General features: G+C 72.6%; 101 protein-coding genes (1 of these 101 only partly in view). 66 read left to right on the forward strand and 35 right to left on the reverse strand.

Annotated features, from left to right (window positions below; translation table 11 throughout):
* Window positions 1-14 precede the first annotated feature (14 nt).
* The 3 genes from QEZ54_RS16175 to QEZ54_RS16185 all read left to right on the forward strand — a co-directional run bounded on the left by QEZ54_RS16175 (window position 15) and on the right by QEZ54_RS16185 (window position 2079).
* Complete coding sequence (locus QEZ54_RS16175; RefSeq protein ID WP_281305674.1) at window positions 15-917, forward strand: carbohydrate ABC transporter permease; 903 nt, start codon at window positions 15-17, stop codon at window positions 915-917.
* A gap of 74 nt (window positions 918-991) precedes the next feature.
* A complete protein-coding gene (locus QEZ54_RS16180) occupies window positions 992-1705 on the forward strand; it encodes a hypothetical protein (protein WP_281305433.1) in 714 nt (237 codons plus the stop codon).
* Window positions 1702-2079, forward strand: a complete 378-nt coding sequence (locus QEZ54_RS16185) for a GntR family transcriptional regulator (protein ID WP_281305434.1) — start codon at window positions 1702-1704, stop codon at window positions 2077-2079. The genes QEZ54_RS16180 and QEZ54_RS16185 overlap by 4 nt, the downstream gene beginning before the upstream one ends.
* Window positions 2080-2240: 161 nt before the next feature.
* Here the strand turns inward: QEZ54_RS16185 and QEZ54_RS16190 are convergent, their stop codons facing one another.
* The gene (locus QEZ54_RS16190) at window positions 2241-2915 is read right to left on the reverse strand and encodes a hypothetical protein (protein WP_281305435.1); all 675 of its coding nucleotides are present in this window, start codon (window positions 2913-2915) and stop codon (window positions 2241-2243) included.
* A 507-nt stretch (window positions 2916-3422) separates the two neighbouring features.
* Here QEZ54_RS16190 and QEZ54_RS16195 point away from each other — a divergent pair.
* From QEZ54_RS16195 to QEZ54_RS16205, 3 genes are all read left to right on the forward strand, one after another.
* Entirely contained in the window at window positions 3423-3839 is a 417-nt protein-coding gene (locus QEZ54_RS16195) for a potassium channel family protein (protein WP_281305436.1), read from the forward strand.
* Between the two features lie 431 nt (window positions 3840-4270).
* A complete protein-coding gene (locus QEZ54_RS16200; protein WP_281305437.1) occupies window positions 4271-4627 on the forward strand; it encodes a VOC family protein in 357 nt (118 codons plus the stop codon).
* A gap of 167 nt (window positions 4628-4794) precedes the next feature.
* Window positions 4795-7185 carry an excinuclease ABC subunit UvrA gene (locus QEZ54_RS16205; protein ID WP_281305438.1) on the forward strand — a complete coding sequence of 797 codons (2391 nt, stop codon included), beginning with the start codon at window positions 4795-4797 and terminating at the stop codon, window positions 7183-7185.
* A 51-nt stretch (window positions 7186-7236) separates the two neighbouring features.
* On the opposite strand, the gene QEZ54_RS16210 is transcribed toward QEZ54_RS16205, so the two are convergent.
* Complete coding sequence (locus QEZ54_RS16210; RefSeq protein ID WP_281305675.1) at window positions 7237-7935, reverse strand: SDR family oxidoreductase; 699 nt, start codon at window positions 7933-7935, stop codon at window positions 7237-7239.
* A 599-nt stretch (window positions 7936-8534) separates the two neighbouring features.
* On the opposite strand from QEZ54_RS16210, the gene QEZ54_RS16215 reads away from it, so the two are divergent.
* The 4 genes from QEZ54_RS16215 (at window position 8535) to QEZ54_RS16230 (ending at window position 17199) form a co-directional block, all read left to right on the forward strand.
* Complete coding sequence (locus tag QEZ54_RS16215; protein ID WP_281305439.1) at window positions 8535-9113, forward strand: DUF305 domain-containing protein; 579 nt, start codon at window positions 8535-8537, stop codon at window positions 9111-9113.
* Between the two features lie 138 nt (window positions 9114-9251).
* Entirely contained in the window at window positions 9252-10643 is a 1392-nt protein-coding gene (locus tag QEZ54_RS16220) for a DUF1996 domain-containing protein (protein WP_281305440.1), read from the forward strand.
* 252 nt (window positions 10644-10895) lie between these two features.
* Entirely contained in the window at window positions 10896-13931 is a 3036-nt protein-coding gene (locus tag QEZ54_RS16225; protein ID WP_281305676.1) for a discoidin domain-containing protein, read from the forward strand.
* 112 nt (window positions 13932-14043) lie between these two features.
* Window positions 14044-17199 (forward strand): BTAD domain-containing putative transcriptional regulator, encoded by a 3156-nt coding sequence (locus tag QEZ54_RS16230; protein WP_281305441.1) that lies wholly within the window; start codon window positions 14044-14046, stop codon window positions 17197-17199.
* Between the two features lie 129 nt (window positions 17200-17328).
* Here QEZ54_RS16230 and QEZ54_RS16235 read toward each other — a convergent pair whose 3' ends face one another.
* Both QEZ54_RS16235 and QEZ54_RS16240 read right to left on the reverse strand, forming a co-directional pair.
* Window positions 17329-18156, reverse strand: a complete 828-nt coding sequence (locus tag QEZ54_RS16235; protein WP_281305442.1) for an ABC transporter permease — start codon at window positions 18154-18156, stop codon at window positions 17329-17331.
* Complete coding sequence (locus tag QEZ54_RS16240) at window positions 18153-19112, reverse strand: ATP-binding cassette domain-containing protein (RefSeq protein ID WP_281305443.1); 960 nt, start codon at window positions 19110-19112, stop codon at window positions 18153-18155. The genes QEZ54_RS16235 and QEZ54_RS16240 overlap by 4 nt, the downstream gene beginning before the upstream one ends.
* A gap of 193 nt (window positions 19113-19305) precedes the next feature.
* Between QEZ54_RS16240 and QEZ54_RS16245 the strand changes: the two genes are divergently transcribed.
* Together QEZ54_RS16245 and QEZ54_RS16250 are read left to right on the forward strand one after the other, a co-directional pair.
* Window positions 19306-19503, forward strand: coding sequence for a hypothetical protein (locus QEZ54_RS16245; protein WP_281305444.1), 198 nt, complete (start codon window positions 19306-19308; stop codon window positions 19501-19503).
* A 63-nt stretch (window positions 19504-19566) separates the two neighbouring features.
* Window positions 19567-20142: a hypothetical protein gene (locus QEZ54_RS16250; RefSeq protein ID WP_281305445.1), complete on the forward strand. Its 576-nt coding sequence runs from the start codon at window positions 19567-19569 to the stop codon at window positions 20140-20142.
* A gap of 7 nt (window positions 20143-20149) precedes the next feature.
* Here the strand turns inward: QEZ54_RS16250 and QEZ54_RS16255 are convergent, their stop codons facing one another.
* Window positions 20150-20575: an SgcJ/EcaC family oxidoreductase gene (locus tag QEZ54_RS16255; RefSeq protein ID WP_281305446.1), complete on the reverse strand. Its 426-nt coding sequence runs from the start codon at window positions 20573-20575 to the stop codon at window positions 20150-20152.
* 178 nt (window positions 20576-20753) lie between these two features.
* Between QEZ54_RS16255 and QEZ54_RS16260 the strand changes: the two genes are divergently transcribed.
* A complete protein-coding gene (locus tag QEZ54_RS16260) occupies window positions 20754-21500 on the forward strand; it encodes an alpha/beta hydrolase (RefSeq protein ID WP_281305447.1) in 747 nt (248 codons plus the stop codon).
* An 11-nt stretch (window positions 21501-21511) separates the two neighbouring features.
* On the opposite strand, the gene QEZ54_RS16265 is transcribed toward QEZ54_RS16260, so the two are convergent.
* Window positions 21512-22471 carry an aldo/keto reductase gene (locus tag QEZ54_RS16265; RefSeq protein WP_281305448.1) on the reverse strand — a complete coding sequence of 320 codons (960 nt, stop codon included), beginning with the start codon at window positions 22469-22471 and terminating at the stop codon, window positions 21512-21514.
* Between the two features lie 396 nt (window positions 22472-22867).
* Here QEZ54_RS16265 and QEZ54_RS16270 point away from each other — a divergent pair, with 396 nt between their 5' ends.
* The 3 genes from QEZ54_RS16270 to QEZ54_RS16280 all read left to right on the forward strand — a co-directional run bounded on the left by QEZ54_RS16270 (window position 22868) and on the right by QEZ54_RS16280 (window position 28111).
* Complete coding sequence (locus tag QEZ54_RS16270) at window positions 22868-27154, forward strand: discoidin domain-containing protein (RefSeq protein ID WP_281305449.1); 4287 nt, start codon at window positions 22868-22870, stop codon at window positions 27152-27154.
* Window positions 27155-27373: 219 nt separating this feature from the next.
* A complete protein-coding gene (locus tag QEZ54_RS16275; protein WP_281305450.1) occupies window positions 27374-27694 on the forward strand; it encodes a hypothetical protein in 321 nt (106 codons plus the stop codon).
* Window positions 27695-27817: 123 nt separating this feature from the next.
* On the forward strand, window positions 27818-28111 hold the full coding sequence (locus QEZ54_RS16280; protein ID WP_281305451.1) for a hypothetical protein: 294 nt from the start codon (window positions 27818-27820) through the stop codon (window positions 28109-28111).
* Between the two features lie 853 nt (window positions 28112-28964).
* Here QEZ54_RS16280 and QEZ54_RS16285 read toward each other — a convergent pair.
* Both QEZ54_RS16285 and dhaM read right to left on the reverse strand, forming a co-directional pair.
* Window positions 28965-29225 (reverse strand): HPr family phosphocarrier protein, encoded by a 261-nt coding sequence (locus QEZ54_RS16285; RefSeq protein ID WP_281305452.1) that lies wholly within the window; start codon window positions 29223-29225, stop codon window positions 28965-28967.
* Window positions 29209-29601, reverse strand: a complete 393-nt coding sequence (dhaM, locus tag QEZ54_RS16290) for a dihydroxyacetone kinase phosphoryl donor subunit DhaM (RefSeq protein WP_281305453.1) — start codon at window positions 29599-29601, stop codon at window positions 29209-29211. Before dhaM ends, QEZ54_RS16285 begins: the two co-directional genes overlap by 17 nt.
* A 97-nt stretch (window positions 29602-29698) precedes the next feature.
* On the opposite strand from dhaM, the gene dhaK reads away from it, so the two are divergent.
* The 8 genes from dhaK to tgmC all read left to right on the forward strand — a co-directional run bounded on the left by dhaK (window position 29699) and on the right by tgmC (window position 39091).
* Window positions 29699-30697 carry a dihydroxyacetone kinase subunit DhaK gene (gene dhaK, locus QEZ54_RS16295; RefSeq protein WP_281305454.1) on the forward strand — a complete coding sequence of 333 codons (999 nt, stop codon included), beginning with the start codon at window positions 29699-29701 and terminating at the stop codon, window positions 30695-30697.
* Window positions 30697-31347, forward strand: a complete 651-nt coding sequence (gene dhaL / locus QEZ54_RS16300; protein WP_281305455.1) for a dihydroxyacetone kinase subunit DhaL — start codon at window positions 30697-30699, stop codon at window positions 31345-31347. Before dhaK ends, dhaL begins: the two co-directional genes overlap by 1 nt.
* Window positions 31344-33002 carry a putative PEP-binding protein gene (locus tag QEZ54_RS16305; protein ID WP_281305456.1) on the forward strand — a complete coding sequence of 553 codons (1659 nt, stop codon included), beginning with the start codon at window positions 31344-31346 and terminating at the stop codon, window positions 33000-33002. Before dhaL ends, QEZ54_RS16305 begins: the two co-directional genes overlap by 4 nt.
* Before the next feature lie 225 nt (window positions 33003-33227).
* Entirely contained in the window at window positions 33228-34094 is an 867-nt protein-coding gene (locus QEZ54_RS16310; protein ID WP_281305457.1) for an MIP/aquaporin family protein, read from the forward strand.
* A 38-nt stretch (window positions 34095-34132) separates the two neighbouring features.
* Window positions 34133-35650: a glycerol kinase GlpK gene (glpK, locus tag QEZ54_RS16315; RefSeq protein ID WP_281305458.1), complete on the forward strand. Its 1518-nt coding sequence runs from the start codon at window positions 34133-34135 to the stop codon at window positions 35648-35650.
* Between the two features lie 56 nt (window positions 35651-35706).
* Entirely contained in the window at window positions 35707-37407 is a 1701-nt protein-coding gene (locus QEZ54_RS16320; protein ID WP_281305459.1) for a glycerol-3-phosphate dehydrogenase/oxidase, read from the forward strand.
* A gap of 105 nt (window positions 37408-37512) precedes the next feature.
* On the forward strand, window positions 37513-37935 hold the full coding sequence (locus QEZ54_RS16325) for a hypothetical protein (RefSeq protein WP_281305460.1): 423 nt from the start codon (window positions 37513-37515) through the stop codon (window positions 37933-37935).
* Window positions 37936-37948: 13 nt separating this feature from the next.
* Window positions 37949-39091, forward strand: a complete 1143-nt coding sequence (gene tgmC / locus QEZ54_RS16330; RefSeq protein ID WP_281305461.1) for an ATP-grasp peptide maturase system methyltransferase — start codon at window positions 37949-37951, stop codon at window positions 39089-39091.
* A gap of 290 nt (window positions 39092-39381) precedes the next feature.
* Here tgmC and QEZ54_RS16335 read toward each other — a convergent pair whose 3' ends face one another.
* From QEZ54_RS16335 to QEZ54_RS16345, 3 genes are all read right to left on the reverse strand, one after another.
* The gene (locus QEZ54_RS16335; RefSeq protein ID WP_281305462.1) at window positions 39382-40044 is read right to left on the reverse strand and encodes a hypothetical protein; all 663 of its coding nucleotides are present in this window, start codon (window positions 40042-40044) and stop codon (window positions 39382-39384) included.
* 125 nt (window positions 40045-40169) lie between these two features.
* Window positions 40170-40811, reverse strand: coding sequence for a GNAT family protein (locus QEZ54_RS16340; protein WP_281305463.1), 642 nt, complete (start codon window positions 40809-40811; stop codon window positions 40170-40172).
* Between the two features lie 69 nt (window positions 40812-40880).
* On the reverse strand, window positions 40881-41237 hold the full coding sequence (locus QEZ54_RS16345; RefSeq protein WP_281305464.1) for a hypothetical protein: 357 nt from the start codon (window positions 41235-41237) through the stop codon (window positions 40881-40883).
* A 69-nt stretch (window positions 41238-41306) separates the two neighbouring features.
* Between QEZ54_RS16345 and QEZ54_RS16350 the strand changes: the two genes are divergently transcribed.
* Window positions 41307-42791: a protein kinase gene (locus QEZ54_RS16350; protein ID WP_281305465.1), complete on the forward strand. Its 1485-nt coding sequence runs from the start codon at window positions 41307-41309 to the stop codon at window positions 42789-42791.
* Window positions 42792-42814: 23 nt separating this feature from the next.
* Here the strand turns inward: QEZ54_RS16350 and QEZ54_RS16355 are convergent, their stop codons facing one another.
* Both QEZ54_RS16355 and QEZ54_RS16360 read right to left on the reverse strand, forming a co-directional pair.
* Entirely contained in the window at window positions 42815-43546 is a 732-nt protein-coding gene (locus QEZ54_RS16355) for a hypothetical protein (protein WP_281305466.1), read from the reverse strand.
* A 37-nt stretch (window positions 43547-43583) separates the two neighbouring features.
* The gene (locus tag QEZ54_RS16360) at window positions 43584-44753 is read right to left on the reverse strand and encodes an argininosuccinate synthase domain-containing protein (RefSeq protein WP_281305467.1); all 1170 of its coding nucleotides are present in this window, start codon (window positions 44751-44753) and stop codon (window positions 43584-43586) included.
* A gap of 264 nt (window positions 44754-45017) precedes the next feature.
* On the opposite strand from QEZ54_RS16360, the gene QEZ54_RS16365 reads away from it, so the two are divergent.
* The 3 genes from QEZ54_RS16365 (at window position 45018) to QEZ54_RS16375 (ending at window position 51694) form a co-directional block, all read left to right on the forward strand.
* The gene (locus QEZ54_RS16365; RefSeq protein ID WP_281305468.1) at window positions 45018-48065 is read left to right on the forward strand and encodes a non-ribosomal peptide synthetase; all 3048 of its coding nucleotides are present in this window, start codon (window positions 45018-45020) and stop codon (window positions 48063-48065) included.
* A 61-nt stretch (window positions 48066-48126) separates the two neighbouring features.
* On the forward strand, window positions 48127-48750 hold the full coding sequence (locus QEZ54_RS16370) for a LysE family translocator (protein ID WP_281305469.1): 624 nt from the start codon (window positions 48127-48129) through the stop codon (window positions 48748-48750).
* Window positions 48751-49030: 280 nt separating this feature from the next.
* Window positions 49031-51694 (forward strand): ricin-type beta-trefoil lectin domain protein, encoded by a 2664-nt coding sequence (locus QEZ54_RS16375; RefSeq protein WP_281305470.1) that lies wholly within the window; start codon window positions 49031-49033, stop codon window positions 51692-51694.
* Between the two features lie 89 nt (window positions 51695-51783).
* On the opposite strand, the gene QEZ54_RS16380 is transcribed toward QEZ54_RS16375, so the two are convergent.
* Window positions 51784-52050 carry a hypothetical protein gene (locus QEZ54_RS16380; protein WP_281305471.1) on the reverse strand — a complete coding sequence of 89 codons (267 nt, stop codon included), beginning with the start codon at window positions 52048-52050 and terminating at the stop codon, window positions 51784-51786.
* A 91-nt stretch (window positions 52051-52141) separates the two neighbouring features.
* A complete protein-coding gene (locus QEZ54_RS16385) occupies window positions 52142-52555 on the reverse strand; it encodes a cupin domain-containing protein (RefSeq protein ID WP_281305472.1) in 414 nt (137 codons plus the stop codon).
* Between the two features lie 118 nt (window positions 52556-52673).
* Here QEZ54_RS16385 and QEZ54_RS16390 point away from each other — a divergent pair, with 118 nt between their 5' ends.
* Window positions 52674-53582: a GNAT family N-acetyltransferase gene (locus QEZ54_RS16390; protein WP_281305473.1), complete on the forward strand. Its 909-nt coding sequence runs from the start codon at window positions 52674-52676 to the stop codon at window positions 53580-53582.
* 31 nt (window positions 53583-53613) lie between these two features.
* Here QEZ54_RS16390 and QEZ54_RS16395 read toward each other — a convergent pair whose 3' ends face one another.
* Complete coding sequence (locus QEZ54_RS16395) at window positions 53614-54582, reverse strand: GNAT family N-acetyltransferase (RefSeq protein ID WP_281305474.1); 969 nt, start codon at window positions 54580-54582, stop codon at window positions 53614-53616.
* A 231-nt stretch (window positions 54583-54813) separates the two neighbouring features.
* On the opposite strand from QEZ54_RS16395, the gene QEZ54_RS16400 reads away from it, so the two are divergent.
* The 3 genes from QEZ54_RS16400 to QEZ54_RS16410 all read left to right on the forward strand — a co-directional run bounded on the left by QEZ54_RS16400 (window position 54814) and on the right by QEZ54_RS16410 (window position 57238).
* A complete protein-coding gene (locus QEZ54_RS16400) occupies window positions 54814-55269 on the forward strand; it encodes a DUF1801 domain-containing protein (RefSeq protein ID WP_281305475.1) in 456 nt (151 codons plus the stop codon).
* 35 nt (window positions 55270-55304) lie between these two features.
* Window positions 55305-55748: a pyridoxamine 5'-phosphate oxidase family protein gene (locus tag QEZ54_RS16405; protein WP_281305476.1), complete on the forward strand. Its 444-nt coding sequence runs from the start codon at window positions 55305-55307 to the stop codon at window positions 55746-55748.
* Between the two features lie 140 nt (window positions 55749-55888).
* Entirely contained in the window at window positions 55889-57238 is a 1350-nt protein-coding gene (locus tag QEZ54_RS16410) for a condensation domain-containing protein (RefSeq protein ID WP_281305477.1), read from the forward strand.
* Window positions 57239-57247: 9 nt separating this feature from the next.
* On the opposite strand, the gene QEZ54_RS16415 is transcribed toward QEZ54_RS16410, so the two are convergent.
* Together QEZ54_RS16415 and QEZ54_RS16420 are read right to left on the reverse strand one after the other, a co-directional pair.
* Window positions 57248-58102 (reverse strand): alpha/beta hydrolase, encoded by an 855-nt coding sequence (locus QEZ54_RS16415; RefSeq protein WP_281305478.1) that lies wholly within the window; start codon window positions 58100-58102, stop codon window positions 57248-57250.
* A 92-nt stretch (window positions 58103-58194) separates the two neighbouring features.
* Entirely contained in the window at window positions 58195-58959 is a 765-nt protein-coding gene (locus QEZ54_RS16420; RefSeq protein WP_281305479.1) for an SDR family oxidoreductase, read from the reverse strand.
* A gap of 102 nt (window positions 58960-59061) precedes the next feature.
* On the opposite strand from QEZ54_RS16420, the gene QEZ54_RS16425 reads away from it, so the two are divergent.
* Both QEZ54_RS16425 and QEZ54_RS16430 read left to right on the forward strand, forming a co-directional pair.
* The gene (locus QEZ54_RS16425) at window positions 59062-59955 is read left to right on the forward strand and encodes a helix-turn-helix transcriptional regulator (protein WP_281305480.1); all 894 of its coding nucleotides are present in this window, start codon (window positions 59062-59064) and stop codon (window positions 59953-59955) included.
* Complete coding sequence (locus QEZ54_RS16430) at window positions 59921-60901, forward strand: DUF2804 domain-containing protein (protein WP_281305481.1); 981 nt, start codon at window positions 59921-59923, stop codon at window positions 60899-60901. The genes QEZ54_RS16425 and QEZ54_RS16430 overlap by 35 nt, the downstream gene beginning before the upstream one ends.
* 73 nt (window positions 60902-60974) lie before the next feature.
* Here the strand turns inward: QEZ54_RS16430 and QEZ54_RS16435 are convergent, their stop codons facing one another.
* Entirely contained in the window at window positions 60975-61715 is a 741-nt protein-coding gene (locus tag QEZ54_RS16435; protein ID WP_281305482.1) for a hypothetical protein, read from the reverse strand.
* 87 nt (window positions 61716-61802) lie between these two features.
* A complete protein-coding gene (locus tag QEZ54_RS16440; RefSeq protein WP_281305483.1) occupies window positions 61803-62198 on the reverse strand; it encodes a hypothetical protein in 396 nt (131 codons plus the stop codon).
* Window positions 62199-62365: 167 nt separating this feature from the next.
* Between QEZ54_RS16440 and QEZ54_RS16445 the strand changes: the two genes are divergently transcribed.
* From QEZ54_RS16445 to QEZ54_RS16460, 4 genes are all read left to right on the forward strand, one after another.
* Entirely contained in the window at window positions 62366-62950 is a 585-nt protein-coding gene (locus QEZ54_RS16445) for a hypothetical protein (RefSeq protein ID WP_281305484.1), read from the forward strand.
* 176 nt (window positions 62951-63126) lie between these two features.
* Window positions 63127-63882, forward strand: coding sequence for an SDR family oxidoreductase (locus tag QEZ54_RS16450; RefSeq protein ID WP_281305485.1), 756 nt, complete (start codon window positions 63127-63129; stop codon window positions 63880-63882).
* A gap of 174 nt (window positions 63883-64056) precedes the next feature.
* A complete protein-coding gene (locus QEZ54_RS16455; RefSeq protein WP_281305486.1) occupies window positions 64057-64479 on the forward strand; it encodes a cupin domain-containing protein in 423 nt (140 codons plus the stop codon).
* A gap of 310 nt (window positions 64480-64789) precedes the next feature.
* Complete coding sequence (locus tag QEZ54_RS16460) at window positions 64790-65812, forward strand: hypothetical protein (RefSeq protein WP_281305487.1); 1023 nt, start codon at window positions 64790-64792, stop codon at window positions 65810-65812.
* A gap of 54 nt (window positions 65813-65866) precedes the next feature.
* Here the strand turns inward: QEZ54_RS16460 and QEZ54_RS16465 are convergent, their stop codons facing one another.
* Window positions 65867-66253: a hypothetical protein gene (locus QEZ54_RS16465; protein ID WP_281305488.1), complete on the reverse strand. Its 387-nt coding sequence runs from the start codon at window positions 66251-66253 to the stop codon at window positions 65867-65869.
* A 61-nt stretch (window positions 66254-66314) separates the two neighbouring features.
* Window positions 66315-66941 carry an aspartate/glutamate racemase family protein gene (locus tag QEZ54_RS16470; RefSeq protein WP_281305489.1) on the reverse strand — a complete coding sequence of 209 codons (627 nt, stop codon included), beginning with the start codon at window positions 66939-66941 and terminating at the stop codon, window positions 66315-66317.
* A gap of 195 nt (window positions 66942-67136) precedes the next feature.
* Between QEZ54_RS16470 and QEZ54_RS16475 the strand changes: the two genes are divergently transcribed.
* Genes QEZ54_RS16475 through QEZ54_RS16485 form a run of 3 tightly spaced genes read left to right on the forward strand, consistent with a single transcriptional unit; the run spans window position 67137 to window position 70452 of the window.
* Window positions 67137-67937, forward strand: coding sequence for a hypothetical protein (locus QEZ54_RS16475; protein ID WP_281305490.1), 801 nt, complete (start codon window positions 67137-67139; stop codon window positions 67935-67937).
* 52 nt (window positions 67938-67989) lie between these two features.
* A complete protein-coding gene (locus tag QEZ54_RS16480) occupies window positions 67990-68643 on the forward strand; it encodes a DUF402 domain-containing protein (protein WP_281305491.1) in 654 nt (217 codons plus the stop codon).
* Window positions 68644-68664: 21 nt separating this feature from the next.
* Window positions 68665-70452, forward strand: a complete 1788-nt coding sequence (locus tag QEZ54_RS16485; protein WP_281305492.1) for a DUF6541 family protein — start codon at window positions 68665-68667, stop codon at window positions 70450-70452.
* 126 nt (window positions 70453-70578) lie between these two features.
* On the opposite strand, the gene QEZ54_RS16490 is transcribed toward QEZ54_RS16485, so the two are convergent.
* The 3 genes from QEZ54_RS16490 to QEZ54_RS16500 all read right to left on the reverse strand — a co-directional run bounded on the left by QEZ54_RS16490 (window position 70579) and on the right by QEZ54_RS16500 (window position 72423).
* On the reverse strand, window positions 70579-71163 hold the full coding sequence (locus tag QEZ54_RS16490) for a hypothetical protein (protein WP_281305493.1): 585 nt from the start codon (window positions 71161-71163) through the stop codon (window positions 70579-70581).
* Window positions 71160-71660: a SigE family RNA polymerase sigma factor gene (locus QEZ54_RS16495; RefSeq protein WP_281305494.1), complete on the reverse strand. Its 501-nt coding sequence runs from the start codon at window positions 71658-71660 to the stop codon at window positions 71160-71162. Before QEZ54_RS16495 ends, QEZ54_RS16490 begins: the two co-directional genes overlap by 4 nt.
* Before the next feature lie 112 nt (window positions 71661-71772).
* Window positions 71773-72423 (reverse strand): TetR/AcrR family transcriptional regulator, encoded by a 651-nt coding sequence (locus tag QEZ54_RS16500; RefSeq protein ID WP_281305495.1) that lies wholly within the window; start codon window positions 72421-72423, stop codon window positions 71773-71775.
* A gap of 23 nt (window positions 72424-72446) precedes the next feature.
* Here QEZ54_RS16500 and QEZ54_RS16505 point away from each other — a divergent pair, with 23 nt between their 5' ends.
* Window positions 72447-72881, forward strand: a complete 435-nt coding sequence (locus QEZ54_RS16505; protein ID WP_281305496.1) for an SRPBCC family protein — start codon at window positions 72447-72449, stop codon at window positions 72879-72881.
* 91 nt (window positions 72882-72972) lie between these two features.
* On the forward strand, window positions 72973-73713 hold the full coding sequence (locus tag QEZ54_RS16510) for a TetR/AcrR family transcriptional regulator (RefSeq protein WP_281305497.1): 741 nt from the start codon (window positions 72973-72975) through the stop codon (window positions 73711-73713).
* A gap of 66 nt (window positions 73714-73779) precedes the next feature.
* On the opposite strand, the gene QEZ54_RS16515 is transcribed toward QEZ54_RS16510, so the two are convergent.
* Window positions 73780-74970: a hypothetical protein gene (locus QEZ54_RS16515; RefSeq protein ID WP_281305498.1), complete on the reverse strand. Its 1191-nt coding sequence runs from the start codon at window positions 74968-74970 to the stop codon at window positions 73780-73782.
* Window positions 74957-75466: a SigE family RNA polymerase sigma factor gene (locus QEZ54_RS16520; protein ID WP_281305499.1), complete on the reverse strand. Its 510-nt coding sequence runs from the start codon at window positions 75464-75466 to the stop codon at window positions 74957-74959. Before QEZ54_RS16520 ends, QEZ54_RS16515 begins: the two co-directional genes overlap by 14 nt.
* Window positions 75467-75556: 90 nt before the next feature.
* Between QEZ54_RS16520 and QEZ54_RS16525 the strand changes: the two genes are divergently transcribed.
* The 3 genes from QEZ54_RS16525 to katG all read left to right on the forward strand — a co-directional run bounded on the left by QEZ54_RS16525 (window position 75557) and on the right by katG (window position 79077).
* Window positions 75557-76150 carry a hypothetical protein gene (locus QEZ54_RS16525; RefSeq protein ID WP_281305500.1) on the forward strand — a complete coding sequence of 198 codons (594 nt, stop codon included), beginning with the start codon at window positions 75557-75559 and terminating at the stop codon, window positions 76148-76150.
* Window positions 76151-76407: 257 nt separating this feature from the next.
* The gene (locus tag QEZ54_RS16530; protein WP_281305677.1) at window positions 76408-76812 is read left to right on the forward strand and encodes a Fur family transcriptional regulator; all 405 of its coding nucleotides are present in this window, start codon (window positions 76408-76410) and stop codon (window positions 76810-76812) included.
* A 33-nt stretch (window positions 76813-76845) separates the two neighbouring features.
* The gene (gene katG / locus QEZ54_RS16535; protein ID WP_281305501.1) at window positions 76846-79077 is read left to right on the forward strand and encodes a catalase/peroxidase HPI; all 2232 of its coding nucleotides are present in this window, start codon (window positions 76846-76848) and stop codon (window positions 79075-79077) included.
* Window positions 79078-79141: 64 nt separating this feature from the next.
* On the opposite strand, the gene ligA is transcribed toward katG, so the two are convergent.
* Both ligA and QEZ54_RS16545 read right to left on the reverse strand, forming a co-directional pair.
* On the reverse strand, window positions 79142-81244 hold the full coding sequence (gene ligA / locus QEZ54_RS16540) for an NAD-dependent DNA ligase LigA (protein ID WP_281305502.1): 2103 nt from the start codon (window positions 81242-81244) through the stop codon (window positions 79142-79144).
* Between the two features lie 105 nt (window positions 81245-81349).
* Complete coding sequence (locus tag QEZ54_RS16545; protein WP_281305503.1) at window positions 81350-81802, reverse strand: MarR family winged helix-turn-helix transcriptional regulator; 453 nt, start codon at window positions 81800-81802, stop codon at window positions 81350-81352.
* A gap of 60 nt (window positions 81803-81862) precedes the next feature.
* On the opposite strand from QEZ54_RS16545, the gene QEZ54_RS16550 reads away from it, so the two are divergent.
* The 7 genes from QEZ54_RS16550 to QEZ54_RS16580 all read left to right on the forward strand — a co-directional run bounded on the left by QEZ54_RS16550 (window position 81863) and on the right by QEZ54_RS16580 (window position 91386).
* On the forward strand, window positions 81863-82252 hold the full coding sequence (locus tag QEZ54_RS16550) for a VOC family protein (RefSeq protein WP_281305504.1): 390 nt from the start codon (window positions 81863-81865) through the stop codon (window positions 82250-82252).
* A 266-nt stretch (window positions 82253-82518) separates the two neighbouring features.
* Window positions 82519-83022: a hypothetical protein gene (locus QEZ54_RS16555; protein ID WP_281305505.1), complete on the forward strand. Its 504-nt coding sequence runs from the start codon at window positions 82519-82521 to the stop codon at window positions 83020-83022.
* A complete protein-coding gene (locus tag QEZ54_RS16560) occupies window positions 83022-84401 on the forward strand; it encodes a hypothetical protein (protein WP_281305506.1) in 1380 nt (459 codons plus the stop codon). The genes QEZ54_RS16555 and QEZ54_RS16560 overlap by 1 nt, the downstream gene beginning before the upstream one ends.
* Window positions 84398-85720 (forward strand): VWA domain-containing protein, encoded by a 1323-nt coding sequence (locus QEZ54_RS16565; protein ID WP_281305507.1) that lies wholly within the window; start codon window positions 84398-84400, stop codon window positions 85718-85720. Before QEZ54_RS16560 ends, QEZ54_RS16565 begins: the two co-directional genes overlap by 4 nt.
* A gap of 11 nt (window positions 85721-85731) precedes the next feature.
* The gene (locus QEZ54_RS16570; protein WP_281305508.1) at window positions 85732-86844 is read left to right on the forward strand and encodes an AAA family ATPase; all 1113 of its coding nucleotides are present in this window, start codon (window positions 85732-85734) and stop codon (window positions 86842-86844) included.
* 47 nt (window positions 86845-86891) lie between these two features.
* The gene (locus QEZ54_RS16575; protein ID WP_281305678.1) at window positions 86892-89645 is read left to right on the forward strand and encodes a DUF5682 family protein; all 2754 of its coding nucleotides are present in this window, start codon (window positions 86892-86894) and stop codon (window positions 89643-89645) included.
* Window positions 89646-90045: 400 nt separating this feature from the next.
* Window positions 90046-91386 carry a carbohydrate-binding protein gene (locus tag QEZ54_RS16580; protein WP_281305509.1) on the forward strand — a complete coding sequence of 447 codons (1341 nt, stop codon included), beginning with the start codon at window positions 90046-90048 and terminating at the stop codon, window positions 91384-91386.
* A gap of 88 nt (window positions 91387-91474) precedes the next feature.
* Here QEZ54_RS16580 and QEZ54_RS16585 read toward each other — a convergent pair whose 3' ends face one another.
* Together QEZ54_RS16585 and QEZ54_RS16590 are read right to left on the reverse strand one after the other, a co-directional pair.
* Window positions 91475-93124 carry a heparinase II/III family protein gene (locus tag QEZ54_RS16585; RefSeq protein ID WP_281305510.1) on the reverse strand — a complete coding sequence of 550 codons (1650 nt, stop codon included), beginning with the start codon at window positions 93122-93124 and terminating at the stop codon, window positions 91475-91477.
* A 43-nt stretch (window positions 93125-93167) separates the two neighbouring features.
* On the reverse strand, window positions 93168-94307 hold the full coding sequence (locus QEZ54_RS16590) for a substrate-binding domain-containing protein (RefSeq protein ID WP_281305511.1): 1140 nt from the start codon (window positions 94305-94307) through the stop codon (window positions 93168-93170).
* A 252-nt stretch (window positions 94308-94559) separates the two neighbouring features.
* On the opposite strand from QEZ54_RS16590, the gene QEZ54_RS16595 reads away from it, so the two are divergent.
* The 6 genes from QEZ54_RS16595 to QEZ54_RS16620 all read left to right on the forward strand — a co-directional run bounded on the left by QEZ54_RS16595 (window position 94560) and on the right by QEZ54_RS16620 (window position 101321).
* Window positions 94560-95570 (forward strand): hydroxyacid dehydrogenase, encoded by a 1011-nt coding sequence (locus QEZ54_RS16595; protein WP_281305512.1) that lies wholly within the window; start codon window positions 94560-94562, stop codon window positions 95568-95570.
* Window positions 95567-97570, forward strand: coding sequence for a DUF2264 domain-containing protein (locus QEZ54_RS16600; RefSeq protein ID WP_281305513.1), 2004 nt, complete (start codon window positions 95567-95569; stop codon window positions 97568-97570). The genes QEZ54_RS16595 and QEZ54_RS16600 overlap by 4 nt, the downstream gene beginning before the upstream one ends.
* A 28-nt stretch (window positions 97571-97598) precedes the next feature.
* Entirely contained in the window at window positions 97599-98858 is a 1260-nt protein-coding gene (locus tag QEZ54_RS16605) for a sugar ABC transporter substrate-binding protein (RefSeq protein ID WP_281305514.1), read from the forward strand.
* Between the two features lie 61 nt (window positions 98859-98919).
* Entirely contained in the window at window positions 98920-99816 is an 897-nt protein-coding gene (locus tag QEZ54_RS16610; protein ID WP_281305515.1) for a sugar ABC transporter permease, read from the forward strand.
* Window positions 99816-100670 carry a carbohydrate ABC transporter permease gene (locus QEZ54_RS16615; RefSeq protein WP_281305516.1) on the forward strand — a complete coding sequence of 285 codons (855 nt, stop codon included), beginning with the start codon at window positions 99816-99818 and terminating at the stop codon, window positions 100668-100670. Before QEZ54_RS16610 ends, QEZ54_RS16615 begins: the two co-directional genes overlap by 1 nt.
* A gap of 6 nt (window positions 100671-100676) precedes the next feature.
* Complete coding sequence (locus tag QEZ54_RS16620) at window positions 100677-101321, forward strand: DUF624 domain-containing protein (RefSeq protein WP_281305517.1); 645 nt, start codon at window positions 100677-100679, stop codon at window positions 101319-101321.
* A 260-nt stretch (window positions 101322-101581) separates the two neighbouring features.
* Here QEZ54_RS16620 and QEZ54_RS16625 read toward each other — a convergent pair whose 3' ends face one another.
* Together QEZ54_RS16625 and QEZ54_RS16630 are read right to left on the reverse strand one after the other, a co-directional pair.
* Window positions 101582-102259: a YoaK family protein gene (locus QEZ54_RS16625; RefSeq protein WP_281305518.1), complete on the reverse strand. Its 678-nt coding sequence runs from the start codon at window positions 102257-102259 to the stop codon at window positions 101582-101584.
* Window positions 102260-102387: 128 nt separating this feature from the next.
* A complete protein-coding gene (locus tag QEZ54_RS16630; protein WP_281305519.1) occupies window positions 102388-103269 on the reverse strand; it encodes a hypothetical protein in 882 nt (293 codons plus the stop codon).
* A gap of 117 nt (window positions 103270-103386) precedes the next feature.
* Here QEZ54_RS16630 and QEZ54_RS16635 point away from each other — a divergent pair, with 117 nt between their 5' ends.
* The 3 genes from QEZ54_RS16635 to QEZ54_RS16645 all read left to right on the forward strand — a co-directional run bounded on the left by QEZ54_RS16635 (window position 103387) and on the right by QEZ54_RS16645 (window position 107246).
* Window positions 103387-103866 (forward strand): GNAT family N-acetyltransferase, encoded by a 480-nt coding sequence (locus QEZ54_RS16635; RefSeq protein WP_281305520.1) that lies wholly within the window; start codon window positions 103387-103389, stop codon window positions 103864-103866.
* A gap of 112 nt (window positions 103867-103978) precedes the next feature.
* Window positions 103979-106264 carry a UvrD-helicase domain-containing protein gene (locus QEZ54_RS16640; RefSeq protein ID WP_281305521.1) on the forward strand — a complete coding sequence of 762 codons (2286 nt, stop codon included), beginning with the start codon at window positions 103979-103981 and terminating at the stop codon, window positions 106262-106264.
* Between the two features lie 103 nt (window positions 106265-106367).
* Entirely contained in the window at window positions 106368-107246 is an 879-nt protein-coding gene (locus QEZ54_RS16645; RefSeq protein WP_281305522.1) for an SDR family oxidoreductase, read from the forward strand.
* A 53-nt stretch (window positions 107247-107299) separates the two neighbouring features.
* On the opposite strand, the gene QEZ54_RS16650 is transcribed toward QEZ54_RS16645, so the two are convergent.
* The gene (locus QEZ54_RS16650) at window positions 107300-108268 is read right to left on the reverse strand and encodes a PHB depolymerase family esterase (protein ID WP_281305523.1); all 969 of its coding nucleotides are present in this window, start codon (window positions 108266-108268) and stop codon (window positions 107300-107302) included.
* Between the two features lie 79 nt (window positions 108269-108347).
* Here QEZ54_RS16650 and QEZ54_RS16655 point away from each other — a divergent pair, with 79 nt between their 5' ends.
* The 3 genes from QEZ54_RS16655 (at window position 108348) to QEZ54_RS16665 (ending at window position 110856) form a co-directional block, all read left to right on the forward strand.
* Window positions 108348-109034 (forward strand): TetR/AcrR family transcriptional regulator, encoded by a 687-nt coding sequence (locus tag QEZ54_RS16655; protein ID WP_281305524.1) that lies wholly within the window; start codon window positions 108348-108350, stop codon window positions 109032-109034.
* A gap of 2 nt (window positions 109035-109036) precedes the next feature.
* On the forward strand, window positions 109037-109900 hold the full coding sequence (locus QEZ54_RS16660) for an alpha/beta hydrolase (RefSeq protein WP_281305525.1): 864 nt from the start codon (window positions 109037-109039) through the stop codon (window positions 109898-109900).
* A 143-nt stretch (window positions 109901-110043) separates the two neighbouring features.
* Complete coding sequence (locus QEZ54_RS16665; protein WP_281305526.1) at window positions 110044-110856, forward strand: alpha/beta hydrolase; 813 nt, start codon at window positions 110044-110046, stop codon at window positions 110854-110856.
* A gap of 12 nt (window positions 110857-110868) precedes the next feature.
* Here QEZ54_RS16665 and QEZ54_RS16670 read toward each other — a convergent pair whose 3' ends face one another.
* A complete protein-coding gene (locus tag QEZ54_RS16670) occupies window positions 110869-112257 on the reverse strand; it encodes a serine/threonine-protein kinase (RefSeq protein ID WP_281305527.1) in 1389 nt (462 codons plus the stop codon).
* 428 nt (window positions 112258-112685) lie between these two features.
* On the opposite strand from QEZ54_RS16670, the gene QEZ54_RS16675 reads away from it, so the two are divergent.
* On the forward strand, window positions 112686-112893 hold the 5' portion of the coding sequence (locus QEZ54_RS16675) for a hypothetical protein (RefSeq protein WP_281305528.1). 83 nt of this gene lie beyond the right edge of the window; the window shows 208 of its 291 coding nt (coding positions 1-208); the start codon lies at window positions 112686-112688; the stop codon falls past the right edge of the window.

The following is a 112893-nucleotide window of genomic DNA, read 5'->3' on the forward strand; positions in this document are numbered from 1 at the left end:
CTGCGGAGCTCGCGATGACCACCACCCTGAGCCGTCACTCGACGGAGCCGACCGCGCCGCCCGCCCGCCCCGCCCCGCGCCGCCGCCGGGTGTTCACCGCCGAGCGCCGCCCCGGCAAGCTCACCTACCTGTCGCTGCTGGCCCTCGCGTTCTTCGCGGCGCTCCCGCTGTACTGGATGCTGGTCGTCGGCTCGCACGACAACGGCGTCCTCGGGCAGGTCCCGCCGCCGCTGGGCCTCGGCGGCAACCTGATGGCCAACCTCGAACGGGCCTTCGGCACGGTGCCGTTCTTCAAGGCGCTGACCAACTCGTTCCTGGTCTCCAGTGCCATCACGCTGAGCGTGGTGCTGTTCTCGACCCTGGCCGGGTTCGCGTTCGCCAAGCTGACCTTCAAGGGCCGCAACGCGATGCTGCTGATCATCATCGCCACCATGATGATCCCGAACCAGCTGGGCGTCATCCCGCTGTACATGCTCATGGCGAAGATCGAGTGGACCGGCCAGATCTACGCGGTCATCGTGCCCGCGATGGTCAACGCGTTCGGCGTCTTCTTCATGACGCAGTACCTGTCGGAGGCGGTGCCGACCGAGCTGCTGGAGGCGGCGCGCGCGGACGGCTGCACCACGTTGCGCATCTTCTGGCATGTGGTGCTTCCGGCGGCCAAACCCGCGGCGTCGGTGCTGGGCATGCTCACCTTCATGACGGCCTGGAACGACTTCTTCTGGCCGCTGGTGGTGCTCACCCCGGAGGATCCGACCGTGCAGACCGCACTGTCGACCCTGGCCAGCGGCTATGTCGCGGACTTCTCGCTGACGCTGACGGGTGCCTTCGTCGCGACGGTGCCGCTGCTGCTGGTGTTCATCGGGCTGGGCCGCCAGATCATCGGCGGCATCATGCAGGGCGCCGTCAAGGGCTGACGCACGACTTGTATCGAGGGGTTGACACAAGCACTACGCTTTGTATCAACCCCTCGATACAAGGAGGCTCCGTCATGGCGTACCGGCTCCTGGGCATCGCCCTGGGCGCGGTCGTGGCCTGGCAGGTCGCCGACCGGCTGCCGCTCGGCCGCGGCTACGCCCTGGCCGGCCCCGCCTTCGCGCTGACGCTGCTGCTCACCGCGCTGGCCGCCGAACGCCTGGCGCCCCGACCCGGGGCCACCGGGCCGCGCTCGGCGTCGCTGGCGGTCCGCCGCATCCGCGACTACCTGCCGGTCTACCCCAGCTGGGTGGCGGGCCTCGGCACCGTCGCCCTGGTCGCGCTGCTCTCGGTGACCACGGCCGTGGCCGTCGCCGACGACCAGGGCCGCGCCGGCCGCGCCATCAGCCGGAACTGCGACGACGGGGTCATGACCAGTAGCCCCTGGCCGGGCGGCTACTACGCGCTGCCGATCCTCGCCGCCACCGGCGCCTGCCTGCTGCTCGCTCTGGTCGCGCTCCGGGCGGTCGCCCGGCGACCGCGCCTGGCCGGCGACGACGGCACGCGCCGCCGGGCCGCCGAAGTGATCATCAGCGGGTACGGCATCGCCGTGCTGACGCCGCTGGCCGGATGCGCCAGCGCGGCCGTCGCCGGCGCCTTCGCCGTCCAGTGCGGAGCGCACCGGACGGGCGTCGTCTACACGACCGCGGCCGTCGCCGCGGTCACCCTCGTCGTGTTCTGGGCGTACCTGGTCTCGGTGCTGCTGTTCGGCCGTAGGGTGCGGGCATGAGCGAGCTGCCCGAGATCGCGGTCGACCCCGGGCTGCACGTGCCGCCGTACGAGCAGATCCGGCAGCAGCTCGCCGACCTGATCACCGGCGGAGTGCTGGCCACCGGGCACCGGCTGCCGCCCATCCGGCAACTCGCCGCCGACCTCGGCCTCGCCGTGGGGACGGTCGCGCGGGCGTACCAGGAACTGGAGTCGGCCGGGCTGGTCCACACCCGCCGTGCCGCCGGGACCGCGGTCGCCCCGCTGAGTGCCCAGCCGGCCGAGGGGCGCGCGGAGACGCTGGCCCGCCAGTACGCCCAGGCGGCGAGGCGACTCGGCCTGACCGCCGACGAAGCCCTCGCCGCCGTGGCCCGCCACTGGCCCCCCACCCCCTGACACCGCCCCTCGCCCCCGCCCCGCCCCGCCGCGCCCCGCCGCGCCCCGCCGCGCCGCGCCCGTGGGCTCGGGTGGTGCAGTTTCGGGGAAAGTGCAGGGATCTTGGCCGGAATTCGAGCACTTTCCCCGAAACTGCACGCCGCCCGCCCGAGGGCGGGGCGTCACTGGGGCAGGGGCGGGGTCTTCCACATCGCGGCGAATCCGGCGGCCTCGCCGAACAGCCAGCGGGAGATCTCGCCGACCCGGCGCGGCTCCACCCGATGGCTCACCCCGCGCCGCACGTCCACCAGCACCGGCTCGCCGTGCGGAAGGATCTGCCCCATGTTGGCGCGCATCAGGTGCAGCGTGGCCGTGACCAGCTCCGTAGTCGGCGGCTCCTCGTCGAAGTGCAGCCGCACCGCCTCCACCCGGCCGTCGTCGTAGCGCAGTCCGAAGTGGGCGCTCACCCGCACCGGCAGGTCCGCGATGATCGCGAGGGCGTCGTTGACCGGGGTCAGGTGGGCGGTGTGCGGCTCGCCCAGTGAGCGCAGGTAGCGCGTCGCGCCGGCCGTCAGCGCGTCGTAGAGCCTGCTCCAGCGGGGGTTGACCGCCTTGCGGACCGCCGCCAGATGCGTGCCGTCCATGCCGAACTCGATGTCGTTCTTCAGGGCCTTGACCATCTGGCTGTGCGGGTTGAACCCGCCGCCGGTCTCGCGCTGGCGGCGCAGTTTGCCGACGAACGCGGCCTTGGCGGGTCCGGTCCGGTCGACGTAGCGGGTGAACGCGAGCAGGGTCGCGTAGGGCAGCGCGGCGCGGGTGTCGGTCGATGTGTCGGGGGTGGCGACACGGATGGTCATGGCGGCTCCATTCGCAGGTCAGCGGCCTTGATTCGAACACACATTCTAATACATCCGAGCCCCGTTTCCCATCCCTCACAGCCCCCCCGCCGCCATCTCCCGACCCCGCCCCACGATCGACGCTGGCCTATCTAGGGCACCGATTTTCACGATCTGTCCCCTAGATAGGCCAGCGTCATTGAAGGGCGCCGCCACTATCGCCCGCCCAGCCCAGCCCAGCCCAGCTCAGCGAGCCGAGCCAGCGCCGAGCTAGCCAGCCCGGCGAGCCAACCCGGCACAGCGAGCCGAGCCAGCCGGCTGAGCCAGCCCAGCCCAGCCCAGCTCGGCCGGGCCAGCCCGTCCGGCGCCGTCGTGCCTTGTGTCGCCTCGCCACGGCTCGTGTCGGTTGGCGTGCGGGGGTTGCCGCGCGTTGGCGGGGTGGTGGTTGGCGGGTCGGCCGGTGGTGTGGCGGGTTCTGGCCGGACGGGCGGGTATGCGGCAGCGGCACCGTTGGCCAGAATCGGCGGCGTGTATCTGCTGCGTCGTCTGACCAATTCGCCCCGGGCACTGCTGTTCAGCTACCTGCTCCTGATAGCGGTCTCCGCTGGCCTGTACAAACTGTTCGAACACGACAAGTCTCTCGGCGACGCCCTGTGGTGGGCGGTGGTCACCGCCTCCACCGTCGGGTACGGCGACACCTACCCGACGACCACCGCGGGCCGGATCCTGGCCGGTTTACTGATCTCGGTGATGGTCCTGTTCGTGATCCCGCTGATCACGGCGCATTTCGCCAGCAAGCTGATCGTGAACAACGACGCGTTCGTGCACGAGGAGCAGGAAGAGATCAAGAACCAGCTCCGCGAGATCCGCGCCATCCTGGAGTCCCGCCGCGACCCTGCCACCCCGGCCGCCTCCGAGCACCGCCACGCCGCTACTCCGCACTGACCGCCGGCGATCGTGGCCGTGTCGGCCGCCGCTGGTGGCGCTCAAGTCGAAGTGATCGCCACCAGCGGTTGTTTCGTCCACTCAGCCTGGCAAGATCGCGATTTGCGGTCGCCTCGACCTAGCCCAGTCCGCACATGATCGCCGTCTGCGGTCGTCCGGGCATCGCACAGCCTGTCTGGTGACCGCAAGCAGTGATCAAGGCACGGGCCGCGTCCATGATCAGTGTTTCGGGGCCGTGTGGGCCGACCCGGCGGCTTCGCCCGGCCGGCGGCTTCGTCCGGCCGGCGGCTTCGTCCGGCCGGCGGCTCGCGCCCAGGGCGGTGGGCCTGGCCGGAAGTTGGCGCCAAAGCGGTCAGGATTCGAGAAGTCCTGGTCAGGGGCTCGCGGCTAGGGTGATCGAGAAGGACATCACCACTAGTTCAGGAGTGACCGTGACCGGCTCTACGACCCAGGGCATCAAGACCGTGCTGCACCCCGTGACCGACCTCGCTGCCGCCAAGGCCGTCTACACCGCGCTGCTCGGCGTCGAGCCGCAGCACGACGCGCCGTACTACGTCGGGTATGAGGTCGAGGGCCAGCACATCGGGCTGGTGCCGGGTGGCGCCGCGCAGGGCATGACCGGGCCGGTGGCGTACTGGCACGTGCCGGACATCGAGGCGAAGCTGGCTGAGCTGACCGCCGCCGGGGCGAGCGTCAAGGACGGGGTGAAGGAGGTCGGCCCGGGCCGCCGGGTGGCCACCGTCACCGACGCCGACGGCAACGTGCTCGGGCTGCTCCAGGACCAGTGAGCGTCGTCCGCCCCGCCGCCGGGGTGAAGAAGGGCCCCTTCTTCTACGCAATGCGATAAGAAGGGGCCCTTCCTTACATCCCCGCGCGGGTGGGGAGGGAGGCGCGTCGTTAGCTGAGAGCGGGGGAGCGGGCTACCGTAGCCCGGTTCACGACAGATGGGGAGACGATGAGCAAGGCCACGAGGGCGGGTGCGCAGGCGCCCGTGCCGCACGATGCCGACAGCCACGACATGATCCGCGTGCACGGGGCGCGCGAGAACAACCTCAAGGACGTCGACGTCGAGATCCCGAAGCGCCGCCTGACGGTGTTCACCGGCGTCTCGGGCTCGGGTAAGAGCTCGCTGGTGTTCGACACCATCGCCGCGGAGTCGCAGCGGCTGATCAATGAGACGTACAGCGCGTTCGTGCAGGGGTTCATGCCGACGCTGGCGCGGCCGGAGGTCGACGTCCTCGACGGCCTGACCACCGCGATCATCGTGGACCAGGAGCGGATGGGCGCGAACCCGCGCTCCACGGTCGGCACCGCCACCGACGCCAACGCGATGCTGCGGATCCTGTTCAGCCGGCTCGGGCAGCCGCACATCGGCTCGCCGCAGGCGTTCTCGTTCAACGTCGCCTCGATCAGCGGCGCGGGTGCGGTGACCATCGAGAAGGGCGGCCAGACCACCAAGGAGCGGCGCAGCTTCAGCATCACCGGCGGCATGTGCCCGCGCTGCGAGGGCATGGGCCGGGTCAACGACTTCGACCTGACCGCGCTGTACGACGCGAGCAAGTCCCTCAACGAGGGCGCCCTCACCATCCCGGGCTACACCATGGACGGCTGGTACGGCCGGATCTACCGGGGCTGCGGCTTCTTCGACCCGGACAAGCCGATCGCGAAGTACACGAAGAAGGAACTGCACGACCTGCTCTACAAGGAGCCGACGAAGATCAAGGTCGAGGGGATCAACCTCACCTACGAGGGCGTGATCACCAAGATCCAGAAGTCGATGCTGGCCAAGGACGTCGACGCGATGCAGCCGCACGTCCGGGCGTTCGTCGAGCGGGCGATCACGTTCACCGTCTGCGCCGACTGTGGCGGCACCCGGCTGAGCGAGGCGGCCCGGTCCTCCAAGATCAAGGGCATCAACATCGCCGACGCCTGCGCGATGCAGATCAGCGACCTGGCCGAGTGGGTACGCGGCCTCGACGAGTCCTCGGTCGGGCCGCTGCTCACGGCGCTGGGCGACACCCTGGACTCGTTCGTCGAGATCGGGCTGGGCTACCTCAGCCTCGACCGGCCCTCCGGCACCCTGTCCGGCGGCGAGGCGCAGCGTACGAAGATGATCCGCCACCTCGGCTCCTCGCTGACCGACGTGACGTACGTCTTCGACGAGCCCACCATCGGCCTGCACCCGCACGACATCCAGCGCATGAACGACCTGCTGCTGCAGCTGCGCGACAAGGGCAACACGGTGCTGGTGGTCGAGCACAAGCCGGAGGCGATCGTCATCGCCGACCACGTGGTCGACCTCGGTCCGGGCGCCGGCACCGCCGGGGGCCAGGTCGTCTTCGAGGGTACGGTCGACGGCCTGCGCGCCAGCGGCACCCTGACCGGCCGCCACCTCGACGACCGCTCGGTGCTGAAGGACAAGGTCCGCAAGCCCAAGGGCAAGCTGGAGGTGCGCGGCGCCGCCACGCACAACCTGCGCGGCGTCGACGTCGACATCCCCCTGGGCGTGCTGGTCGTGGTCACCGGCGTGGCCGGCTCGGGCAAGAGCTCGCTGATCCACGGCTCGGTGTCGCCCCGCGACGGGGTCGTCACCGTGGACCAGGGTGCGATCAAGGGCTCGCGGCGCAGCAACCCGGCGACGTACACCGGGCTGCTGGAGCCGATCCGCAAGGCGTTCGCGAAGGCCAACGGGGTCAAGCCCGCGCTGTTCAGCGCCAACTCCGAGGGCGCCTGCCCGACCTGCAACGGCGCCGGGGTCATCTACACCGACCTGGCGATCATGGCGGGCGTGGCCACCACCTGCGAGCAGTGCGAGGGCAAGCGGTTCGACGCCTCGGTGCTGGAGTACCACCTCGGCGGCAAGGACATCAGCGAGGTGCTCGCGATGCCGGTGACCGAGGCGGTGGAGTTCTTCGCCAAGGGCGAGGCCAAGACCCCGGCCGCGCACAAGATCCTGGAGCGCCTCTCCGACGTGGGCCTGGGCTACCTGACCCTGGGCCAGCCGCTGACCACCCTGTCCGGCGGCGAGCGCCAGCGGATCAAGCTGGCCACCAACATGGCCGACAGCGGCGGCGTGTACGTCCTGGACGAGCCGACCACGGGCCTGCACCTGGCCGACGTCGAGCACCTGCTCGGCCTGCTGGACCGCCTGGTCGACTCCGGCAAGTCGGTGCTCGTGATCGAGCACCACCAGGCGGTCATGGCGCACGCGGACTGGATCATCGACCTCGGCCCCGGCGCCGGCCACGACGGCGGCACGATCGTGTTCGAGGGCACCCCCGCCGACCTGGTCAAGTCCCGCGCCACCCTCACCGGCCAGCACCTCGCCGAGTACGTGGGCAGGTAGCGGCAGCGTCGATGGGCATCCGTACCTTGTGCGGATGCCCATCTCCCGCTCCTAGCGCCGGAGTTGTTCGAAGCGGAACTCGCGGATGAAGCAGTCGCGGGGCTGCGCCACGGCGAACAGCACGCAGTCGACCACCGACTGGGCGGTCAGGTCGCTGTCGGCCGTACGCGGGCCGTCCTGCACGAAGTCCGGCGGGAACAGCGAGATGACCCGGATGCCCTCGGGGCGCAGCCGGTGCGACAGGATCTCGGCGAGCCCGGCCTGGGCATGCTTGGCGGCGTAGAAGGCCGGGTGGGCCTCGGAGCGGTGGTTGCCGACCTCGCCGCAGCCGGAGACGAGCGTGACCACATCGGCCCGGTCCGAGGCGCGCAGCAGCGGCAGCAGGTGCTTGGTGAGCAGCAGCGTGCCGGTGCCCGCCCCGGCGAGGGTGTTCTCGATGGCGTCGTCGGCGGCGTCGAGCAGGTCGGGCCCGCTCAGGTAGGCCGCGCCGTTGTGGATCAGCACGTCGAGCCGGTCGGTGCGCTCGGCGATCGCGGCGGCGTAGGCGCGTACGGTGTCGGGCCGGGCCAGGTCGCAGGCGAACGCCTCGACGCGACCGTGCTGCGCCAGGTCGGCGGTCGAGGTGACGGCGGCCGGGTCGCGGGCCGCCGCGTACACGTGGGCGCCGCGTTCGGCGAAGGCCAGGGCCAGGCGGCGGCCGGTGTCACGCCCGGCGCCGGTGACGGCGACGCGCAGCCCCTCGAAGGTCATCACAGGACAGATCGAACCATGGGCGGGCGGGTCTTGGTCCACGGTGACTCCAGACCGGGTGGGTGCCGGTGCCCGGGCGGGCGCCGTGGGGTGCGGCGATCGTAGGCGGGGGCGCGCCGGAGCCGGGCGGAACCGGCGCGACCTGACCGCGGCTCGGCCTGAGCCGGCCTGGGAGCGGGATGCACCGGCACCGCCGCCCCGGAGGAGTGGGCGGTGCCGGTGGTGGAGAGCGCTCTCCACGCCGAGGAGTGTTACGCGGTTGTTGCCAGCCGTCAATACCCGAGGAGAATGGTGTCCATATTGCTCGCCAAGATGACGGTTCACGAGGCGTTCCATTGACACCGGCCGGGGCCGCCCGCAGACTCGGCGAGCGGATAACGCTCTCCCACGATCATGACGTGCTGCGCCCGCCCAGGAGGTCGGCCATGGACCCAGCCCTCGCCCCCACCCTCTCGCGACCAGACTCCAGCCCTGGTCAGCCCGTCCACCACGGCCGAACCGAGCCGCCGCCGACGGCGACCCGCCCGGGCGCCACGTTGGGAAGGGGCCCTTCTACTACGGATAGCGATAAGAAGGGGCCCTTCCTTGCGCTGAGGCTGGTGGGGGTGGTGGTGGCGGTGCTGCTGGCCGGGGCGGGCTGCGGCGGGGCCGCCGCGCCGGGTGCCCCGGCCGCGCCGCCCCGCCCGGTCGCCTCGCCGCTGCTGCTGCAGGGGGCCGACGTGGCCTGGCTACAGCTCATGATCTCGATGGACGGGCAGCTGATCGCCCTGCTGGAGCGGGCCGAGCAGCGTGCCGGCGACGCGGCCGTGCGCGAGCTCGCCGGGCGGCTGCACCGGGAGCACACGCCGGAGCTGGACCGGCTGGTCGAGCTGCGGACCCGGGCGGGCCTGCCGACCGACGACATCCACAAAGGCCATGACATGCCGGGCATGGTGACCGACGCCGACCTGGCCGAAGTGGACGCGACGGCCGCGACCGGGTTCGACGCGCTGTTCCTGACCCGGGTGCGCGAGCACCTGGACCAGTGCGTCTCGCTGGCCAAGTCGGAGCAGGAAGCGGGGACGGATCCGGCGATCCGCGCGGCGGCCACTGCCGTGGAACGGGAACGGGCAGCTCAGCGTGCCGAATGGGACCGGGTCGCGAAGGGACGTATTGACGTACCGGCAACCGGGGCGTAAAACTCTTGGAGAGCGCTCTCCATCGTACTGCGGTGTGAAGCGGCCATGCCCGCCAGCAGCTCGCGGTACGGCCCGTCCCAGTTCGGCCGCTCCCGCCTGCCCAGGGCGTGGGCGTGCCCCCACCTCCCGGGAGATCGCATGACAACCTCCGGCCAGTCCCGGCCGAGCCGCGCCCTCATCCGGCGCGGAATTCTCGCCGCGGCCGCGCTGACGGCCTCGCTGCTGGTGGCTCCGGCCCCCGCCGCGCAGGCCGCCACGCAGCTGCTGTCGCAGGGCAAGCCCGCGACGGCCTCCTCCGTCGAGAACGGCGGCACCGTCGCGACCGCCGCCGTCGACGGCAACCCCACGACCCGCTGGTCCAGCGCGTGGGCCGACCCGCAGTGGCTGCGCGTCGACCTCGGCTCCTCCGCCACCATCAGCCAGGTGGTGCTGCAGTGGGAGTCGGCGTACGCGAAGGCCTTCCAGATCCAGGTGTCGGCTGACGGCAGCAACTGGACCTCGGTCTACTCGACCACGACCGGCCCCGGCGGCACCCAGACGCTCAACGTCTCGGGCACCGGCCGCTACGTGCGCATGTACGGCACGCAGCGCGCCAACGGCTACGGCTACTCGCTGTTCGAGTTCCAGGTGTACGGCGACAACGGCAGCACGCCCCCGACCTCCGGGTACGTGCTGGCCAACCCGCAGGTCACGGGCGTGACCCCGTCGACCTACAACCCGCCGCACGCCTACTTCCACGAGTTCCAGGCCAACTGCGCGTTCAGCCACGACAAGCCCGACGACCCGATCGTGTTCGCGGGCCTGCCCGGCGCCTCGCACATGCACACGTTCATGGGCAACCGCACCACCAACGCCAACAGCACCACCGCCTCGCTGCAGGCCGGCACCTCGACCTGCACCGCGCCGGACGACAAGTCGGGCTACTGGATGCCGACGATGTACAACGGCAACACGGTGATCACCCCGGTCGGGCCGCAGGTCATCTACTACAAGACCGGCGTCAACGACTACACCTCGGTCCGGCCGTTCCCGCTGGGCCTGCGGTTCGTCGTGGGCAGCCCGTCGGCCACGCCCGACCAGTTCATGTACGGCTCGGTCGAGGGCTGGGAGTGCGGCGAGAGCTACCACAACGCCGACTTCCCGTCGTACTGCCCGACGTACTCCCAGGTCAACGTCCGCTACCAGGCCCCGAGCTGCTGGAACGGCCTGTACCTGGACACGCCGGACCACAAGAGCCACATGGCGTACCCGGTGAACCTGGTCTGCCCGGCCAGCCACCCGATCGCCCTGCCGATGCTCGAGTTCAAGATGGCGTTCCCGGTCAACGGGGACATGTCGCAGGTGCGGCTGTCCAGTGGGCGGGGCTACTCGTTCCACTACGACTTCTTCAACGCCTGGGACCCGGCTACGCAGGCCGCGCTGATCACCCACTGCATCAACGGCGGCCTGCAGTGCAACGCCCGCGGGTACGACGAGACGCAGCCCGGTCGGGGTGCGGCGCTCGGCACGAACTACCGCCTGCCGGCGTAGTACGCACCACGGCGGTCGGCCCCGGCATGGCGGGGCCGACCGCCTCTTCGTGTCCGGGACGGCACGCGGCAGGGCTTGACTTATCTCCGTACGTCGATGAAGCTTCGTCATTGGAGAGCGCTCTCTGACATGATCCTCCACCGCCGTGGCACGTCCCGCTCCCCACGAGACGCTGCCCGGCCTGTCCTGTCAGGAGCAGCCATGTTCCGCAGAACCGCCACCGCCAGGCTGCGCCGCAGCCGAGCGGTGCTGATGACGGCAGCCGCCGCCGTCGCCGTCCTCCTCGCCCAGTCACTGGTCTCCTCCGGCCCCGCCCAGGCCGCCGGGCCGCTGATCTCGCAGGGCAAGCCCGTGCTGGCCTCGTCGGCCGAGAACGCCGCCTTCCCGGCGACGGCCGTGGTCGACGGCGACCTCGGCACCCGCTGGTCGTCGGCGTTCAGCGATCCGCAGTGGATCCGCGTCGACCTCGGCGCCACCGCCGCGATCGACCAGGTGATCCTGCGCTGGGAGGCGGCCTACGCCACCGCGTACCAGATCCAGACCTCGCCCGACGGCAACACCTGGACCACGATCTACAGCACCACCACCAGCACCGGCGGCACGCAGACCCTGCCCGTCACCGGCAGCGGCCGCTACGTCCGCCTCAACGGCACCGCCCGCGCCACCGGCTACGGCTACTCCCTGTGGGAGTTCCAGGTCTTCGGCACCATCGGCGGGGGCGGCGGAGGTGGCGGCGGGTCGACCATCTCCGAGTTCAAGAAGGTCGACGCGTCGTCGTACGAGGGCGGCAACGCCCCCGGCGCCGCCGTCGACGGCCGCACCACCACCCGCTGGTCCTCGGCGTTCAGCGACCCGCAGTGGCTGAGCATCGACCTCGGCGGCACCGCCACCATCACCAAGGTGGTACTGAACTGGGAGGCGGCCTTCGCGCGCGGCTACCGGATCGAGACGTCCAACGACAGGACCACCTGGACGACCATCCACTCGACCAACACCGGCGCCGGCGGCACCGAGACGCTCAACATCAGCGGCACCGGCCGCTACATACGCCTCTACGGCACCGCCCGCGCCACCGGCTACGGCTACTCCCTCTGGGAGTTCCAGGTGTTCGGCAGCGTCGACACCGCCTCCTCGACCGCGCCGCTGCTGTCCGGCCCGACGAAGCCCCCGGCCACCACCGGCCAGTTCGCGCTGACCGCACCCGCCGACGCGGCCATGGTCACCACCACCCGCCGGCCCGCCCTCAGCTGGAACGCCGTCTCCGGCGCCGTCCGCTACCAGGTATGGCTCAACGTCAGCCGCACCGACTACGACTTCACCCAGTCCGGCAACCTCATCGACCTGTACACCAAGGTCGCCGAGCCCACCGGCACCACCTACACGCCCACCTGGGACCTGCCCGACCGCTGGACCTACAAGTGGTACATCACCTCGGTCAACGGCTCCGGCGCCACCACCACCTCCAACATCCGGAAGTTCAGCGTCTACGTCCCCGTCCTGGAGACCGTCGCCGACGGCGTCAACATCGTCAACGGCAGCCGCGACCTGAACAAGAACGGCGCCATCGAGCCGTACGAGGACTGGCGCCAGCCCGTCGACACCCGCGTCAACGACCTCCTGAGCCGCATGACGACCCAGGAGAAGGCGTACCAGATGTTCTACAACGCCCAGACGTTCAACCAGTCGGGCTGGCACTTCGGCCCCGCCGAAGGGCCCGACCTGCACAACTACCTGCTGTCGTCGGCGGCGACCCGCCTCGGCATCCCGTTCGTCTCCGCGGGCGACACCATCCACGGGTACAAGACCACCTACCCCGTCCAGAGCGCCCTCGCGGCGGCGCGGAACTACCCGCTCGACTACAAGCTCGGCGACATGCAGCGCCGCGAGCAGCTCGAAGTCGGCACCCGCGGCGTGCTCGGCCCGCTCGCCGAGGTCGGCACCAAGGTCCTCTACCCGCGCATCCAGGAGGGCAACGGCGAGAACGCCGACGTCGCCGCCGCGCAGGTCCGAGCCCTGGTGGCGGGCCTGCAGGGCGGTCCCGAGCTGAACCCGCAGTCGGTCCTGGCCACGGTCAAGCACTGGCCGGGCGAAGGCGCGGGCGGCGAGGCGCTCATCGTGTACGACGCCGTCACGATCAAGTACCACATGATCCCGTTCCGGGCCGCGATGGAGGCCGGCGCGGTCAACATCATGCCCGGGTACGCGGGCAGCTCGCTGCTCGACCCGGGCGGCCCCGGCGCCGGCGACAGCGCGAAGATCCTCGCCTACCTCCGCACGAACCTGGGCTTCACCGGCCTCATCACCACCGACTGGCTGCCGTCCGGCTCCTGGGTCGGCGCCGCCAACGCGGGCTCCGACGTCATGGGCGGAGCCGACCCCGGCGCTCCCGGCTACTCCATCAACACCTTCACCGCCGGAGTCCCGGTCTCGCGCATCGACGACGCGGTCCGCCGCATCCTCAGACTCAAGTTCCAGCTCGGCATCTTCGAAGCACCCTACGGCGACCCGGTCAACGGCCCGTACCGGTTCCACCAGCCCGCCTACACGGCCCTGGCCAACCAGGCCTCCCGCGAGGCGATGACGCTGCTCAAGAACAACGGCATCCTGCCGCTGCGCCTGAACCCCGGCGACAACATCGTCGTCGCCGGTCCCCGCGCCGCGGACTCGCTGGCCTGCTGCATCTGGACCAGCTACTTCCACAACGAGTACGGCTCGAAGAACATCATCGACGCCGTGCGCGCCCGCGCCGCGACCGCCGGGGTCAACGTCTACCAGGACTCCGGCCCGAACCCGAAGCTGGCCGTCGTCGCGGTCGGCGAAGGCTCGTACACCCATGCCACCAACTGGGTGAAGGAGCAGCCCTACCTGCCCGCCGACCAGCTGGCCGTCATCCAGAACTTCCGCAACCAGAACATCCCGGTCGTGGTCGTCCTGGTCCTGCCCCGGCCCTACGTCATCACCGAGTGGGACGCGCTGCCCGCCGCCACCGTGGTCACCTACCGCGGCGGCGAGGAGATGGGCCCGGCGCTGGCGAGCCTGCTGTTCGGCGACTACACCCCCAGCGGCCGCCTGCCCTGGCAGCTGCCCCGCAACCTGACCGACGTCCTGCGCGCCGGTGGCACCGACGTCCCCGCCGACGCCACCGAATCCTGGGACCTCCCCTACGACCTGGGCGCCACCGCCGCCCAGCGCACCGACATCCGCGCCAAGATCGACGCCAGCGCCCCCGTCCCCACCACCTACGGCAACCCCCTCTACCAGTACGGCGCCGGCCGCATCGGCTGGTGAGTCAAGGAAGGGGCCCTTCTTATCGCTTCCCGTAGTGGAAGGGCCCCTTCCTAACCTCGCGCTCGGTGAACGGGTGGTGGGCCTGTGGCTGCGGCCTGGGAGACTGGGCGGCATGCGGGTGGGGATCCTCGGGCCGCTGGAGGTGGACTCCGGCGGGCGGCACATCGAGATCACGGGGGCGCGGCTGCGCGCGCTGCTGATCCGGCTGGCGCTGGACGCGGGCCGGACCGTCAGCGTGCCCGCGCTCGCCGACGCGCTCTGGGGCGACGCCGCGCCCGCCGACCCCGCCAACGCGGTGCAGTCCCTGGTCTCGCGGCTGCGCCGGTTGCTGCCCGACGGCACGGTCAGCTTCGGCCCCGGCGGCTACCGGCTGGACCTGCCCGCCGAGGACGTCGACGCGCTGCGGTTCGAGCAGCTGGCCCGGCAGGGGCAACGGGAGCTGCGCGCCGGTGACCCGGCCGGGGCCGTACGGTCGCTGGCGGCCGCGCTCGGACTGTGGCGCGGCGAGCCGCTGGCCGAGGTGGCCGACGCGCCGTACGCGGCCGCCCCGGCCGCCCGCTGGGCCGAGCTGCGCCTGTCCGCGGTCGAGGACCGGATCGAGGCGGAGCTGGCCGGTGACGGCGGCGAGCACCTGGTCGCCGAGCTGGAGGAGCTGACCCGGGTCCACCCGCTGCGGGAGCGCCCGCACGCGCTGCTGGTGCAGGCGCTCTACCAGGCGGGACGGCAGGCCGAGGCGCTGTCGGCGTACGACGCGCTGCGTGACCGCCTCGCCGACCAGCTCGGTCTCGACCCGTCCCCGCAACTGCGGGAGCTGCGCACCGCCGTGCTGCGCGCCGACCCGGCCCTGGCCGGGCGCAAGCCCGTCCGGCGCGGCAACCTGCGTGCCGCGCTGACCAGTTTCGTCGGCCGTGAACCCGAGCGAGCCCGCATCGAGCAGCAGCTGGCCACCGGACGTCTGGTCACCCTGGTCGGGCCGGGCGGGGCGGGCAAGACCCGCCTGGCCACGACCGTCGCCGCCGAGCACGCCGGGCGCGGCGACGGCGCGGTATGGCTGGTCGAGCTCGCCGGCGTCGTCGACCCGATCGACCTGACCCAGACCGTGCTGGCCGCCCTGGAACTGCGGGAGCTGCCGCATCTGGAGAGCACGGGCACGCCGCCCGCCCCGCGCGACGCCGTCAGCCGCCTGGTCGAGGCGCTGTCGTCCCCCGGCACGCTGGTGCTGCTGGACAACTGCGAGCACATCGTCGCCGCCGTCGCGCAGCTGGCCGACGACCTGCTCAGCCGCTGCCCCCGGCTGCGGATCGTGGCGACCAGCCGCGAACCGCTCGGCATCCTCGGCGAGGCCCTGTGCCCGGTCACCCCGCTGAGCCTGCCCGAACCCGACGCCGACGTGGCCCGGGCGCTGACCTTCCCGGTGGTGGAGCTGCTGCGCGACCGGGCGGTGGCCGTGCGGCCCGACTTCGCCGTCGACGAGGGCAACGTCGCGGCGGTGGTCGAGATCTGCCGCCGCCTGGACGGGCTGCCGCTGGCGATCGAGCTGGCCGCCGCCCGGCTGCGTACGCTGTCGCCGCAGCATGTGGCCGCGCGGTTGGACGACCGGTTCCGGCTGCTCACCGGCGGCAGCCGTACCGCGCTGGCCCGGCACCGGACCCTGCGCGCCGTCGTCGACTGGAGCTGGGACCTGCTCGGCGAGCAGGAGCGGCTGCTGGCCGCCCGGCTGGCCGTGTTCCCGGCCGGGATCGCCCACGACAGCGCCGCGGGCGTCTGCGCGGGCCCCGACCTGCCCGCCGACGAGGTGCCCGACCTGCTCGACGCGCTGGTCGACCGGTCGCTGCTGCAGCTCGTGCCCGCCGCCGAGCCCCGCTACCGCATGCTGGACACCATCCGGGAGTACGGTCTGGAGCAGCTCGCCGCCGCGGGCACCCTGGCCGCCGCGCGCGGCGCGCACCTGGCCTGGTTCCTGGAGCTGGCCGAGACCGCCGAGCCGAAGCTGCGCGGTCCGGAGCAGATCGAGTGGATCGGCCGGCTCGTCACCGAGCGGGACAACGTGCTCGCCGCACTGCACCACGCCTGCGACACCGGCGACGCCGACGCGGCGGTGCGGATGGGGGCGTCGCTGGGCCTGTTCTGGACGGTGCTCGGCGACAACGCCGAGGCGGCGACGTGGCTGGGGCAGGCGCTGGCGGTGCCGGGGCCGTCACCGGCGCAGACCCGTACCCTGGCCAGGATCTTCCACCTGATCAACAAGGCCGCGGTCGAGCCGTCGCAGGAGGGCGTCGCCAGTGTCATGGAGACGTTCGTGAAGCTGGCGGCCGAGGTGGACCCGGAGTGGGACCACCCGCTGTTCGCGCTGGTCGAACCCGCGATGGCGATGGTGGGCGACGACACCGAGGCCGGGTTGGCCGCGATCGAGCGGCGGCTGGGCCGCGCCGACCCGTGGGCGCAGGCGATGCTGCTGGCGGCGCGGGCGTTCATCCGCGACAACGACGGCGACGCCGACGGCATGTACGCCGACCTGACCGACGCGGTCGCCCGGCTGCGCGCCATCGGGGACCGGGCCGGCCTGTCGGTCGCGCTGACCGCGCTGGCAGAGGCGGAGCTGGTACGCGGGCGCGGTGCGGCCGCCGTGGGCCTGCTGCACGAGTCGATCTCGCTGGTACGGCAGCTCAGCTCCGACGACGACAGCGGCTACGCCCGGATGCGGCTGGCCGCCATGCGCGTGCACCTCGGCGAGTACGACGCCGCCCGCGCCGACCTGCGCGAGCTGGCGCGGGGCGGCAACGGCCGCGACGTGTGCGGTGCCCTGCTGACCCTGGGCGACCTCGCCCGCTACCAGGACCGGCTGGACGAGGCGGGGGAGTACTACGCGGCCGCCAAGCAGCAGGTCGCGGAGACGTTCATGGTGTCGCCGCAGTTCCTGGCGCTGATCGGCACGTCGGTGGCGCACCTGACGGTGGCCCGGCGCGACCTGGACACCGCGCGCGCGGAGCTGGCGTCCGCGCTGGTGGCAGGCGTGCAGGTCAGGGACATGCCGGTGGTGGCGAAGGTCGGCGTCGCGGTGGCGGACTACTGGCTGGCGGTCGGGGAGCCGGAGCGGGCCGGCTACGTGCTCGGGGCGGCGGAGCGCATCCGCGGCGTGGCCGACCGCGGCAGCCCGGACGCGGTACGGGTGTCCGCACTGGTCGAGGCCGACCCGGCGGGCCGCTCCGGCTACGCCCGAGGCCGCGACCTGGACCGCCCCCAGGCCCTCACCGCCCTCGACCTCTGACCGCGCCCGCGCCCGCGCGCCGCGCCGCGCCGCGCCGCGCCCGTGCAGTTTCGGGGAAAGTGCGCGAATCATGGGGCTGATTCCTGCACTTTCCCCGAAACTGCACTCCGCCCGCGTGGCGTGCGGGGGTCAGGTGCGGCGGCGGTAGGCGCGGACGGCGAGCGGGGCGAAGACCGCCAGCATGCCCAGTGACCAGGCCAGGGTGTGCAGGACCGGTGCGGCGGTCGGGCCGCCGAGCATCAGCGCCCGCGAGGCCGCCATCACGTCGGTGACCGGGTTGAGCTTCACCCATGCCTGCAGCCAGCCGGGCAGCGTACTGGTCTGCACCATCATGTTGGTGCCGAAGGTCAGCGGGAACATCAGCACGAACGAGATGCCCTGCACCGCGCCGGGCTCGCGGACCAGCATGCCGATCAGCACCGAGGCCCAGCTCAGGCAGAAGCTGAACACGAGCACCAGCAGGCAGGCCGACAGGCCGAGCAGCGGTGAGGTGCCGAACCGGAATCCGAGGGCGAAGCCGAGCCCGAGCAGCACCACCATCGACACCACGAACCGGATCACGTCGCCGACGACCGCGCCGATCAGCGGGGCCGAGCGGGCGATGGGCAGGCTGCGGAAGCGGTCGAAGACGCCCTTCTTGATGTCGGTGTTGAGGTTGACGCCGATCGCGGTGGAGGCGAACATCGCCGTCTGCACCATGATCGCCGGGAGCAGGAACTGCAGGTACTCGTGCTGGCTGCCCGCGATGGCACCGCCGAGCAGGTACACGAAGATGACCACGAAGATCACCGGCTGGAGCGTGACGTCGAGCAGCTGCTCGGGCGTACGCATGGTCTTGGTCAGGCTGCGCCCGGCCAGCGCGAGGCTGTGCCGCAGCAGCGCGAACGGCCGCCGGGCCGGGGTGGCGGTGCCGGTCCCGCCGGGGCGCTGGGCGGGGGCGAGGGCGGTGGTCGTCATGCGCGCGCCTCCTCGGACGACTTGCCGGTGCCGTGACCGGTGAGGGTGAAGAAGACCTCGTCGAGGCTGGGCAGCCGCAGCGAGAGTTCGACGACGGCGACGCCCGCGGCGTCGAGGCGGCGTACGACCTCGGTGAAGGCCTTGTCGCCGGGGACCGGCACGGTGAGCACGCCGCGGCTGGGCGACTCGGCCTGGTGCCCGCTGACCTCGGCCAGGATCGCGCCCGCCTCGGCCAGGCGGGCCGGGTCGGCGGGGCGGACCACGACGGTCTGGCCGCCGACGATCCGCTTCAGGTCGTCCGGGGTGTCGTGGGCGATGACCCGGCCGTGGTCGATGACCGTGATCTCGTCGGCGAGCGCGTCGGCCTCCTCCAGGTACTGCGTGGTCAGCAGGACGGTGGAGCCGTCGCCGACCAGGCCGCGGACCATGCTCCAGACGTCGTCGCGCTTGGCCGGGTCCAGGCCGGTGGTCGGCTCGTCGAGGTAGATGACGTCGGGGCGGCCGACCAGGCTCGCGGCCAGGTCGAGGCGGCGGCGCATGCCGCCGGAGTAGGTGCGGGCCGGGCGTCCGGCGGCCTCGGCCAGGTCGAACCGGGCCAGCAGCTCGGCGGCGCGGGCGCGGGCGTCGGCGGTGCGCAGGTCCAGCAGGCGGCCGATCAGCACCAGGTTCTCGGCGCCGGTCAGGTCCTCGTCGATGGAGGCGTACTGGCCGGTCAGGCCGATGCGGCGGCGTACCGCGTCGGCGTCGCGGACCACGTCGAGCCCGCCGACGACGGCCCGTCCGGCGTCAGGGCGCAGCAGGGTGGCCAGGATGCGTACCGCGGTGGTCTTGCCGGCGCCGTTGGGGCCCAGCACGCCCAGCACGGTGCCGGGGCGGGCGGCCAGGTCGACCCCGGCCAGCGCGGTCGTGGCGCCGAACCGCTTGACCAGGCCCTCAGCCTGGAAAGCGAAGGTCATCATTCCTCGTTCCGTCAGTCGGTGTGCGACGCGACCACTGTCGGGCGGGCCGCTGCCAGCGCGCGCACACGCCGCTGGCACGGCCGTGTCAGCGGCGTGCGGGCATCCGGATCTGGCAGGTCAGGGCCATGATGCGGTACGTTGCGAAGCCCTCCGCCTCCCGCGAGGTCCCCCGATTTCGGCGAGGTCAGCCATGCACCGGTGCGGCAAGCACGTCGTCCTGTCCGCCCCCGCCTCCGCGGGCTCCCAGTGGGTGAGCTGCGCCGTTCACTACCTGGGCAGCGGCCACCTCCGCGAGCGCTTCACCCGCATGATCGCCCTCGAGTACGGCGGCGAGGAGATCCTGATGCTCGCCCGGATCATCGACCACGCGATGCCCGACCCCGCCTGAAGTGCCGATCCCGCTGTCGCGGAAAACAGGTACATACCTCTCCGAAGCGGATATGTTCGGCGCATGGGAGGCAGCAGCGCATTTCGCGGGTTCGTGCCGTGGATCATCTTCTGGGTGGTGTCCGGCCCCAGCACGTGGGTGTACGCGGCGGGCGGGGCGTTCCTCGCGGCGCTCATCCTGCTGCCGCTGCGCCACCACAAGCCGGTCAGGATCCTGGACATCGTGTCGGTGGTCTTCTTCGGCGCCCTGACGCTCGCCGGGCTCGTGCTGGGCCCCAGCCGGGGGCAGTGGCTGGAGCACTACGCGCAGGCGATCTCCAGCGGCATCCTCGCCATCGTGGTGCTCGGATCACTGGCCTTCACGCCCTTCACCGAGCAGTACGCCCGCGAGCAGACCGCGCCCGAGGTCCAGCAGCGACCCGTCTTCAAGCAGGTCAACCGCACGCTGACGCTGGTCTGGGGGCTCGCCTTCGCGGCCTGTGCGGTCCTCGGCGTGCTGGCGCAGCAGGTCAGCCACGGCAAGGACTGGCTGAACTGGATCCTGCCGATCGTGCTGATCGCGGGCGCGTTCAAGTTCACCATGTGGTACCCGCGGCAGGTCCGCGCCCGCGCGGCGGTCGCGGCGCCGGCCCGGCCCTAGGCGGGGCTCAGCCGCCGAGCGTGGTGTCGTCGCGGGCGTCCATGTAGATGTCGGAGGCGATCCGCCAGCCGTCGGGCCGGCGGGTGAGCACCTTCAGGGAGAAGTTGCGGCGCACCGGCATCGCCGCGCCGTCGGAGGTCTGCTGCCCGGCCCGCTCCAGGTAGGTCTTCACCACCGCCACCTCGGGCGTGAGCAGCCGGATGTCGGCCTGCGGCGGCCCCAGCGGCCGGCCCGCGGCGAAGTGCCGGTCGGCGAACAGGTCCGCCAGGTACGCGGCGATCTCCGGGCCGCCCCGGCGCGACGTGCCGAACGCGTTGGTCCAGTCGGCGTCGGCGGTGTAGAGGTCGGCCACTCCGTCGGCGGACAGGGTCGCGAACGCCGTACCGAGGCGCCGCATCACGTCGCCGATCGCCGCAAGATCCTCGTCAGCCATGCCGCCAGGGTAAGGCCGTACCGTCATCGACCGGGCCTACCTGGACAAACAGCCGCGCCGCAGCCGGGTCGGGCCATACCCTGGCGGCGTGACGACGACTGGCACGGCGTAACTGCGGCGGCGCGAGGACGGCGACTGGGAGATCATCGAGAACGCGCCGGACCGCACCCTGGCCCGGGTGCTCCTGCTGCCGGGGCTGTTCTGCACCGCCGAGTTCTACACCGACGTGCTGTCGGATCCGGCGCTGGCGGCGGCGGGCGTGCTCGCGCGTGCGGCGGATCCGCCCGGCTTCGCGGGGCGCCCGGTGCCCAGGGACTTCGACTACCGCGTGGAGACCTACGCCGACCTCGTCGAGCGGTACGCCGAGCGCGAGGCGGTCGATCTCATCGTCGGGCACTCGTACTTCGCCAACGTCGGGGTCGAGATCGCCGCCCGGGGCCGGTACCGGGGGAAGCTGCTGCTGCTCTCGCCGTCGTTCTCGCGGGCCGACGAGGAGGCCGACCTGCTGTCGCTCGACGGGGCGAGCCGGATCCCGGTGGTCGGCACGCTGGTGTGGCTGGGCATCAACCCGTCGCTGAAGAAGGGGATGCGCGACCGGCTGCCCTCGGCCCGCTTCCACGAGCTGTTCGAGCAGATGAAGCTCAACTCCCACGCCGCCAACCGGCACCTGGTCACCGGCTTCTTCGACCACATCAAGCAGTACGGCGACCTGACCGGCCGCCTGGCCACCGCCACCACGCCGGTGTGGGTGGCCCGGGGCGACCGGGACGAGATCGGGCTCACCCGGCAGGAGCAGGCCGCCATCGCCGCCGCACCGCATGTGCTGCTGCAGACCATCCCGGGCGCGGCCCACTTCTCCATCACCGACACCCCGCACGCGATCGCCCGGCTGGTGCTGGACCTGCTGGACGCCGCGCCGGACTGAGGGGGTGGAGGTCAGGCCCAGGGGAGGGCGGCGCGGTGGTGCCAGTAGGCGGCGGGTGGTTCGGCCAGTTCTGAGAGTGCGGCGAGCTCGGTGGTGGCCGGGGTCAGGGTGCGGGCGGCGAGGTTGCTGCGCAGTTGCGCGACGGTGGCCGCCCCGGACAGCACCACGTCGGCCCACGGCTGGGCCAGCGCGGCCGCCAGCGCGACCGCGTCGGGCGTCGAGTCCGACCCGCTTGCCACCGCGGCGACCGCCTCGGGGGCCGCGGCCGCGGCCAGCCGTCCGTTGGCCATCGCCTCCTTGACGATCACCCGGCAGCCGCGCGACCGGGCGCGGGCCAGCGCGGGCCCGGCCGACGGCTCCAGCGGGTTCCAGGTCGACTGGACGCTGCCGAACAGCGGCCGCCCGCCGACCTCGATCTCCAGCGCCGCGTCGACGGTGTCCGCCTGGCGCGGGCCGCTGGTGGAGAAGCCGACGGTGACGCCGCTGTCGCGCAGGTCGGCCAGCGCGCGGTGCAGCGCGGCATCGGCGAGCGCCGGGCTGTCCGGGGTCAGCGAGTGGATCTGGTACAGGTCGAGCCGGTCGCCCAGCAGCTGCCGCGTCTCGGCCAGCTGCCGGGTGAACGTGGCGAGGCTGTGGTCCTTGGTCTCGTGCACGGCCGCGTCGGTCCGCCAGCCGGCCGTATAGGTGTAGCCCCACTTGCTGCCGACCACCACATCGGACGGGGTGCGCTCGCGCAGCCAGGCGGCCAGGAACTCCTCGGCGCGGCCGTACGAGCGGGCGGTGTCCACGTAGCGCACTCCGGCGGCGTACGCGGCGTCGAGCAGTTCGGATGTGCGCCGCGCGAGCTCGGGCACGGACCGGTCCCCGGGCAGGTCACTTGCGCGGCCGAGGTTGATGTAGCCGGGGCGCCCGACGGCGGCCAGGCCGAGTCCGATCGTCGGCGCGCCGGTGGGCAGCCGTTCCAGTGCCATGTTTGCGTCCAATCCAGGCGGTAGGCGTACGCGCGGGTTCTGTTACATCATCTCCCGTCGCAGGTCAGGCCGTCAGCCGAACCTGTACGCGCTTTCTACCAGCGGTTACACAGATCCGGTTTAGTTTTTGCATTGATCTGTGGACTTCTAGCCGCGACTGCCTTAACGTTTTGCTACCACAGCCAGAAACACCGATGACAAGAGCCGGTAACACGGCTCTGTCGTGGTGCCCCTTCGACCGCCCGCGTTGCACAGGCGCGAAAGCGCAGGTCACGCATCCCGCTCCGGTCGAGTGGCCACCTGGCGGTTCCGGTGTGCACTGTCGCGTCCCGACGGTGCGCGCCGCAGCGCCATGGCCACGCCCCATGGGAACGGATAAATGCAGGGAGGAGTGCAATGCAAACCACGAAAAACCGCAGACTGCGGCTGGTCGCCGGCCTGGTGGCGACGGGTCTCATGGTCTTCGGCGCCCCGGCGCTGACGGCGCAGGCGGCAGGCGGTCCGAACCTCTCGCTCGGCAAGACGGCGAGCGCGAGCAGCACCAACAACGGCTTCGTGACCGGAAACCTCAACGACGGCAACCAGGGCAGCTACTGGGAGGGCACGAACAACTCGTTCCCCCAGTGGGCGCAGATCGACCTTGGCGCCGCCACCAGCATCGACCAGGTGGTGCTCAAGCTGCCCGCCAACTGGGAGCAGCGCACCCAGACGCTGTCGGTGCAGGGCTCGACCAACGGCTCGACCTGGTCGACGCTGGTCAACTCGGCCGGTTACACGTTCAGCCCCGGCAGTGCCAACACGGTGACGCTCAACTTCACCGCCTCCAGCCAGCGGTACGTGCGGGTCAACATCACCGCCAACACCACCTGGGCGGCGGCGCAGCTGTCCGAGCTCGAGGTCTACGGCGCCGGCACCGGCACCGGCTCGGGCAACCTGGCCCAGGGCAAGGCGACCACCGAGAGCGGCCACGCCGACGTCTACGGCTCGGGCAACACCGTCGACGGCAACCAGGGCAGCTACTGGGAGAGCACGAACAACGCGTTCCCGCAGTGGGTGCGCGTGGACCTCGGCTCGGCCGTCAGCGTGAACAAGGTCGTGGCGAAGCTGCCGAGCGGCTGGGGCGCGCGTACCCAGACCATCACGGTGCAGGGCTCCACGGACGGGACGAACTTCACCAACCTCGTCGCCTCGACGGTGTACAGCTTCGCCCCGTCGGCGAACACGGTGACGATCAACTTCTCGGCCGCGACGGTCCGCTACGTGCGGCTGTGGGTCACCGCGAACTCGGCGTGGCCCGCCGCGCAGATCTCCGAGTTCGAGGTGTACGGCCCGACGACCGGTGACACCCAGGCCCCGTCCACCCCGGGCAGCCTGGCCTACACCCAGCCGGCCCAGGGTCAGATCAAGCTGACCTGGAACGCCTCCACCGACAACACGGGCGTCACCGCGTACGACGTCTACGCCAACGGGGCGCTGCTGACCAGTGTCAGCGGCACCACGCTGACCTACACCGACGGCCGTCCCGACAGCGAGACGGTCAGCTACTACGTGCGGGCCCGCGACGCCGCCGGCAACCAGTCCGGCAACAGCAACACGGTCACCCGCACCGGCCAGACCGGTGACCAGGTAGCCCCGACCGCCCCGGGCAGCCTCGCCTACACCTCGCCCGCCTCCGGCCAGATCAAGCTGACCTGGACCGCGTCGGTCGACAACGTGGGCGTGACCAACTACGACGTGTACGCCAACAGCTCGCTGCGGGCCACCGTGGCCGGCAACGTGCTGACGTACACCGACAGCCAGCCGGACACCGCCACGGTCAGCTACTTCGTGCGGGCCCGCGACGCCGCCGGCAACATCTCGCCGATGAGCAACACGGTCACCCGCAACGGCTCCGGTGGTGGCGGCACCAACCAGGCGCTGGGCAAGCCGGTCACCGACAACGGCCACACCTGGGTGTACACCCCGGAGCTGGCCGTCGACGGCGACCTGACCACGTACTGGGAGGGCAGCACGTCGCCCAACCAGCTCACCGTGGCCCTGGGCTCGAACGTGTCGCTCGGCTCGATCGTGGTCAAGCTGAACCCCGACGCCGCGTGGGGCGCCCGTACCCAGACCATCCAGGTCCTGGGCCGCGAGCAGAGCAGCAGCTCGTTCGTCAACGTCGTGTCGGCGCAGACGTACAGCTTCAACCCGGCCTCCGGCAACACGGTCACCATCCCGGCCTCGGGCAACTACGCCGACGTCCGGCTGCAGTTCACCGGCAACTCCGGCGCCCCCGGCGGCCAGGTGGCCGAGTTCCAGGTCATCGGCGTTCCGGCGCCGAACCCGGACCTCACCGTCACCGCGGCGACCTGGAGCCCGGCCTCGCCGATCGAGACCGACGCCATCACCGCCACCGCGACGGTGAAGAACAACGGCACCGCCACGGCGGGCGCGACCAACGTCAACTTCTACCTCGGCACGGTCAAGGTGGGTACGGCGAACGTCGCGTCGCTGGCCGCGGGCGCGCAGTCCAACGTCTCGGTGAGCATCGGCACGCAGAACGCGGGCACGTACGCGCTGACCGCCAAGGTCGACGAGTCGAACGCGGTCGTCGAGCAGAGCGAGACCAACAACAGCTACACCAACCCCACCAACCTGGTGGTGGCGCCGGTGCAGACCTCGGACCTGGTCGCCGCCGCGGTGGCGTTCAGCCCGAGCAACCCGTCGGCGGGCAACACCGTCACCTTCTCGGTGTCGATCAAGAACCAGGGCGTCCAGGCCTCGGCCTCCGGCGCGCACGGCATCACCCTGGTGCTGAAGGACGCCGCCACCGGCGCGACCATCACCACCAAGACCGGGTCGTACTCCGGTGTCATCAACGCCGGGGCGACCACGTCCCCGGTGAACCTGGGCACCTGGACGGCCGTGAACGGCAAGTACAACGTGACCACGACCATCGCGGTCGACGGTAACGAGCTGCCGGTCAAGCAGGGCAACAACACCAGCACGCAGGGCTTCTTCGTCGGTCGCGGCGCCAACCTGGGCTACGACATGTACGAGGCCGAGGACGGCACCACCGGCGGCGGCGCGGGCGTGGTAGGCCCGAACCGCACCATCGGCGACCTCGGCGGTGAGGCGTCCGGCCGCAAGGCCGTCACCCTGAACACCAACGGCGCCTACGTGCAGTGGACCACCAAGGCCGACGCCAACGCGCTGGTCACCCGGTTCTCGATCCCGGACAACTCGGGCGGCACCGGCACCACGTCGACGCTGAACATCTACGTCAACGGCGCCTTCCACAAGGCGATCACGCTGACCTCCAAGCACTCGTGGCTGTACGGAGCGGAAGCGGCACCGAGCAACTCGCCCGGCGCCGGTCCGGCCCGCCACCTGTACGACGAGGCCAACATCCTGCTGGACAGCACCATCCCGGCCGGTAGCACGATCAAGCTGCAGAAGGACGCCGCCAACTCCGGCACGTTCGCGATCGACTTCATCAACCTGGAGAAGGTCTCGCCGCGGGCGAACCCGGACCCGGCCCACCTGAAGGTGCCGACCGGTTTCACCCACCAGAACGTGCAGGACGCGCTCGACGCGGTCCGCATGGACACCACGGGCACCTGGACCGGTGTGTACCTGCCGGCCGGCACGTACTCCACCGCCCAGAAGCTCCAGGTCTACGGCAAGCCGATCAAGGTCACCGGCGCGGGCATGTGGTATACCCGCTTCGAGACGCCGACCTCGCAGGAGAACACCGACGCGGGCTTCCGGGTCGAGAGCAGCGCGAACGGCTCCACGTTCGAGCACCTCGCGTTCTTCGGCAACTACACCATCCGCCAGGACGGCCCGGGCAAGGTCTGGGGCGAGCTCAAGACGGTCAACAACCTGACCTTCGACAGCGTATGGGTCGAGCACACCGTCTGCGGTTTCTGGGGCGTCAACGTCAGCGGCTGGACCGTCAAGAACAGCCGCATCCGCGACACCTTCGCCGACGGCATCAACCTGACCAACGACTCCACCAACAACCTCGTCACCAACGTCGAGGGCCGGGGCAACGGCGACGACGCGTTCGCGCTGTTCTCCGCCACCGACGGCGGCGGCTCGGTCGGCAACCACGGCAACGTCTTCGAGAACCTCTCGGCGACGCTGACCTGGCGCGCGGCGGGTCTGGCGGTCTACGGCGGCTACGACAACACGTTCCGCAACATGTACATCGCGGACATGCTGACGTACTCGGGCATCACGATCTCGTCGCTGGACTTCGGCTACCCGTTCGTCGGGTTCGGCAACCCGCCGACGAAGTTCGAGAACATCTCGCTGGTCCGGGCAGGTGGCCACTTCTGGGGCAACCAGACCTTCGGCGCCATCTGGGTGTTCGCGGCCACCCACACCTTCCAGGCGATCCGGGTGACCGACGTGGACATCATCGACCCGACGTACTCGGGCATCATGTTCCAGAGCAAGTACCCGGAGCAGAAGCCGGTGACCGACACCATCTTCACCAACGTCCGCATCAGCGGCGCCCAGAAGAGCGGTGACGCGTACGACGCCAAGTCCGGCATCGGCATCTGGGTCAACGAGATGCCCGAAGCGGGTCAGGGCCCGGCCATCGGTTCGGCGACGTTCACCAACCTGACGTTCAGCAACAACTTCCAGAACATCAGGAACACCACCACCACGTTCACGATCACGCAGAACTAGCCCCACCGTATTACCGGTCAGCGCCGCCGGCGGGCCTCACGGCCTGTCGGCGGCGCTGCCGCGTTTCCGGCAGCGCATGCCATGCGTGATCTTGGGAGAGCGCTATCCCACAGTTCAGGACCACGTACCCGCGTGAATGGACCTCTGCTTACGGTGGCGTCGCCGCGATTGCCGCGGTGCTCGCACCGGCGGGCGGGCATGCCCTCAAGGAGGAAGTACATGCGCAGAATCAAGACACTGGTGCAGCTGTCCGCGATCGTCGTGGTGGCCGCGCTGCCGGTCCTCGCGGTGCAGGCCCCCGCGCACGCGGCGGGCTGCTCGGGTTCGTACGGCGACGCCGGCCGCTCCTACACCGCCTACGGCTGCGCCGGGTACCCGTCGAGCTTCAGCATGCAGGCCCGCGCCAAGTGCACCCCGACCGGCAGCGGATCGGTGTACTACGCGTACGGCCCGAAGGTCGGCATCCTCGGCACCTCCCGGGCCCTGTGCCAGTCCGGCTACGTGGCCCTGGCCGGCACCGCGCTCGTCTACTCCGTCTGATCACGACAGGCACGGTGGACGGCCGCTCCCGGCCCACCGTGCCGCTACGTCCGCCCTGGACGGTGGGCAGCTCGCGCCGACCGGTCGATGGCACGGCCCCGACCGCCTGGCTACGCTGCGTCGATGTTGATCGTGGATGGGCAGTCCAATGAGCGCCTGGTGCTCGACGGCGAATGGTTCGAGAAGCTGCACGGCGGCCAGTCGAAGACCCGGGTGCCCGCGTCGTCGTTCCGCAGCGCGACCTGGCAGGACATCGACCGCCGGGTACGGCTCTTCAGCAGCGAGCGCGAGCAGCTGGTCTCGGTGATGCTCTCGTTCGACGGCGGCCCCTTCGTGGGGTTCGTCGCCCCCGCCGAGAAGAAGTCACAGCTCGAAGCCATCGTGGCCGGCCTCGAAGCCGCCCGCACGACCGCCTGACCGGGCATCCCCTCGGCCCCTCGGCCCCTCGGCCCCTCGGCCCCTCGGCCCCTCGGCTCGCCCCGGCCTGGACCGCCGACCTCGGGCAAGGTCTTCGTGGCCGGCCAGGAGCTGGCGTCGTCGTCGGAGAACCAGGCCGTGTGGACGCCGGTCGCCACCGTGGTGTCGACACCGAAGCCGCCGAGCCGACCGCGTGCACTCGTTCGGTCGCCGCGATCGGCTTCGGGGCGTCCGCCGACGAAGGAGGCTCCCGCTTCCGGCGCATCTGGTGAGACCCACCCCGGTGACGGACCCGTGCGACGGATGGGAGGCGGCGGTGATCGTCGTTTCCGGTCGTGAAGTTCGTCGTCAGCGGGCCCTTTGACCGAGAATCGCGATCATGCCCGGTAGGTATGCCGAAGATCGCCGACTCGGGTCCCGTTCCAGCTGTGGCCGGGACGCGGTCGCCGACTCGGGTCCCTTTCCCTGCGGGTGGCCGCTGTGCGATCGCTGACCCGGGTCCCTTTTCTGCGGGCGACCGGGTGCGATCGCCTGTCCGGACCCTGGCCGGTGGTCGGTGCTGTGGGCGCGCGTCGAAGATCGCGCTCAGCGGTCACTTCACCACGCGGCCGCTGCTCCGAACTCCACTTCCGTGCCCCCATCCGCCGATCTTCGCCGCGCCCTCGCGGTGCCTGGCTGCAGTTTCGGGGAAAGTGCAGGAATCTTGGGCGTGATTCCAGCACTTTCCCCGAAACTGCAGCCTCGTCACGGGCCCGGTGCGGCGCGGCCCGGTGCGGCCCGGTGCGGCGCGGTGCGGCGCGGCCTGGTGCGGCGCGTGGCGGCCAGGTGCGGGGGTGGGTGGGGTGGGGGTGGGTCAGGGGGTGGTGGTGAGGGCGGTGACGATGGCGGCGAGGGCTTCGGGGGCGTCGTCGCCGGTGGCGCGGACGGTCACGGTCTGGCCGGCGGTCGCGCCGAGGGCGAGCAGGCCGAGGATGCCGCGGGCGGAGGCCGTACGCCCGCCGAAGCTGATCTCGACGTCGCTGCTGAAGCGCGCCGCGGCCCGCACCACCTGACCGGCCGGCCGCGCGTGCAGGTGCGCGCCCAGCACGACGTCGGTCTCACAGCTTCCGGGCATCCCAGGCCTCCCGCGCCGCGGCGACCACGGTGTCCAGGTCGGCGCCGGTGGCGGCGATGACCGCGGCGGCCAGGGCGCCCTCGACGAACGGCACGTCGAGCAGCACCACCTTCTCGCGCGGCTCGTCGTCCAGGACGGCCTTGGCGGTCAGCACCGAGCTGCCCAGGTCGGGGATGACCACCACGCCGAGCGCGTCGTCGGCGTCGTCGATGGCGGTGCGTACGAGGTCGTAGCCGGTGCCCAGCCCGCCGTCCTCGGTGCCGCCGGCGGTGTTGATGCCGACGTGCTCCCCGGCGACCTGGCGCAGCAGTTCCCGGACGCCCGCCACCAGCAGTGCGCTGTGCGAGACGAGCACGATGCTCACAGTGCTGGTCATGATGGGGATGCTACGCCGCGCAGACCGGGCGGAACCGGGGCAAGATTGACATGGTGCCCCGTGGCGCGTACGGGCCGACCGGGAAGGGAGTTCCGTCGTGAAGAAGTTCATCAACCATCCCGACGCGGTCGTCCGGGAGGCCCTGATCGGCCTGTCCGCCGCCCATCCCGACCTGCGCGTGGACCTGGACGGCCCGTATGCGGCCCGCGCCGACGCCCCGCGGGCGGGCAAGGTCGCACTGGTCTCCGGCGGCGGTTCCGGGCACGAGCCGATGCACGCCGGCTTCGTCGGCCTGGGCATGCTCGACGCGGCCTGCCCAGGGGAGGTGTTCACCTCGCCGGTGCCGGACCAGATCGTGGCGGCCAGCAGGGCCGTCGACGGCGGCGCGGGCGTGGTCCACATCGTGAAGAACTACACCGGGGACGTGATGAACTTCCAGCTCGCCGCCGACCTGCTCGGCGACGGGGGCATCGAGGTGCAGACGGTGCTGGTCAACGACGACGTGGCGGTGGAGGACTCGACCTGGACCGCCGGGCGGCGCGGCACGGGCGCCACGATGCTGGTGGAGAAGATCGCCGGAGCGCTGGCCGAGACCGGTGCGGGCGCGGCGGCGGTGGCCGCGATGGGGACCCGGGTGAACGAGGCCAGCGGGTCGTTCGCGGTGGCGCTTACCGCGTGCACCACCCCGGCGGCGGGGCGGCCCGGGTTCGAGCTGCCCGAGGACGAGATGGAGGTCGGGGTCGGCATCCACGGCGAGCCGGGGCGGCGGCGCGAGCAGCTGCTGCCGGCCCGTGACATCGCGGCCATGTCGCTGGAGGCGATCATGGCGGCCAAGCCGGTGGCCTCGGGCGAGGACGTGATCGTGCTGATGAACGGCCTCGGCGGCACCCCGCTGATCGAGCTCTACCTGCTGTACGGCGAGGTCGCGGGCATGCTCGAGGCGGCCGGGGTGCGCATCGCGCGCAACCTGGTCGGCGACTATGTGACGAGCCTGGACATGGCGGGCATGTCGCTGACGGTGTGCCGGGCCGACGCCGAGATGCTGCGGCTGTGGGACGCGCCGGTGCGCACCCCGGCGCTGCGGTGGGGGGTCTGATGGACGCCTCCCAGGCCAGGGCCTGGCTGTACGCGGTCGCCGACTCGATCGCCGGCCAGGCCGACCACCTGACCCAGCTCGACGCGGCGATCGGGGACTCCGATCACGGGGTGAACATGAACCGGGGCTTCACCGCCGTACGGGCCGCGCTGGACGGGGCGCCCGCCGACGGCGTACGCGGGGTGTTCACGCTGGCCGGGTCGACGCTGGTGTCGCGGGTGGGCGGGGCGTCCGGGCCGCTGTTCGGCAGCGCGCTGCGGGCGCTGGGCAAGGCGCTGCCGGAGCAGGGCGACGCCGACACCGCAGCACTGGCGGCGGGGCTGCGGGCCGGGCTGGAGGCGGTGTGCAAGCTGGGCGGTGCGGTGCCGGGCGACAAGACCATCGTGGACGCGTACGCCCCGGCGGTGGACGCGTTCGAGCAGGCCGCGCGGGCGCACTCCGGCGACCGCGACGGCGGCCTGGCGGCGGCCGCGCGAGCCGCCGCCGACGCGGCCCAGCAGGGCATGCGCGACACCATCCCGCTGCAGGCCCGCCGCGGCCGCGCCTCCTACCTGGGCGAGCGCAGCGTGGGGCACCAGGACCCCGGGGCCACCTCCACCTGGTTGATCTTCCAGGCGCTGGCCGACACCGTCACCACGCGACGCCCATGACCGGCGCTGACGTGGTCTACCGGGGCACGCCCGGTGCGGCGGGGGTGGCGGTGGGCAGGCTGCACCTGCTCGCACCGGAGTCACCCGGCAACGGCGTGCTGGCCGCGGCGGGCCCAGAGCGGTTGCGGACCGCGTTCGACGCGGTCGCGGCGGGGCTGCGCGCCCGCGCGGCGGCCATCCGGGCGGCCGTGGCGGAGCAGGCCGCTGCGGACCGCGGCGGCCTCGTGCCGCCGGGGGCGCAGGTGGACCAGGCGGCCGAGATCCTGGAGGCGACGGCGCTGATCGCCGACGACCCCGACCTGCGGGCGGCCGCGATGGCCGAGTGCGCGGCGGGCGAGCGCGCCGACCGGGCCGTGATCGAGGCGGCGGCGCGCTACGCCGAGCTGCTGGCGGGCCTGGACGACCCTACGCTGGCGGCCCGCGCGGCCGACGTACGGCTGGTCGGGCAGCGGGTGGTGCAGCAGCTGCGGGGCGGGGTGCGGCCCGTCGCCGACGGCCCGGTGCTGCTGGCCGCCGCCGAGCTCGGCGCCGACGACCTGCTGAACCCGGAGGCCACCGTGCTGGGCGGTGTGTCGGCGCGGGGCGGCCCGAACGCGCACGTCGCGATCGTGGCGCGGGCGCTGGGCGTGCCGCTGGTGTTCGGCATCGACCTGCCCTCGGCCGAGGACGGGGCCGAAGCGGTCCTCGACGGCGCCGCCGGCGTCCTGACCGTACGCCCCGGTGCCGCCGCCCGCGCCGCGGCCGACAACGCCGTGGCCACGGCCCGGCAGCGGCGCCAGTGGCTGGCCGAGCACCGCGACCTGCCCGCCGTGACCGCCGACGGGCAGCCGGTGACGCTGCTGGTCAACGTGTCGGCGGCCGCCGACGTCGAGGCGGGGCTGGCCGCGGGTGCGGCCGGGGCGGGACTGATCCGCACCGAGCTGCCGTTCCTGCAGGCGGCCCGCTGGCCGACCCGGGCCGAGCACGTGGCGGCGCTGCGGCCGGTGCTGACCGCGCTGGCGGGGCGGACCGCGACGGTACGGGTGCTCGACTTCGCCCCCGACAAGCTGCCGCCGTTCCTCGCCGCCGAGGCGACCGTGCACCGGGGGCTGCAGCTGCTGCTGGCGCACCCGGACGCGTTCGCCGACCAGCTCGCGGCGATTCTGGACACCGGAGCCGACACCCGGCTGCGGATCATGGTGCCGATGGTGGCGTCGGCCGCGGACCTGTACCGCTGCCGCGAGCTGCTGCACGAGGTGTCGCACGAGCACGGCACCGGGGTGCCGCCGCTCGGCGCGATGATCGAGCTGCCCGAGGCGGTGGCCGAGGTCGACGCGATCGCGGCCGCGTCGGACTTCCTCTCCATCGGCAGCAACGACCTCACCGCCGCGCTGCTGGGCCTGGACCGGCGCGACCCGGCGCTGACCCCGGCCCGCGCCGCGGACCCGCCGGTGCTGGCCGCGATCGCACGGGTGGCCGCGGCGGGAGTGCGGGCGGGGCGGGACGTGTCGGTGTGCGGGGACGCGGCGGGCGACCCGGCCGTCGTCCCGGCGCTGCTCGCGGCGGGGTGCCGGATCCTGTCGGTGGCGCCGACGTCGCTGGACGAGGTGCGGGCGGTGGTTCGGGGCACGACGCTGGTTCGGGACACGACGCTCGGGCCGTCCGATCACGGGTGAGCGGATATTCGCCCCATTAGGGCCTGTTCGGCCTGGCGGCCGCCATACCCGGCAGCGACCGAATCAGACCGATCTAGTGTTGAGACTGGTCACGCCGATGGCGTGAAACGGAACGAGATCACCATAGACGCGGTGGTCAGCGGCGAACCGACGCCGCGACGGCAGCGTATCCGCCGCCCGGCTCGTCGCCTTGCTCGCCAACCCGCGTAGGGGGCGGGAACAACCATGGCGGAGACGAAGTCCCACTGCATCTGGCGCGAGATGAGCGCCGAGTTCGCCGGGACCATGATCCTGATTCTGTTCGGTGTCGGCGTGGTCGCCCAGGTCGTGGCCGGAGGCTACGGGGACCACGACAGCATCACCTGGGCGTGGGGGCTGGGCGTGACGCTGGGTGTCTACACCGCCGCGCGGATCAGCGGCGCACACCTCAACCCGGCGGTGACCCTGGCGCTGGCGACGTTCAAGGGGTTCCCCTGGCGCAAGGTGGTGCCGTACTGGGTCGCGCAGCTGCTCGGCGCGTTCGTCGCGGCGCTGATCGTACGGTGGAACTACACCGAGGTGCTGGGCAAGGTCGATCCTGGTCACACCATCAAGACGCAGGGGGTCTTCTCCACCCTGCCCGGCAACGGCACGCTGCCCATCGGCACCTGGGGCGCCTTCCGCGACCAGATCATCGGCACGGCGATCCTGCTCTTCCTGGTGCTGGCGCTGACCGATGTGCTCAACCTGCCGCCGCTGGCCAACCTCGCCCCGCTCATGATCGGCCTGCTGGTGGTCGCGATCGGCATGGCCTGGGGCACCGCCGCCGGGTACGCCATCAACCCGGCCCGCGACCTGGGGCCCCGCTTCGCCTCCTATCTGACGGGTTACGACACCGCCTGGAGAGACCAGTATGGGAATCTCTATTTCTGGGTGCCGATTCTGGGCCCGTTCATCGGCGGTCTGCTGGGCGCCTGGCTGTACCACCTGCTGATCGGGCGGCACCTGACGCCGGAGACGGTGGTGGAGGGCACGCCGACCGGAACGGTGGCGCTGGATGCCGAGGCGAGCCCGCCGGTGCTGCCGGAGGGCGGAAGCGAGCCCGGAAAGTGAAATGATCGATCCGGACCGTTGTGGAGAGGACTCGCGAGATGGCTGACTTCGTCGGTGCGATCGACCAGGGCACGACCAGCACCCGGTTCATGATCTTCGACCACGGTGGCAACGAGGTCGGCAAGCACCAGCTCGAGCACAAGCAGTACCTGCCGCAGGCGGGCTGGGTCGAGCACAACCCGGTCGAGATCTGGGAGCGCACCAGCGCGGTGGTCAAGACGGCCATGGCGCAGCAGAAGCTGCAGGCCACCGACCTCGCCGCGCTGGGCATCACCAACCAGCGCGAGACGACCGTGGTGTGGAACCGCAGGACCGGGCGGCCGTACTACAACGCGATCGTCTGGCAGGACACCCGCACCGACCGCATCGCGGCCGCGCTGGACCGCGACGGCCGCGGCGACGTGATCCGGCGCAAGGCCGGGCTGCCGCCGGCGACGTACTTCTCCGGCGGCAAGATCCAGTGGATCCTGGAGAACGTCGGCGGCGTACGGGAAGCGGCGGAGAACGGCGACGCGCTGTTCGGCAACACCGACACCTGGGTGCTGTGGAATCTCACCGGCGGCGCCGACGGCGGCGTGCACATCACCGACGTCACCAACGCCAGCCGCACCATGCTGATGAACCTGGAGACCCTGGACTGGGACGACGAGCTGCTGGGCTTCTTCGGCATACCCCGGCAGATGCTGCCGCAGATCCGCCCGTCGTCGGACCCGACGCTCTACGGCACCACCCGGACCAGCGGGCCCGTCGGCGGCGAGGTGCCGCTGCCGGCCTCGCTCGGCGACCAGCAGGCCGCCACCGTCGGGCAGGTGTGCTTCAGCCCCGGCGAGGCCAAGAACACCTACGGCACGGGCAACTTCATGCTGCTCAACACCGGCACCGAACTGGTCCGCTCCAACAGCGGCCTGCTCACCACGGTCTGCTACCAGTTCGGCGGCCAGCCCGCCGTGTACGCCCTGGAAGGGTCCATCGCCGTCACCGGCTCGGCCATCCAGTGGCTGCGCGACCAGCTCGGCATCATCAGCGGCGCCGCGCAGAGCGAAGCCCTGGCCCGGCAGGTCGACGACAACGGCGGGATCTACTTCGTGCCCGCCTTCTCCGGCCTGTTCGCGCCCTACTGGCGCTCCGACGCCCGCGGCGTGATCGTGGGCCTGTCCCGGTTCAACACCAACGCCCACCTGGCCCGCGCCGCCCTGGAGGCGATCTGCTACCAGTCGCGCGACGTCGTCGAGGCGATGGAGAAGGATTCCGGGGTCAAGCTCGACTTCCTCAAGGTCGACGGCGGGATCACCGCGAACAGGCTGTGCATGCAGCTGCAGGCTGACATCCTGGGGGTGCCGGTCAGCAAACCGGTGGTCGCCGAGACGACCGCGCTCGGCGCCGCGTACGCGGCCGGGCTCGCCGTCGGATTCTGGGAGTCCACCGACCAGCTGCGCCAGCACTGGCACGAGGACCAGCGCTGGGACCCGCAGTGGACCGACCAGCAGCGCACCGAGGGCTACAAAGGCTGGAAGAAGGCGGTGGAGCGGACGCTGAACTGGGTCGAGGTGGAGTGAAACCCCAGCTCACGGGGTAAGAGCACACGGAAGTCGCACAGCGGGGGAGGCTGGCCGTGGAGGCTGTTGCCATGTCCGCCCAGGCGCGCCGCCAGGCGCTGGCCGACATGTCGGCCCGGGAACTGGACATCCTGGTCATCGGCGGGGGAGTCGTGGGGGCGGGGGCCGCGCTCGACGCGGTCACCCGGGGCCTGTCCACCGGCATCGTCGAGGCGCGGGACTGGGCGTCGGGCACGTCCAGCCGCTCCAGCAAACTGATCCACGGCGGGCTGCGGTACCTGGAGATGCTCGACTTCTCGCTGGTCGCCGAGGCCCTGAAGGAGCGGGCGCTGCTGCTGACGCGGATCTGCCCGCACCTGGTGAAGCCGGTGAAGTTCCTCTACCCGCTGACGCACCGGATCTGGGAGCGGCCCTATGTGGGCGCGGGCGTCACCCTGTACGACACCATGGGGTTGACCACCGGCAGCGGGCGCGGCGTGCCGCACCACAAGCACCTGTCGCACCGCCGGGCCCTGCACGAGGCCCCCTGCCTGAAGAAGGCATCGCTGGTCGGGGCGGTGCAGTACTGGGACGGGCAGGTCGACGACGCCCGGCACACGCTGACGGTGGTGCGCACAGCCGCATCGTACGGGGCGCACGCGGCCAACCGGGCGAAGGTGATCTCGTTCCTGCGGGAAGGGGAGCGGGTCGTCGGGGCGCGGGTGCGCGACCAGCTCAGCGACGACGTGTACGACATCCGGGCGCAGCAGATCATCAACGCGACCGGGGTGTGGACCGACGAGACGCAGCGGATGGCCGACACCCGCGGGCAGTTCCACGTGCGGGCGTCGAAGGGGATCCACCTGCTGGTGCCGCGTGACCGGATCCAGTCGCGGACCGGGCTGATCCTGCGGACGGAGAAGAGCGTCCTGTTCGTCATACCGTGGGGCCGGCACTGGATCATCGGGACGACGGACACGGACTGGCACCTCGACCTCGCCCACCCCGCCGCCACCGCCGGCGACATCCGGTACCTGCTCGCGCACGTGAACTCCGTGCTGGTCACGAAGCTGACCCAGGAGGACGTCGAAGGGGTGTACGCCGGGCTGCGGCCGCTGCTGGCGGGGGAGTCCGAGGAGACGAGCAAGCTGTCCCGCGAGCACCTGGTCGGGCATCCGGTGCCGGGGCTGGTGGTCGTCGCGGGCGGGAAGTACACGACGTACCGGGTGATGGGCAAGGACGCGGTCGACGAGGCGGTGCGGGGGCTGGACCTGAAGGTGCCGGAGTCGATCACCCATGAGGTGCCGCTGGTGGGGGCCGACGGGTATCGCGGGCTGTGGAACCGGCGGCACCTGCTGGCGCAGGAGTCGGGGCTGCACGTGGTGCGGATCCAGCACCTGCTCAACCGGTACGGCTCGATGATCCACGAGGTGCTGGCGTTGATCGCGGAGTACCCGGAGCTGGCGGAGCCGCTGCCGGGGGCCGACGACTACCTGGCGGCCGAGGCGGTCTACGCGGCGTCGCACGAGGGTGCGCTGCACGTGGACGACGTGCTGGCCCGGCGTACCCGGGCGTCCATCGAGACGTGGTCGCGCGGGGTGCAGGCGTCGGAGACGGTGGCGCGGCTGATGGGCTCGGTGCTGGGCTGGTCGCCGGACGAGATCGCCGAGGAGATCGAGGTGTACGCACGGCGCGTCCAGGCCGAGCGGCAGTCGCAGCAGGAACCCGACGACGAGTCAGCCGACAAGGTCCGCCTGGCCGCCCCCGACCTGGGCTGACCGCCGCGCCGGCCGCCCGCCGCCCGCCGGTACGTGCAGTTTCCTGCGGGAGGCGGCAGTCTGCCTGACCGGGCTTCCGGTTGCGGGTGGCGATAGCCTTCGGGCGTGGAGTTCCTGGAGATCCGCGCGGTGACGCCCGGCCCGCGAGCGTTCCTCGACGGTGCCGATCCGGCCACCGGCGAGACCGTGCACACGACTGTCTACAGCGGATACGTGGTCCTGGGCCGCAGTGCCGGCTTCCGCGGGGCGATCAGCCTGGGCCAGCTGCAGGAGATCTCGTTCTTCCTGCCCGACAGTGCGCCGTACCCGCAGCCGCCGACCGCGCTGTGGGCCGAGCTGAGCGTGCGCCGGTTCCGCAGCACGGGCAACATCAGCGCGGTGCACCTCGGGGCCTGCGACGAACGTGTCGAGGTCGCGCCCGACCCGCGCGGCGGCGAGCACCGCTGGCTGCGGCTGACGTTCAAGGCCCCGAACTACTCCCACGACCTCGTCGAGCTCAACTACCGCGTGACGGTCCAGTCGCGCTGAGGAGACACGGACGTTGAGCAGCGCGGAGATCATGGCACGGACGGCGTACGTGCGCGCGCTCGCCGATGGTGGACACCTGGACGACGAGCACCTGGTCTGCGCCTTTCAAGAGGTACCGCGGCACGGGTTCCTGCCCGCGTTCTTCCTCTGGCAGCCCGACGGCAGGTGGCGCGGGGTCGACCGCAGAGAGCCCGACTACCTGCGGCTCGTGTACGCCGACACCGCTCTCGCCACCCAGCTCGACGGCGAGACCACCCCCGACCCGAAGGCCCCGGCCCGATCCGGCACTCCGACCTGCGGCTCCACCCGGCCCAGCCTGATGGCGACCATGCTCGAAGCCCTCGCCCTCACCGGCCGCGAGCGGGTCCTGGAGGTGGGCCTCGGCACGGGCTACAACGCCGCGCTGCTCAGCCACCGCCTCGGCGACTCCAACGTGTACAGCGTCGACGTCGACGGCGCCGTTGTGGAGGCGGCCCGCTCGCGGCTCAATTCCTGCGGCTGCGAACCGCACATCGCCACCACGGACGGGCGGTCCGGCTGGCCCGGCTCACCACGCTTCGACCGCCTCATCGCCACCTGCGCCGTCCCTGCCATACCCCCGGACTGGATCTTCCAGGTCGCCGACGGCGGCCTGATAGTCGCCAGCCTGTGGCGCGGACTCGGCGGGGGCCCGCTCGTGCGCCTGGAGGTCGACCACGGCACGGCGCAGGGCCGATTCCTGTCGATGCCAGGCGATCCCATGCCGGTACGCACCGCCGCCCGCGTCGACCCCGACGCTGCGTGGAAGGCGGCGGCCGGCCAGACCGGAGCCACCCACACCACCCCCGTCCCACCCGATGCGCTCGACCATCCGCACGCCTCACTCTGGGTGTCGCTCCTGGTACCCGACGCCGGGCGGCTCGACGTGCTGCCCGAGGACGGCTCCGCGCAGCTGTGGCTGCTGGCCCTGGACGGTTCCTGGTCGTGCCTCGACACCGGCACGAACCGGGTCGAGCAGCGCGGCCCGCGCAGGCTGTGGGACGAGGTCGAGCAGGCGTACTCCCTGTGGCGGCGCCAAGGCGAGCCTGCCCGCGAGCGCACCGGCCTCACGGTGACCCGCGACGGCCTGCACCGGATCTGGCTCGACCACCCGTCGAACGCAGCCGTTGACCTCTAGCCGCAGCCTGAACTCGCCCAAATCCGGGAAGCCATGGTGCAGTTTCGGGGAAGGTGCGGCAATCCGAGCCCGGATTCGTGCACTTTCCCCGAAACTGCAGCCTAGGCCGCCGTCGGGGAAGGACTCGATGTCGACCTTGCCCGCGTCGAGCCCGGCCTGGTCCGTGCCGCCGACGCGATACTCGCCGGCACGGCGGCACGTCCCGCCTGACGGCGACAGCAGCAGGAGCCGGGACGGCCGCTGGTGGCGGCTCGTTCCGGCTCCTTGTCGGCTGCGACGGGCGGCGACCGCTACGGCGCCGGCGCCGGCGCCACCGCTACCGCGACCAGCTTCGTGACGTAGCTCCCCACGCCGAAGCAGCGCGCGGCGACCCGGTCGCCCGCCGCGACGGTGACCAGAGCCGTCATGCTGCTGGACACCCCGTAGCCCTGCGAGGGGTCGGGCTGTCCGGCGATCCGCTCGAGCATGGTTGCGAACTGCTCGGCCACGTTCCCGTTCTTCTCAAGGCTGCACCGGAAGAAGGGATTGCCCCCGACGGTCTCCGCGGTGATCGTGCTCGTGAACTGGTAGCGCCCTGCGGGCAGGCCCTCGAGCAGGGCGATGTCGCGCGGGTCGGTGTTCGGCGTCAGCGTGCCCCTGAGATTGGCCGTCTCGAAGGCGGCCGGCAGCGTGGGGGGTCCGGGCGGGCCCTGTCGGCCGGGCTTGCCCTGCGGTCCGCGCGGGCCCTTGATGTTCCAGACCACGCTCTGCTCGTTCTTGCCGCAGCCGTGCCCGCCACCCCTGGGCAGGTCGGGGATGCGTACGTCGCCGGTCTTCTTGTCGACGCAGGCGCTGATGACCGCCGCTGCTTCGGGCTCGGCCTGGGCGAAACCGCCGAAGGCCAGCAGGGTGGCGGCCGCGAGGCCGACCACTCCGACGGCCCGTCGTACCCGAGCTCTGGTAGACGACTTCACGTTTCTCCTCGGTGACAGTTGGACTCCCTGCGGTGGAAGACCCCGAGGTCGGTTCTAGCGGGCTGCGAGCACGAATCCACGGCACCACGCCGTACGGTGCGTGGTGTTGAGGCTACTTAGGGTGACTATATGCCCAGTACGGGCAGGCACTCCTTGACGCCGGTGAGCTCGATGTCGTCCCGGCGGACCCGGTCCCATGCCTCGCGGGTGAGCCGCCAGCGCTGGATCCGCGCGAGCTCGCCGCGCCGGGTGTCCCAGTCCGTGCCGTTCGGCTCGTAGCCCAGGGCACGGGACACGCGGTTGGAGGCCACGTTGTCGACGAAGGCGTCGCTGCCGGCCTCGCGCGCGCCCAGCCCGGCGAAGGCCAGCTGCAGGATCGCCGCCCGCATCTCCCGGCCCAGCCCCTGTCCGCGACTGCCGGGTGCCAGCCACGAGAAGCTGGACACCGTGCCGAACCGGTCGAAGTCCCGGCCGATGAGGTCCTGCATGCCGACCGGCTCTCCGTCGACGAGGACGACGAAGTAGAGCCGCCAGGCATCGGGGCTCATGCGGGAGCGGCCGGACCAGATGGCGCGCAGCCACCGCCATTCGCGTTCGGGGCTGTCGGCGTAGAACGAGTGCGGGTCGTCGAACGGCCACGGCTCGGCGTCGGCGATCCCGGCCCGCACGAGCGGCACCAGGCGCTCCAGCAGTTCGTCGGAGGCACCGGCCAGCGTCAGGCGAGGCGTGCGGACTGCCACGTTCAGCGGGGGATAGGTGTGCGCCACGCCCGGACGGTAGCCAGCCAGCCCGGGCGCCGCACCCGCTTTTCCCCGGCCGTGCCTTACCGGTGCGCCTCAGACGTCGCGGACCAGCTTCACGGTCAGTTCGGTGTCGTTGTGGTGGCCCTCGTAGTCGGCGAAGTCCCCGGCCGCGAACGTCCAGCCGCCCTCGGCGATGATGGCGCGCAGCTTGGCCAGCGGCAGCCGGACCGCGTCGGCGGGCATGTCCCACTCGCCGACGACGACCTCTTCGGCCCGCTCCGCCAGCTCGTCGAGCGTCTCGAACTCCTCCGGCTCGTCGGTGCCGTCGACGGGGAACCAGTCGCCCTCGGCCCGGCGCAGCAGCTCCGCCTCGGCCTCTGCGGCCCAGTCCACGTCCCCGTCCCAGTCGTGCTCGAAAAAGGAGAAGCGCAGCAGGAGGGTCTCGGTCACCGGGGGATCGTACTGCAGCGTCTCGGCCGGTATCCGTTACGTTCGGTTCCGGTTGGGTAGGCCCGTGATATGGCACATTCTCCGCAGCTGGTCGGTCGGCGCTACCGGCTGGTGGAACGCCTCGGCACCGGTGGTACGGCAGTCGTGTGGCGGGCGTACGACGAGGTCCTGCACCGGCCGGTGGCCGTCAAACTGCTCAGCTCGGCGCTCGATGCCCAGCCCGGGGCGCTGGCCCAGCTGCGGGTCGAGGCGCTGGCGGCGGCGAAGCTCTCCCATCCGCACCTCACCTCCGTGTACGACTACGGCGAGCAGGCCACCACCGACGGGCACCGGCAGCCGTACCTGGTGATGGAGGTCGTCGAGGGGACGACGCTGTCGCTGGCGCTACGCGCGGCGCCGCAGGGCCTGGGCTGGCGCCGCGCGGTCGAGATCACCGCGCAGGCGGCCGGGGCGCTGGCGGCCGCGCATGCCCGGGGCATCGTCCACCGCGACGTCAGCCCCGCCAACATCATGCTCACCGCGCAGGGCGTGAAGGTCGTCGACTTCGGCATCTGCGCCCTGTCCGGCACCGCCGACGAGGGCGACGAGCTGGTCGGCACCGTCGACTACATCGCACCGGAGCGGATCGCCGGCACCGAGGTCACCGCCGCCTGCGACGTGTACGCGCTGGGCCTGGTGCTCTACCGCTGCCTGACCGGCTCGCTGCCCTGGCCCGGCGGCACCGCCGCGCAGCGGCTGCGCGACCACGTCCGGCAGCCGCCGCAGGCGCTGCCGCCCATCGACGGCCTGCCCCCGCACGTCGCCGCCCTGTGCATGGCGTGCCTGGCGAAGGACCCCGCCGAGCGCCCCACCGCCGCCGACCTCGCCACCCGGCTCGGCACGACCCCGGCCGAGGCGCCCGCGGCGGCGTCCGGCGCCGACCGCGAATCGACCCAGGTGCTGGCGATGCCCTCGGACACGGTACGCCTGAGCGGCCGCCCCGGCCCGACCCGGCGCGCGGCGCTGCGGCCCAAGCCGGTCGCGGCCACCGCCGCGCTGCTGGCCGCCGGGCTGGCCAGCGCGGTCATGGCGGGCGGCGCGGCGAGCGGCCGACCGCCCGCCGCCGAGACGGCCGAACCGCCGGAGTTGTGCGAGGTCACCTACGACGAGCACGTCAGCGGAGACCGGTACGCCGCCACCGTGACCGTCGCGTCCAGCACCGACCGGCCCGGCGCCGGGTGGCGGCTGACCTTCACCAGCGGCGGCGACCGCATGCTGGCGGAGGGGCCGGCCCGGCTGCTGCGCGAAGGCCGCCAGGTGTCGGTGACGGCCCCGGACGGCCTGGCGCCCGGACGGCCGGTGACCGTGAAGCTGACCGGCGCCCGGATGACCCAGGCGAGCCGGCCCGCGGACTTCGCCCTCGACGGCCGGGCGTGCCGGAGCACCACCACCGTGGTCGAAACGACCGCGCCGAGCCCGCGTACGACCGGTACGCCCGCCGATGTGGACGGCCGGGGCGGCGGCCCGGGGCCCGAGCAGCACAAGGGAAAAGGCAAGGGCAAGGGCAAGAAGTAGGAGCAGCCGACCGTCGACCCGGCTCAGGCTGGGGCGGGTACGAACCGGGTCGCGCGCAGGGCCTCGTAGAACGGGCGGTGGTAGGCGTCCAGCTCGGCCAGGCGCGGGTCGTTGTCGGGCCGCACCCCGTGGCGGGTCGCCTCGGTGGTGAAACCGGTGCTCGCCTCGACGTCGCGGTGCCACGCCTGGGTCCGGGAGAACATGTCCTGCGAACCGGACTGCCAGGTCAGCGCCTGGGGCAGTGGCGGCAGCCCGGTCTCGGCGCAGAACCGGGCGGCGGCCTCGGCGGGGCTGGCGGCCATCTCGTCGCCGTCAAGCACGAGCGGGTCCCGGCCGGTCGCGGCGCGTACGGCGGTGACCATGCCGTGCAGGCGCTCGAAGCCGATCTCGTCGCGCTCGACCGCCGGGTTCATGGCGTAGTGGGAGGCGATCACCGCGGCCGGGTCGCGGATCATGAAGGTGTTCACGACCGAGGTGTAGAGGCGCTGGTCGGCGAGGATCTCGTCGTACGGGTAGTCGGTGGTCTCCTTGAAGAAGACCGTCCTGCCCCGCTCCTCGGCCAGCGCCAGCAGCAGGTCGAACAGTTCGCCGGTGCTGCCGGCGCGCCGTCCGGCGACGTCGAAGTGGCCCACTGCGGCGAGGTTGGAGAACGGCTCGTGGACCACCTCCAGGTCGCCCCGCTCGATCAGCATCCGCAGGAACGCGGTCGACCGGGACCGGGGCACGGCCCACAGGGCGATGACGGGGGCGCTCACTGCGATCGGTCTCTCTTCGTCGGCGGTGCGGGGCGGGTCAGTTCGCGGACGGGTCGTGCCAGCGGTTGCCGCCGGAGCCGAACCGGGTCTGCTGGTCGCCCCCGGTGCCGGGGGCTTCGATGCCCTCGGCCCGCGCCCGGCCCTGGTGCAGGCTGAGCTGGACCGTGGCGGTGACGGCGCGGGTGAGTTCGTCCATGGCCAGGCGGGCGGCGGCCGGCGCGGCGGCCTCGTGGCGGGCCTCGTAGACGGCGGCGCCGAGCACCGGGGCCAGCGTCCGGTAGAGGGCCTGGGCGTGCGGGTCGAGGCAGACCTCGAGGGCGCGCTGCCAGGCGACGTCGAGCACTTCGAGGCCGGGAGCCTCGTAGACGCCCCGGCAGCGGGTGCCGATGATGCGCCGCTCGACCACGTCGCGCAGCCAGATCCCGTGCCGGGCGCCGAGGTCGTTGGCGGTGGTCAGGACCCGGACCGGGTCGGGGCCGCTGCCGTCGACGTCGGTGACCTCGCCGTCGGTGAAGGTGACGGTGACGGTGTCGGCCCGCTCGGGCGCCTCGGCGGGCCAGGCGCTCCAGCGGGGGCGCAGCGTGCGGGGGCCCACCGGGTTGGCGAGGTCCTCCAGCGCGGTCGACTCGTGTGAGGCGCCGGCGAGGTTGGCGTCGGTGGAGCGGTCGGCGTCGCTGCCCTCGTCGAGCGGCAGGCCGGCGTGCTCGACCGCGGCGAGCATCTCCTTGCGGCCGGGGAAGCGGGCCAGGGCGTCCGGGTCGGTCCAGGGGGCGAAGACGGGCAGGTCGGGGGCGAACGCGCGACCGTACGCCGCGAAGCGCCGCTGGTCGTTGCCGCCGCCCACGCAGCCGTGGGCCAGCACCGTGCAGCCGTCGGCGCGCATCCGCCCGACCAGCCCTTCGACCAGGACGTGGCGCGAGGCGCCGGTGGTATTCCAGTATCCGCCGTCGTGGCGGGCCTGGTGGCGCAGCAGCCGCAGACCCATCGCGGCCATGCTCGGGCGCAGGTCGACGGCGGTGGCCTCGAACCCGTGCGCGCGCAGCCCGGCGACGACCCCGTCGACGCCGTCGTCGTGCTGTCCGATGTCGGCCACGTAGTGATGGCTGGCGATCCCGTTGTCGCGCAGCCACACGCCGAGAGCGAGGCTGGACAGGCCGCCCGCCTGGAATACGCCGACGTGCTGGCCGGCCAGTTCCCGGTGTCGCATCTGCTCGTGCCTCTCGCCCTGGGTGCCGCGCGGGCCGGGTCGGTCCGCCAAAACCCGGCCACCCTAGCAGTGGTCCACAAAGGACGACAAGACTCTTCCCAATAGACTTTGATGTATGTTAGTAACTACAGCTGATCCATAAAAGTCAATCGGTTAACAATTGTGAATCCAATGTGTACATGACGTGACGTCGTCGAATCGGGACCCGACTTCCGGCGGCGCAGACGTGCGGGGACGATGCCCGCGCGGCGGGAGGGACCTGTTGTGGAGACGCGCGCATCCATCGTGCGACCGGTCGGGCAGCTGTGGGCCGGGGTCGGCCCGGCACTGGCGGTACCCTCCGACTGCTCGGTGCTCGACCTGTTCGAAGCCGCGGCGGACCGCCACCCGGACCGCCCGGCCGTCCGCTACCGCGACCGCGAGCTGACCTACCGCGAACTCGACCGGCTCGCCGAGGCGATCGCGGTGCGCCTGCGCGACGCGGGCGCGGTCCCGGGCGGGTTCGTCCCGCTGGTCGTCAACGAGGGCGTCGAGTTCCCGGCGGCGCTGCTGGCGGCGATGAAGGTCGGCGCGCCGTTCGTGCCCATCGACCCGGAGTGGCCGACCACCCGCATCGAGGGCCTGTTCGGCCAGCTCGCGCCCAGCGCCGTGCTGGCGGTCGAGGCGACGCTGCCGGTGGTGCGGGCCGTCGGCGCCGACGACCTCGTGGTCCGCGCCGACCTCGGCCCGGCCGAGCAGGCCGGTGAACCGGAGCCGGGGGTGCGGCCCGGCCCCGAGGACCTCATCTACGGGTACTTCACCTCGGGCTCCACCGGCACCCCCAAGTGCGCCCTCAACCGGCACCGGGGCCTGGTCAACCGGATGGCGTCGATGTCGTTCCACTTCGGCGACGGCGCCGACCAGGTCGTGCTGCAGAACAGCCGCCCCACCTTCGACTCCTCCATGTGGCAGGTGCTGTGGCCGCTGACCACGGGCGGCCTGGTGGTCATGCCCGACCGGCGCGGCATCCTCGACCTGGAGGGCACCTGCCGCATCCTGGCCGAGCACGGCGTCACGATCACCGACTTCGTGCCGTCGGTGCTCAGCGCCCTGGTCACCCTGCTCGAACTGCGCCCGGAGCTGCGGACGAGCCTGGCCGGCCTGCGCCGCATGCTCATCGGCGGCGAGGAGGCCAACGCGGCCGTGCTGCGCCGACTGCGCGAGCTGCTGCCCAACCTGCGCGTCACCAACACGTTCGGGCCGACCGAGTGCTCGATCGGCTCGGTGTTCCACCACATCGACGACCTGTCCGGCCGGATCCCGCTCGGCACCCCCATCCCCAACACGGCCGCGGTGGTGCTCGACGACGAGATGCGGCCCGTGCCCGCGCTGACCGTCGGCGAGATCTACATCGGCGGGGCGTGCGTCGGCGCCGGGTACCTCGGCGACCCGGCGCGCACCGAGCGGGCCTTCGTGCCCAACCCGTTCCCGCAGATCGGCGGCGAGCTGCTCTACCGCACCGGCGACCTGGGCCACCACACCGCCGACGGGCTGCTGATGTTCGACGGCAGGCGCGACGACCAGGTCAAGGTCGGCGGCGTACGGATCGAGCTGGCCGAGGTCGAGCGGGTGCTCAGCGCCCACCCGTCGGTCCAGGCGGCGGCCGTGATCACCCGGGGCGAGGGCGACGCCCGCTCGCTCGCCGCGTTCGTCGTGGCGCGACCGGGGGCCGGCATCGAGGTGGGGCCGCTGCTGGACTGGCTGCGCACCGAGCTGCCGCCCGAGACCGTGCCGCAGACGGTCACCCCGGTGCGGGCGATCCCGCTGACCTCGCACGGCAAGGCCGACCGCAAGGCCCTGGAGCGGATCGCCCGCGACAGCGCCGCCACCGGCCCGGTCGAGCAGCCCGCCAGCGTCGAGGAGGAGCTGGTCGCCGCCGTCTGGCGCGAGCTGCTCGGCGTCGGCGAGGTGTCGGTGGTCGCGTCCTTCGCCGGGTACGGCGGCACGTCGCTGCTCGCCCACCAGGTCGCGACGCTGCTGACGGTCCGCTGCGGGCGCCCGGTGCACGTGGCCGACCTGCTGAGTGCCGACACGGTACGCGCGCAGGCCCGGCTGCTCGTCGACGGCGCGACCGGCCGTACGGCCCTCGACGTGTCCCGGCTGCGCCGCGACGCCGATGCTTCCGCGCTGGTCACCGCGCAGGTGCCCCGCCCGCCGCAGACCGCGAGCCGGCTGCTGCTGACCGGTGCCACCGGGTTCATCGGCGCGCACCTGCTGGCGGAGCTGCTCGCCGGGCCGCGGGTCGAGCTGGTCTGCCTGGTCCGCGCCGCGGACGCCGAACAGGCGGCCAGGCGGCTGGTCGAGGTGCTCCGGGCGTACCGGCTGAATGACGCTCTCGCCGTGCTGGAGCCCCGACTGGCCGACGGCTCGGTCCGGGCACTGCCCGGCGACCTGGCCCAGGCCGGGCTCGGCCTGTCCGGACCGCAGTTCAAGGAGCTGGCCGAGGAGATCGACGGGGTCGTCCACGCCGGTGCGATGGTCAACTTCCTGCGCGACTACGACGGCCACCGCGCGCCCAACGTGGCCGGCACCGGCGAGCTGATCCGGCTGGCCACCGCCGGGAAGGGCTGCCGCCTGCACGTCCTGTCCACCCTGAGCGTCCTGGGCGGCACGGGGGCGGACCTGGACGGTCCGGCCGCGCTGCCCGGCCTCGACGAGCTCCCGCCCGGCGGGTACGAGCAGTCCAAACTGGTCGCCGAGCACCTGCTCCTCGGCGCCCGCGCACTCGGCGTGGACTCGGTCGTCTACCGGCTGGGCGAGATATGGCCGCACCGGGTGACCGGCGTGCCGAACCCGGCGTCGCTGGCCCACTCGATCGTGTACGCGGCGGCCGCCACCGGCGTCGTCTTCCCCACCGAAGCGAGCACCGACCACCTCGCCGTCGACGCGGTGGCCCGGCACCTGGCGGCGGTGGCGGTCGGGCACCGGCCCGCCACGGACACGGTCCACCTGGTCCGGCCGTCGACGCTGCGCTACGCCGACGTCTTCGACCACCTGGCCCGAGCCGGCGCGCAGCCGCTGGGGTATCCGGAGTTCCGGCGGCGCCTGGTCGCGCTGACGGAGCAGGACGGCGCGGACGAACGCCTGATCCGGGTCGCGATGCTGCTGCCGCCGGCCGACGACGCCGAGCCCGCCGCACCGCCCGCCTTCGACCGCCTGTTCACCGACAGCTCGGCCGACCCCGGCCCGGCCGTAGGCACCGCAGGGCTCTACGAAGGATCGCCGCTGACCGACCTCACCCCGTTCCTGGAGGCGGTGACCGCCCGTCGCTGACCCGGGTGACCTGGCGTCCCCGGATCGTCGGTCCGGATCATCCGTCCTATATGGTGTATCAGTGCTGCTCGATCCCGGCCTGCTCGCCGTCTTCCTCGTCGCCGTCCTGGTCATCTGCCTGACCCCGGGGCCGGACATGCTCTACATCCTGGCCACGTCCATCAGCCAGGGGGTCAGGGCGGGCCTGGTCGCCTCGGTCGGCATGTCCCTGGGCATGCTGGTGCACACCGCGCTGGTGGCGGCAGGTCTGGCCGCCGCGATGGCCGCCGTCCCGGTGCTGTACGACGTGGTCCGCTACGCCGGGGCCGCGTACCTGCTCTACATCGGCATCCGCTCGTGGCGGGAGAGCGCCGGGGCGACCGAGGTCGAGCTGCGCCCGGTGCTGCCGCTGCGCACCGTGCTGTGGCGGGCCACCGTGACGAACCTGCTCAACCCGAAGATCGTCCTGTTCTACCTGGCGTTCCTGCCCCAGTTCGTGGCGCCCGACCGGGGCCGCACCGGGCTGCAGCTGCTGGTGCTCGGCCTGCTGTTCGTGCTGGTGGGCCTGCTCGTCGACGCGGTCATCGCGGTCGCCTCGGGCCGCCTGGGCCAGTGGCTCCAGCGCCGCCGCCCCATCTCGGGCATCCTCAACCGCATCGCCGCCGCCGTCTTCGTGGCCCTCGCGGTCCGCCTCGTCTTCGCCTGACCTCCCGTCCCTGTTCCCGGCCCCGCCCGGCGCGGCGTTCTCGCCCAAGACCGTTCAGGTTGCCGGGCAATCGGGGGTATCGCGGCTCGTATTCGCCCGATTGCCCGGCAACTTGAGCGATCTTGAAGCGGGGTCGGCGGACCTGGTCGGCGAGTGTGGCATTGACACGAATTTATTAAGGAGGTTATCTATGGGGCAGCAAAATAACGTTATAGAGCGGTGCCGTCCCTCCCGCGCACCGTGCCGTCCGCGCTGACGCGCTCCGTCCCGAGGAGAACCCATGCAGCGAGCACGTCCACCGGCGCGCCTGCGCCGCGCCGTCCTGTCCGCCCTCACCGGCCTGGCCGTGGTCGCGGCCGGGCTGACCACCACCGAGGCACCGGCCGTCGCCGCGCCCGCCCAGCCGTCCCCGCTCACCACCCCCTGGACCGCCCAGGCCCTCAACGGCACGCCGCTGCCGGAGTACCCCCGGCCGCAGATGACCCGCCCGGACTGGCAGAACCTCAACGGCGAGTGGCAGCTGCGCCAGTCGACCACCAACGACGCCCCGGTCTTCGGCCAGACCCTGCCCGAGCGCGTCAACGTGCCGTTCCCGGTCGAGTCGGCGCTGTCGGGCATCAAGCGCCCCGCCAACGACACCCGCTACTACCTGTTCTACCGACGCACCTTCACCGTCCCGGCGGGCTGGGCCGGCCGGCGGGTGCAGCTGCACTTCGGCGCGGTCGACTGGCAGACCACGGTCTGGGTCAACGGCGTACAGGTCGGCGGCCACACCGGCGGCTACGACCGGTTCGAGTTCGACATCACCCCGCAGCTCAACGGCGGCACCAACGAGCTGATCGTGAAGGTGTTCGACCCGACCGACTCCGGGGTCAACGGCACCAACCCGGTCCGCGGCAAGCAGGTGCGCAACCCGGGCGGCATCATGTACATCCCGTCGTCGGGCATCTGGCAGACGGTGTGGCTGGAGCCGACGCCGACCTCGTCGATCTACAGCGTCGACTTCTACCCCAACCTGAGCAACAACACGCTGCGGGTGCGCGTCTTCACGCGCGGGGACGTGACCGGGCACTCGGTGTTCGCCGAGGCGCTCAACGGCTCCACCGTCGTGGGCAGCGCCACCGGCGCGTTCACCGACTTCAGCGTGCCGGTGCCCAACGCCCGCCGCTGGTCGCCCGACGACCCGTTCCTCTACAACCTGCGCATCTCGCTGCGCAACTCCGGCGGCACCACGGTCGACCAGACCATGCACTACTTCGGGATGCGCGAGATCGGCAAGGCCGTCATCAACGGGCGGCTCATGCCGACCCTCAACGGCCAGTTCGTGATGCAGAACGGCACCCTGGACCAGGGCTTCTGGCCCGACGGGCTGTACACCGCGCCGACCGACGCGGCGCTCGCCGCCGACCTGCAGAAGATCAAGGACCTCGGCCTGAACATGGTGCGCAAGCACATCAAGGTCGAGCCGCAGCGCTGGTTCTACCACGCCGACCGCATCGGCCTGCTGGTCTGGCAGGACATGCCGAGCATGCACGGCGTGCCCGGCACCGCCGAGCAGCACGCCCAGTTCGAGACCGAGCTGGGCCAGATCGTCGACGAGCACCGCTCGGCCCCGTCGGTGATCGCGTACGTGCCGTTCAACGAGGGCTGGGGCGAGTGGAACCTCGCCGACACCAGCCGCATCGTGCAGAACGTCAAGAACCAGGACCCGACCCGGTTCGTCAACGCCCACAGCGGCTTCAACTGCTGCAACTCCAAGGGCGACCCGGCCAACGGCGACTTCATCGACTGGCACATGTACGTCGGCCCCGACGCCCCCATCCCGTCGGGCACCCGCGTCTCGGTGCTGGGGGAGTACGGCGGCCTCGGCATCCGCACCCCCGGCCACGAGTACAGCCCGAACGGCAACTTCGGGGCGTACGAGATGCACTCCACCGTCCAGTCGATCACCGACCGGTACGTCGGCCTGATCAACCGGGCGACCACGCTGATGTACAGCCGCGGCGCCAGCGCGCTGGTCTACACCCAGCCGTTCGACGTCGAGGGTGAGGTCAACGGCTTCTGGACGTACGACCGGCAGGTCATGAAGTTCGACCTCGCCCGGGTCCGCGCCGCGAATCTCGGCATCATCGCGGCGTCCAAGCAGCTCAACACCAGCCCGCCGCCCGGCGGGCAGAACCTGTTCGGCCCCGGCGGCAAGTGCGTCGACGTGGCCTCCGACGACACCGGCGGCAACGGCGCGGCCGTGCAGCTGTGGGACTGCCAGGGCTTCGCCGCCGACATGCGCTGGGCCTGGAACGGCAGCACCCTGCGCACGCTGGGCCGGTGCCTGGACGTCACCAACAACGGCACCGGCAACGGCGCCCTGCTCCAGCTGTGGGACTGCAACGGCGGCGGCGCCCAGAACTGGGTCCCGCAGGCCAACGGCACGCTGCTCAACCCGCAGTCGGGCCGCTGCATCGACGCCCCGAACGGGGCCACCGCCAACGGGACCAGGCTGCAGATCTGGGACTGCAACGGCTCCGGGGCGCAGCTGATCCGCATCGGCGGCGGCCACGGCAGCGCCACCAACATCCTCGGCCCCGGCGGCAAGTGCGTCGACGTCGCCGCCGACGACACCGGGGGCAACGGCGCGGCCGTGCAGCTGTGGGACTGCCAGGGCACCTCGCAGGACCAGCGCTGGAGCTGGAACGGCCTGACGCTGCGCTCGCTGGGCCGGTGCCTGGACGTCACCGGCAACGGCACCGCCAACGGGGTGCAGCTGCAGCTGTGGGACTGCAACGGCGGCGGCGCCCAGAACTGGGTGCCGCAGGCCAACGGCGGGCTGCGCAACCCGCAGTCGGGCCGCTGCGTCGACTCACCGAGCGGGTCCACCGCCAACGGGGCCCGGCTGCAGATCTACGACTGCAACGGCTCGGGCGCGCAGGTGTTCAGCAAGCAGTGACCGCGTAGCCGGGCGGACGGGTCACCCGCCCGCCCGGCACCGGCAACGTACCAGCGGGCCGCCAGGGGGTGGGCCCGTCGTGACCGTGGTCAGCGGGCTCGCGGTCGGCGACCGCGGCGGGGCGGCGCGGAGCCGGCGACCGCGGCCAGCCGCCCGCGGAAATGGGCGGCGGTACGGGCCAGGGACTGCGCCAGCGGGCATGGCAGTGCCCGGCCGCACGAGCAGATCCCGGCCATCCGCGCGTGTCTGTCCAGTAAGGTCGTCGCCGCGTCGATCCGGCCCTTGGCATACGCGACGAACTGCTCGCGGTTCAGGACTCGGCCGTGTCCGGCCGTCGATGTCGAGTCGTCGTACATGACTGCCTCCTGACATCTGTATGCCACGGCGGCGGGTCGAACTAACCCGCGGCACGGGGGCGGCACGATCCGGCCGTGCCGCCCCCGCCGCTCAGCGGGCGCCCGCGAACTCGCTCAGCGGCAGCTCGCCGCCGAGGTCGGCGGAGGCGAGCAGGTGCAGCGACTCCTGCTCGTTCGGGTCGGTGCGCGCGACCACGACGACCACCTCCTCGGCGCCGGTCACCGGCATGTGCGGCAGGTCCGCCGGGATGTAGACCATGTCGCCGGGCGTCAGCACCTGGCTGAACTCCAGCGCGTGCCCGTAGCGGACGGTGTGGGTGCCGCGGACGACGTAGATCCCCGACTCGTGCCCGGCGTGGACGTGCGGCGTCCCCTCGCTGTACGGCGGGATCGTCAGCACGTGCAGGCACAGCCGCTTCGATCCGCACGACTCCGCGGAGATGCCCTGAAAGAAGAACCCGCCCTGCCTGCCGAGGTAGCCATCGGACGATCTGCGTAGCACCATGCATTCCATGGCAGAGTTGTACCTGCTCAGGCCGGGCCCGATCACTCCTGACACGCGCTGCGGAGCAACGTCGCCCAATGTCCTCGCCCGCAGGCGCGGCAGTGGTTAGCATCCGCCGGTGAGTGCATTCCGGAACGATACGCGGCTGCGGTTCTTCGCCGATCCGGGCGAGTTCCTCGCCTGCGCCGGAGCACATCTGGCCGCCGCACCGGTCGTCAACACGGCGGTCACCACCACCGCCCACCGGTCGGTGGCGCAGCTGGCCGCCGGAGTTCCGCTGCCCGCGCACCACTGGTGGCTGGCGGTCGGCGACGAGTCCGATGCCGTGGTGGGGGCCGCGATGCGCGCCTCGAACAGCGTGCCGTACCCGCTGTTCCTGCTGCCGATGCCGGACGGCGCGGCGGTGGCGCTGGCCCGTGCCCTGCACGAGCGCGGCGAGGAGGTGCTCGGGGTCAACGGGGTGCTGCCCACCGCCGAGCTGTGCGTCGCCGAACTGGCCCGGCTGGGCGGCGGCCGGGTCGAGGTCCGGCGGCAGACCATGCTGTACGAACTCGGCGAGCTGAACCCTCCGGCGCCCGTACCGGGCCGGTTGGTGCCCGCCACGGTCGACGACCTGGCCCTGGCGGCGCGGTGGTCCGCCGCGTTCGTGGGGGACGCCGATGAGCAGGCGGGGCGGCTCACCCATGGCAGCATGCCCGAGATGGCCGACCCCGCCGAGGTGCGGCGCCGGCTCCAGGCCGGTCGGCTGTGGTTCTGGGTCGACGGGTCCGGGGCGCCGGTGCACCTGATCGGATGCCACCCGCCCTCGTTCGGCGCGGCCCGGGTCGGTCCGGTGTACACGCCGCCGGAGCAGCGCGGTCGCGGCTGGGCCGCCAACGCGGTCGCCGAGGTGTCCCGGCGGGTACAGGCCGGGGGTGCGCGGGCGTGCCTGTTCACCGATCAGGCCAACCCTACGTCGAACAGGCTCTACGCCGCGCTCGGCTACCGGCCGGTGGCCGAGCTGGCCAACTTCGTGATCTCCCGCTGAGCGCGGATGCCCGGCGCCCGCGCGGCCGGGTTCACGCGGGGGCGGACAGGATGAGACGGACTTCCGTGGTGCGGAATCCGGCCCGTTCGAACGCGGCTGCCATCGGCCGGTTGCCCAGGTCGGTGGTGGCGGTGATCCGGTCGGCGCCGTCGGCCGCGTGCAGGCGGATGATGGCGGCCAGCAGCTCCGCCACGTACCCGCGGCCGCGCAGTTCGGGCACCACGCCGAGGTAGCCGACGTTGCGGTGGTAGGGCGTGGCGGACGGGATCGCGAGCCCGGCCAGGGCGCCGTCGGGGGTGTACGCCAGCCGCCACCAGTCGCGGCTGCCGGGCCGGTCGAGGTAGAAGGCCAGCGCCTCGCGGGCGGCGGCCTCGGCTCCGTGCGCGGCCTCGCTCTCCCGGGTGTGCGCGTCGAGCGAGCCCTCGGCCACCCGCAGCATCGCGGCGAGGAAGGCCCCGTCGTCGGGCTCGGGCGTGAAGACCAGCCGTTGGGGCTGGTCCGGGACACCGGCTTCGGGCGTCCACTCGTACTGCAGCCGCTCCACCTCGACGGTCAGCCCGGCCCGCCGGGCGGCCTCCTGCCGCCAGGCGACCGCCTTGACGTACGCCGGATCGTCGCGCCAGCCGCCGGGCAGCCGCATGAGGTTGTACAGCGGCGGCTGCGGCGCGCCCGCCTCGCCGAACGCGCGGTGCGCGGCGTCCAGCAGCCCGGCGGCCAGCATCGGCCGCTCACCGGCGGGCACTTCCGCGGCGACGGCGAGGCAGTCCAGCGCCAGCGGGTGGACGCTGTCGTGCTGCCCCCACCACAGGGCGCGGGCCAGGATCCGGCCGTCGCCGCCCCGGGCGGTCCAGGTCCACTCGGGACGGTGCTGGCGCTGCTCGGCCTCGGCCCGGTAGCGGTCCGCGGGCAGCCGCCACACCGGCTCGTCCGAGGTCAGTGCCAGGGCCTGGGCCAGCTCCGGACTGCCGGAGGCGGCGGTGCCGTACGTGGTGCCGCGCAAGCGGGTCTCTTCTCTGCCGTGTCGCACGCTGCGGCCGGGTGCCGGGTGCGGGGCTCCCACCGTAACCGCGCGGCCTGCGGGCGGCCACCGAGTAGCACTGACGGCCCGACTCCGTGGTGGCCTCCGTGGTCGGCACGGATGGCGCGGGTCGGCCGGGGCGAGAAGCTTGTCCCGTGGCCGGATGAGGCCACGACCGAAGGGCCGGCGAGGCCCGCGACCTCAGGAGTGACCATGGGCGCCACCACTGCGAAGAGCAAGACCCACGACGGCTTCAGCGCCGACGAGCGCGCCGCGATGAAGGACCACGCCCGCGAGCTGAAGTCCGCTGCCCGCCGCGACCCGGCCACGGCCAGGGCGGAGGCGGAGCGGGAGGTGCTGGCGAAGATCGCCGAGATGGGCGAGTCCGACCGCGCCCTGGCCGGGCGCCTGCACGAGATCATCGCCGCCGCCGCCCCGGAGCTGGCACCGAAGCTCTGGTACGGCATGCCCGCGTACGCCCGCGACGGCAAGCTCGTCTGCTTCTTCCAGAGCGCGCAGAAGTTCAAGTCCCGGTACGCGACCCTCGGCTTCAACGACGCGGCGAACCTCGACGACGGCGACATGTGGCCGACCGCGTACGCGCTCACCGAGCTGACCCCGGCCGCCGAGGCGCGCATCAGCGCACTCGTGCGGCAGGCGGCAAGCTGACCGGCCCGGACTCTTCGAGCAGGAGGCAACACCCTATGACGACCCCACCCCGCTCACCTGAGCAGCGCAGAGCCGACACCCTGCGGCGGCTGGAGACCGACGTCGACGCCTGGGTGGCCACCGCCGCCGCCGACGGCACGCCGTACCTGGTGCCGCTGTCGTTCCTCTGGGACGGCGAGACGCTGCTGATCTCGACGGCGGCCGGCAACCCGACGGCCCGGAACCTGCGGGCCAACCAGCGGGTGCGGCTGACGGTGGGGCCGACCCGCGACGTGGTGCTCATCGAGGGTACCGCCGTCGTGGTGGACGAACTCGCGACCGAGGTCGGCGACGCGTTCGCCGCCCGGACCGGGTTCGATCCGCGCAGGTCGCGCGACTACCCGTACTTCCGGATCCGGCCGCAGCTGATCCAGGCCTGGCGCGAGGTGAACGAGATCGCCGGCCGCGACCTCATGGTCGGTGGTGAGTGGCGGGTGTGACGGCTCCGACGCGAGGCGGCGGACCCGGTGCCGACCGGGTTCGCCCACCGGCGGAGGGGCGGGTCGCCGCGCCGCCTGGCCGGAGTATGGTGTGGCAGCATCCGCCCACGCCGATCGAACAGACGTAGAGGTGACGGTGCATGACCACCGTGAACCAGATCATGGTGCCGTTCCACGGTGAGGGGTCGGGCACCGGCGAGCTGTCCTGGGGGCAGCGGGAGATCTGGGCGGCGATGCGGCGCCAGCAGTCGGCCATCCCGGTCGGCGGCTGCCTGCCGCTGCCGGACGGCACCACATTGGACGACATGGTGGCGGAGCTGCGCTTCAACATGAGCCGCCACCAGACGATGCGCACCCGGCTGGAGTTCGGCGCGGACGGGCGGCCGCGGCAGGTGGTGGCGGCCTCCGGTGAGATCGCCCTCGAGGTGGTGGACGCCGACGGCGCGGACCCGGCCGAGGTCGGCGAGCAGCTGCGGCAGCGCTACTGGACCACCGGGTACGACTATGCCGCCGAGTGGCCGCTGCGGATGGGCGTCGTGGTCAGCGGCGGCGTGCCGACCCACGTCGTGGTCGTCTTCCACCACCTGGTCAGCGACGGGTTCGGCAGTCTCGTGCTGATGACCGATCTGGCCGAGCGGGACCCGGCCACCGGCGCGGCCGGGTCGCCCCCGGCGCTGATGCAGCCGCTGGAGCAGGCCAGATGGCAGGCGACCCCGGCGGGCGTGCGGCAGCACGAGATGGCGATGCGGCACTGGGAGGGGCTGCTGCGGGCCATACCGGCGCGCAGGTTCGCCGGCTCGGACGACCCGCGCGAGCCGCGCTACTGGGAGGGCGAGCTGATCTCGCCCGCGATGCACGCGGCGGTGCGGATCATCGCGGCGCGGACCGCGACCGACTCGGGCGCGGTGCTGCTGGCGGCGTTCGCGGTGGTGCTGGCCAGGCTGACCGCGGTCAGCCCGGCGGTGGTCCGGACCGTGGTCAGCAACCGGTTCCGGCCGGGCCTGGCCAACGTCGTCAGCCCGGTCAACCAGACCAGCCTGTGCGTGCTCGACGTCGCCGACGCGACCTTCGACGAGGTGGTACGCCGCACCCGCCAGCGCTCGATGGCCGCCTACAAGTACGCCTACTACGACCCGGAGCGGCTGTCCGAGCTGGTGGCGGGCGTGGAGCGGGAGCGGGGCGAGCCGCTGGACATCTCGTGCTTCTTCAACGACCGGCGGGTCCGCCACCGGGACGATTCGGGGCCGGTGCCGACCGCCGCGCAGGTCGAGGCGGCCGCCGACCGCACCGCGTTCCGCTGGCTGCGCCAGCAGGACCAGCCCTTCGAGCGGCTGTTCGTGCACGTCGAGGACGAGCCGGACACGCTGGTGCTGACGGTCTGCGGCGACACCCGCCACGTGTCACCCGCCGACCTGCGCGCCTGCCTGACCGGTATGGCGGCGCTGGCGGTCGAGGCGGCGCTGGACCCGGCGACCCGGACCGGGGTCTGACCGGCCGGCTCAGCGCGCCACGGGTGTCCCGGCGTCGAGGAAGGCGCCCACCGGCGCGACGATGCGCGGGTCGCCGAGGATCCGGCGGTGGCCGAGCCCGCTGGTGACCAGCAACCGCGATCCCGGGTACGCCGCGTGCAGGCGGCGGCCGTGGCCGACCTCCACCACGTCGTCGTCCTCGTCGTGGACGATCAGCAGCGGCACCGTCACCGCCGTCGGCTCGTACGTGCTGGAGAACCGCGTCCACAGGTCGGGCACGCCGATGTCGCGGACCGACCGGGCGCGCAGGTGCTCGCTGAGCGACCGCCGCAGGCCCAGCTGCCGGGTGAACTCGGTGACCAGGTGGTCGAACTCGGCGGGGCCGCTGACCGCGACGAGCCGGTCCGCGCGCAGGCCGTTGCGCAGGGCGTGGAAGGCGCACGGGACCCCGAACGAGTGCGCGACGACCGCGGCGAAGCCGCCGTGCCGCTGCTGCAGCATCCGCATGATCCGCTCGTACTGCAGCAGGTTGGTCGAGGTGCCGCCGGAGGAGCCGTGGCCGGGGGCGTCGAAGGCGACCGGGCTGAATCCGCGATGGAGCAGGTCGGTGACCATGCCGGCGTACCGGGAGGCGCGCGAACTCCAGCCGTGCACCAGCAGCACCGGCCGCCGCCCGTCGCCCCAGGCGTAGGTGGCGACCGGCACGCCGTCGAAGTCGAGCTCGCCGACCGTGGCGGCGGCGTGGACGTCCTGCTCGCGCGGGTGGACCTGGGCGCGTCCGGTGGGGCGGAAGAAGAGCTTGTACGCGACGGCCCGGCCCAGTGGCGGGGCGAGCACGGCGGTGGCGTTCAGCAGCCGTCCGGTCAGGAGGATCGCAGCCTTCATGTCGGCAGGCTAGCAATAAATAAGACCGACCGATCGGTTAGTTATCTCACAGCCCCGCCGGAGCGACGCCCCGGCGGGACTGCGGCCGGACCTCATGCCTGGCGGGTCGGCAGCACGACGATCTGGCGCAGGTTGACGTGCCGGGGGCGGCTCACCGCGTACGCGACCACGTCGGCGACCTCGGTCGCGGACAGTCCGCCCAGGACCTCGAGCATGCTGCTGAGCTGCGCCGACAACTCCGCGTTGTCGATATGGCCGCCGAGTTCGGTGTCGGTCAGGCCAGGCTCGATGTTGGTGACGCGGACGTCGCGCGGTCCGAACTCGGTCCGCAGCCCGGTCGACAGGTGCGTCAGCGCCGCCTTGGTCGCTCCGTAGACGGCGTAGTTCGGAAAGGCCACGTGCGCGCCGATGGAGGAGATGTTCACCAGATCGGCGGGCTGGCCGGCAGCCGCCGCCGCCAGCAGGTCCGCGGAGAAGGCCCGCACGACGCGCAGCACCCCGGAGACGTTGGTGTCGAGCATCCGCAGCCACTCGTCCTCCCGACCGTGGTCGACCGGGTTGGGCAGCATGACCCCGGCCGCGTTGACGACCAGGTCCACCCGCCCGTACGCGCGGCGTACCGCGTCGGCGGCCGCGGCCACCGCGGCGCCGTCGGTGACATCGGTGGCCACGGCGACGGCCTGGCCGCCGTCAGCGACGATCTTGTCGGCCAGGCCGGTGATCCGGTCCGCCCGGCGGGCCAGCAGCGCCACCCGGGCACCCGAGGCGGCCAGGAGCTGCGCGGTCGCGGCGCCCATGCCGCTGGCGGCTCCGGTGACGACGGCGGTGCGGGTGGTCAGGTTCTCGAAGACTGTCATGCCGTCAGCCTGCGGCGGTTCTCCCGGGCGACCCAGGGCTGTGCGCAACCTGGGTCTGGCAGTACCAGGATGCGCCTGCGCCGTCGGGGCAGACTGGTCGGCGTGCCCCAGCAGAACGGTCCCCAGGATATCGGCGAGTTCCTGCGCACGCGCCGCGCCCGGATCAGCCCGGCGCAGGCCGGGCTGCCCGAGTACGGGCGGCGGCGCGTGGCGGGTCTGCGCCGGGAGGAGATCGCCCAGCTCGCCGGGGTGAGCGTGGACTACTACACCCGGCTGGAGCAGGGGCGCGGCACCGGGGTCTCCGACGCGGTCCTAGACGCGATCGCCCGGGTGCTTCGGCTGGACGACACCGAGCACGACCACCTGCGCAACCTCGCCCGACCGGCCCGCCCCACGCCGGGTCCGGCCCGGCCGCCGAAGCTGCGCCGGGAACTGGTCCGGATGCTGGAGCTGATGACGGCCGTGCCCGCGTTCGTGCTCGGCCGCCGCATGGACGTGCTCGCCTGGAACGCGCTGGCCGACGCGATCGCCGGGTTCGGCGCCATGCCCGCGCAGCGGCGCAACGTGGCGTACCAGACGTTCCTGAACCCGCACACCCGCACGCGCTACCGGGACTGGCCGGCCGTGGCCGCCGAGACCGTGGCCCACCTGCGCCGCGATGCCGGACGGCACCCCGGTGACGAGCGGCTCGCGGCGCTGGTGGGGCTGCTGTCCGTACGGGATCCGGTGTTCGCCCAGCTGTGGGCCGCGCACGGGGTCAAGGAGAAGGCCCACGGGCGCAAACTGCTGCGCCACCCCGTCGTCGGGGACCTGGACTTCGCGTACGAGACGTTCGCCCTGCCCGGCGACCCCGGCCAGTTTCTGGTGACGTACGTGGCCGAGGCCGGTTCACCCACCGAGGAGCGGCTGCGGGTGCTCGGCAGCTGGGCGGCCTCGCAGCCGGCAGGGCTATCCTCCCCCGATGACGCACGAACCCGAGCTGACCTCGCCGGTTGACCTGTGCCTGCCCGACGGCCGGCTCAACCCGGCCGCCGTCGGCTGGACCCGCCGCCCGCTGCACACGGCCAACCTGCGCGGCTGGGGCCGGGCCAAGCGCTGGGAGTACTGGGGCATCGTCACGCCCGCGCACATCATCGGGCTCGTCGCGTCATCGCTGGACTACGCCGGAGTGCACAGCGTGTACGTGCTGGACCGGGCCACCGGGCAGGAGAGCGCCACCGAGGCGGTCGTGCCGCTGGCCCGCGCGGTCGTGCTGCCGCCCCGCAGCGGCGCGGGCGAGGTGTCGGTACGCGGTGGCGGGCTGGAGATCAGGATCGGGCAGCGCCCCGACGGCACCGTGATCCACGCGACCGGGCGCGGGGTGCGGCTCGACGTGGCGGTGCCGCTGCCCGCCGGGCACGAGTCGCTGGGTGTGGTCGTGCCGTGGAGCAGCACGCGGTTCCAGTACACGGTCAAGGATCTCGGCCGTCCGGTCCACGGCGAGCTGGAGCTGCACGGGCGCCGCCACGAGATCGGCGGGCCGGACGCGTTCGCGGTGCTGGACCACGGGCGGGGCAAGTGGCCATACGCCATGACGTGGAACTGGGCCGCCGGGGCCGCGCCCGGCCGGGCGATCCAGCTGGGCGGCAAGTGGACCGACGGCACCGGCATGACCGAGAACGCCCTGTTCGTCGGGGGTCGCCTGCACAAGATCGGTGCCGAGCTGCGCTGGAGCTACGACCGGTCCGACTGGCTGCGGCCGTGGCGGATCAGCGGCGACCGGGTCGAGGCGGAGTTCCACCCGTTCCACGAGAAGGTCTCCCGGACGAACCTCGGTGTCGTGGCCAACGAGACGCACCAGTGCTTCGGCCACTTCACCGGCTGGGCCGCGACCGGCGACGGGGGCCGCACCAGCCTCGACGGCCTGGTCGGCTGGGCTGAAGAGGCCCGCAACCGCTGGTAGCGATCAGTGTCTCGATAAGAAGGGTCCCTTCTTCTACGCAGAACGATAAGAAGGGACCCTTCCTTGCGATGGGTCAGTGCGGTGGGCGCTGGCCGAGGGCACCGGCTGCCTCGGCGGCGCTGCAGCTCATCTCGCCCGGCTGCAGCTGCGCCGAGTCCGGTCGCCAGACCTCTGGCTTGCCGCCTTGGGCGGTGTCGAGGCGGGCCAGGCGGCAGTCGAACGAGGACCGGTCGAGGTCGACGGCGCGCAGCGCCAGACCCACCGTCGCGCCCCTCGTGACGGTCTCCACCGTGATCCGCGGATCCAGGCCGAGCTCGGCCACCGCCGCCCGCGCCGCCGCCTCGTCGGAGACCCCGGTCAGTGCCTTCGCGATCACGTCGGGGTCGGGCAGCCGCGCCGGCGGGGGCAGCGGCTGGTAGGTGACCGGGGGACCGGCGGGGCAGTCCACGGACTCGGGCGGCGCGGCTTCGTACAGCGTGATCTCGATGGTGTAGCAGAAGTCGTAGTCGGCCGTGGTGGTGCCGCCGCCGAACCCGTCCCGCTGCTCGCCGGTGCCGGTCACCTTGACCGTGAGCGTCACGCCGCCCACGGCGTCCTTTCCGGTCACCCTGAGCAGGGTCAGGTCCTTGCGCTCGGCGGCCCGGCGGCCGAACTGCTCCGCCGTCCAGTTGGCGTTGCGCGTGCCGTGCACGGCGGTGCCGATACCGGCCGCCTTGTGCCGCGCGTCTTCTTCCGCCAGGTCCTCCAGCGACGACGCGCAGCCGCCGAGCAGCAGCGCCGTCGCCAGGCCCGCGGTGAAAGCTCCCCGTTTCATGACGGCAAGCCTCGCAGGCGCCTGACGGCCGCACATGCGCTGCGCTACTCAGGTCGAGATGAGTATGCCGGGTGCGGACGGCGGGTGTCAGCCGCGCTGGAGCGCCTCGCCCCAGATGTTGATCGTCGTGGTGAAGGAGCCGGGGGTGTGGGCCGTGATGACGACCGCGATCGGGATGAAGCTGTCTCCGGCGTACTCCGGCGTCGCCGTGTACCGGGTGACGGTGCCGTCGGCGACCAGCGGCCGCACGACGCCGAGGTCGATCTGCTGCTTGACCTCGGCGATACCGACGGGCACGTAGACGAGGTTCGGCGGGATGTCGCTGCCGCCGAACTCCGGCGGCAGCAGGAGCAGCTTCTCCAGCGAGCCCTCGGCGGCGAGCGCGGCCGCCGCCGACTCGGAGGTGATGTCGGAGAAGTCGGGCCCGTGCGGCTTCTTGCGGCGCAGTCCGAACATGGCGTCGTCCCCTTCGTCGGCGGGCATGATCGCGAGAGTTTAGCGGACACCGCTGAAGCGTTTGACCGCGCGAACTTTAGTTTGCCGATGCGTCGAATGCGCGTAGTTCGGCGCCGATGCGGTCTGGCCGCGCCTGGTGCGGCCGCACTAGGCTGATCGTGACAGGTCCGAAGTGGGCGTAGACGAGGAGTTTCATGGACGCGGCGATGCTGCTGACCACCGTTATGATCTTCGGCGGCCCGGTCATCTGGTGGATTCTGCGCCGGACCGCGCGGTATCCCAGCCCGGCCGCCGCCAACGTCAGCTCGCTGGCCATGAAGCTGAGCCTGCTCCTGTATGTCGTGGCCGGACTGACGCTGTTCCTGTCCGGCGTGTACAGCGTGGGCAACACCGTCGGCAGCGCGATCTGGCTGCTCGCCGGACTCCTCGCCCTGTGGGCGACGACGCGGTGGCGGCTCGGGCTCCCGGCGATCATCGACCGCTGGTCGGCCGCGCGGGAGGCGTCCCTGCGGGCGGACGCGTCGGCGGGCAACAACCAGGCGGCGTACCTGCTGGGGATGGGGCTGAAGCTGCGCGGCGAGCGCGAGGAGGCCCGCCGGTGGCTGCAGCAGGCCGCCGAGGCCGGGCTGGTCGGCGCCCAGTGGGACCTGGCGCGGCTGGTCGACGAGATGGACGGCGCGGCGGCGGCCAAGCCGTGGTTCCAGGCCGCCGCGGACGCGGGGCACCCCGGCGCGCGCCACCTGCTGCGCCCAGGCGGCGCGTACGACACCGCGAACTGACCCGCGACCCCGAGCAGGTGCCGGCCCGCAGGCCGGCACCTGCTTTTTCGTGGGGCCGGGTCCGGTGGGCGAAAGTGACCTCCGTCATGGGGCCCTCCGGTATCCTTGACTCGGATACAAAACATCCGAGTAACATCTCGGACATAACTAGTCCGAGTTTCCGGAGGAAGCTGACCATGAAGATCGTCATCATCGGGGGCACCGGCCTGATCGGCACCAAGCTGGGTGCGCTGCTGCGGGCCGACGGCCACGAGGTCGTCCCGGCCTCGCCGAGCACCGGCGTCGACATCATCGCCGGTACGGGCCTGGCCGAGGTGCTGACCGGGGCCGACGTCGTCGTCGACGTCACCAACTCGCCGTCGTTCGAGGAGAAGGCCGTGCTCGACTTCTTCCGGACCGCCGGGCGCAACCTGCTCGCCGCCGAGGCCGCCGCGGGCGTCCGGCACCACGTCGTGCTGTCCATCGTCAACGCCGAACGCAACCCCGACAGCGGCTACATGCGCGCCAAGGTCGCCCAGGAGGAGCTGGTCAAGGCCGGGACGGTGCCGTACACGATCGTGCGGGCCACGCAGTTCCTCGAGTTCGCGGGCGCGATCGCGGCCACGGCCGCCCAGGGGGACACGATCACGCTGCCCCCCGCCGCGATGCAGCCCATCGCCGCCGACGACGTCGCCGCCGCGCTGGCCTGGGCCGTCGAGCAGCCGCCCGCCGACGGCAGCATCGACATCGCCGGTCCGGAGAAGCTGGGCCAGGACGAGTTCGTACGGCGCTACCTCGCCGCCGTGCACGACCCCCGCAAGGTGGTCACCGACCCGGATGCGCGCTACTTCGGCGCGCTGCTCGACGACTCGTCCCTGGTCCCGCTCGGCCAGGCGCGCCTGGGCCGGATCAGCCTCGCGGACTGGCTCGCCACCCAGGACACCGCGGCCTGAACCGGTGCCGCCGCCCGTGCGCGCGGCGCCGCGCACGGGGCACGTGGCCGACCCGGGATCCGGCAACGGCCCCGGGCGGTGGCGGCGGACGTCATACGCTCGGTCTGGGCGCGGCACCGGCGGGGTCCGCCGGGCCGGCCGCGACCACACCCACGGCTCGGAGGTGCGAGTTCCATGACAGACGGTGGACGGAAGCCCGGCTCCGACGCGTGGCAGACGGCGCTCACCACACTCCAGGAGGCGACGCCTCCGTTCGTCCCGGCGGGCGCCCACGCGATGACCGTGGTCATCGAGTTCCCGCCCGGCGACCCCGGCACGCCACCGCACCGGCACTCCGGCCCGTGCTTCGGGTACGTGCTGGAGGGCGAGATGCTGTTCGAACTCGAGGGCGAGCCGGAACGCGTGATCCGCGCCGGTGAGGCGTTCTGGGAGCCGGGTGGCGACGTCATCCACTACCAGGACGGCAACAACCGCGCCGACACGCGGCTGCGTTTCCTCGTCACCATGCTGTGCGAACCGGGCAGGCCGATGCTGGCGCTGGTGCACGAGGAGGAACTCGGCCGGCGTCGGGACCGGCGCGCGCCGCGACCGGCCTGACCTCGGCGGAAGGCGCGACCGACGAGCGCGGGCGCGGACGGGCGGCTCGCCTGCCGCCTGCCGCCTGCCGCCTGCCGCCTGGCGCGATGATCGCTGTTCAGGGTCACTTCCTCGCCTGTGGGCGGGCTCTTTGACCGCGCGTGGTGATCAACGGGCGGAACGGACTCCAAGATCTGGAGTTGCGGTCAAGACGCTCGGCTCCGGACGAGGCTCGGGGCGGAAATTGTGCCGGAAATTTCCGATTCATCCCGTTTAAGCAGCAAATGGGCAGGGTAGTGCGGCGTTGCGTCGAACTCGATGGAGGTACGCAATGCAACGTCTCACCAGGAGACTGACCCGGTCGCAGTCGCGGCAGTACACCGCCTACGGGGTGGCGGTGCTCACCTTCGGAGCCGCGCTGGTGGCCACCACGGCCCTCGGCCAGCAGGCCGCGCAGGCGCAGGCGATCGCCAAGGCGACGGTCAGCATCGACCCGGCGAGCCTCGGTTTCACCGCCGCGGACTTCCCGCGCCACGCCTGCCAGCTGGACTTCGGCGGCGGCCCGTACGCCGACCAGGATGTCTGGGTGTTCAAGCTGCCCGGCGAGCACGACGAGACGGGGGAGTTCATCAACATCGAAGCCGAGTTCACCACCCCCGAGGGCGACACGACCGTCGTGACGATCCCCGGCGAGGGTGGCGGAACGCTGGTGCGGGCCGACACCGACAAGGCGTGGGCCGCGCTGCCGCAGGGCCTGACCCTGGTCAACGCGACCGCGGAGATCACCGGTACGGCCGACTCCTTCATCCTCGGCCGCACCTGCCCGGCGGGCGAGGCGGAGCCGTCGCCCTCGGCCTCGCCCGCGCCGTCGTCGTCCGCTACACCGCCGGTGGCGGCCGCACCGCTGCCCAGCGGCTCCGCCTCGCCCTCGGTCTCGCCGTCGGCGGGTGCGGTCCGTCCGGGGCGGCCGGGCCCGAGCCCGAGCGGCTCCGCCTCGCCCTCGGTCTCGCCGTCGGCGGGTGCGGTCCGTCCGGGGCGGCCGGGCCCGAGCCCGAGCGGCTCCGTGTCGCCGTCGGCCTCGCCGTCCACCGGCGCGGTCCGCCCGGGGCGGCCGGGCCCCAGCCCCAGCGCCTCGGCGTCGGCGGCGCCTATCGTGCTGCCGCCGGTCGCGCCGGTGCCGTCCGCGACCGCTGTGCCTGTGCCGTCCGGGTCCGCTGTGCCTGTGCCGTCCGCGACCGCCGCGCCGGCGCCGCCGCACCACCACGCGTCCGCGGTCCGGGCGGGTGGCGACCAGGCGCGGTGGGCGTCCGGGTTCCCCGAGCTCTGGGCGCAGATCGCCAAGATCTTCAACTGAGGTGACAGCGGCCGTGACGGCGTACGCCCCCAGGGCTGCCGCCGTCACGGCCGTTCAGCCGAGGTCGGCGGTCCGGTCCGCGTCGAGATCGGCGGCGAGTTCGTCGGGGGCGCGCATGCGCCAGGCGTCCAGGACGAGTTCGCTCAGCCGGGCGGCGTCGACTGTCGGCAGCCGCAGCATGACCAGCGGCAGGCCGTCGTACGCCGGGGTGGTGAAGAAGTGCTCGGGCTCGCCGAGCAGCAGCGCCTGCTTCTCCGCCTCGTCGCCGACGTACAGCACGGCGACGTCGGTGCGGATCACGCGCGGGCTGCCCGGGGTCCGCTCCGGGTAGGACCAGACGAAGCCCTTGTTCGCGACCCGGAAGTCGAAACCCTCGCTCGGGATCTCGACCACATGCGGCAGGGCCAGCGCCAGACGGCGCACATCGTCAGCGTCGGCCATCGGCATCCCACCCGTCTCCGCGCTCCGGCACGGTAACAGCCTACGGCCTGGCTTCGGGACGTCAGAGCGCCATCGCGGCGCGCAGCCCTGACCGCGGCGACGAGACGACCGGGATCGAGGTCCGCGCCTGCTCGGCGGCGGGCTCCATCGACGCCTGGGCCAGCACGATCACGTCGGCGTCGGTGACCGCGGCCAGCGCCTCGACCACCAGGTCCAGATAGCCGGCGACGTCACCGGCTTCGAAGAGGTCCCACGCACCGGCGATCACCTGCGCCGACACGGACACCCCGCGGCCCGCCCGCGCGGCCTCCTCCTCGATCAGCCGGGTGGTCGGCTCGAGCGTGCTGGACAGCGCCGCGAGCACGGTGATCCGGGCGCCCGCCGCCACGGCCGCGGCCGCCATCGGCCGGTCGACGCGCAGCACCGGGATGCCCGCCTGCCGGGCGGCCTGCTCGGCGAGTTCGCCGATGGTGGAGCAGGTGCACAGCACCGCCCGCGCCCCCAGCTCGGCGGCCCGCTCGACCTCGCGGGCGACCTGGGCGGCGACGGCGGCCGGGCCGCTGCGGCGGGCCTCGTCGAGCAGGTGCTCGGCCACGATGTGGTACAGCGTGCGGGATGGCGCCACCTCGTCGCGGAGGCGGTCGAAGGTCGGCACGTGAACCTGGGAGGTGTGCAGCAGAGCCAGCATCGTCGATCGTTTCCGGTACGGGCGGACTGTCGGGCGGGTCAAGTTAGCACCGCCGCACCTGCCCGCGCTGTCCCGCGAGACAGCGGTCACAGGCCCCGTCCCGCGATCCGGTAACCGGCCGGTTCAGAGCAGCTGTCCAGCCGGTACGGTGGCCCGCGACGTGCCGCGCGGGCGGCTGCCGGGAGAGGACGCGAGATGGAGCCGGACCACCTGCACACCGCTGCCCGGCGCCACCTGATGGACCGGTACCAGCAGCTCACCACGGCCTACTCCCGACTGCCGAACCACGGCCGGGCCGCCGACGGCTACCACTACACACCCGAGGCGCGGCAGATATTCCCCCGCTGCCACGTGGCGGCCGCGATCCTGGACGACGTCGAACGGCTCGACCCGGAGCGGCTGCCCCCGCCGGCGCAGCTGGCTGAGGCGCTGGTCCACTCCGCTCGGAGCGCGGCGTCGGTGTTCACCAGCGATGCCCGGGACGCCGGGGTGATCGCCGACGAGCGGCGCCGGTTCGAGGCCGTCGTGGCGGACTGGCTGCGCCCGGGTCGGCTCCCGGTGGTGGCGCCGCTGCCGTACCGGCGGGTGCTGGCTGCGGAGGAGTCCAGGCGGCGGCAGGAGCTCCTCGCGCAGCGGTGGGGTCTGGTCGGCCGGGTCTGGCATCCGATGCTGGGGCGGACGGCTCCGCCCGCCGAGGTGCTGGTGCTGAACCAGAACGCGGTGTATGACGAGGGCGCCGAACTCGTCCGGCGGATCCTGCGCGAGTACGGCGCGGGACGCGTCACCGAACTGCGGGAGGACGGCGCCGACCGGCTGCTCGACGTCGAGCTGGTCGAACTGGGCTACCACTGGGCCGAGGGCGTGTGGAGCGACGACAGTCTCAGCTGGATGGCGTACGCCTCGCACGAGGACACGGTCGCCGTCGGCGGTCGGCTGGCGGAGGCGCTGGCGGAGCGCCTGCCTCATCTCGACGAATGGCGCTGGCACGGCTGGTGACGCGGGTCGAGGGGCGGACGTGGAGGGATCCGGCTTGGTATGGTTCCGCCCCATGCGCTTCCAACCGGGACAGACCGTGCTGCGTCGGTGCTGGCGCGGCGGGCAGATCACGTTCCTGCAGGCCACGCGGGTGATCGAGGACGGCGAACGGGGCCTGCTGCTGTGGCTGCCCGCCGGTACGACGTACTGGCGGATCATGACCGGCGACGGCCGGACCCACCACGACGGCACGCTCGCCGAGCTCGGCCCGGACGCGTCGCTGCGGCCGCTCACCTGGACCGGCCATGACCTGCTCATGTGGCAGCGCCCCGGCGAGCCCTGGTCGGTGTGGTGGTTCTTCCGCGACGGGCGGTTCGCCAGCTGGTACGGCAATCTGGAGGATCCGTACGTCGCCTGGCGCGACGGTGACGTGTGCGGCGTCGACTTCGCCGACAACGCGCTGGACCTGCTGGTGGAGCCCGATCGGAGCTGGCGCTGGAAGGACGAGGCGGAGCTGGCGGCCAAGACCGGGCACCCGCACTACTGGGATGAGGCCGGGGCGGCGGCGATCCGGGCCGACGGGCGGCGCCTGGCCGACCTCGCGCAGGCGGGGGCGTTCCCGTTCGACGGGGCGTGGTGCGGTTTCCGCCCCGATGCGGCGTGGCCGCTGCCGCAGCGCCCGGAAGGCTGGGACCGGCCGCGCGCTGTTGCACCGTTTGCCCGGTAATCACCGGTATGCTGGCGGGTCGTGACCGCCGCCCGAGCCGAGCCCCCAGCCGTGACCGGTGCGCGGCGGCTGCGGCGCTGGGATCTCGCCGCCGTGGCCGTGATGGTGTCCGGCGCGCTGACCGTGGTCTGGAACCTGTGCCGCGACGTCTCCGGCACGATGAACGTCAACTACGCCGACCAGCACCAGTTCGAGTTCTTCCTCGCCCACGGCGCCGCCGTCGTACGCGAGGGCCGCAATCCGTTCCACACCACGGCGATGAACTTCCCCGACGGTGTGAACACCATGGCCAACACCTCGGTGCTCGGCCTGTCCCTGCCGCTGTCGCCGCTGACCATGACGATCGGTCCGCACGCCACGTTCCTGGTCCTGCTCGGTCTCGTGTTCGTGCTCACCGGCCTCGCCTGGTACGCGCTGCTGTCCCGGACCGTGGTCGCCTCCCCGGTCGCGGCGCTGGTCGGGGCGGCCTGGTGCGCGTTCGCCCCGGGCATGGTGTCGCACGGCAACGCCCATCCGAACCTGGTCGGGCAGTTCCTCGTACCCCTCATCGTCTGGCAGGTGATCCGGGCCGCGCGACGGCGGCGCCCCTGGCGCGACGGCGCGGTCCTGGCGCTGCTCGTGGTCTGGCAGGCGTTCATCAACGAGGAGATCCTGCTTTTCACCGCGGTCGGGCTCGCCGTCTTCACGGGCCTGGCCGCCGCCGTACGCCCGGACCTGCGCCGCCGGGCCCGGCCGCTCATCGCCGCGCTGGCCGTGACCGCGCTGCTGGCCGGTGCGGCGCTGGCCTACCCGCTGTGGTGGCAGTTCGCCGGGCCGCAGGCCTACCACGGCCTGGGCGCGCACATCCCGACCTACGGCAACGATCTCGCGTCGCTGCTCACCTACTCCACTCAGTCGCTGGCCAGCGCGGTGCTGCCCGAGCACCTGGCGACTCCGGCGCCCGCGCCCAACCAGACCGAGGAGACGGCCTACTTCGGGCCGCCGCTGGTGCTGCTGCTGGCCGGGCTGGTGTGGTGGCTACGGCGGGACCGGACCGTGCTCGTGCTGGCCGCGGTCACGGTCCTGTTCGGGGTGCTGTCCTGCGGCACCGCGATCAGCTGGTGGGGTCGGCCGCTGCTGGCCGGGCCGTGGCAGGCCGCGTCCCGGCTGCCCATCCTGGACTCGGTCGTGCCCGCGCGCTTGGCGCTGGTCAGCATCGCGGTAGCCGGGGTGCTGCTGGCGCTGGGGGCCGACCGGGCCCGGCGGGTCGCACCGCGCCCGGCGGCGGTCGCGCTGGGGGTCGCGTACGCCGTGGCGCTGCTGCCCACGGTGCCCACCCCGCTGGCCGCCGTGCCCCGCCACCGGACACCCGCGGTGCTGGTCAACGGCGTCCTCGACGCGTACGTCACCCCGGGACACGCGATCATGTTCATCCCGCCGACCCGGGTCACCGTGCCCGAGCCCATGGGCTGGCTCGCCGAGGGCGGCCTGCGGTACGCCATGACCGGCGGATACTTCCTCGGCCCCGGCGGTGACCGGGGCCGGGGCGTGTCCGCCCCGCCCGGCAGGTTCTTCGACACCTGGCTGTACGACATCCGCCGCACCGGCTACGTTCCGCCGATCACCGCGCAGCAGCGGGCGCTGGCCGTGGCCGACCTGCGGCACTGGCGAGTCGACGCCCTGGTCATGGGCCCCACCCGCCGCTCCGGCCGCCTCCGCGGCGCCGTCACCCGCCTGCTCGGCGTGACCCCCCAGTACTCCGGCGCCGAAGACTGGGTCTGGAACGTCCGCCCCCTCCTCTGGGGCCACTCGCACGCCCCCCTCCCGTAGCGATTCGGGCTGCGGTTTCGGGGAAAGTGCCGGAATCCGAGCCGAGATTCGTGCACTTTCCCCGAAACCGCAGCCTGAAGACGGCCCGCCGGCGCCTGGCGGGACGTCTCACAGCCCGGAGGGCTGTCAGCGGGCGGCGAGTTCAGGCTGCTCCGACGGGTTGGGCTCGACCGGGGCGACCGGCGGGGAACCGGCGTCACGCCAGGCCTGGCACACCGCGTCGGCGGCGGCCTTGCCCTGCGCCGCGTCCAGGCCGGGCGCGCTGACCGAGCAGTCGCCGTTCGCGACGGTCAGCGTCAGCACGCCGCCGCCGGTCAGCGGCAGGGTGAGCGAGCCGTCGGCCTGCCAGCCCAGGTCCATCGGCAGCTCCGCCAGCGACACCCCGCCGGGCAGCGCACCGGCCACCGCGTCGACCGCGCTGCCCAGCGGGAAGCCGGTCGGCAGCTGGGTGCCGGCGTTCGGGTCGACCAGCTGCGGCGACGGCGAGGGCTGCGCCAGCGGCTGCGTTGTCGGGGCCTGTGTCGGCCGGGCCGCCAGGGCCACCGCACCGGCCAGCAGCGGCACCGCCACCAGCGCGCCGATCGCGGTGAAGCGGCGGTTGCGGCGGCGGATGCCGCGCTGCTCGATGTCGGCGCTGCCGCCGGGCAGGTCGGGTTCGTCGGCGACGAGCGCGGCCAGGGCGGCCCGCACCTCGTCCTCGTTCTCTGTCACGCGGGTTCTCCTTCCAGGGCGCCGGAGTGTGCCAGCGCCGTGCGTAGGTGCACCAGGCCGCGGGAGGCCTGGCTCTTGACGTTGCCTTCGCTGCAGCCCAGCGCGGCGGCGGTCTGCTCGACCGACAGGTCCTCCCAGTAGCGCAGGACCACGACCGCGCGCTGCGACGGGTGCAGTCGCGCCAGCGCCCGCAGCAGTACGTCGCGGGTGCCGTCGTCGGCCGGCCCGGCCACGGCGGTCTCCGGCAGGTCGGCGACGGCGACCTCGCGCCGCCAGCTCCGCCGGTGCGTGGCCAGGTAGCCGTTGACGAGCATGCGGCGCACGTACGGGTCGACGTCGCCCCCGGCGCGGACCCGCCGCCAGCGCACGAACAGTCCGGCCAGCGCGTCCTGCACCAGGTCGTCGGCGAGATGCCAGTCCCCGCACAGCAGGTACGCGGTGCGGCGCAGGGCGGCCCGCCGGTCGGCGGCGTACTCGCGGAATCCCGTATCGGTCATGCGGTCTCCCGCCCGACCCGTTCATGGCACATGCTCATGCCTCCTCCATGCACCCGACACCCGTCCGGGTTGCACGCCCTCTCAAGCTGCCGGGCAATCGGGCGAATCCTGGTCACATCCGTGCCCGATTGCCCGGCAACTCGCCGGCCGCGGCGGCGGGTGGGTGGGTGGTGGTGGTCCAGTGGGACCACATCCGCACGAACAGGTGGTAGGCGGCGTCGGTCTGGGCGGGGTCGGCACCGGCGAGCAGCTCCAGGAGCAGGCCCCGGCTGGTGGCGATGCCCAGCAGCAGGGCCTCGCGGTCCAGTGGCAGGCCGAGTCGGCGCGCGGTCGCCTCAGCCTGGTCGAGCCAGGGCCGGGTGAGGCCGTCCAGGAAGGACTCCGTGCCGGGGGTGCCGTGTACGGCCACGCCGACGACCTCGAAGAACAGGCGCACGAACGGGCGCAGGGCCGGGTCGGAGACCTGCCGCCACAGGGCGAGCATCAGCGCTGCGGCGGCCTCGGGGCCGGTCGCGGGCTGTCCGGCGGTGCGGGCGAGCTGGTCGGGCAGGTCGGCGAGCAGGTCCCGCTGCCGCTGCTCGATCAGGGCGACGATCGCCCCGAGCATGCCTTCGCGGGAGCCGAAGTGGTAGATGAGCATCCGGTGGCTGGTGCCGACCCCGGCGGCGATCTCCCGCAGGCTCCGGCCTGTGATCCCCTCGGCTGCGGCGTACGCGATCACTCGGTCCAGCATCTCGCGGGTGCTGGGGTTGTCCGTAGGCATGTACCAGATGGTACATTGGCGTTATGAGATGGGAGAACGCACTCGTCATCGACGCGCCGGTCGAGGCCGTCTGGGCGCTGACCCTCGACGTCGAACGCTGGCCCGACACCACCCCGACCGTCACCCGCGTGGTCCGCCTCGACGACGGCCCGCTGCGCGTCGGCAGCCGCGCCCGCATCAAGCAGCCAGCACAGTCGGAGGCGGTGTGGACGGTCACCCGGCTGACCGAGCACCGCGAGTTCACCTGGCAGACCCGTCGGCTCGGCCTGACCATGACCGGCTCCCACCTGCTCGAACCCGTCGGCGACGGCTGCCGCAACACGCTGTCCGTGGAGGTCGCGGGGCTGGCCGCCGGCGTGTTCGGGCTGCTGTTCGGCGCGCTGATCCGCCGTTCGATCACGCTGGAGAACGCGGGCTTCCGGCAGGCGGCAACGTCAGTCGAGAAAGGACGGAGCTGATCACCGGTCCGGGTGCCTGCGCTGTGCCGGGGCCGAGCGACGGCACTAAAATGGCGGGCGATACGACCGAACGCAGAGTCAGGCCGCGAGCATGGACGCCAGCGCACTACCGCCGAACATCGCCGCCGCCTGGGGTCTGCGCGAACGTCCGGGCAAGGGGCCCCGGCCGGCGCTCAGCCTGGACCTGGTCGTAGCCGCGGCCATCCGGGTGGCCAGGGCCGACGGCATCGGCGCGGTGTCGATGAGCCGGGTCGCCACGGAGGCGGGCGTGTCGACCATGGCCCTCTACCGGTACGTGCGCGCCAAGAACGAACTGCTGGAGCTGATGGTCGACGCGGCCGTCGGCTCCCCGCCGCAGCACGACCCCGAGCTGGACTGGCGGGCCGGGCTGGCCCGCTGGGCCTGGGCCGTGCGCGCGAGCTTCCAGCGCAATCCGTGGATGCTGCGGGTGCCGATCAGCGGGCCGCCGGCCACGCCGAACCAGCTGGCCTGGCTGGACGCCGGGCTGCGGTACCTGACCGGCACCGGGCTCACCCCGGCCCAGCAGATGTCGGTGATCCTGCTGCTGAGCGGATACGTGCGCAACGAGGCGTCGCTGGGGGCGGATCTGCAGGCCGGGCCGCTCGGCGCGGCCGGGACCGCGGCCGAGGACCCGATGGCCGAGTACGGCCGCATGCTGCGGCTGCTGGTCGACCCGGCCCGCTTCCCCTCGCTGAGCCAGGTCGTCGCGAGCGGGGTGCTGGACCGGGCCGACGGCCCCGACGACGAGTTCGTCTTCGGGCTCGACCGCATCCTGGACGGCATCGCCGTGCTCACCGCGGCCCGGCGCTGACCGGCCCGGCCGACTGGCGGTACCGCGGAGCCCGGGGCTCCGCGGTACCGGCTTGAGCTGCTCGGGTCAGAGCCGCAGCTCGGTCCAGGTGACGCCGTCGGTGGAGTGCAGGACGGTCAGCCGGTCGGGGTCGTCGCCGGTCCAGCGCAGGTAGCGCTTCCCCGCCCTGCCCATGTACAGGGCTCCGCTCGTCTCCGCGAACGACGTGCCCGTGGCGGTCACCGCGTACTGCTTCTGCTGCTCGCTGTCGAACAGCAGCAGGCCGCCGTCGAAGCGGAGCACCGCGTCGAGGCCGTGGTCGGTCCGGCGGGGGGCCAGCCGCACCTGCAGCTGCCGCCAGTGCCGGCCGTAGTCGGTGCTGCGCCACACCAGTCCGTGCGCGTCGTCGACGGCGTACAGGATGTCGCCCTGTGCGGTCCTGATGGGGTCACCGCCGCGGTAGGGGCGGGCGCCCAGGTCGCCGGGCAGCGGCACCAGCTGCCAGCTGCGGCCGCGGTTCCGGCTGTGCCACAGCACGGTCCCGTGGTCGTCACCGCCGTACATCCAGAGGCCGCCGTCAGCGGAGACGCGTACATCGGTCTCGCCGAACCGCGCCTTCGTGGCGGGCGGCGTGGCCAGGCGCGCGGCCGTGCCGTCGGGGCTCAGCACGGTGAGCTGGACCTCGGTGCCGCCGTAGTCGCTGATCCACGCGAGGCCGCCCGGTGGAACCTGGGCGATCGTCCCCTTCGGCGCGGCGGGGGGCTGCGACCAGCTGAGCCCCGCGTCGTCGGTGAACCAGCGGTTCCGGCCGTCGTAGCTGTCCAGCGCCACCCTCCGCGCGTCCAGCACGTGCAGGGCGACCGGCGGCCCCTGGCCGCCCACCCGGTAGGTCATGCCCGGCACCGGATGAGCGGTCCAGGTCGTGCCGCCGTCCGCGGTAGTGGCCAGGAGCCCCTGGCAGACATGGTCCGGACAGGACTCGGCGATGGCGAAGCCGTGCTCGGGGTCTGGGAACTCCACCTGCAGCGGCAGCGTGATCAGGCGTATCGCGGCGGTCGGGCTCGGCGCGGCCGGGGCGGGCGGTGCCACCGGACGCGACACGATCAGCCCGGCAGCCGTGGCGGCGATGGCGGTCACCCCCAGCGCGGCCAGGGCCGCGGTCCGGGTGCGGCGTCGCCGCTGCCGGTGTATGCGGGCCAGCATGGCGTCCGAACCCGACCCCGGCAGGGCGCCGAGCCGGTCGACCTCCTCCCGCAGCACCTGCTCAAGATCCTGCACGGGTACCACCTCCCACTGGCTGGACGGCGAGCTGCCCGCGCAGCGCGGCCAGGCCGCGGGCGCGCAGCGAACGGACCGTCGCTGGTCTGCGGCTCAGCATGGCCGCCATCTGGTCGTCGGACAGGTCGTCCAGGAAGCCGAGCACCAGCACCGCGCGCTGGTCGCGCGGCAGCGACGCCAGCGCCCGGCGCAGCTGGTCGCGCAGGTCGACCGTCGCGTACGAATCGGGCCCGGCCCGGTCCACGTCGAGCGGCACCAGCTGCGGCCGGTTGCGCCGCAGCCGCCAGGCGCTGAGGTACGTGTTGAGCATCGCCGTCCTGGCGTACGCCGTCGGATTGCCGTCGCGATGCACCCGCCGCCACGCCCCCGCCACCTTCACCAGCGTGTCCTGGATCAGGTCGTCGCCCGCTGCCGCCGAGCCCGTCAGGGCATAGGCGTAGCGGCGGAGCGTGGGCAGCGTGGCGCGTACGAACTCGTCGAACGAATGATCTGGCACCGATCGCCACCTCCCACCATCGAGTACGCGGAACGCCCCGGTTCTGTTGCAGCGGGCGGGAGATGATCGCCTTGCCTAAGATCGGGCCCCATGCACCCCTTCCGCAACCTCGAACTGCCCGGCTTCCGCTCCGTCGACCAGGACGTGTGGGTCGACGACGCCGGCGTCGTCGTCCGGGCCGTCCGGTTCGACCTCGTACCTGACCTGCCCGCCGCCCTCACCGACCGCCCCGCGCTGCGGCGCGGGATGACCGCGATGGCCGCGCAGCAGGGCGGCACGCTGATCGACGCGGACATCGTCGGCGTCGGCGGCCAGCCCGCCCTGCGCCAGCTGGTCAAGGTGCCGCTGCCGGACCAGCCGCACGGCGAGGCGTTCCTGGGCAGCTTCACCGTGCCCAAGGCGGCGGCCAGCGCCGTGCTGCTGGTGCAGGCGGCCGAGCGCGGGATGACCGGCATCCGCGAGGCGGTGATCCTCGGCGAGGTCGGCCCGCAGGACTACTTCCAGCCGCACCCGTACGCGCCCGAGGTGGCGCTGCGGCTGCCCTTCCACGTCGCCGACGACGAGAGGTACGACGAGCGCTTCCCGCTGCACCCGCTGACGCTGGTCCGGCGGCTGATGGCCCGGCTCGCCGAGCAGGTCACCCTCGAGCCGGGGTTCGCGGCGCTGCCGCCCTTCGCAGGTTGAGCCCGGCCTGGTCCCAGCGGCCGGGCCGGCCTGCGCGGCGTCACCGTCGGGTGGCGGGCTGCAGTTTCGGGGAAAGTGCGCGAATCTTGGGCCGCTTAGCTGCACTTTCCCCGAAACTGCAGCGATCATCGAGGCGACCGATCGCCCGACTCATAGGTATTTGCGTCGTTCGTCTGTGACACCCGCGCCGTTTCTTGACTGATTCCAGAAAAGGGTCCAGACTGCGAGACGTGGCCACGACCCTGGACTTCGAGCAGATGCTCCGCGGGGCCGCGCTACGAGTCACCCGGCCGCGGCTGGCGGTGCTGGGCGCGGTGTTCGCGCATCCGCACGCCGACACCGACGCGATCATCGGGGCGGTCCGTGCGGACCTGCCCGAGGTGTCCCACCAGGCCGTGTACGACTGCCTGCACGCGCTGACAGCCGCGGGCCTGGTCCGCCGCATCCAGCCGTCCGGTTCCACGGCCCGCTACGAGTCGCGGGTCGGGGACAACCACCACCACATGGTGTGCCGGTCGTGCGGGCTCATCGCCGACGTCGACTGCGCCGTCGGCGAGGCGCCCTGCCTCACCGCGTCCGACGACAGCGGTTTCGTCATCGACGAGGCCGAGGTCGTGTACTGGGGCCTGTGCCCCGCCTGTTCCACCGGCGGCGACGCCTGATCGCCTGGTCCGTCAAGTCACGGAAGGAAATGCATGTCCGAGAACCACGATGCCGTAGTCCACGACGCCGACGCGGGAGCCGAGTCCCGGTGCCCGGTCGCGCACGGACGCGCCCCTCACCCGACCCAGGGTGGCGGTAACCGCGGCTGGTGGCCGAACCAGCTCAATCTGAAGATCCTCGCGAAGAATCCCGCCGTGGCCAACCCGCTCGGCGAGCAGTTCGATTACGCCAAGGCGTTCCAGGGCCTCGACCTCGCGGCCGTCAAGCGCGACATCGCCGAGGTGCTCACGACGTCGCAGGACTTCTGGCCCGCGGACTACGGCCACTACGGCCCGTTCATGATCCGGATGGCGTGGCACAGCGCCGGTACGTACCGCATCAGCGACGGTCGTGGTGGTGGCGGTGCCGGGCAGCAGCGCTTCGCGCCGCTGAACAGCTGGCCGGACAACGGCAACCTGGACAAGGCGCGCCGCCTGCTGTGGCCGGTGAAGAAGAAGTACGGCCAGGCCATCTCCTGGGCCGACCTGATGATCCTGGCCGGCAACGTGGCGCTGGAGTCGATGGGCTTCAAGACCTTCGGCTTCGCCGGCGGCCGCCCCGACGTCTGGGAGCCCGACCAGGACGTGTACTGGGGCCCGGAGACCACCTGGCTGGGCGACGCGCGCTACACCGGCGACCGCGAGCTGGAGAACCCGCTGGCCGCGGTGCAGATGGGCCTGATCTACGTCAACCCGGAGGGCCCGAACGGCAACCCGGACCCGCTGGCGGCGGCCCGCGACATCCGCGAGACGTTCGGCCGGATGGCGATGAACGACGAGGAGACCGTCGCGCTGATCGCCGGTGGCCACACCTTCGGCAAGACCCACGGCGCGGGCACGACCGACCACGTCGGCCCGGAGCCGGAGGGCGCCGCGCTGGAGGAGCAGGGCCTGGGCTGGCGGAACAGCTTCGGCACCGGCAAGGGCGGCGACACGATCACCAGCGGCCTCGAGGGCGCCTGGACGGACACGCCGACCGCGTGGGACAACAGCTTCTTCAAGATCCTTTTCGGGTACGAGTGGGAGCTGTCCAAGAGCCCCGCCGGCGCCCACCAGTGGAAGCCGAAGGACGGCGCGGGCGCCGGCACCGTGCCCGACGCGCACGACGCGGCCAGGAGCCACGCCCCGACGATGCTCACCACCGACCTGGCGCTGCGCTTCGACCCGGTCTACGAGCAGATCTCGCGCCGGTTCCTGGCCGACCAGGACGCGTTCGCCGACGCGTTCGCCCGCGCGTGGTTCAAGCTGACCCACCGCGACATGGGCCCGATCGCCCGCTACCTGGGCCCCGAGGTCCCGGCCGAGGTGCTGATCTGGCAGGACCCGGTCCCGGCCGTCGACCACGAGCTGATCGACGCCGCCGACGTGGCCGCGCTGAAGGCGCAGCTGCTCGCGACGGGCCTGTCGGTGTCCGACCTGGTCTCGACCGCGTGGGCGTCGGCGTCGACGTTCCGCGGCAGCGACAAGCGCGGCGGCGCCAACGGTGCCCGCATCCGGCTGGAGCCGCAGCGCGGCTGGGAGGTCAACAACCCCGACGAGCTGCCCCGCGTGCTGCACTCGCTGGAGAAGGTCCAGGAGTCGTTCAACGCGGCGCAGACCGGCGGCAAGAAGGTGTCGCTGGCCGACCTGATCGTGCTCGGCGGCGTCGTGGCGGTCGAGCAGGCCGCCAAGGCGGCCGGGTACGCGGTGGAGGTGCCGTTCACCCCGGGCCGCACCGACGCGTCGCAGGAGCAGACCGACGCGGAGTCGTTCGCGCCCCTGGAGCCGACGGCCGACGGGTTCCGCAACCACCTGGGCAAGGGCCACCGCCTGCCGGCCGAGTTCCTGCTGGTCGACAAGGCGAACCTGCTGAACCTGAGCGCGCCGGAGATGACCGTGCTCGTCGGCGGCCTGCGCGTGCTGGGCGCCAACGCCAAGCAGTCGACCGTGGGCGTGCTCACCGACAAGCCGGGCACGCTGACCAACGACTTCTTCGCCAACCTGCTGGACCTGGGCACGACGTGGCGGGCGACCTCCGCCGACGCCGAGGCGTTCGAGGCCGTCGACGCGGCCACCGGCCAGGTCAAGTGGGTGGGCAGCCGGGTGGACCTGCTCTTCGGCTCCAACTCGGAGCTGCGCGCGCTGGCCGAGGTCTACGCCAGCGACGACGCGAAGGAGAAGTTCGTCCGCGACTTCGCCGCCGCGTTCGGCAAGGTCATGAACCTGGACCGGTTCGACCTGAACTGAGCCGGAGCTCGATCGACGGTGCCCGTCGCTGACCTGCGGTCGGCGGCGGGCACCGTCCGTGCGGTCACCGCTGGGCGGTGCGCAGGATCTGCCGTGCCTGCTTGTGCTTTCCGGCTCGGTGGGCCGCTAGCAGCTCGGCGAACCGGTCCCCGGCCAGCACGGGGACCCGCAGCTCCGCCGCCTTGTCTGCCTTGGACCCGGCGCCGTCGCCGACCACGACCAGGTCGGTCTTCTTCGACACCGACCCGGCCGACCTGCCGCCGAGGACCTCGACCGCCTCGTTGCCCTCGGTGCGGCTCAGCCCGGGGACCGAACCGGTGACGACCACCGTCATCGGCGTGCCGTCGCGGCGCAGCAGCGGAAGCGTCGCCGCGCTCGGCGTCTCGGTGGTGTCCAGGGCCGGGCTGCCCGGCTCGACCATGCCCACCCCGTATGCCGCGAGGCGGTCGATGACGGGGGCCAGTTCGGCCAGCTCGGCGACGATGACCTGGGCGCGGGCGGCGCCGATGCCCTCGACCAGCTCCCACTCGGCGACGGTGGCGGCCCGGATCGCGTCCATGGTGCCGAAGTGCCGGGCGATGCGCCGCGACAGCGAGCGCCCGGTCATCCGCACCCCGAGGGCCGTCAGCACCCGGGACAGCGGCTTGAGCTTGGACGCCGTGATGTTGGCGACCAGGTTCGCCGCCGACTGGGCGCCCATCCGGTCCAGCCGGGCCAGGGTCGGAGCGTCCAGCTCGTACAGGTCGGCGGGGTCGGTGACCAGGCCCGCGGCGATGAGGCTGTCGACGACCTTGTCGCCGAGCCCCTCGATGTCCATCGCGTCGCGCCCGGCGTAGTACAGCAGCGATTCGCGGGCGCCGCAGGCGCGGCCGCGCAGGCAGCGCCACCGCTTCTGGGAGCGGTCGATCTCGCCCTGGCAGCGGGGGCACACCGCCGGCGGCTCGAACGGCAGCGCGGTCTCGGGCCGCTCGTCGAGCTTCGCGCCGGTGATCTCCGGGATCACCTCGCCGGCCCGGCGCACGAACACCGTGTCGCCGACCCGGACGTCACGCAGCACCAGGTCGACGAAGTTGTGCAGGCTCGCCGACGCCACGATGACCCCGCCCACCTGGACCGGTTCCAGCACCGCGACCGGGGTGATCAGACCGGTGCGCCCCACCTGCACGTCGATGCGCAGCAGGGTGGTGGCGCGGGTGTCGGCCGGGAACTTGTAGGCGACGCTCCAGCGCGGCGCCCGGCTCGACTCGCCCGCCGCCTGCTGGTCGGCGGCGAAGTTGGCCTTGACGACCACCCCGTCGACGGCGAAGCCGAGCTGCCCGCGCCGGGCGCCGAGCGCGGCCACGTTGTCGACGACCTCGTCGATGCTGGTCCCGACGACCATCCCGGCCGACGACTGAGCCGTGGTGGCCACGCCCAGCCAGGCCAGGTATCCGATCAGCGTGGAGTGCGCGGCGGCGTGCTCGTCCGGCACGCCGACGGCCGTGTACGCCAGGAAGGACAGGGGCACGTCATACCCCCGGTTGATGGCGCGGATGGTGCCGGCGGCGGCCGAACGCGGGTGCGCGAACACGGGCTCGCCGTGGGCGAGGCGGATCTCGTTGGCGGTGGCGAAGTCGGCGTCGGTCATGAAGACCTCGCCGCGGATCTCGATCGTCACCGGCTCGGTCAGCCGCCGCGGCAGCCCGGCGACCAGCCTGGCCTGCGCGGTGACGTCCTCGCCGGTCCGCCCGTCGCCGCGGGTGGCGACCAGCGTCAGCAGCCCGTCGGTGTAGTGGGCGGCCACGGCCAGCCCGTCGATCTTCGGCTCGACCGTGTACTGCGCGACCCGCTGCCCGACGGCCTTGTGCAGCCGGGCGGCCCAGCCGCGCAGGCCGTCCTCGTCGAAGACGTTGTCGAGGCTGAGCATCGGCGTGCCGTGCGGGACGTCGCCGCCCGCGCCGGTGACGACCCGGGTGGGCGAGCTGGTGCTCTGCCAGGCCGGGTGGTGGTCCTCGGTCGCGGCGATGCGCGCGACGAGCGCGTCGTAGGTGGTGTCGTCGACCGTGACGTCACCGGCGTGGTAGGCGGTGGCCGCGCGCTGGGCGCGCGCGACGGCGGCCAGGTACTCGTCGTGGGTGTAGAACGGCTGGGCGTGGGCCGGGTCGATGACCGGTGCGGTAGCAGGCATGGGGTTCCCCTTCGTCCGTGCCCGGGATCAAGCTGCACCCAACATATCCGCAGGGTATGACACTTTTTCCGGGCCGGAACGAGCCTGCGGAGCAACATTCTCGGCTCAGTCGGGAATGGATCGCACGGTCGTGAAGACCTTCAGGAGCAGGGCGTGCAGGCGGGTCCGCTCGGCCGCGGTGAGCCCGGCCAGCAGCTGCCGGTCCACGTCGGCGGCCGCGCGCGTCAGCTCGGCGAGCAGCTCGCGCCCGGGTCCGGTGAGGTCGATGAGGACGCGGCGGCGGTCGGCGTCGTCGCGGGTGCGCGCGATGTGGCCGCCGTCGGCCAGCTGGTCGATCACCTTCGCCATGTCGCTTGGGTCCACCCCCAGCCGCGCGCACAGGTCGCGCTGGGCGTGCGGGCCGAAATCGGCGAGTGCGGCGAGCACGGCCATGTGCCACAGCCGCAGCCCGCGAGCGGCGAGCCGGTCGGCGATGCGGTTGCGCCCGGCCTTGCCGGTCAGCGACAGAAGGTAGCTGTCGATCGAGGTCAGGGTGGGCGGCGGGTCGCGCGGGTCCATGGTGCCGATTGTAGGGCACAACCTATAGTGGGTCTGCACCCACTATTTTTGGAGCGAGTCATGGACGCACTGCACCCCCGCCTGCTGGTCGCCGACTTTCCCGCCGCGTTCGGCTTCTACGAGGCGGTGCTGCCCGAGCTGGCGGGCGCGAAGCTCGCCGCGGGCGGGCCGGGCGGGCCGTACGCCAGCTGGGACGTCGACGGCCAGGGCCTGCTGTCGCTGTTCGACCGCCGGGGCATGGCCGCTGTCGTCGGCGGCGAACCCGGCGCGACCGGCCCGGTCATGCTGGTCTGCCGGGTGGGCGACGTCGACGCGGGCACGCGGCTGTGCCTCGCGCACGGCGCGACCCTCGTCGCGGCGCCGGCCGACCGGCCCGACTGGGGTCCGGGGCTGCGTACGGCGCACCTGCGCGACCCCGAGGGCGTGCTGATCGAGCTCCAGTCGTACTGAGGCCCGAGTCCGTGCCGGTCCCGGCTGCACCTCCGGGACCGGCACGGAGCGTCGGTCACCAGTAGGCGAACGTGGCCACCACGGGACAGGTCGATCTGTTCGGCCGTGGGCGCAGGATGGCACGGCCGGCCTGGCGGTGATCGCATCGTTGGACATCGTTGGACGCGGCGCCGGAGTGGAAAGTGTCGGGCGGCGCCGGTAGTTTCCACCGCGCCGCCGCAGCCGAACTCGGCCGGTGGAAACACCGACGAGGAGGTGGATTGCGGGTGAATGCTGCCCTGACACCGTTCGAGCAGCGCAGCGCCGCGCGGGTGGTCGCCCCGGCCCGGCCGCGCAAGCTGGCCAAGGTGCCGTTCGTGGAGCTGGCCGACGGCCGCCTGCAGGGAGTCGTGTCGAGCGGTTCGGACATCGAGCGGGTGTACGTCTCCTCGCTGTCCGCCGCCGACCACACGTTCCACTGCAGCACCAACAACAACCGCCCCTGCGGCGGCATCCGGCTCAGCGGCTGCAACCACCTGCGCGCCCTGGCCGACGAGGCGGTGCTGCAGTACGGCATCGACCGCGTCGCCCGCTACCTGCGCGCCGACCTGCCCGAGGGCGCGTCGACGGGCTGGGACGTGCTCGTGGCGGTCAAGGCCGGGCACGCGGTCACGCCGGGCGCCCCGGTGTTCGCGCGGTTCCTGCGGCACCTGGCGTACCTGGAGTTGTCCGCCTCCACCGAGCCGGTCACCGAGATGCACTGGTTCCCGGCGGGCGGGGCGGTGCGCTGATGCGGTTCGACCTGCTGGCCACGGCCCCGGAAGGCGTCGACGCGGCGTACGAGGTGGTCGCCGGCTTCGACGGGGCACTGGTGCCGGGCCTGCTGCGGCCCGGCGCGGAGCAGATCACGGCCCTGCACGCGCTGGCCGCCGCGGTGGCGGGCACCCCGCTGTCCGGCCGGGCCGCCGAGGCGGTGGAGAAGACCGTGGCCGGCTCGATATCCGACGAGCACCTGGCGGCGCTGGTCGCGGCCCGCTCGGCGCTGCTGGGCGCCTGCCACGACGAGCTGCTGTCCCGGCTGGACGATGCTTCGGGGCATACCCGGCCGGGGTGGTCCGGTGCGGCCGCGGCCGCGACCGGGGGCGAGAACCTGCTCGCCGCGGCCCGGTCCTGGCTGTCCGAACTGGCCGTCGCGGGCTGGCGCGGCCTCGACCACGACCTGGTGTCGCACGCCGACCAGCTGATCCAGGCGCTGCTGTCCGACCCGGTGCTGCGCCGCCTCGGGCTGCTGCTCGACGGCTTCGCCGGTGAGCTGCGCGCCTGCGCGCCGGGCGCGACCATGCCCCGGGTGCCGGTACGCCGCTGGGCCGACCTGTGGTCGCGGGCGGTGCTGCTGGCGCAGCCGGGCGCGCTCGCGCCGACACCCGGCGGCACCGTCTCCGGGCGGCTGCTGCCGCTCGGCGTCGACCTCCAGGAGCACCCGACCGCGGTGCAGGCGCAGGTGCACGCGGTGCTGGAGACCGCCGACGGGGCCCGGCTGGTGCGGGCGAGCGTGTCCGCGCCGAAGGTCGACACCCTGGTCGGCCCCGGCACCTGGCAGCTGCTGCGTGGGCACTGCTCGCTGCTGGCGGCGGTCACCGAGCAGCGGGCGATGGACCTGACCGACATGCCGGTCACGGCAGGCGGCGACCTGCTGTGGTCGAACTCCCACGCGGCGATGGGCGCACCGGCCGACGCCTTCGCCACCGCCCGGGTGCAGCTCGCGACCGCCGCCGCACCCGCCGTCGCGCCGCTGGAGCGGCACCCGGTCCGCATCGCCGAACCGGTCCTCATCGAGGGCTACACCGCTGCGGCCACCGACGACGGCGTCACCCTCGCCCTGGCCGGGCTGGAACTGGCCGTCGACATCGACCGGCTGCACAACGCCGGTCCGCTCACCCCCGAGCTGGTCGCGGCCTCGACCGCCTGCCTGGGTCTGCTGCGCTGGGACGGCCGCTGGAGCATCCAGCCGATCGCGGTCGAGGCGCCGGTCAAGCGCAAGACCGCCGCCGTGCACGCCGGGGCCTGGGCAGGCGGCGCCACCGACGCGGCGGGTGCCAAGGTCGAGGCGGCCGCCGCCGACGCGGTGAAGGTGCTGCGCGAACGCGCGGGAAGGCTGCTGCGGCGATGACCACCGACTCCGACCTCAACCGCCGCCAGGTCCTCTACTGGCGGCTCATCGCCCGGCTGTTCAGCCGCGAGGAGCAGGCCACCCTGGAGCAGGCCAGCCTGGCCGTCGTGGAGGATGCGGGCCTGCCCGCCGCCCTGCTCGACCCACAGGTGTCGGTCGACACCATCGTGCAGCGGTTTCCCGACCTGGCGACCGAGTTCGACGGGCTGATGAAGCCGGAGACCACGGACGGCGAGCGCGACGGCGCCGCCGAGGTGCGCCGGGCCGCGCTGGCGGCGAAGCTGCTGCTCAACGTGTTCGACACCGGCTCGGGCCAGGTGTCGGCGACCAAGCTGGCCCGCTGGCAGTCCGACGCGGGCTGGCTGGAACGGGCGCTCGGGCAGGAGCCCGGCAGCCTGCGCCGCCAGGGCGGCGGGCAGGACGGCGGGGGTATGGGCACCACCCTCGGCGAGCTGGAGGGTGACCTGGTGGGCCGGATGCAGCTGCGCGAGGTGCTGGCCGATCCGAAGCTCGCCGCGCAGCTCACCCCGAGCATGTCGCTGATCGAGCAGCTGCTGCGGGACAAGTCCAACCTGTCCGGGGTGGCGCTGGCCAACGCGAAGTCGCTGATCCGGCGGTTCGTCGACGAGGTCGCGGCGGTGCTGCGTACGCAGGTGGAGCGGACGGCGGTGGGGACGATCGACCGCAGCGTGCCGCCCAAGCGCGTGTTCCGCAACCTGGACCTCGACCGCACCATCTGGAAGAACCTGACCAACTGGAGCCCCGAGGACCAGAAGCTCTACGTCGACAAGCTGTTCTACCGGCACACCGCCAGCAGGACCACGCCGTCGCGGCTGATCGTGGTGGTGGACCAGTCCGGGTCGATGCTCGACTCAATGGTCAACTGCACCATCCTCGCCTCGATCTTCGCGGGGCTGCCGAAGGTCGACGTGCACCTGATCGCGTACGACACCAGGGCCATCGACCTGACCCCGTGGGTGCACGACCCGTTCGAGGTGCTGCTGCGCACCAAGCTCGGCGGCGGCAACGACGGCCCGATCGCGATGGCGATGGCCCGCCCGAAGATCTCCGAACCGCGCAACACGGCCATGGTCTGGATCTCGGACTTCTACGAGTTCGACCGGTCCCAGCCGCTGCTCGACGGGATCACCGCCGTGCACCGCTCCGGTGTCAAGTTCATCCCCGTCGGGTCGGTGACCAGCTCCGGCCAGGGCATCGTCAACCCCTGGTTCCGGCAGCGGTTCAAGGACCTCGGCACGCCGGTGATCTCCGGCCACATCAGCAAGCTCGTGTTCGAACTCAAGAACTTCCTGGCTTAGGAGAACCACCGATGTCTGACATGCTGCGCGCCCCCGCCGAGACGAAGTACGCCGAGGAGCTGGACTGGCTGGAGTCGATCGACACCGGCCCGAAGCCGTTCTCGTGGCGCCTGTCCCCGCGCATGGTGCGCCTGTTCATCCTCGGCTCCGAGCGCGCCGACGGCCTGGACCGCGAGGTCCCGCAGAAGTGGTTCGGCGACCGCAGCTTCGTCGAGCGGGCCATCGTGACGCTGGCCTCCGACCGGGGCCTGCTGCTCATCGGCGACCCGGGCACCGGCAAGAGCTGGCTGGCCGAGCTGCTGGCCGCCGCGATCTGCCGCAACTCGACCCTGGTCGTGCAGGGCACCGCGGGCACCACCGAGGACCACATCAAGTACTCGTGGAACGTGTCGGCGGTCATCGCCAACGGCCAGTCCCGCGCCTCGATGATCCCGTCGCCGATCATGACCGCGATGGAGCAGGGCGTCATCGGCCGGTTCGAGGAGCTGACCCGCTCGACCAGCGACGTCCAGGACGCCCTGATCTCGATCCTGTCCGAGAAGTACGTCTCCATCCCCGAGCTCGACGACGACAACATCGTCTTCGCCAAGCCCGGCTTCTCCATCATCGCCACCGCCAACAGCCGCGACCGGGGGGTCAACGACCTGAGCTCGGCGCTCAAGCGCCGGTTCAACTTCGTGCGCATCCCGGTGGTGACCAACAAGAAGAGCGAGGCCGAGATCGTCCGGTTCCGCACCGTGGAACTGCTGCGCCGCCACCAGATCGAGCTGGACGTGCCGCCGACGCTGCTCGACATCCTGCTGCAGAGCTTCGCCGACCTGCGTGCCGCCGCCGCGTCGGCGGGCAGCGACGACGAGAAGCTGGAGTCGGCCCTGTCGACCGCCGAGCAGATCGGCGTGCTGGAGGACGCGATCCTGCACAGCAACTTCTTCGGCGACCGGTCCCTGCAGCCGCAGACCCTGGCCGGGTCGCTGGTCGGCTCGCTGGCCCGGCGCACCCCCGAGGACCTGGCCATCCTCAACAAGTACTGGCACGGCGTGGTCGAGCCGCGCAGCAAGGCCGAGGGCGGCCTGTGGCCGCAGTTCCTCGAAGGCGGCCGCGAAGCGATCAAGACCCTGTCGTGACCACCTTCGACGCGCTGCGCTCGCAGCTGCTCGACGCCGCCGCGGCGATGTCGGACACCCCGGACGCGCTGTCGGGGATCCTGTCCGGCATCGTCGACGACGTCGGCCGGGCCCTGGCCGAGCCGCTGGAGATCTTCCCCGTCTGCCACCACTCGCCCGCCTCGGCGGTCGCGATGGCCCGGCGGCTGCGCGAGAAGCAGCCCAAGGTCATCTACCTGGAGCTGTGCGAGGACATGACGCCGCTGCTCACCGAGCTGCGCAACTGCAAGCTGCCGGTGGCGGTGCAGGCGTTCGCGTCCGAACTGGACGGCTTCCCGCAGGACTGGGCACCGCTGTCGGTGGTCGCGCCGGTCACCGAGGCGTCGGCCGAATACCAGGCCATCGCGTACGCGCTGGACACGCCCGGGGTCGAGCTGGTGCTCGTCGACCGGTCCACCGACCACGTGTTCCAGTGGCAGCCGCGCAAGGACAAGGCGGCTGCCGAACCGGCCGCCGCACCTGCGGAAGGCGAGCCGGTCGAGGGTGCCGAGCTGCACGGCGACGCCGTCGGCGTGGAGATCGGCGACCTGCGGCCGCGCTTCGCCGAGCTGGAGCAGCACCTGCTGCACCACGGCAAGGTGCGGCACTGGTCGGAGTGGTGGGACCAGTACGTCGAGCAGCCGCTGGGCGACGCCGACTATGACACGTACCGGCAGGTCATGGTCCTGGTCGGCAGCCTGTTCCGGCGGCTGGCGCCCGGCGCGCACGACCGCGTCGCCTCCGACGAGGAGCGCGAGCGCTACATGTGGACCCGGATGCGGCAGCACCTGGCCGCCTCCGGCGCCGACAGCGGCGACTGCCTGTACGTCTGCGGCGCCTTCCACGCCGCCAGCCACGTGGCCGAGTTCGGGCTGCACGGCGACGACTCGTACGAGATCAGCCCCCGCACCGCCACCAAGTGGCACCACGGCCTCATCCCGTCCAGCCACTCGGCGATCGAGGCGCAGTTCGGGCTGGCCTCGGGGTCGGTGTCGATCGCGGCGGCGGTGTTCGCCAAGTCGGTCACCCGCACCGGGGTGGTGCCGTACCGGCTGGAGGGGCAGCAGGGCGGCAGCGCGGCCGGGAAGAAGAAGGCCAGGGCGTCGGCCGTGGTGTCGGTGGAGTCGCAGCAGGTCGCCGACCGGCTGTCGGGGTTCCTGGCCCGGCCGCCCGTGCTGGACGCGCTCGACGAGGACGAGCTGCTCGGCTGGTCGGTCGAGATCGTGCGGCTGGCCCGGCGCAACGGCTACCTGTCCAGCACCGCCGACGCGATCGCCGTGTTCGAGACGTCGATCCTGCTGGCGGGCATGCGCGGGCGGGCCCGGCCAACGCCGTACGACTTCCAGGACGCCGCCGTCACCTGCATCGAGAAGGACAGCGTGCCCGGCCGGCGCGACGTCCGGCGGCTGTGCGAGATCATGCTCGGCGGCGACCGGATCGGCCAGGTCGGCTACGACTCGCTGCCGCCGCTGGCCCGCGACGTGCACGACCGCCTCGCCCCGCTGAACCTCAAGCTGGAGCAGCGCGGCGTGCAGCGGGCGCTGCTCGACATCGCCGGTGACCCGGCCCTGGCCCGGTGCTCCGATCTGCTGTGGATCCTGCGCTACCTGCTGCCGCGCAGCGCCGTACGCCCGATCATGGGGGAGCGGCGGCTGGGGGAGAAGCCGATCCAGGAGTCGTGGGACCTCGCCCTCGGCACCCACCAGCGCGAACTGATCGAGCTCGGCTACGAGGGCATCACCGTCGAGCAGGTGCTGGAGCAGCGGCTGCGGCGCGCCGTGTACGGGCCGCAGGCCACCGCCGCGGTCGCCCTCGGCGCGGTCGAGGACGCCACGCTGTACCTGCGCAGCCGCCGCTTCGCCGACGAGCTCGGCTCGCGGGCCGTCGACCTGCTCGCCGCCGAGCGCACCGTCGACGACGCACCCGAGGTGCTGCGGCGGGCCCGGCGGCTGCTGGCCCACTACCGGGCCACCGAGCCGGTGCTGCCCGCCTGGCTGGAGTCGTTCGTCAAGGCCGGGTACGCGCACTACTGCACGCTGCTGCCCAACGCCTTCGTCGACGCCGAGTCCGGCACCCGGCAGGTCGCGGCGATGCTGGGCTTCCTGTTCAGCATGGAGAGCCTGGCCCTGTCGCTGGGCTGCGACCGGGCGCAGCTGGAGCTGGCGGTGGCGCAGTCGCACCCGACCACGCCCGCCAAGACCGCGCTGCTGTGGGCGGCCCAGCACCAGCTCGGCGTGCTCACCCGCGCGGAGCTGCGGGAACGGACCTCGCAGCTGCTCGACAACCCGCTGGTCCTGCCCGCGTACCCGCACTACCTGAGCGGGTTCGTGCAGGCGCTCGAACCGGTTCCGGCGCTGACCGGGTTCGTGGTCGAGGTGATCTCGCAGGCGTTCGCGCGGCTGCCCGACCCGATCCTGCTGCCGTGGCTGCCCACCCTGATCACCACGCTGCGCAAGGAGGGCGGCGACCACGTCGCCCTGCTGGCCCGCGAGGCCGGCCGCATGTTCCCCGGCAACCTCGCCACCCTGGACACCTGGACCCCGCCCTGGTCGGCGACGGTCCCGCCCACCGCTGCGGCACCGGCAGGCCCGACGGCCGCAGTCCCGGTCGCCACCCTGCTGACCAGCCGTCCAGACACGACAGACGCCCTCGCCGCCCTACTCGGCTGCGACGACCCCTGGACGGTGACCATCCCCACCGCCCCCGACAACTCCCTCCACGCCCTCCTCACCCGCCACCCCACCCCCGCCACCGCCCTGGCCCACACCATCGGCGCCCACTGACCCCACCCCCACCCCACCCCACCCGCCCACCTCTCGGTTGATCATGAACTTATGGCAGGGGTCGACGGTGTGCCGCCACCCTGGCGCCGTGATCACTGTCGGGTGGTGCGGGGTGGCCGACCGGGGAGCGACCGCAGGTGGCGATCTTGACGGAAGATCGCCGCCTGCGGCCAAAAAGCCCTGTTTAAGTGGGCGTTCTGACCGCAGGCAGTGATCTTCGCGGGGTGCGTCGCGCGACACGTGGTTAGGTGCGGGGCGGTTTGTCGGATTTGGCGCCATCCCGCCTACGCCAAGTGATTGACAGGTGTCTTTGCGTGGTTCTAGGGTCCGGACGCAGCACGTAATCGGCGACCTTCCGGGTGGGCGCCCCTCGTTCACCATCCCCCGGAAGGGAACAGCCATGCACCTTCGTCCGTCATGGACGCTGGCCGTCGTCGGCGTCCTCGCCCTGACCATCTCATCCGCCGCGGCAGCCGCCCCGCCGACCGGCCCTGCCGCTTCGGCCGGACTGGCCCGGCCCGTGGCGGACTCACCCGCCCTGCGTGGCGCCGTCGCCCCCATCGGCGGCGTGGTGCCCGGCCTCACCGGCGCCGCCGCGCAGCAGGCCGCCGGTGCGGCCGCCGAGCACTTCCGGTCCACCCGCACCTCGGCACTCGCCGCCGCTCAGCTGCACACCTCGTGGGGCATCCGCTTCCCGATCAACGCCAGCCAGGGCCTGCGCGCGACGCAGAGCGTCGTGACCGGCGCGGGCACCACGACCACCGGCGGCGACTACGTGTACGCGCCGACCGCGATCCCGGTCGGCAGCGCCTGCATCGAGATGACCACCGCGTACACGCCGACGGGGCCGAACCTGTGGGCCTGGGACTGGTGCGGCGGACGCGACGGCGTCGGCAAGCTCACGCCCATGAACGCGTCGTTCCTGGCCGCGTACACGACGATGGTCAACGGGCGGCCCGCGTACAGCTTCGACGAGCACAAGACGTCGACCACGGCCAACACCTGGACGGCGTACCTGTACAACTTCACCACCCACGCCTGGGACGTGTACTTCACCAGCTCCGGGGTGTACGACCTGCCGCAGTTCCCGTTCGGCTGGGACATGTTCGAGGTTTACACGTCGGTGAACCCGGCCACGGGTGCCGGCTACTACTGCAAGGACATGGCCGGCAGGGCGTTCGAGAGCAGCAGCATCCAGCTGTCGGTGAACGGGACCTGGACCCCGGCCACCGCCGCGAACGCGCCGACCGACACCACCCGGCCGCCGTCGGGCAGCAGCTTCGACTGCCCGGCGCTCACCTTCTCGATGGTGCACGCCAACGACGACTGGCTGGACCAGATCGGCACCGCACCGCCGGCCACCACCTCGTACGAGGCCGAGGCGAGCGGCAACACCCGGGGCGGTCAGGCGGCCGTTCGGAGTCTGGCGGGCGCGTCGGGAGGTGCGGTCGTCGGCTACGTCGGCAACGGCACAGCCAACTACCTGCAGGTCAACAACGTCAACGCGGCCACGGCGGGCAGCCGTGCGGTGACGGTCTACTACGCGTCCGGGGAGAACCGGTCGGTGACTCTCAGCGTCAACGGCGGCACCCCGGTCTCGGTCAGCACACCCGGCACCGGCGGCTGGAACACGATCGGCTCGGTCAGCGTCACGCTGAACCTGGCGGCCGGAGCCAATACGATCCGCTTCGCCAACGCGACCGGCTGGGCGCCGGACCTGGACCGCATCGTCGTGTCCTGACGGGGTGGGTACCGGGCGGGAGTCGGCACCGGCTCCCGCCCTGCCGGTGCCCGCCGCCGCCGGGCCGCCGTGCGCCCGGCGGAACCGCTCAGGCCAGGTAGAACCTGAACTCGCGGGTGGACCGTCCGGCTGGGGCCGTGAACGCGCAGCGCAGCCGGTATACGCGGTCGGGCCGGGCGTGGAGGTCGGGGGCGACCTCCTCGTCCAGCGACACGGCCGGGCAGGTGTGGGAGAGGGTGACCAGGCCGCCCCAGTCGGCGGCGCCGCTCGACAGCGCCGGTCGGCGGCGGCTGACGAAGACCTCCTCGATCGGCAGCGGCCGGTCGGCGACGATCTCGTCGGTCAGTTCCAGCCGCCCCGTCGGCGACCAGCGGAACCGGCGGATCAGCGAGCGCAGCCCGTCCACCTCGTACGCGGCGGTCAGGTCGAGGTCGAAGTGGGTCGCCTCCGCGTCGGCCGCGTAGCGCAGCACCTTCGCCGCCCTGTCCCGCCCCGGCAGCTGGAGGCGGCCGTCGACGACCGGGACGGAGTGGCCGCGGGCCGACGGGTGGAGCGAGTCGTAGCGGCGGTCGCCGAAGTAGTCGGCGGTGTACTCGCCCGGGCCGAGGTCGTCGAGCACGCTCTCGCCGTGCGTGTGCAGGACGAAGTGCCCGAGGTCGTTGTGGTTGTGCGGCTCGCCGTTGTGGCCGCCTCTGGCGGCGAACGTGTGCCTGCCGCGATGGAGCACCCACCCGAGGTCGGGCAGGAAGGTCGCCGGTTCGGCGGCGGCCTGCCGCGCGCTGGGACGGTACCAGGCCAGCGTGCGGGCGAGGTGCGCCCAGCGGTAGCAGTGGTCGTCGTGGAAGGACGGCACGACCTGCGGCGGCGGGGTGCCGAAGCGCTCAGCCAGCCGCGTGAGCAAACCGGCGGGCAGCCAGGGCCGTTCGGTGGCGTCGGAGAACGGCACGTAGGCGCCGTCGCCGAGGGCTACGCGGTGCGGGAACGCGGCGATCTCGCGTACCTTCGGGGCGGCCAGCAGGTCCTCGCCGGTGTGCTCGCGCAGCCCCTCGGCGAAGTAGACGAAGTAGCCGAAGCCGTAGACCCAGTAGTCCACGCCCTCGACGCAGCCGCCGTCGTCACCGAACCCGGCCAGGTAGCGGTCCATCGCCCGGCGGCCGCGCGCCAGCATCGCGGCCAGCCGGGGAGCGTCGGCCGCCGAGTCGCCGAGCAGCGCCAGCGCCGCCATCCCGGTGGCGCCGCCGCACACGGCCTCCCAGTTGTTGCCGAACCCCTCCCAGCTCAGCGCCTGCTCGTCGAGGTACGGCGCGAAGACGCGGCGGTCGATCTCGGCGCGGACCCGGTCGCGGACCCGGGGGTCGAGGCGGTCGCCGAGCCCGGCGACGGTCTCGGCCAGGGTGTGCGCGGTCTCGGCGGCGAACAGGTCCAGGCACCGCAGCGGATCTCCGCCGTAGTGGATGTGCGCGGGCAGCGCCCAGGTGTACTCGTCGCAGACCGACCACAGGGTGTCGGCCAGCGGGCCGAGGTCGGCGGCCGGGTCGAGCAGCGCCTGGGCGGCGCGGGCGGCCAGGCGGGCGCGGCGGCGGAAGTACAGCCGCTCGTACCGCACGCGGTTGCCGGTGTCGAAGAAGTCGCGGTACGCCGTGAAGCTCAGCTCGGGCACCGGCCCGTCGGCAGCCGCGCGGATGTCGCGCAGCAGCGAGGTCAGCGCCGCGGCCGGAGGGGCGAATCCACTGGGCATGGGTGCATCCCGTTCTCTCGTGGCGCGGGCACGCCGTGGCCGGTCACGGGCGGGCGCGGACCCGGCTGGAGTCGCGTACGATCAACTGCGGGCTGATCCGCACCCGGTGCACGGGCCGGTCCGCGCCGCCCTGGATGCGCCTGGCCAGCAGCTGCATCGCGGTCTCGCCGATGGTGTACTTCGCCGGGCGGACGGCGCTCAGGGCCGGGTTGGTCAGGCCCGCGATCTCGTCGTCGTAGGCGACCACGGCCAGGTCGCGGGGGACCTGGATGCCGCGGTCCTCGCACCGGGCGACCAGCGAGATCGCCTCCCGGTCGGAGTGGACCAGCAGCGCGGTGGTGCCGGTGGCCAGGCAGGCGTCGATGGTACGGCCGACGTCGTCGCTCCAGCTCGGCTCGCGGTGGTCGGCGCAGATCACCTCCGGTGTGCCGTCCAGTTCGAGGCCCAGTTCGACGGCGGTCCGCTGCCAGCCGCGCCGCACCGCGGCGGTGGTGGGGCTGCTGCCGGAGGCGAGGAACCCGATCCGCCGGTGGCCCTCGGCGACCAGGTGCCGCACGGCCAGGCTCGCGCCGAAGGCGTGGTCGGTGGAGACGGACTCGACGTACTCGTGGAAGGGGCCGACGGTGGCGGTGCGCTCGACGAACACCACCGGGACGGCGAGTCCGGCGAGCCAGGTGATCAGCGCGGCGGCCTCGTCGCCGAGGGTGGGCGGCGCGATCAGCAGGCCCTGCGCGCCGACGGTGTCGACCAGCCAGGACGCCTGGCGGTGCACGTCGGCGACGTCCGCATAGGAGGAGCCGCGCAGCACGACGCGCACGCCCGCGTCGGGTGCCGCGTCGCGGGCGCCGCGGATGATCTCGGGCCAGTAGTAGTCCAGCGACGGCACGACCATGCCGACCACGGGCAGGGTCGCCTCGTCGCCGCCCGGGGGCCGGGCCGGGTCCTCCACCGCGGCGGTGACCTGGGGCTGCGCCTCGGTGCCGCGCGGCAGCCGGACCCCGCCGTGGACGCGTTCGATGGCGCCCTCGTCGACGAGCTGGGCGATGTCGCGGCGCACGGTCACGGTGGTGACGCCCAGCGCGCGGGCGATCTCGCTGACCCGCAGTGAGCCGTGTGCGCGCAGGTCGGCCAGGAGCCGCTCGCGGCGCTGGTCCGCCAGCAGCGGGGGCTCGGGCAGGGTCACGGACGGGACCTCCATGGTGTACGCGCGTCGGCTCGATTGTGCACGGCTGCCCTGCCGCGACTGCCCCGTGCCCCGCAAGGTCAAACGAACAAATTCGAACAGAAGAGAAGACCAGGCACAATGCCTTTCCGTGTTACAGAACGATAACAGCCACTTGTCGGGCCGTTGTGGACGCTGGTCTACTCTCTGCACCTGTTCGAACGAACAGAAACGAACATTCAGGTACCACAAAGGAACGGAGGGGCAGCCCGCATGCATCGGCCGCAGGCACTGCTCGTGATGCAGCCGGAGACGTTCCGGATCCAGTTCGGTCCGCAGGAGCTGCGGCGGCTGCGGTCGCTCGCCGACCTCGGCGATCCGATCTGGTCCGACGACCTCGACGCGCCGCACACCCGGGCCCGCCTGGCCGAGACGGAGGTGCTGCTCACCTCCTGGGGCTGCCCGCGGCTGACCGCGTCCCGGCTGAATGCCGCGCCCCGGCTGCGGGCCGTCCTGCACTGCGCGGGCAGCGTACGCGGGCTGGTCTCCGACGACGTGTGGCGGCGCGGCATCCTGGTCACCAGCGCGGCCGAGGCCAACGCGACCCCGGTGGCCGAGTTCACCTTCGCGGCGATCGTCTTCGCGGGCAAGAAGGCCCACCTGCTGGCCGCCGAGTCGCGGCTGCGCCCGGCCGACTGGGCCGCGGTGCACCACCGCGAGGACCTGTCCAACTACGGGCGCACCATCGGCATCGTCGGCTTCTCCCGGATCGGCCGCCGCGTCGTCGAGCGGCTGCGCACCCTCGACACGGCCGAGATCCTGGTCACCGACCCGTACGCCGACCCGGCCGCTGTAGCCGCCGCCGGTGGCCGCCTGGTGAGCCTGGACGTGCTGCTGGCCGCCTCGGAGATCGTCTCGCTGCACCTGCCGGAACTGCCGCAGACCCGGCACGCCATCGGCGCCCGGGAACTGGCCCTGCTGCCCGACGGCGCGACCGTGGTCAACACGGCCCGGGGCGCCGTGCTCGACACCGCGGCGCTGGAGCGCGAGTGCGCCACCGGCCGGCTCAACGCCATCCTCGACGTCACGGACCCCGAGCCGCTGCCCGCCGGATCACTGCTGGCCCAGCTGCCCAACGTCATGATCACGCCGCACATCGCCGGTTCGCTGGGCGCCGAGACCCGGCGGCTCAGCACCCAGGCCCTGGACGAGCTGGAACGGTACGTACGCGGCGAGCCCGCGCTGGACGCGGTCACCAGCGAGGCACTGGAGGTCATCGCATGAGCGAGCCGAACATCTCGCCGTACACCGGCTGGACGCGCGCCGACTGGGCCGCCCTGGCCGACCGGATGCTGGCGGCCGCCTGGCGCCACGCCTCACCGACCGGCGCCCGGATCACCCCGCCCGGGGCGCCCGGCGGGTACGGCACCGCCGTCGACGGCCTGGAGGGGTTCGCCCGGACGTTCCTGCTCACGGGCTTCCGCATCGCGGGCGAGCAGGGCCGCGACCCCGGCAACCTGCTGGAGCGGTACGCGCGCGGCATCGCCGCCGGCACCGACCCGGCCTCGCCCGAACGCTGGGTGACCCCGCGCGAGCACGGCCAGGCCAAGGTCGAGGCGGCCTCGACCGCGCTGATCCTCGACCTGACCCGGCCCTGGCTGTGGGACCGCCTCGACGCGGGGGTCCAGGAGCGCGTCGTGGACTACCTCGCGCAGGTCGTCGGCGACCACACGTACCCGCAGAACAACTGGGTGTGGTTCCGGATCGTGGTCGAGCAGTTCCTGTCCTCGGTGGGCGGCCCGTGGTCCCCCGAGGACATGGAGGCCGACCTGGCCCGGCACGAGTCGTTCGTCCGCGCGGGCGGCTGGTACAGCGACGGCGACGAGCGCAGCTACGACCACTACGTCGGCTGGGCCCTGCACCTCTACCCGATCCTGTGGGCCCGCATGGCGGGCGCGGCCGAGGCTGCCGCGCCCCGGCTGCCCGAGTACCGGCGCCGCCTGGACGAGTTCCTGCTCGACGCGGTACGGCTGGTCGGCGCGGACGGCTCGCCGCTGCTGCAGGGCCGCAGCCTGGTGTACCGGTTCGCGGCGGCGGCGCCGTTCTGGGCCGGTGCCGTCGCCGGATCCGAGGCGCTCGACCCGGGGCTGCTGCGCCGGGCCGCCTCCGGGATCGTCAGGCACTTCGCCGACCGGGGCGCCCCCGACGCCGACGGGCTGCTCACCCTCGGCTGGTTCCACCCGTGGCGGCGGATGGCGCAGCGCTACTCCGGCACCGCCTCGCCGTACTGGGCGAGCAAGGGCATGCTGGGACTGGCGCTGCCCGCCGACCATCCGGTGTGGACCGCCGTCGAGCAGCCGCTACCGGTGGAGCGGGCCGACCAGCTCGCCGTCATCGCCGCGCCCGGCTGGGCGGTGGCCGCGACCAGGGCCGACGGCGTGGTACGGGTCTACAACCACGGCACCGACCACGCCCGCCCCGGCGCCCCGACCACCGACTCCCCGCTGTATGCGCGGCTGGCCTACTCGACCGCGACCGCCCCGCTGATGGGCGACGACGGCTGGGACACCCCGCTCGACCAGTCGGCGGTGCTGCTCGACGCCGCCGGCCGGGCCACCCACCGCAGCGGCTTCACCACCCTAGACGTGCGGCCGGCCGACGGCGGCGAGGCCGCGGTGCTGGGCTCGCGGGCCCGCTGCCGCTGGGTCGACCCGGACCGCACCACCCCCGACCACGGCAACGGCCTGCCCGGCGCGGCGGTCGACGCGGGCACGGTGACCACGGTGTCGCTGGTCCGCGCCGCCTGGGAGGTCCGGCTGGTCCGCGTCGACCCGGACGGCGCCGAGGGCTGGGCGCGGGTCACCGCCCTGCGCCTCGGCGGCTGGCCGGTCCCCACCGCCCCGCATCCGGACCGCATGGAGCGGCAGGGCGCTGCCGAAGGGCAGGGCTTCGCCGAGGTCACGGGCACGGCGCACACCTCCACCGCAGCCGGGCTGTACGGGCTGGACGCGGCCGGGGTGCGGCTGGACCGCGACGCGAGCCCGCTGGGGGAGTGGACCGCGACGCCGTGGCTCTCGGCCGTACCCACACCCGGGTCCTGGCTGGTCGCGGTGCTCGCGCTCAACGGCGGCGCGCGAGCACCGCTGGCACAGATCTCCGGACCCGAGGACGCGCCGGTCGTCCGGGTCACGTGGCCCGACGGGGCCACCACGACGGCGGCGCTGCCCGCGCCGCCGACCGGCCCGCACCACCACCACGCACCGCACCTGTCCGACGCCGCGTGAGCGGCCGTCCCTGTTGGAAGGAACGTTCGTGATCAGAAGGAAGATGCTGGCTGCGGTAGGCCTGGCGATGGCCGCGCTGCTGCCGCTGACCGCGTGCGGCTCCGGTGACGACACCGAGTCCGGCCCCGTAGAACTCACCGTCGCCGTGTGGAGCCTGGCGTCCACGCCCGAGTTCCAGACCCTGTTCGACGCCTTCCACAAGGCGAACCCCGACATCACCGTCAAGCCGGTCGACATCCTGGCCGCCGACTACCCGACCAAGGTCACCACCATGCTCGCCGGCGGTGACACCACCGACGTCATCACCATGAAGACGCTGGCCGACTATGTGCGCTTCTCCGGCCGGGGCCAGCTGCAGGACCTCACCGCCTCGGCCACCGCGCAGGCGGGCAAGCTCGCCGGGCTCGACGCCTACAACCAGGGCGGCAAGTACTTCGCGCTGCCCTACCGGCAGGACTTCTGGGTCCTGTACTACAACAAGAAGCTGTTCGACGCCGCCAAGCAGCCGTACCCGGAGAACCTCACCTGGGACCAGTACGTCGAGCTGGCCAAGAAGCTGACCTCGGGCAGCGGCGAGACCAAGGTCTACGGCGCCTACCAGCACGTGTGGCGCTCGGTCGTGCACGCCATCGCGGCCGCGCAGACCGGCGGCGACCAGCTCGGCGGCGACTACAAGTTCCTGGCCGACCAGTACCGGACCGCGCTGGCGCTGCAGGATGCGGGGGCGACGCTCGACTACGGCACCGCGGTCACCCAGAAGACCGGGTACGCCTCGATGTTCGAGTCGGGCAAGGCCGCGATGGTGCCGATGGGCAGCTGGTTCATCGCCAAGATCCTGGCCGACAAGAAGGCCGGCACCACCGACGTCGACTGGGGCATCGCGCCGATGCCGCAGCGCACCGGCACCACCGGGGTCACCACGTTCGGGGCGCCGACCGCGTTCGCGGTCAACAAGAAGGCCAAGCACTCGGCGGCGGCGCAGAAGTTCGTGGAGTTCGCCAGCTCGCTGGAGGGCGCCAAGGCGATCACCGGGATCGGCGTGGTCCCGGCGTTCTCCAGCGACGAGATCCGCGCGCAGTACTTCACGCTGCCGGGCATGCCCACCGACGACCTGTCCAAGAAGGCGTTCGCGCCGGACAAGGTCAACCCCGAGATGCCGGTCAGCGACAAGACCGCGAAGGTGGACACGATCCTGGCCGAGGAGCATCAGCTGATCATGACCAAGGAGAAGGCCATCGACGACGGGATCAAGGAGATGGAGACCCGCGTCAAGAACGAGGTCAACTGACAGACCCGTTCGCGGGCGGTGCCGCCCGGCGCCGCCCGCGAACCTGAGGAGGAAGGACGACATGGCACACCCGCCCACCGCGCGCTCCCGGCGCGGCCTGCGCACCACGCTCATCGGCTGGAGTTTCATCCTGCCGAACTTCCTCGGCTTCGCGCTGCTCACGCTGGTGCCGATGCTGGCGGCGTTCGTGCTGTCGTTCATGGACTGGGACTCGTACAACCCGCCGGAGTGGGTCGGGCTGAAGAACCTCGAGCGGCTGCTGGACGACGAGTCCACCAAGGTGGCGCTGCGCAACACGGCCCTCTACGCGCTCGGGCACGTGCCCCTCACCGCGCTCGCGGCACTGGCCCTGGCCCTGCTGCTGAACCGGCGGATGGCCGGGGTCGGCTTCTTCCGGGCGGCGGCGTTCTTCCCGTACGTCACCTCGATGGTCGCCGTCGCCGTGGTCTGGAACATGCTGTTCAACCCGAGCTTCGGCCCGGTCAACCAGTTCCTGCACCTGCTCGGCGTCGAGAACCCGCCCGGCTGGACCACCAGCACCGACTGGGCCATGCCCGCCGTGGTGCTCACCAGCGTATGGCGCGACATGGGCTACTACATGGTCCTGTTCCTGGCCGGGCTGCAGGCCATCCCGCAGGAGCACTACGAGGCCGCCCGCGTCGACGGCGCCGGGCCCTGGCAGCGCTTCCGCGCCGTCACGCTGCCCGGACTGCGGCCGGTGACGTTCCTGGTGCTGATCCTGCTGACCGTGCAGAGCTTCAAGGTCTTCGACCTCATCGTGGTGATGACCGACGGCGGGCCCGGCCGGGCCACCCTCGTGCTCTCCCAGCAGATCTACCGCCAGGGCATCATCGAGGGCGAGTTCGGCTACGCCTCGGCCATCTCGCTGGTGCTGTTCCTGCTCGTACTGGTCCTGACCCTGATCCAGTTCTGGTTCAACAACCGAGGGGAGCGCTGATGACCACCGCCGCGTCGCGCCCGGCGCGCGGACCGCTGGCGCTGCTGCGGCGCGCCGCCCTGTACACGGTGCTGGCCGCCCTGGCCGCCGCGATCCTGGTGCCGTTCGGCTGGATGGTCAGCGCCTCGCTCAAGCGCAACAACGAGGTGCTCACCATCCCGGTCCGGTGGATCCCGAAGGACCTCCAGTGGCACAACTTCGCCGACATCTGGGCGAAGATCCCGCTTGGCACCTACCTGGGCAACACCGTGCTGCTGAGCCTGGCCATCACGTTCCTGCAGGTGCTGACGGGCAGCTTCGCCGCGTACGGCTTCGCCAAGGTGCGCTTCCGGGGCCGCGACACCCTGTTCCTCGCGTACGTCGCGACGATCGCGGTGCCGTGGCAGGCGTACATGATCCCGCAGTACATCCTGATGCAGAAGGCCGAGCTGACCGACACGTTCTGGTCGCTGATCCTGCTCCAGGCGTTCGGGGCGTTCGGGGTGTTCCTGATGCGGCAGTACTACCTGACCATCCCGGACGAGCTGTGCGAGGCGGCCCGCGTCGACGGACTCAGCGAGTACGGCATCTGGGCGCGGATCGTGCTGCCGCTGTCGAAACCCGCGCTGGCCAGCCTGGCCCTGCTCACCTTCGTCAACACCTGGAACGACTACATGGGGCCGTTCATCTACCTGACCAGCAACGACCTGTGGACGATCCAGCTGGGGCTGCGGTCGTTCGTGGGCCAGTTCGACGCCGACTACGCCATGATCATGACGGGGTCGGTGCTGTCGGTGCTGCCGATCGCGGTCATCTTCCTGCTCGGCCAGCGCTACTTCATCCAGGGCATCGCCACCTCCGGCATGAAGGGCTGATCCTCCATGCGACTGCTGGCCCGCCTGCCCTACGACACCATCTTCAACACGGTGTACGCCGGACTGAAGCTCAACCTGTGCCTGCTCGCCGCCTGCTCGCCGCTGCTGCTCGCGCTGGCGGCCAGCCGCGAGCCCCTGTCCGCCTGGCCGTTCTTCACCGCGCTGGCGGCGTTGTGCGGCCCGGCCGTCCGGGCCGCCTTCGCCACGTTCGCGGGACTGGCCGAGGGCGACGACCGGGTCGCGCGGACCTTCCTCGCCGCCTACCGCACCTCGTTCGGCCGGTCGCTGGGCGTGGCCGCCGTCGCGGCGGCGCTGGTCATCGTGCTGGCCGCCGACTTCCAGCTCGCGTTGGGCGGCCCCTTCGGCGCGGTCACCCCGCTGCTCGCGCTGCTCATCGCCCTCGTCGTCGCGACCGCCGTCGCCGCCTTGACCGCGGCCGCCCCGGTCCGGCCCAAGCCCCTGCTGGCCTGCGCCTACCTGTCCCTGCGCCACTGGTACCTCACCCTGGTCAACCTCGCCGTCCTGGCCGTCCTCGCCGCCGCCGTGGTCACCCGACCCGCCCTCGGCCTCTTCCTCCTGCCCGCCCCCGCCCTCTACCTCGTCTGGGCCAACACCCGCCACCTCACCCACCCCCACCCCCTGCCACGTTGATCATGAACTTATGGGCGTGTTCGACGGTGTGTCTCCACCCTGGCGCCGTGATCACCGCCGGGCCGGGTGCTGGGCGCCGGGTGCCCGGCGCGGGGCGCGGGGCGCGGGGCGGGGCGACGTCCTTGGACCGCGATCATCGGCGGTGATCGCGGTCTGGGGTCACAGCCTCGGTTGGAGGACCACGTTTCGACCCGGGGTGGCGATCACCATGGGAGAGGCGGCGATGATCGCGGCCTGTGGGCAGAGGGGCGGGTCTGGGGTCAGCGCCATGAGGCGGAGTCGGGGCGGCGGGTGCGGGCCAGGGCGGAGGCGGCTGTCGCGAGCAGCAGCAGGGCAGCGAGCCACAGCGGTGAGGCCGGCACGCTCGTGTGGAGCAGCATGCCGCCTGCCCAGGCGCCGAGCATCAGCGCCACGATCGAGGCGAGCCGCCTGAGCCGTACCGCGGTCGGGGAGGCTTCGGCGAAGAGGCCGGTCATCGTCCTGGTCAGCACGGTGGTGGTCAGATCCGGGACGCCGAGCCTGCCCACGACCGCGTTCTGCCCGCCCATCGCGACCGCGAGCAGGCCGACCAGCAGCAGGGTGACCCCGTCGGGGCGTACGCCGGCGCGGGTGACCGTGATCGCGGAGAGGACGAAGACAGCCGCCTGGATCGAGCAGGCCGCGGCCACCAGCAGCCCCCGGTGCGGGCGGGCTTCGCGGGCCACCCGGCCGCCGATCGCGGCACCGGCGACGAAGGCCGCGATCGCGACCAGGGTCGACCTGACCGAGATGTCTCCGACGCCCGCGAGCGCGAACCCGAAGAACACCACGTTGCCGGTCATGTTGGCCACGAAGACGTGCCCCATGGTCAGGTAGCTGAACGCGTCGACCAGCCCGCTGACCACCGTCAGCGCGAGCAGCATCCCCGGTAGCGGCCCGTGGTCGGGCGCGGTGGCCATGGCCTCATTCTGGACATACCAACTGCGTGCTGCCGGTGAAGCGGCGAAGATCGCCGTCGCGGGTCATGCGGCGGAGCCGGACCGCGGCGGCAGACCGGTGATGGCGATCTTCGAGGGTGGTGCGGTGCTCACTTCGACTTGCGGGCGCCGAGCAGGAGGCCGAGGACGCCGCCGACGACGAGCACGATCGCGGCGTACCGGATGCGGGTCGGGTCGGTGAACAGGGCCGCGCCGACGGCGCCGCCGGGCGTGGCGGACAGGGCCCTGGCGGTGGCGTCGCCGAGCGCCTCGGTGGCCAGCAGGTACACGCCGGGCAGGGCACCGGTCAGCGGGTACCAGAGCAGGGCCGGGCGGTCCATGCGCAGCCACGTGACCGAGTGGACCGCGGCGAGCAGGCCGGCGGCGACCGGTTGCAGGTAGCCGAAGCGGGTCTCGGCGGTGGCCTGGGCCGCGTCGGTCGCGGCCGGGCCGCCGCCCAGCACGGTCAGCAGCGGGTCCTTGAGCACGGTCAGGATCAGCCCGGCGAACAGCACCCAGGTCATCGCCCAGAGGCTGGAGTCGAGCACCGGTCCGGGCAGCACCGCGAAGGCGCCGCCGAGCACGCACGCGGCGGCGACGGTGAGGCACAGCGTCGTCACGGAGGTCTCGGCACCGTACGCCCAGCGCACGCCCACGGCCGTGACCAGTCCGAATCCGGCACCGACCGCGAGCCCGACGAGCAGGCGCCCCAGCGCGCTCCCGCGGCGCGAGCCGGCCGCCGCCGCGATCGCCGCCGCCGTGATCAGGGACGAGGTGATCAGGTCGGGCATGGCCTGGATCGCGGCTTCGAGCGGACCGGGCCCGCCCGGGGCCCCGTGCAGCGTCGCGTACGCGGTGAAGACGCTGATGCCGAGCCAGAGCAGCCCCGTGAAGACCTCGGTCCTGGTGCCGGTGCTCTCCGCCGGCTCCTCGACGTCGGAGTCCTCGACGTCGGTGAGCGGATCGTCTTCGGCGATGGTGTCGTCGGCCACGCTGGCGTCCAATGAGGTCGGTGGGGGTACGGGGCGAGGCGATCCTACGCCGCGGGCGATCGGCTTCGGCGGCGCCCTGCGGCTGATGCGAGGAGCACCCGCGTTAGCCTGCCGATCATGGTGAACTGGCGGTTGCGGCCCGCGTCGGCGGCCGACCTCGAGCCGATGGCGGAGCTGCGCGCGGTGGTGCTGCGGTCGGATCTGGAGCGGCTGGGCCGCTACGACGACCACCGGGTGCGCCAGATCCTGCGGGACCGGTACGCGCCCGAGTGCACCCGCATCATCGAGGTGGCGGGCGCGCTGGTCGGCAGCGTGTCCCTGCGCCCGGCCGACGGCCACGTCTGGCTGGAGAACTTCTACCTGGCCGCCCACCTGCAGGGCAGCGGCATCGGCACGGCGGTGCTGCGCGGCCTGCTGGCCGACTGCGACCGCGACCGCGTCCAGGTGCGCCTGGTCGTGCTGAGCGGAAGTCCGGCCCGCGGCCTGTACGAGCGGCACGGCTTCACCGTCGAGTCGGAGGGCCCGGTCGACGTGCTGATGGTCCGCGAACCCGGCCGGCCGACGGAAAAGGGAGGACTCCGGTCCTCCCTGCCGTAACCAGTGTAACCGGTGCACCAGGCCCTTTTGATCCGACCAGATGATGATTTTTGTGTTCTGAACTGCACATAGCCTCGTCAAGCCACCCACTGTCGCCTTCCCGGGGAGCACTGTGCCTGACGTCAGAACGCAGGAGATCGCCATCGAGCAGGTCGTCGTCGACCGCGTCTACGAGCGGGTCGAGGTGATGCGCGGCCAGGCGCGGGCCCTGGCCCGCGAGGGCCACCAGCGCGCGACCGCCGGGCCGACCACCGGCCTGGTCGAGCGCGACGCGCTGGTGCTGCGCGCCGACAGGCAGCTGCGGACGCTGGACGCCGAGGAGGAGGGGCTGGTCTTCGGGCGGCTCGACTTCGACGACGGCGACGCCTTCCGCATCGGGCGGCTGGGGCTGCGCGGCGACGACTTCGAACCGCTGCTGGTGGACTGGCGGGCTCCGGCGGCGTCGGCGTTCTACCGGGCCACCTCCGGCGAGCCGCTGGGCGTCGTACGCCGTCGGGTGATCATCTGCCGGGGGCCGGAGGTGGTCGACCTCGACGACGACGTGCTGACCCCCGACGCGGTCGGCGACCTGCGCGTGCTCGGCGAGGGCGCGCTGCTGGCGGCGCTGCGGCGCTCGCGCGGGCCGCAGATGCGCGACATCGTCACCACCATCCAGCGCGAGCAGGACGAGGCGATCCGGGCGCCCGCGCGCGGCGTGACGCTGGTGACCGGCGGGCCGGGTACCGGCAAGACGCAGGTCGCGCTGCACCGGGCCGCGTACCTGCTCTACACCGACCGGGGGCGGTTCGCCGATGGCCGGGTGCTGGTCGTCGGACCGTCGACGGTGTTCACCAACTACATCAGCCGGGTGCTGCCCGCGCTCGGCGAGGAGAGTGTGCACCTGCGTGCCGTGGGTGAGCTGGTCGACGGGGTGTGCGCGACCCGCCGCGACCCGGCGCACGTGGCCGAGGTCAAGGGCGCCGAGCTGATGCTGCGGGTGCTGGCCGACCTGATGTGGCAGGTGCCGCCGGACGCGCCGGACCGGCTGCGGCTGGTGTACGCCGGGCAGGTGCTCACCCTCGACGCGCCGACGCTGACCAGGGTCCGCGACCGGGTCCGCGTCCGCGCACAAACCGACGGCGTCCAGCCCAACGGGGCGCGCCGGCACGCGGCGGCGGTGCTGCTGGAGGCGCTGTGGGCGCGGGTCGACGGCGAGCACCTGGACCGGACGCTGTTCGCCGACGAGGTCGTCGGCCGCGGCGAATTCCTGCGCTTCCTGTACGCGTGGTGGCCCCGGCTGGAGCCGCAGGCGGTGCTGGCGTGGCTGGCCGACCCCGCCCGCTCGCGCGGGGTGCTGGCCGAGGCGCAGGCCGAGGTGCTGGCGGCGTCGTACCGGGACGGGGCGGAGTGGTCGGTGGACGACGTGCCGCTGCTCGACGAGCTGGCGGAGCTGCTGGGGCAGGCACCCGCCCCGAAGGCGGCCCCGGCCGACGCCGGGGTGCGCCTGCGTGAGCTGCGGTCCGGCCCCCGGCCGGTCGAGACGTTCGTGATCAGCTGCAGCCTGCACGACGGGTGGAGCCTCTACGCCCCCGGCCATCCGACCCCGATCGCGCTGGCCGGGCAGGGGATCGACAACGACGCGACGGCGGCGGCGCAGCGCTGGGCCGAGGCGGTGATCCTGCGCGAGGGGCACACGGTGGTGGGCTGGACCGACGGGTTCGACCCGTACGGCGAGGACGGGTACGTGCCGCTGCTGGCCGAGCCGCTGCCGCCGGGCGAGCCGGTCGACGACGCCCCGGTGCCGGTGGACTACGCGCACGTGGTGCTGGACGAGGCGCAGGACCTGTCGCCGCTGGAGTGCCGGATGATCGCCCGGCGGGCGGCGTACGCGTCGATGACGATCGTCGGCGACCTCGGCCAGGCGACGCATCCGCTGGCCGCGCACGCGTGGCCGGAGCTGCTGGCGCGGCTGGGCCGGCGCGACAGCCGCACCCTGGAGCTGCGCACCGGTTACCGGGTGCCGCAGGCGATCGCCGACTACGCCTCGCGGCTGCTGCCGCCGGAGATCGCGCCGACGCGGTCGTACCGCGAAGGCGGGTCGCTGTCGGTGCGCCGGGTCGACGACCTGGTCGCGGCGGTGCGGGAAGCGGTGCGGGAGGCGCCGCGCGGCGGCACGGTCGCGGTGATCGCCGCCGACGAGCGGGCGCGGGCGCTGGGCGAGGCGGTCGACGGGGTGCCGGTCCTGCCCGCGAGCCTGGTCAAGGGCCTGGAGTACGACCACGTGATCGCGGTGGAGCCGGCCGAGATCCTGGCCGCCGAGCCGCGCGGCGCCAGCCGCCTGTACGTCGTGCTCACCCGGGCGGTGGCCGGGCTGGTGGTGCTCCACGAGCAGCCGCTGCCCGCCGTACTGGCCGCCTGAAAGGACGGTTCTTCCTGCTTGCGGTGTTGTCCGCGGGGCGTTGCCCAGCCTGTTCCGGTCGCTAGATTGGTTTACATAGGTCGATCTCGCGAAGGGCAGTCAGTTGATACTCGTCACCGGGGCCACCGGCCTGAGCGGTTCTGCAGTCGTGCGTGAGTTCTCCCGGCAGGGCGTCCCGGTGCGGGGTCTCTACCGGGACCCCGAGAAGGCCAAGCAGCTCGGCGACCTGCCCGGCGTGGAGCTGGTCCAGGGCAACATGCTGGAGCCGGAGTCGCTGGGCGCGGCGCTGCGCGGGGTCGACCGCGCGCTGATGATCTCGACGCCGTTCGAGCGGATGATCGAGACGCAGCAGACGTTCACGGAGGCGGCGAAGGCCGCCGGGGTGCGGCACATCGTCAAGTACTCCGGCAAGGAGTCCGGGATCGGGTTCGACCCGGCGGCGTTCCTCGGCACCCAGGAGCACGTCGAGATCGAGCAGTGGCTGGAGGGGGCCGGGATCGCCTACACCCTGCTGCGCCCCAGCCAGTTCATGCAGTACTACCTGCCCTGGACGCTGACCGGCGTCGACCCGGTCAAGCACGAGCTGGTGCTGCCGATCGGCGGCAGCCGCCTGGCCCCCGTCGACGTCGAGGACATCGCCAAGGTGTGCGTGGCGCTGCTGACCTCCGAGGGGCACGAGGGCAAGACCTACGACATGACCGGGCCGCAGGCGCTGACCATGGCCGAGGTCGCCGAGGCGATCACCGAGGGCACCGGCGTGCCGTTCCGGTACGTGCCGGTGACGCTGGAGGAGAAGTCCCAGGCCCTCATCGGCATGGGCGTGCCGCCGCCGGTGGCGGGCCTGCTCGGCGGGATCTTCGCCGAGCGCGCCCGGGTCACCGAGTCGCGGGTCGTGCTCGACACGCACCGCGCCTTCGGCGTCGAGCCCACGCCGTTCGCCGAGTTCGCCCGCAGGAACGCCGCCGCGTTCCTGGGCCGCTGAGCTCATCTTGAGCCGGTCCGCGGAGCACCGCCGCGGACCGGCTGCCGCCCGCGTCAGGGCTTAGGGTGGGCCAGGAAGAAGTCCCAGGTCAGGTTGCTGGCGTCCGGACCGGACGGGTCGCCGTAGAGGCTGCAGGAGCAGCCGCCCGGGTACGCGTGCCCGGCGCCGTCGATCAGGTACTGCTCGATCAGCGACCGGCCCGCCGCGTCACGGTAGGTCAGCCGGGTGTACGTGCGCCCGCCCGGCACCTGACCGGAGGTGACCGTGTCGGCGGTGCTGTCGATGCCGTCGACCACGGCCCACTGCTGCGCGATGCGGTACGCGGTGGACGGCGGCACCACCAGGTCCGCGGTGCCCTGGAAGATGATCGCGGGCACCGGCCGCGCCCGGCTGCCCATCTCCTGCAGCGCCTTGCGCCCCGACTCCTGCGCCGACTGCAGCCGCAGCACGTCGCAGTCGTACTCGCAGCCGGCCATGACCGAGGTTGCGGCATAGATGTCCGGGTAGGTGACGGCCATGATGTTCGTCATCACCCCGCCCGCCGAGACGCCGGTGGCGTAGATCCGGCGCGAGTCCACCGTGTACTGCGCCCGGATGCGGCTGGTGATCCCGGCGATGATCGCGGGTTCGCCCCAGCCGCGGTGCTGATTGGTCTCCAGGTACCAGTTCCAGCAGGTGGCGGGGTTGACGAGGTTGCTCTGGTCGGGGAACACGACGATGAAGCCGCGCTGCTCGGCCACCCGGCTCCAGCCCGACAGCAGGTCGAAGCCGACGTCGTTCTCGGTGCAGCCGTGCAGCGCCACCAGCAGCGGCATCGGCGTGCCCGGCCGGTATGACGACGGCACGTAGCCGTGGTAGTCGCGGGTGCCGTAGACGCTGGCGTAGACGCCGTAGAAGGCGCCGCCGGCCGCGTGCGCCGGGGCGGGCGCGACCAGCGTCGCCAGCAGCGCGGCCAGCGCGGTGAGCACGACGGCGGCGAGCCTGCGGGGCGGAGCGGAGCGGTCTGGGGACGGGGCAGACATGTCTCTCCTCTCAAGAACCAAGCTGCCAACCAATCGATTGATTGGTCAGTGCTTGGCACTATCCGCTTCGTGTAATACGGTGTCAACCAATCGATCGCTGGAGGAGACGTTGACCGGTCCGAGGTGGGAACCGCGGCGGCTCAGCGCGGTCGCCGTCGAGCTGCCCCCGGGCGTGACCCCGGCCGGCACCAGGGGCCGCATCCTGCTCGCCGGGCTGCAGCTGTTCGCCGAGTACGGCTTCCACGGCACCTCCATCCGCGACCTGGCCACCGCCGTCGGGATCAACTCCGCCACCCTGTACGCGCACTACCCGGCCAAGGAGCACGTGCTGGCCGAGCTGGTGCTGCTCGGGCACGAGGAGCTGCACCGGCGCCTGCAGCAGGCGCTCGTCGAGGCGCCGCCCGGCCCCGCCGCGCAGCTGGCCGCACTGGTGCGCGCCCAGGTCGGCGCACACGCCGACTTCCCGCTGCTGGCCCTGGTGGCCAACGCCGAACTGCACGCGCTGTCGCCCGAGCGCGCCGCCCCCGCGCTCGCCCTGCGCGAGCAGTCCCGGCAGCTGGGCCTGCGGGTGCTGCGGCTCGGCGCCGACCGGGGCGAGTTCCGGGTCGCCGATCCGGTCCTCGCGGCGACCGCGATCGGCTCGATGGGCATGCAGGTGGCCCACTGGTTCGGCCCCGACCAGCCGTACACCCGCGACCAGGTGGCCGACGCCTACGCGGACTTCGCCCTCCAGCTCGTCGGCGCCGACCCCGTCCAGAAAGGCTGACCATGCACTCCCTTCAGTTCCCGGTGGCCGGTGGTGTACTGCACGCGCTGCGGTTCGGCACGGGCGAGCGGATCGCCGTCGCCGCGCACGGCATCACCGCCTCGGCCATGTCGTTCCGGACCGTCGCCCGCCACCTGCCCGCCGACTGGAGCCTGGTCGCGGTGGACCTGCGCGGGCGCGGCGGCAGCGCGGACCTGCCCGGCCCGTACGGCATGGACGCCCACGCCGCCGACCTGGCCGCGGTCGCCGAGCAGCTGGGCGCGCCGGTGGCGCTGACCGGCCAGTCCATGGGGGCGTACGCCGCGCTGCGGGCCGCCGTACGCACCCCGCACCTGTGGAGCCGGCTGGTGCTCGTCGACGGGGGCCTGCCGCTGCCCACCCCGGCGCAGTTCGACGCCGACCAGCTGCTGGAGCTGACCATCGGGCCGGCCGTCGCCCGGCTGCGCGAGACGTACCCGTCCGTCGACGCGTACGTCGACTTCTTCCGGGCCCACCCGGCGCTGTCCGGCGACTGGAACGACGACATGGACGCGTACGTCCGCTACGACGCCGTCGGCGAGCCCGGCGCGGTCCGCTCCCGTACCAGCGCCGAGGCCGTGTACGCCGACGGCCGCGACCTGCTGGTGCACGCCGCCTCGTTCGGCGCCGACCTGCTCGGCCTGACCATGCCCGCCACGCTGCTGCACGCCCCGCGCGGGATGTTCGGCCAGGAGCCGGGCCTGCTGCCCCAGCCGGTGGTCGACCACTGGGCCGCGAGCGCCCCGAACCTGGCCGCGGAGCTGGTCGCCGACACCAACCACTACACCGTCCTGATGACCGACCGCCCGGCCGCGCTCATCGCCGACCGCCTCACCACGCCCGCCTGAACAGGGGGTATGTCCGCTGGTCGGTGCTTTGGCGACTGCCGTCGGGATGCGGGGCGGGCGGGTTGGCGCGAACCGGGCCCCTGCCCCCGCGCACCCTGCGAGCATGCAGGAGGACAAGCCCCACCGGGTGGAGGGAGTCGACCATGTTCTCCGTGCGTCCACTGCGCACCACGGTCCTGGCCGCGTCGTTCGTCGCCGCCGTCGCACTGGGCGCCTGGACCGAGCCGGCAGCGGCGGCGCCGACGCCGCAGGCGGACAAACCGACCGTGGTGCTCGTGCACGGAGCGTTCGCCGACTCCTCCAGCTGGAACGGTGTGATCTCGCAGCTGCTCGGGCAGGGCTATCCGGTCATCGCGGTGGCCAATCCGCTGCGCGGGGTCAAGAGCGACGCCGCCCAGGTCAAGGCGGTGCTCGACTCGATCGACGGCCCGATCGTGCTGGTCGGGCACTCGTACGGCGGGTCGGTGATCAGCACCGCCGCCGAGGGCAACCCGGACGTCAAGGCCCTGGTCTACGTCGCGGGCTTCGCCCCCGACACCGGCGAGAGCGCCGGGGACCTGGCCGCGAAGTTCCCCGGCGGCACGCTCGGGCAGGCGCTTGCCCCGCCGGTGGCCGTCCCCGGCGGCAGCGACCTCTACATCCAGCCGGACAGGTTCCACGACCAGTTCGCCGCCGACGTGCCCGCAGAGCAGTCCGCGCAGATGGCCGTCGGCCAGCGGCCGGTCGCCGAGGCGGCCCTGGCCGAGAAGGCCGAGGCCGCGGCCTGGAAGACGGTCCCGTCCTACTTCGTGTACGGCTCGGCCGACAAGAACATCCCGGCGGCGGCGCAGGACTTCATGGCCAAGCGGGCGAACGCCAAGCAGACCGTGGTCGTCGACGGCGCGTCGCACGTGGTCATGGTGTCCCATCCCGACGCCGTCGCCAAGCTGATCCAGGACGCCGCGAGCGCCTCCTGACCCGCCACCGGATCAGGTCTGCTTGCAGACGCCGAGCGGCTTGCCGATCACCACGTCGACCGGGGACCCCACCGCCAGGACCGTGCCGCCGTCCGGCGTCTGGGCCAGCACGGAGCAGTCGTCCAGGGTGGTCTGATACTTGATCTGCACGATGAAGCCGAGGCGGGTCATCTCCGACCTGACGTTGTCCTCCGGCCAGCCGAGCATCTTGGGCACGGGATGCGCGGTGGGGCTCGGTCGGGGCGGGGTCGGGCTGGTGCCGGCCGGGTTGCCCGGCGTGGTCGACCGCGCCGGGTTGCTCCTGCTCGGCACGGTCGACGGCGTGCCGCGGGTCGACGCGGGGCTCGGGGCGGATGCGGTGCCTGCCGGTGCGGTGAGTGCGGGTGCGGCACCGCTGGCAGCCGGGCCGGACTGGCTGCCCGGAGCCTGCGCCTGCGGGTCGCCGTCTCCGGTCGGCCAGAGGGCGAAGGTGACGGCCGCGGCGACGGCCGCCGCTGCCACGGCGGCGACCAGGACGAGCGGTCGCCGCCCGGCGGGATCGCCGCCGGTCTGCGCGCGGGTGGCGCTGTGCCGGGCTGCCGTCGTGCGGACGGTGGCGGCCGACTCGGCGGCGTGGGCCAGGGCGGCGGCGGTGGGCCAGCGGTCGGCGGGCTCCTTGGCCAGGGCCCGGGCGACCAGGTCGCGCACCGGCTCCGGGACGTCGGGCGGCAGCGGGGGCGGCGGCTCGTGCACGTGCTGGAGCGCGACCGACAGCGGCGTGTCGCCGGTGAAGGGCCTGCGCCCGGTGAGCAGCTCGTAGGCGACGACGCCCAGGGCGTACACGTCGGTGGTGGCGGTTATCTCCTCGCCGGTCACCTGCTCCGGGGCCAGGTAGGACGCGGTGCCGTGGATCTCGCCGGTGGCGGTGAGGCGGTCGCCCGCGACGATGCGGGCGATGCCGAAGTCGGTGAGGGCCAGCCGGCCGTCGGCGCGCAGCAGCAGGTTCGCGGGTTTGACGTCGCGGTGCACGATGCCCTGCAGGTGCGCGGCGTGGATGGCCCGGGCCGCCTGCGCCATCAGCCGCATCGCGTGGCCGGGCTCCACCGGCCCGGCCCGGCGGACCAGCGACGACAGCGACTCGCCCTCCACGAACTGCATCACCAGGTACGCGATGCCGTCGGCCTGGCCGTAGTCGTAGATCTCGACGATGCCCGGGTGGCTCAGCGCCGCCATCGCCCGCGCCTCGGCCCGGAACCGGGCGGAGAAGCCGGGATCGGCGGCGAGGTTCGGCAGCAGCACCTTCACCGCCACCTGGCGGCCGAGGACCGTGTCCTGGGCGCGCCAGACCTCGCCCATGCCGCCGCGGGCGATCAGAGTCGCCAGCTCGTAGCGGCCGCCGAGCGTCACCCCCGGGTCAAGCATGGGCGCAAGCATTGGCCATCGATCACTTGCCAGTCAAACCGGCAGCACATCGGATAGTGGACAGTCATTTCCGGCTGCCCTTTCGCCGCCGGTCGCCGCTCTCGCACCTCGGTGCGACCTCCCATTTCGGAGCGGGATGCCGATCGGTGCGGACGAGGCGACGGTATGGCCGAAAGTCGTGATCTTCGGGGCTGTTTCCCCTGATGATCGCCCCTGGCGGTCTGAATGTGGACTTATGGGCGAAAGGATGACCTGAGACGCTGGTCTTCGCCGTGGAGATCGGAATTTGATCGCCGTCGGAGGACGGAAAGTGGTGGCGTCGCCGCGAGCCGTCCGGGGTTTGCCGGGAAGCGGGCGTGTCGTCCCCGGTTACCGGCGATGATGGGCGGAGGGGGTGGCCTGTGTCGATCGGTCAGGGGACGTTGCGGGTGACTTTCGCGTACCCGGCGTTCACCCGGCTCTACCGCACCAGCTCGCCGCGGCTGCAGGTCGACGGGGTCGAGCAGCCGGTCCGCACCTGGGGTACGCACACGATCGCCGTCGGCGCGGGACCGCACCGGGTCAGGGCGTGGGTGGTGCCCGACTCCGGCACCGACTTCGGCGTGGCCGAGGAGGCGGTGGTCGTGGAGTTCGGCG

The organism is Catellatospora sp. KI3 (assembly GCF_029948125.1).
In the GTDB taxonomy this organism is placed as follows: domain Bacteria; phylum Actinomycetota; class Actinomycetes; order Mycobacteriales; family Micromonosporaceae; genus Catellatospora.

What these genes read in the sequence shown, in the direction of transcription:
- QEZ54_RS16175 (WP_281305674.1), top strand. Translation starts at nt 15, where the DNA reads ATGACCACCACCCTGAGCCGTCACTCGACGGAGCCGACCGCGCCGCCC.
- QEZ54_RS16180 (WP_281305433.1), top strand. Translation starts at nt 992, where the DNA reads ATGGCGTACCGGCTCCTGGGCATCGCCCTGGGCGCGGTCGTGGCCTGG.
- QEZ54_RS16185 (WP_281305434.1), top strand. Translation starts at nt 1,702, where the DNA reads ATGAGCGAGCTGCCCGAGATCGCGGTCGACCCCGGGCTGCACGTGCCG.
- QEZ54_RS16190 (WP_281305435.1), bottom strand. Translation starts at nt 2,915, where the DNA reads ATGACCATCCGTGTCGCCACCCCCGACACATCGACCGACACCCGCGCC.
- QEZ54_RS16205 (WP_281305438.1), top strand. Translation starts at nt 4,795, where the DNA reads ATGAGCAAGGCCACGAGGGCGGGTGCGCAGGCGCCCGTGCCGCACGAT.
- QEZ54_RS16210 (WP_281305675.1), bottom strand. Translation starts at nt 7,935, where the DNA reads ATGACCTTCGAGGGGCTGCGCGTCGCCGTCACCGGCGCCGGGCGTGAC.
- QEZ54_RS16220 (WP_281305440.1), top strand. Translation starts at nt 9,252, where the DNA reads ATGACAACCTCCGGCCAGTCCCGGCCGAGCCGCGCCCTCATCCGGCGC.
- QEZ54_RS16225 (WP_281305676.1), top strand. Translation starts at nt 10,896, where the DNA reads ATGACGGCAGCCGCCGCCGTCGCCGTCCTCCTCGCCCAGTCACTGGTC.
- QEZ54_RS16230 (WP_281305441.1), top strand. Translation starts at nt 14,044, where the DNA reads ATGCGGGTGGGGATCCTCGGGCCGCTGGAGGTGGACTCCGGCGGGCGG.
- QEZ54_RS16235 (WP_281305442.1), bottom strand. Translation starts at nt 18,156, where the DNA reads ATGACGACCACCGCCCTCGCCCCCGCCCAGCGCCCCGGCGGGACCGGC.
- QEZ54_RS16240 (WP_281305443.1), bottom strand. Translation starts at nt 19,112, where the DNA reads ATGACCTTCGCTTTCCAGGCTGAGGGCCTGGTCAAGCGGTTCGGCGCC.
- QEZ54_RS16245 (WP_281305444.1), top strand. Translation starts at nt 19,306, where the DNA reads ATGCACCGGTGCGGCAAGCACGTCGTCCTGTCCGCCCCCGCCTCCGCG.
- QEZ54_RS16250 (WP_281305445.1), top strand. Translation starts at nt 19,567, where the DNA reads ATGGGAGGCAGCAGCGCATTTCGCGGGTTCGTGCCGTGGATCATCTTC.
- QEZ54_RS16255 (WP_281305446.1), bottom strand. Translation starts at nt 20,575, where the DNA reads ATGGCTGACGAGGATCTTGCGGCGATCGGCGACGTGATGCGGCGCCTC.
- QEZ54_RS16265 (WP_281305448.1), bottom strand. Translation starts at nt 22,471, where the DNA reads ATGGCACTGGAACGGCTGCCCACCGGCGCGCCGACGATCGGACTCGGC.
- QEZ54_RS16270 (WP_281305449.1), top strand. Translation starts at nt 22,868, where the DNA reads ATGCAAACCACGAAAAACCGCAGACTGCGGCTGGTCGCCGGCCTGGTG.
- QEZ54_RS16275 (WP_281305450.1), top strand. Translation starts at nt 27,374, where the DNA reads ATGCGCAGAATCAAGACACTGGTGCAGCTGTCCGCGATCGTCGTGGTG.
- QEZ54_RS16280 (WP_281305451.1), top strand. Translation starts at nt 27,818, where the DNA reads ATGTTGATCGTGGATGGGCAGTCCAATGAGCGCCTGGTGCTCGACGGC.
- QEZ54_RS16285 (WP_281305452.1), bottom strand. Translation starts at nt 29,225, where the DNA reads ATGCCCGGAAGCTGTGAGACCGACGTCGTGCTGGGCGCGCACCTGCAC.
- dhaM (WP_281305453.1), bottom strand. Translation starts at nt 29,601, where the DNA reads ATGACCAGCACTGTGAGCATCGTGCTCGTCTCGCACAGCGCACTGCTG.
- dhaL (WP_281305455.1), top strand. Translation starts at nt 30,697, where the DNA reads ATGGACGCCTCCCAGGCCAGGGCCTGGCTGTACGCGGTCGCCGACTCG.
- QEZ54_RS16305 (WP_281305456.1), top strand. Translation starts at nt 31,344, where the DNA reads ATGACCGGCGCTGACGTGGTCTACCGGGGCACGCCCGGTGCGGCGGGG.
- QEZ54_RS16310 (WP_281305457.1), top strand. Translation starts at nt 33,228, where the DNA reads ATGGCGGAGACGAAGTCCCACTGCATCTGGCGCGAGATGAGCGCCGAG.
- glpK (WP_281305458.1), top strand. Translation starts at nt 34,133, where the DNA reads ATGGCTGACTTCGTCGGTGCGATCGACCAGGGCACGACCAGCACCCGG.
- QEZ54_RS16350 (WP_281305465.1), top strand. Translation starts at nt 41,307, where the DNA reads ATGGCACATTCTCCGCAGCTGGTCGGTCGGCGCTACCGGCTGGTGGAA.
- QEZ54_RS16360 (WP_281305467.1), bottom strand. Translation starts at nt 44,753, where the DNA reads ATGCGACACCGGGAACTGGCCGGCCAGCACGTCGGCGTATTCCAGGCG.
- QEZ54_RS16375 (WP_281305470.1), top strand. Translation starts at nt 49,031, where the DNA reads ATGCAGCGAGCACGTCCACCGGCGCGCCTGCGCCGCGCCGTCCTGTCC.
- QEZ54_RS16380 (WP_281305471.1), bottom strand. Translation starts at nt 52,050, where the DNA reads ATGTACGACGACTCGACATCGACGGCCGGACACGGCCGAGTCCTGAAC.
- QEZ54_RS16385 (WP_281305472.1), bottom strand. Translation starts at nt 52,555, where the DNA reads ATGGTGCTACGCAGATCGTCCGATGGCTACCTCGGCAGGCAGGGCGGG.
- QEZ54_RS16400 (WP_281305475.1), top strand. Translation starts at nt 54,814, where the DNA reads ATGGGCGCCACCACTGCGAAGAGCAAGACCCACGACGGCTTCAGCGCC.
- QEZ54_RS16405 (WP_281305476.1), top strand. Translation starts at nt 55,305, where the DNA reads ATGACGACCCCACCCCGCTCACCTGAGCAGCGCAGAGCCGACACCCTG.
- QEZ54_RS16410 (WP_281305477.1), top strand. Translation starts at nt 55,889, where the DNA reads ATGACCACCGTGAACCAGATCATGGTGCCGTTCCACGGTGAGGGGTCG.
- QEZ54_RS16415 (WP_281305478.1), bottom strand. Translation starts at nt 58,102, where the DNA reads ATGAAGGCTGCGATCCTCCTGACCGGACGGCTGCTGAACGCCACCGCC.
- QEZ54_RS16420 (WP_281305479.1), bottom strand. Translation starts at nt 58,959, where the DNA reads ATGACAGTCTTCGAGAACCTGACCACCCGCACCGCCGTCGTCACCGGA.
- QEZ54_RS16430 (WP_281305481.1), top strand. Translation starts at nt 59,921, where the DNA reads ATGACGCACGAACCCGAGCTGACCTCGCCGGTTGACCTGTGCCTGCCC.
- QEZ54_RS16435 (WP_281305482.1), bottom strand. Translation starts at nt 61,715, where the DNA reads ATGAAACGGGGAGCTTTCACCGCGGGCCTGGCGACGGCGCTGCTGCTC.
- QEZ54_RS16440 (WP_281305483.1), bottom strand. Translation starts at nt 62,198, where the DNA reads ATGCCCGCCGACGAAGGGGACGACGCCATGTTCGGACTGCGCCGCAAG.
- QEZ54_RS16445 (WP_281305484.1), top strand. Translation starts at nt 62,366, where the DNA reads ATGGACGCGGCGATGCTGCTGACCACCGTTATGATCTTCGGCGGCCCG.
- QEZ54_RS16450 (WP_281305485.1), top strand. Translation starts at nt 63,127, where the DNA reads ATGAAGATCGTCATCATCGGGGGCACCGGCCTGATCGGCACCAAGCTG.
- QEZ54_RS16455 (WP_281305486.1), top strand. Translation starts at nt 64,057, where the DNA reads ATGACAGACGGTGGACGGAAGCCCGGCTCCGACGCGTGGCAGACGGCG.
- QEZ54_RS16460 (WP_281305487.1), top strand. Translation starts at nt 64,790, where the DNA reads ATGCAACGTCTCACCAGGAGACTGACCCGGTCGCAGTCGCGGCAGTAC.
- QEZ54_RS16465 (WP_281305488.1), bottom strand. Translation starts at nt 66,253, where the DNA reads ATGGCCGACGCTGACGATGTGCGCCGTCTGGCGCTGGCCCTGCCGCAT.
- QEZ54_RS16470 (WP_281305489.1), bottom strand. Translation starts at nt 66,941, where the DNA reads ATGCTGGCTCTGCTGCACACCTCCCAGGTTCACGTGCCGACCTTCGAC.
- QEZ54_RS16475 (WP_281305490.1), top strand. Translation starts at nt 67,137, where the DNA reads ATGGAGCCGGACCACCTGCACACCGCTGCCCGGCGCCACCTGATGGAC.
- QEZ54_RS16480 (WP_281305491.1), top strand. Translation starts at nt 67,990, where the DNA reads ATGCGCTTCCAACCGGGACAGACCGTGCTGCGTCGGTGCTGGCGCGGC.
- QEZ54_RS16495 (WP_281305494.1), bottom strand. Translation starts at nt 71,660, where the DNA reads ATGACCGATACGGGATTCCGCGAGTACGCCGCCGACCGGCGGGCCGCC.
- QEZ54_RS16500 (WP_281305495.1), bottom strand. Translation starts at nt 72,423, where the DNA reads ATGCCTACGGACAACCCCAGCACCCGCGAGATGCTGGACCGAGTGATC.
- QEZ54_RS16505 (WP_281305496.1), top strand. Translation starts at nt 72,447, where the DNA reads ATGAGATGGGAGAACGCACTCGTCATCGACGCGCCGGTCGAGGCCGTC.
- QEZ54_RS16510 (WP_281305497.1), top strand. Translation starts at nt 72,973, where the DNA reads ATGGACGCCAGCGCACTACCGCCGAACATCGCCGCCGCCTGGGGTCTG.
- QEZ54_RS16525 (WP_281305500.1), top strand. Translation starts at nt 75,557, where the DNA reads ATGCACCCCTTCCGCAACCTCGAACTGCCCGGCTTCCGCTCCGTCGAC.
- QEZ54_RS16530 (WP_281305677.1), top strand. Translation starts at nt 76,408, where the DNA reads ATGCTCCGCGGGGCCGCGCTACGAGTCACCCGGCCGCGGCTGGCGGTG.
- katG (WP_281305501.1), top strand. Translation starts at nt 76,846, where the DNA reads ATGTCCGAGAACCACGATGCCGTAGTCCACGACGCCGACGCGGGAGCC.
- ligA (WP_281305502.1), bottom strand. Translation starts at nt 81,244, where the DNA reads ATGCCTGCTACCGCACCGGTCATCGACCCGGCCCACGCCCAGCCGTTC.
- QEZ54_RS16545 (WP_281305503.1), bottom strand. Translation starts at nt 81,802, where the DNA reads ATGGACCCGCGCGACCCGCCGCCCACCCTGACCTCGATCGACAGCTAC.
- QEZ54_RS16550 (WP_281305504.1), top strand. Translation starts at nt 81,863, where the DNA reads ATGGACGCACTGCACCCCCGCCTGCTGGTCGCCGACTTTCCCGCCGCG.
- QEZ54_RS16560 (WP_281305506.1), top strand. Translation starts at nt 83,022, where the DNA reads ATGCGGTTCGACCTGCTGGCCACGGCCCCGGAAGGCGTCGACGCGGCG.
- QEZ54_RS16565 (WP_281305507.1), top strand. Translation starts at nt 84,398, where the DNA reads ATGACCACCGACTCCGACCTCAACCGCCGCCAGGTCCTCTACTGGCGG.
- QEZ54_RS16570 (WP_281305508.1), top strand. Translation starts at nt 85,732, where the DNA reads ATGTCTGACATGCTGCGCGCCCCCGCCGAGACGAAGTACGCCGAGGAG.
- QEZ54_RS16575 (WP_281305678.1), top strand. Translation starts at nt 86,892, where the DNA reads ATGTCGGACACCCCGGACGCGCTGTCGGGGATCCTGTCCGGCATCGTC.
- QEZ54_RS16580 (WP_281305509.1), top strand. Translation starts at nt 90,046, where the DNA reads ATGCACCTTCGTCCGTCATGGACGCTGGCCGTCGTCGGCGTCCTCGCC.
- QEZ54_RS16585 (WP_281305510.1), bottom strand. Translation starts at nt 93,124, where the DNA reads ATGCCCAGTGGATTCGCCCCTCCGGCCGCGGCGCTGACCTCGCTGCTG.
- QEZ54_RS16595 (WP_281305512.1), top strand. Translation starts at nt 94,560, where the DNA reads ATGCATCGGCCGCAGGCACTGCTCGTGATGCAGCCGGAGACGTTCCGG.
- QEZ54_RS16600 (WP_281305513.1), top strand. Translation starts at nt 95,567, where the DNA reads ATGAGCGAGCCGAACATCTCGCCGTACACCGGCTGGACGCGCGCCGAC.
- QEZ54_RS16610 (WP_281305515.1), top strand. Translation starts at nt 98,920, where the DNA reads ATGGCACACCCGCCCACCGCGCGCTCCCGGCGCGGCCTGCGCACCACG.
- QEZ54_RS16615 (WP_281305516.1), top strand. Translation starts at nt 99,816, where the DNA reads ATGACCACCGCCGCGTCGCGCCCGGCGCGCGGACCGCTGGCGCTGCTG.
- QEZ54_RS16620 (WP_281305517.1), top strand. Translation starts at nt 100,677, where the DNA reads ATGCGACTGCTGGCCCGCCTGCCCTACGACACCATCTTCAACACGGTG.
- QEZ54_RS16625 (WP_281305518.1), bottom strand. Translation starts at nt 102,259, where the DNA reads ATGGCCACCGCGCCCGACCACGGGCCGCTACCGGGGATGCTGCTCGCG.
- QEZ54_RS16635 (WP_281305520.1), top strand. Translation starts at nt 103,387, where the DNA reads ATGGTGAACTGGCGGTTGCGGCCCGCGTCGGCGGCCGACCTCGAGCCG.
- QEZ54_RS16650 (WP_281305523.1), bottom strand. Translation starts at nt 108,268, where the DNA reads ATGTCTGCCCCGTCCCCAGACCGCTCCGCTCCGCCCCGCAGGCTCGCC.
- QEZ54_RS16660 (WP_281305525.1), top strand. Translation starts at nt 109,037, where the DNA reads ATGCACTCCCTTCAGTTCCCGGTGGCCGGTGGTGTACTGCACGCGCTG.
- QEZ54_RS16665 (WP_281305526.1), top strand. Translation starts at nt 110,044, where the DNA reads ATGTTCTCCGTGCGTCCACTGCGCACCACGGTCCTGGCCGCGTCGTTC.
- QEZ54_RS16670 (WP_281305527.1), bottom strand. Translation starts at nt 112,257, where the DNA reads ATGCTTGACCCGGGGGTGACGCTCGGCGGCCGCTACGAGCTGGCGACT.